Annotated in this window: 113 protein-coding genes and 1 pseudogene (1 of these 114 running past the window's edge); 44 read left to right on the forward strand and 70 right to left on the reverse strand. The window is 63.6% G+C overall.

The window, feature by feature from the left end; genetic code table 11:
* Positions 1-40: 40 nt before the first annotated feature.
* On the reverse strand, positions 41-637 hold the full coding sequence (locus AC0L2V_RS24590; protein ID WP_473521454.1) for a L,D-transpeptidase family protein: 597 nt from the start codon (positions 635-637) through the stop codon (positions 41-43).
* 84 nt (positions 638-721) lie between these two features.
* Between AC0L2V_RS24590 and AC0L2V_RS24595 the strand changes: the two genes are divergently transcribed.
* Both AC0L2V_RS24595 and AC0L2V_RS24600 read left to right on the forward strand, forming a co-directional pair.
* Positions 722-1,405 (forward strand): response regulator transcription factor, encoded by a 684-nt coding sequence (locus AC0L2V_RS24595; protein WP_027155919.1) that lies wholly within the window; start codon positions 722-724, stop codon positions 1,403-1,405.
* Positions 1,406-1,637: 232 nt separating this feature from the next.
* Positions 1,638-2,093 (forward strand): cyclic nucleotide-binding domain-containing protein, encoded by a 456-nt coding sequence (locus AC0L2V_RS24600; protein ID WP_287343398.1) that lies wholly within the window; start codon positions 1,638-1,640, stop codon positions 2,091-2,093.
* 1 nt (position 2,094) lies between these two features.
* On the opposite strand, the gene AC0L2V_RS24605 is transcribed toward AC0L2V_RS24600, so the two are convergent.
* From AC0L2V_RS24605 to tesB, 7 genes are all read right to left on the reverse strand, one after another.
* The gene (locus tag AC0L2V_RS24605) at positions 2,095-2,712 is read right to left on the reverse strand and encodes a GNAT family N-acetyltransferase (RefSeq protein ID WP_473521455.1); all 618 of its coding nucleotides are present in this window, start codon (positions 2,710-2,712) and stop codon (positions 2,095-2,097) included.
* Between the two features lie 102 nt (positions 2,713-2,814).
* Entirely contained in the window at positions 2,815-3,621 is an 807-nt protein-coding gene (locus AC0L2V_RS24610; RefSeq protein ID WP_027155918.1) for an exodeoxyribonuclease III, read from the reverse strand.
* A 275-nt stretch (positions 3,622-3,896) separates the two neighbouring features.
* Entirely contained in the window at positions 3,897-4,580 is a 684-nt protein-coding gene (locus AC0L2V_RS24615; protein ID WP_027155917.1) for an outer-membrane lipoprotein carrier protein LolA, read from the reverse strand.
* A 165-nt stretch (positions 4,581-4,745) separates the two neighbouring features.
* Positions 4,746-7,385, reverse strand: coding sequence for an FtsK/SpoIIIE family DNA translocase (locus AC0L2V_RS24620; protein WP_473513147.1), 2,640 nt, complete (start codon positions 7,383-7,385; stop codon positions 4,746-4,748).
* A gap of 369 nt (positions 7,386-7,754) precedes the next feature.
* Positions 7,755-9,182 carry an ammonium transporter gene (locus tag AC0L2V_RS24625; protein ID WP_287056968.1) on the reverse strand — a complete coding sequence of 476 codons (1,428 nt, stop codon included), beginning with the start codon at positions 9,180-9,182 and terminating at the stop codon, positions 7,755-7,757.
* A 31-nt stretch (positions 9,183-9,213) separates the two neighbouring features.
* A complete protein-coding gene (locus tag AC0L2V_RS24630) occupies positions 9,214-9,552 on the reverse strand; it encodes a P-II family nitrogen regulator (protein ID WP_023800571.1) in 339 nt (112 codons plus the stop codon).
* A gap of 220 nt (positions 9,553-9,772) precedes the next feature.
* Positions 9,773-10,648, reverse strand: a complete 876-nt coding sequence (gene tesB / locus AC0L2V_RS24635) for an acyl-CoA thioesterase II (protein WP_091592239.1) — start codon at positions 10,646-10,648, stop codon at positions 9,773-9,775.
* A gap of 157 nt (positions 10,649-10,805) precedes the next feature.
* On the opposite strand from tesB, the gene AC0L2V_RS24640 reads away from it, so the two are divergent.
* Positions 10,806-12,065 carry a ubiquinone biosynthesis hydroxylase gene (locus AC0L2V_RS24640; RefSeq protein WP_473513150.1) on the forward strand — a complete coding sequence of 420 codons (1,260 nt, stop codon included), beginning with the start codon at positions 10,806-10,808 and terminating at the stop codon, positions 12,063-12,065.
* 42 nt (positions 12,066-12,107) lie between these two features.
* Here the strand turns inward: AC0L2V_RS24640 and AC0L2V_RS24645 are convergent, their stop codons facing one another.
* The 3 genes from AC0L2V_RS24645 to AC0L2V_RS24655 all read right to left on the reverse strand — a co-directional run bounded on the left by AC0L2V_RS24645 (position 12,108) and on the right by AC0L2V_RS24655 (position 13,320).
* Positions 12,108-12,635 (reverse strand): hypothetical protein, encoded by a 528-nt coding sequence (locus tag AC0L2V_RS24645; protein ID WP_473513151.1) that lies wholly within the window; start codon positions 12,633-12,635, stop codon positions 12,108-12,110.
* 112 nt (positions 12,636-12,747) lie between these two features.
* Entirely contained in the window at positions 12,748-13,104 is a 357-nt protein-coding gene (locus AC0L2V_RS24650) for a YciI family protein (protein WP_473513153.1), read from the reverse strand.
* A 3-nt stretch (positions 13,105-13,107) separates the two neighbouring features.
* Positions 13,108-13,320, reverse strand: a complete 213-nt coding sequence (locus AC0L2V_RS24655) for a hypothetical protein (protein ID WP_473521456.1) — start codon at positions 13,318-13,320, stop codon at positions 13,108-13,110.
* A gap of 197 nt (positions 13,321-13,517) precedes the next feature.
* Here AC0L2V_RS24655 and AC0L2V_RS24660 point away from each other — a divergent pair, with 197 nt between their 5' ends.
* Positions 13,518-13,943 carry an OsmC family protein gene (locus AC0L2V_RS24660; protein WP_091592234.1) on the forward strand — a complete coding sequence of 142 codons (426 nt, stop codon included), beginning with the start codon at positions 13,518-13,520 and terminating at the stop codon, positions 13,941-13,943.
* Positions 13,944-14,042: 99 nt separating this feature from the next.
* On the opposite strand, the gene AC0L2V_RS24665 is transcribed toward AC0L2V_RS24660, so the two are convergent.
* The 6 genes from AC0L2V_RS24665 to AC0L2V_RS24690 form a co-directional block, all read right to left on the reverse strand.
* Positions 14,043-14,681: a YceH family protein gene (locus tag AC0L2V_RS24665; protein ID WP_027153735.1), complete on the reverse strand. Its 639-nt coding sequence runs from the start codon at positions 14,679-14,681 to the stop codon at positions 14,043-14,045.
* A gap of 88 nt (positions 14,682-14,769) precedes the next feature.
* Entirely contained in the window at positions 14,770-15,549 is a 780-nt protein-coding gene (locus AC0L2V_RS24670; protein WP_473513156.1) for a succinate dehydrogenase iron-sulfur subunit, read from the reverse strand.
* A 64-nt stretch (positions 15,550-15,613) separates the two neighbouring features.
* Positions 15,614-17,452, reverse strand: a complete 1,839-nt coding sequence (gene sdhA, locus AC0L2V_RS24675) for a succinate dehydrogenase flavoprotein subunit (RefSeq protein ID WP_473513158.1) — start codon at positions 17,450-17,452, stop codon at positions 15,614-15,616.
* A gap of 4 nt (positions 17,453-17,456) precedes the next feature.
* Positions 17,457-17,831 (reverse strand): succinate dehydrogenase, hydrophobic membrane anchor protein, encoded by a 375-nt coding sequence (gene sdhD / locus AC0L2V_RS24680; protein WP_268929907.1) that lies wholly within the window; start codon positions 17,829-17,831, stop codon positions 17,457-17,459.
* Positions 17,832-17,854: 23 nt separating this feature from the next.
* Complete coding sequence (gene sdhC / locus AC0L2V_RS24685; protein WP_023800581.1) at positions 17,855-18,274, reverse strand: succinate dehydrogenase, cytochrome b556 subunit; 420 nt, start codon at positions 18,272-18,274, stop codon at positions 17,855-17,857.
* A 385-nt stretch (positions 18,275-18,659) separates the two neighbouring features.
* Positions 18,660-19,004, reverse strand: a complete 345-nt coding sequence (locus AC0L2V_RS24690; protein ID WP_023800582.1) for a hypothetical protein — start codon at positions 19,002-19,004, stop codon at positions 18,660-18,662.
* Positions 19,005-19,231: 227 nt separating this feature from the next.
* On the opposite strand from AC0L2V_RS24690, the gene AC0L2V_RS24695 reads away from it, so the two are divergent.
* On the forward strand, positions 19,232-19,600 hold the full coding sequence (locus tag AC0L2V_RS24695) for a hypothetical protein (RefSeq protein WP_473513159.1): 369 nt from the start codon (positions 19,232-19,234) through the stop codon (positions 19,598-19,600).
* Here the strand turns inward: AC0L2V_RS24695 and AC0L2V_RS24700 are convergent.
* Both AC0L2V_RS24700 and AC0L2V_RS24705 read right to left on the reverse strand, forming a co-directional pair.
* On the reverse strand, positions 19,584-20,807 hold the full coding sequence (locus AC0L2V_RS24700; RefSeq protein ID WP_473513161.1) for a GGDEF domain-containing protein: 1,224 nt from the start codon (positions 20,805-20,807) through the stop codon (positions 19,584-19,586). The two genes, AC0L2V_RS24695 and AC0L2V_RS24700, sit on opposite strands and share 17 nt — an antisense overlap.
* 179 nt (positions 20,808-20,986) lie before the next feature.
* Complete coding sequence (locus AC0L2V_RS24705) at positions 20,987-22,198, reverse strand: GGDEF domain-containing protein (protein WP_473513162.1); 1,212 nt, start codon at positions 22,196-22,198, stop codon at positions 20,987-20,989.
* Positions 22,199-22,359: 161 nt separating this feature from the next.
* Between AC0L2V_RS24705 and AC0L2V_RS24710 the strand changes: the two genes are divergently transcribed.
* Positions 22,360-22,671, forward strand: a complete 312-nt coding sequence (locus AC0L2V_RS24710) for a hypothetical protein (protein ID WP_023800585.1) — start codon at positions 22,360-22,362, stop codon at positions 22,669-22,671.
* A 50-nt stretch (positions 22,672-22,721) separates the two neighbouring features.
* Here the strand turns inward: AC0L2V_RS24710 and leuC are convergent, their stop codons facing one another.
* The 5 genes from leuC to rplS all read right to left on the reverse strand — a co-directional run bounded on the left by leuC (position 22,722) and on the right by rplS (position 27,755).
* A complete protein-coding gene (gene leuC / locus AC0L2V_RS24715; RefSeq protein WP_473513164.1) occupies positions 22,722-24,131 on the reverse strand; it encodes a 3-isopropylmalate dehydratase large subunit in 1,410 nt (469 codons plus the stop codon).
* A gap of 272 nt (positions 24,132-24,403) precedes the next feature.
* The gene (locus tag AC0L2V_RS24720; protein WP_473492600.1) at positions 24,404-25,039 is read right to left on the reverse strand and encodes a class I SAM-dependent DNA methyltransferase; all 636 of its coding nucleotides are present in this window, start codon (positions 25,037-25,039) and stop codon (positions 24,404-24,406) included.
* Between the two features lie 56 nt (positions 25,040-25,095).
* Complete coding sequence (locus AC0L2V_RS24725) at positions 25,096-25,911, reverse strand: amino acid ABC transporter permease (protein ID WP_473513166.1); 816 nt, start codon at positions 25,909-25,911, stop codon at positions 25,096-25,098.
* 246 nt (positions 25,912-26,157) lie between these two features.
* Positions 26,158-26,955, reverse strand: coding sequence for a transporter substrate-binding domain-containing protein (locus AC0L2V_RS24730; RefSeq protein ID WP_023800590.1), 798 nt, complete (start codon positions 26,953-26,955; stop codon positions 26,158-26,160).
* A gap of 260 nt (positions 26,956-27,215) precedes the next feature.
* A complete protein-coding gene (gene rplS / locus AC0L2V_RS24735) occupies positions 27,216-27,755 on the reverse strand; it encodes a 50S ribosomal protein L19 (protein WP_023800592.1) in 540 nt (179 codons plus the stop codon).
* A 333-nt stretch (positions 27,756-28,088) separates the two neighbouring features.
* Here rplS and AC0L2V_RS24740 point away from each other — a divergent pair, with 333 nt between their 5' ends.
* Complete coding sequence (locus tag AC0L2V_RS24740; protein ID WP_091592219.1) at positions 28,089-28,841, forward strand: sulfite exporter TauE/SafE family protein; 753 nt, start codon at positions 28,089-28,091, stop codon at positions 28,839-28,841.
* Here AC0L2V_RS24740 and trmD read toward each other — a convergent pair.
* Positions 28,823-29,521: a tRNA (guanosine(37)-N1)-methyltransferase TrmD gene (gene trmD / locus AC0L2V_RS24745; protein ID WP_023800593.1), complete on the reverse strand. Its 699-nt coding sequence runs from the start codon at positions 29,519-29,521 to the stop codon at positions 28,823-28,825. The genes AC0L2V_RS24740 and trmD overlap by 19 nt on opposite strands.
* The gene (rimM, locus tag AC0L2V_RS24750) at positions 29,518-30,117 is read right to left on the reverse strand and encodes a ribosome maturation factor RimM (protein ID WP_287222732.1); all 600 of its coding nucleotides are present in this window, start codon (positions 30,115-30,117) and stop codon (positions 29,518-29,520) included. Before rimM ends, trmD begins: the two co-directional genes overlap by 4 nt.
* A 133-nt stretch (positions 30,118-30,250) precedes the next feature.
* Between rimM and AC0L2V_RS24755 the strand changes: the two genes are divergently transcribed.
* Positions 30,251-31,189 carry a tyrosine recombinase XerC gene (locus AC0L2V_RS24755; protein WP_473513168.1) on the forward strand — a complete coding sequence of 313 codons (939 nt, stop codon included), beginning with the start codon at positions 30,251-30,253 and terminating at the stop codon, positions 31,187-31,189.
* A gap of 115 nt (positions 31,190-31,304) precedes the next feature.
* Positions 31,305-32,387, forward strand: coding sequence for a TraB/GumN family protein (locus tag AC0L2V_RS24760; RefSeq protein ID WP_287222728.1), 1,083 nt, complete (start codon positions 31,305-31,307; stop codon positions 32,385-32,387).
* A 367-nt stretch (positions 32,388-32,754) separates the two neighbouring features.
* On the opposite strand, the gene AC0L2V_RS24765 is transcribed toward AC0L2V_RS24760, so the two are convergent.
* From AC0L2V_RS24765 to AC0L2V_RS24825, 13 genes are all read right to left on the reverse strand, one after another.
* On the reverse strand, positions 32,755-32,961 hold the full coding sequence (locus AC0L2V_RS24765) for a hypothetical protein (RefSeq protein ID WP_473521457.1): 207 nt from the start codon (positions 32,959-32,961) through the stop codon (positions 32,755-32,757).
* A gap of 124 nt (positions 32,962-33,085) precedes the next feature.
* A complete protein-coding gene (gene lpdA, locus AC0L2V_RS24770) occupies positions 33,086-34,492 on the reverse strand; it encodes a dihydrolipoyl dehydrogenase (protein WP_473521458.1) in 1,407 nt (468 codons plus the stop codon).
* Positions 34,493-34,530: 38 nt separating this feature from the next.
* On the reverse strand, positions 34,531-35,286 hold the full coding sequence (locus tag AC0L2V_RS24775) for an SDR family oxidoreductase (protein WP_128170452.1): 756 nt from the start codon (positions 35,284-35,286) through the stop codon (positions 34,531-34,533).
* Complete coding sequence (locus AC0L2V_RS24780) at positions 35,283-35,771, reverse strand: hypothetical protein (protein WP_091592210.1); 489 nt, start codon at positions 35,769-35,771, stop codon at positions 35,283-35,285. The genes AC0L2V_RS24775 and AC0L2V_RS24780 overlap by 4 nt, the downstream gene beginning before the upstream one ends.
* A gap of 68 nt (positions 35,772-35,839) precedes the next feature.
* A complete protein-coding gene (odhB, locus tag AC0L2V_RS24785) occupies positions 35,840-37,147 on the reverse strand; it encodes a 2-oxoglutarate dehydrogenase complex dihydrolipoyllysine-residue succinyltransferase (RefSeq protein ID WP_473521459.1) in 1,308 nt (435 codons plus the stop codon).
* Between the two features lie 49 nt (positions 37,148-37,196).
* Positions 37,197-40,181, reverse strand: a complete 2,985-nt coding sequence (locus tag AC0L2V_RS24790) for a 2-oxoglutarate dehydrogenase E1 component (RefSeq protein ID WP_473513174.1) — start codon at positions 40,179-40,181, stop codon at positions 37,197-37,199.
* A 148-nt stretch (positions 40,182-40,329) separates the two neighbouring features.
* A complete protein-coding gene (gene sucD, locus AC0L2V_RS24795) occupies positions 40,330-41,232 on the reverse strand; it encodes a succinate--CoA ligase subunit alpha (RefSeq protein WP_473513176.1) in 903 nt (300 codons plus the stop codon).
* Positions 41,233-41,297: 65 nt separating this feature from the next.
* Positions 41,298-41,669 (reverse strand): cupin domain-containing protein, encoded by a 372-nt coding sequence (locus AC0L2V_RS24800; protein WP_287057015.1) that lies wholly within the window; start codon positions 41,667-41,669, stop codon positions 41,298-41,300.
* 36 nt (positions 41,670-41,705) lie between these two features.
* Positions 41,706-42,260, reverse strand: a complete 555-nt coding sequence (locus tag AC0L2V_RS24805) for a hypothetical protein (protein WP_473513178.1) — start codon at positions 42,258-42,260, stop codon at positions 41,706-41,708.
* 10 nt (positions 42,261-42,270) lie between these two features.
* A complete protein-coding gene (gene sucC / locus AC0L2V_RS24810) occupies positions 42,271-43,464 on the reverse strand; it encodes an ADP-forming succinate--CoA ligase subunit beta (protein WP_473513179.1) in 1,194 nt (397 codons plus the stop codon).
* 47 nt (positions 43,465-43,511) lie between these two features.
* Positions 43,512-44,480 carry a malate dehydrogenase gene (mdh, locus tag AC0L2V_RS24815; protein ID WP_027153710.1) on the reverse strand — a complete coding sequence of 323 codons (969 nt, stop codon included), beginning with the start codon at positions 44,478-44,480 and terminating at the stop codon, positions 43,512-43,514.
* Between the two features lie 407 nt (positions 44,481-44,887).
* Positions 44,888-46,084, reverse strand: coding sequence for a cell division protein ZapE (gene zapE, locus AC0L2V_RS24820; protein WP_473513181.1), 1,197 nt, complete (start codon positions 46,082-46,084; stop codon positions 44,888-44,890).
* A 146-nt stretch (positions 46,085-46,230) separates the two neighbouring features.
* Positions 46,231-46,773, reverse strand: coding sequence for a protease inhibitor Inh/omp19 family protein (locus AC0L2V_RS24825; RefSeq protein ID WP_473513183.1), 543 nt, complete (start codon positions 46,771-46,773; stop codon positions 46,231-46,233).
* 293 nt (positions 46,774-47,066) lie between these two features.
* Here AC0L2V_RS24825 and AC0L2V_RS24830 point away from each other — a divergent pair, with 293 nt between their 5' ends.
* The 8 genes from AC0L2V_RS24830 (at position 47,067) to AC0L2V_RS24865 (ending at position 54,574) form a co-directional block, all read left to right on the forward strand.
* Complete coding sequence (locus tag AC0L2V_RS24830) at positions 47,067-48,077, forward strand: MBL fold metallo-hydrolase (RefSeq protein ID WP_473513185.1); 1,011 nt, start codon at positions 47,067-47,069, stop codon at positions 48,075-48,077.
* An 89-nt stretch (positions 48,078-48,166) separates the two neighbouring features.
* Positions 48,167-48,328 carry a DUF1328 family protein gene (locus AC0L2V_RS24835; protein ID WP_023803355.1) on the forward strand — a complete coding sequence of 54 codons (162 nt, stop codon included), beginning with the start codon at positions 48,167-48,169 and terminating at the stop codon, positions 48,326-48,328.
* A 277-nt stretch (positions 48,329-48,605) separates the two neighbouring features.
* Positions 48,606-49,490, forward strand: a complete 885-nt coding sequence (gene dapF / locus AC0L2V_RS24840; RefSeq protein ID WP_473517798.1) for a diaminopimelate epimerase — start codon at positions 48,606-48,608, stop codon at positions 49,488-49,490.
* Positions 49,490-50,809 (forward strand): tRNA (N(6)-L-threonylcarbamoyladenosine(37)-C(2))-methylthiotransferase MtaB, encoded by a 1,320-nt coding sequence (gene mtaB / locus AC0L2V_RS24845; RefSeq protein WP_473513188.1) that lies wholly within the window; start codon positions 49,490-49,492, stop codon positions 50,807-50,809. Before dapF ends, mtaB begins: the two co-directional genes overlap by 1 nt.
* A gap of 11 nt (positions 50,810-50,820) precedes the next feature.
* The gene (gene ftsY, locus AC0L2V_RS24850; RefSeq protein ID WP_473517797.1) at positions 50,821-52,629 is read left to right on the forward strand and encodes a signal recognition particle-docking protein FtsY; all 1,809 of its coding nucleotides are present in this window, start codon (positions 50,821-50,823) and stop codon (positions 52,627-52,629) included.
* A gap of 62 nt (positions 52,630-52,691) precedes the next feature.
* Positions 52,692-53,363, forward strand: a complete 672-nt coding sequence (locus AC0L2V_RS24855; RefSeq protein WP_473513192.1) for a septation protein A — start codon at positions 52,692-52,694, stop codon at positions 53,361-53,363.
* Positions 53,364-53,379: 16 nt separating this feature from the next.
* Entirely contained in the window at positions 53,380-54,000 is a 621-nt protein-coding gene (locus AC0L2V_RS24860) for a pyridoxamine 5'-phosphate oxidase family protein (protein ID WP_027153702.1), read from the forward strand.
* Between the two features lie 40 nt (positions 54,001-54,040).
* Complete coding sequence (locus AC0L2V_RS24865) at positions 54,041-54,574, forward strand: NADPH-dependent FMN reductase (RefSeq protein WP_473513233.1); 534 nt, start codon at positions 54,041-54,043, stop codon at positions 54,572-54,574.
* A gap of 222 nt (positions 54,575-54,796) precedes the next feature.
* On the opposite strand, the gene AC0L2V_RS24870 is transcribed toward AC0L2V_RS24865, so the two are convergent.
* On the reverse strand, positions 54,797-55,714 hold the full coding sequence (locus AC0L2V_RS24870; RefSeq protein ID WP_473513194.1) for an SMP-30/gluconolactonase/LRE family protein: 918 nt from the start codon (positions 55,712-55,714) through the stop codon (positions 54,797-54,799).
* Between the two features lie 297 nt (positions 55,715-56,011).
* On the opposite strand from AC0L2V_RS24870, the gene AC0L2V_RS24875 reads away from it, so the two are divergent.
* Positions 56,012-56,179, forward strand: coding sequence for a hypothetical protein (locus tag AC0L2V_RS24875; protein ID WP_023803346.1), 168 nt, complete (start codon positions 56,012-56,014; stop codon positions 56,177-56,179).
* 89 nt (positions 56,180-56,268) lie between these two features.
* Here the strand turns inward: AC0L2V_RS24875 and AC0L2V_RS24880 are convergent, their stop codons facing one another.
* The 4 genes from AC0L2V_RS24880 to ccmA all read right to left on the reverse strand — a co-directional run bounded on the left by AC0L2V_RS24880 (position 56,269) and on the right by ccmA (position 58,683).
* Positions 56,269-56,847: a DsbE family thiol:disulfide interchange protein gene (locus AC0L2V_RS24880; protein ID WP_023803345.1), complete on the reverse strand. Its 579-nt coding sequence runs from the start codon at positions 56,845-56,847 to the stop codon at positions 56,269-56,271.
* The gene (ccmD, locus tag AC0L2V_RS24885) at positions 56,844-57,011 is read right to left on the reverse strand and encodes a heme exporter protein CcmD (protein ID WP_023803344.1); all 168 of its coding nucleotides are present in this window, start codon (positions 57,009-57,011) and stop codon (positions 56,844-56,846) included. The genes AC0L2V_RS24880 and ccmD overlap by 4 nt, the downstream gene beginning before the upstream one ends.
* A 168-nt stretch (positions 57,012-57,179) precedes the next feature.
* Positions 57,180-57,845, reverse strand: a complete 666-nt coding sequence (gene ccmB, locus AC0L2V_RS24890) for a heme exporter protein CcmB (protein WP_023803343.1) — start codon at positions 57,843-57,845, stop codon at positions 57,180-57,182.
* Between the two features lie 229 nt (positions 57,846-58,074).
* Positions 58,075-58,683, reverse strand: coding sequence for a heme ABC exporter ATP-binding protein CcmA (gene ccmA / locus AC0L2V_RS24895; RefSeq protein ID WP_473513196.1), 609 nt, complete (start codon positions 58,681-58,683; stop codon positions 58,075-58,077).
* Positions 58,684-58,968: 285 nt separating this feature from the next.
* On the opposite strand from ccmA, the gene acnA reads away from it, so the two are divergent.
* Complete coding sequence (gene acnA / locus AC0L2V_RS24900; protein ID WP_473513198.1) at positions 58,969-61,659, forward strand: aconitate hydratase AcnA; 2,691 nt, start codon at positions 58,969-58,971, stop codon at positions 61,657-61,659.
* 67 nt (positions 61,660-61,726) lie between these two features.
* Here the strand turns inward: acnA and AC0L2V_RS24905 are convergent, their stop codons facing one another.
* A complete protein-coding gene (locus AC0L2V_RS24905) occupies positions 61,727-62,392 on the reverse strand; it encodes a ceramidase domain-containing protein (RefSeq protein WP_473521460.1) in 666 nt (221 codons plus the stop codon).
* A 178-nt stretch (positions 62,393-62,570) separates the two neighbouring features.
* On the opposite strand from AC0L2V_RS24905, the gene AC0L2V_RS24910 reads away from it, so the two are divergent.
* Together AC0L2V_RS24910 and AC0L2V_RS24915 are read left to right on the forward strand one after the other, a co-directional pair.
* Entirely contained in the window at positions 62,571-63,365 is a 795-nt protein-coding gene (locus tag AC0L2V_RS24910; RefSeq protein WP_473513202.1) for a DUF1223 domain-containing protein, read from the forward strand.
* Between the two features lie 594 nt (positions 63,366-63,959).
* Positions 63,960-64,346, forward strand: coding sequence for a DUF2794 domain-containing protein (locus AC0L2V_RS24915; RefSeq protein ID WP_473521461.1), 387 nt, complete (start codon positions 63,960-63,962; stop codon positions 64,344-64,346).
* Here AC0L2V_RS24915 and AC0L2V_RS24920 read toward each other — a convergent pair whose 3' ends face one another.
* The 4 genes from AC0L2V_RS24920 to AC0L2V_RS24935 form a co-directional block, all read right to left on the reverse strand.
* Positions 64,347-64,919 carry a GNAT family N-acetyltransferase gene (locus AC0L2V_RS24920; protein WP_473521462.1) on the reverse strand — a complete coding sequence of 191 codons (573 nt, stop codon included), beginning with the start codon at positions 64,917-64,919 and terminating at the stop codon, positions 64,347-64,349.
* Between the two features lie 117 nt (positions 64,920-65,036).
* Positions 65,037-65,816 carry a Bax inhibitor-1/YccA family protein gene (locus tag AC0L2V_RS24925; RefSeq protein WP_091592171.1) on the reverse strand — a complete coding sequence of 260 codons (780 nt, stop codon included), beginning with the start codon at positions 65,814-65,816 and terminating at the stop codon, positions 65,037-65,039.
* A gap of 241 nt (positions 65,817-66,057) precedes the next feature.
* Positions 66,058-68,607 (reverse strand): ABC transporter permease, encoded by a 2,550-nt coding sequence (locus AC0L2V_RS24930; RefSeq protein ID WP_473521463.1) that lies wholly within the window; start codon positions 68,605-68,607, stop codon positions 66,058-66,060.
* A complete protein-coding gene (locus tag AC0L2V_RS24935; protein WP_473521464.1) occupies positions 68,607-69,317 on the reverse strand; it encodes an ABC transporter ATP-binding protein in 711 nt (236 codons plus the stop codon). The genes AC0L2V_RS24930 and AC0L2V_RS24935 overlap by 1 nt, the downstream gene beginning before the upstream one ends.
* Positions 69,318-69,402: 85 nt before the next feature.
* Between AC0L2V_RS24935 and AC0L2V_RS24940 the strand changes: the two genes are divergently transcribed.
* Complete coding sequence (locus tag AC0L2V_RS24940; RefSeq protein ID WP_287232900.1) at positions 69,403-70,047, forward strand: arylesterase; 645 nt, start codon at positions 69,403-69,405, stop codon at positions 70,045-70,047.
* Between the two features lie 139 nt (positions 70,048-70,186).
* Positions 70,187-70,783, forward strand: coding sequence for an RNA 2',3'-cyclic phosphodiesterase (gene thpR, locus AC0L2V_RS24945; RefSeq protein WP_027153691.1), 597 nt, complete (start codon positions 70,187-70,189; stop codon positions 70,781-70,783).
* On the opposite strand, the gene AC0L2V_RS24950 is transcribed toward thpR, so the two are convergent.
* Entirely contained in the window at positions 70,687-71,205 is a 519-nt protein-coding gene (locus AC0L2V_RS24950) for a low molecular weight protein-tyrosine-phosphatase (protein ID WP_473521465.1), read from the reverse strand. The two genes, thpR and AC0L2V_RS24950, sit on opposite strands and share 97 nt — an antisense overlap.
* A 52-nt stretch (positions 71,206-71,257) precedes the next feature.
* Here AC0L2V_RS24950 and AC0L2V_RS24955 point away from each other — a divergent pair.
* From AC0L2V_RS24955 to AC0L2V_RS24975, 5 genes and pseudogenes are all read left to right on the forward strand, one after another.
* Positions 71,258-71,548: pseudogene (locus tag AC0L2V_RS24955) on the forward strand (4a-hydroxytetrahydrobiopterin dehydratase); the annotation flags it as partial.
* Between the two features lie 145 nt (positions 71,549-71,693).
* Positions 71,694-72,056 (forward strand): YkvA family protein, encoded by a 363-nt coding sequence (locus AC0L2V_RS24960; RefSeq protein ID WP_023803329.1) that lies wholly within the window; start codon positions 71,694-71,696, stop codon positions 72,054-72,056.
* 234 nt (positions 72,057-72,290) lie between these two features.
* The gene (locus AC0L2V_RS24965; protein WP_091592451.1) at positions 72,291-72,794 is read left to right on the forward strand and encodes an invasion associated locus B family protein; all 504 of its coding nucleotides are present in this window, start codon (positions 72,291-72,293) and stop codon (positions 72,792-72,794) included.
* A 271-nt stretch (positions 72,795-73,065) separates the two neighbouring features.
* A complete protein-coding gene (rlmN, locus tag AC0L2V_RS24970) occupies positions 73,066-74,301 on the forward strand; it encodes a dual-specificity RNA methyltransferase RlmN (protein ID WP_473521466.1) in 1,236 nt (411 codons plus the stop codon).
* A complete protein-coding gene (locus AC0L2V_RS24975) occupies positions 74,298-74,750 on the forward strand; it encodes a hypothetical protein (protein ID WP_473521467.1) in 453 nt (150 codons plus the stop codon). Before rlmN ends, AC0L2V_RS24975 begins: the two co-directional genes overlap by 4 nt.
* Before the next feature lie 55 nt (positions 74,751-74,805).
* On the opposite strand, the gene AC0L2V_RS24980 is transcribed toward AC0L2V_RS24975, so the two are convergent.
* A complete protein-coding gene (locus AC0L2V_RS24980; RefSeq protein ID WP_473521468.1) occupies positions 74,806-75,447 on the reverse strand; it encodes a LysE family translocator in 642 nt (213 codons plus the stop codon).
* 183 nt (positions 75,448-75,630) lie between these two features.
* Between AC0L2V_RS24980 and AC0L2V_RS24985 the strand changes: the two genes are divergently transcribed.
* The 4 genes from AC0L2V_RS24985 to leuB all read left to right on the forward strand — a co-directional run bounded on the left by AC0L2V_RS24985 (position 75,631) and on the right by leuB (position 79,347).
* Positions 75,631-76,854, forward strand: coding sequence for an argininosuccinate synthase (locus AC0L2V_RS24985; RefSeq protein WP_473521469.1), 1,224 nt, complete (start codon positions 75,631-75,633; stop codon positions 76,852-76,854).
* Between the two features lie 162 nt (positions 76,855-77,016).
* The gene (locus tag AC0L2V_RS24990) at positions 77,017-77,478 is read left to right on the forward strand and encodes a hypothetical protein (protein WP_473521470.1); all 462 of its coding nucleotides are present in this window, start codon (positions 77,017-77,019) and stop codon (positions 77,476-77,478) included.
* A gap of 156 nt (positions 77,479-77,634) precedes the next feature.
* Positions 77,635-78,012, forward strand: a complete 378-nt coding sequence (locus AC0L2V_RS24995; protein WP_473521471.1) for a RidA family protein — start codon at positions 77,635-77,637, stop codon at positions 78,010-78,012.
* A gap of 231 nt (positions 78,013-78,243) precedes the next feature.
* Positions 78,244-79,347: a 3-isopropylmalate dehydrogenase gene (gene leuB / locus AC0L2V_RS25000; RefSeq protein ID WP_473521472.1), complete on the forward strand. Its 1,104-nt coding sequence runs from the start codon at positions 78,244-78,246 to the stop codon at positions 79,345-79,347.
* Between the two features lie 60 nt (positions 79,348-79,407).
* Here the strand turns inward: leuB and AC0L2V_RS25005 are convergent, their stop codons facing one another.
* Positions 79,408-80,091 carry a DUF805 domain-containing protein gene (locus AC0L2V_RS25005; protein ID WP_473521473.1) on the reverse strand — a complete coding sequence of 228 codons (684 nt, stop codon included), beginning with the start codon at positions 80,089-80,091 and terminating at the stop codon, positions 79,408-79,410.
* 379 nt (positions 80,092-80,470) lie between these two features.
* Positions 80,471-82,327, reverse strand: coding sequence for a DEAD/DEAH box helicase (locus tag AC0L2V_RS25010; protein WP_473521474.1), 1,857 nt, complete (start codon positions 82,325-82,327; stop codon positions 80,471-80,473).
* Between the two features lie 198 nt (positions 82,328-82,525).
* Here AC0L2V_RS25010 and AC0L2V_RS25015 point away from each other — a divergent pair, with 198 nt between their 5' ends.
* The 5 genes from AC0L2V_RS25015 to AC0L2V_RS25035 all read left to right on the forward strand — a co-directional run bounded on the left by AC0L2V_RS25015 (position 82,526) and on the right by AC0L2V_RS25035 (position 86,067).
* The gene (locus AC0L2V_RS25015) at positions 82,526-82,675 is read left to right on the forward strand and encodes a hypothetical protein (protein WP_167366376.1); all 150 of its coding nucleotides are present in this window, start codon (positions 82,526-82,528) and stop codon (positions 82,673-82,675) included.
* Positions 82,676-82,782: 107 nt separating this feature from the next.
* A complete protein-coding gene (locus AC0L2V_RS25020; protein WP_091592145.1) occupies positions 82,783-83,817 on the forward strand; it encodes an aspartate-semialdehyde dehydrogenase in 1,035 nt (344 codons plus the stop codon).
* A 401-nt stretch (positions 83,818-84,218) separates the two neighbouring features.
* The gene (locus AC0L2V_RS25025) at positions 84,219-85,124 is read left to right on the forward strand and encodes a bestrophin family protein (RefSeq protein WP_023803762.1); all 906 of its coding nucleotides are present in this window, start codon (positions 84,219-84,221) and stop codon (positions 85,122-85,124) included.
* Positions 85,125-85,248: 124 nt separating this feature from the next.
* A complete protein-coding gene (locus AC0L2V_RS25030) occupies positions 85,249-85,659 on the forward strand; it encodes a DoxX family protein (RefSeq protein ID WP_473521475.1) in 411 nt (136 codons plus the stop codon).
* 144 nt (positions 85,660-85,803) lie between these two features.
* On the forward strand, positions 85,804-86,067 hold the full coding sequence (locus AC0L2V_RS25035) for a YMGG-like glycine zipper-containing protein (RefSeq protein ID WP_473521476.1): 264 nt from the start codon (positions 85,804-85,806) through the stop codon (positions 86,065-86,067).
* 76 nt (positions 86,068-86,143) lie between these two features.
* Here the strand turns inward: AC0L2V_RS25035 and rpsP are convergent, their stop codons facing one another.
* The 7 genes from rpsP to AC0L2V_RS25070 all read right to left on the reverse strand — a co-directional run bounded on the left by rpsP (position 86,144) and on the right by AC0L2V_RS25070 (position 93,245).
* Positions 86,144-86,545 carry a 30S ribosomal protein S16 gene (gene rpsP / locus AC0L2V_RS25040; protein WP_027153676.1) on the reverse strand — a complete coding sequence of 134 codons (402 nt, stop codon included), beginning with the start codon at positions 86,543-86,545 and terminating at the stop codon, positions 86,144-86,146.
* Between the two features lie 44 nt (positions 86,546-86,589).
* Complete coding sequence (locus tag AC0L2V_RS25045; RefSeq protein ID WP_023803766.1) at positions 86,590-86,916, reverse strand: chorismate mutase; 327 nt, start codon at positions 86,914-86,916, stop codon at positions 86,590-86,592.
* Positions 86,917-86,923: 7 nt separating this feature from the next.
* Positions 86,924-88,552, reverse strand: coding sequence for a signal recognition particle protein (ffh, locus tag AC0L2V_RS25050; RefSeq protein WP_023803767.1), 1,629 nt, complete (start codon positions 88,550-88,552; stop codon positions 86,924-86,926).
* Positions 88,553-88,876: 324 nt separating this feature from the next.
* Positions 88,877-89,833: a lysostaphin resistance A-like protein gene (locus AC0L2V_RS25055; RefSeq protein ID WP_473521477.1), complete on the reverse strand. Its 957-nt coding sequence runs from the start codon at positions 89,831-89,833 to the stop codon at positions 88,877-88,879.
* A 291-nt stretch (positions 89,834-90,124) separates the two neighbouring features.
* Positions 90,125-90,724: a DUF1236 domain-containing protein gene (locus tag AC0L2V_RS25060; RefSeq protein ID WP_023803769.1), complete on the reverse strand. Its 600-nt coding sequence runs from the start codon at positions 90,722-90,724 to the stop codon at positions 90,125-90,127.
* A gap of 63 nt (positions 90,725-90,787) precedes the next feature.
* Positions 90,788-91,882: a zinc-binding metallopeptidase family protein gene (locus AC0L2V_RS25065; protein ID WP_473521478.1), complete on the reverse strand. Its 1,095-nt coding sequence runs from the start codon at positions 91,880-91,882 to the stop codon at positions 90,788-90,790.
* A gap of 115 nt (positions 91,883-91,997) precedes the next feature.
* Positions 91,998-93,245 carry a flavin monoamine oxidase family protein gene (locus AC0L2V_RS25070; protein WP_473521479.1) on the reverse strand — a complete coding sequence of 416 codons (1,248 nt, stop codon included), beginning with the start codon at positions 93,243-93,245 and terminating at the stop codon, positions 91,998-92,000.
* Between the two features lie 267 nt (positions 93,246-93,512).
* Here AC0L2V_RS25070 and AC0L2V_RS25075 point away from each other — a divergent pair, with 267 nt between their 5' ends.
* A complete protein-coding gene (locus AC0L2V_RS25075) occupies positions 93,513-94,307 on the forward strand; it encodes a lytic murein transglycosylase (RefSeq protein ID WP_473521480.1) in 795 nt (264 codons plus the stop codon).
* Between the two features lie 65 nt (positions 94,308-94,372).
* On the opposite strand, the gene leuD is transcribed toward AC0L2V_RS25075, so the two are convergent.
* Positions 94,373-94,978 carry a 3-isopropylmalate dehydratase small subunit gene (leuD, locus tag AC0L2V_RS25080; protein WP_023803774.1) on the reverse strand — a complete coding sequence of 202 codons (606 nt, stop codon included), beginning with the start codon at positions 94,976-94,978 and terminating at the stop codon, positions 94,373-94,375.
* A gap of 152 nt (positions 94,979-95,130) precedes the next feature.
* Between leuD and AC0L2V_RS25085 the strand changes: the two genes are divergently transcribed.
* Positions 95,131-95,556, forward strand: coding sequence for a GNAT family N-acetyltransferase (locus tag AC0L2V_RS25085; protein WP_473521481.1), 426 nt, complete (start codon positions 95,131-95,133; stop codon positions 95,554-95,556).
* Positions 95,557-95,621: 65 nt separating this feature from the next.
* Here AC0L2V_RS25085 and AC0L2V_RS25090 read toward each other — a convergent pair whose 3' ends face one another.
* The 4 genes from AC0L2V_RS25090 to AC0L2V_RS25105 all read right to left on the reverse strand — a co-directional run bounded on the left by AC0L2V_RS25090 (position 95,622) and on the right by AC0L2V_RS25105 (position 100,667).
* A complete protein-coding gene (locus AC0L2V_RS25090; RefSeq protein WP_473521482.1) occupies positions 95,622-96,788 on the reverse strand; it encodes an NAD(P)/FAD-dependent oxidoreductase in 1,167 nt (388 codons plus the stop codon).
* A 67-nt stretch (positions 96,789-96,855) separates the two neighbouring features.
* Positions 96,856-98,352, reverse strand: coding sequence for an ATP-binding protein (locus AC0L2V_RS25095; RefSeq protein ID WP_473521496.1), 1,497 nt, complete (start codon positions 98,350-98,352; stop codon positions 96,856-96,858).
* A gap of 59 nt (positions 98,353-98,411) precedes the next feature.
* Complete coding sequence (locus AC0L2V_RS25100) at positions 98,412-99,107, reverse strand: response regulator (protein WP_473521483.1); 696 nt, start codon at positions 99,105-99,107, stop codon at positions 98,412-98,414.
* A 3-nt stretch (positions 99,108-99,110) separates the two neighbouring features.
* Positions 99,111-100,667, reverse strand: coding sequence for a DUF4153 domain-containing protein (locus tag AC0L2V_RS25105; RefSeq protein WP_473521484.1), 1,557 nt, complete (start codon positions 100,665-100,667; stop codon positions 99,111-99,113).
* Between the two features lie 575 nt (positions 100,668-101,242).
* Here AC0L2V_RS25105 and AC0L2V_RS25110 point away from each other — a divergent pair.
* Positions 101,243-102,121: an HpcH/HpaI aldolase/citrate lyase family protein gene (locus AC0L2V_RS25110; protein WP_473521485.1), complete on the forward strand. Its 879-nt coding sequence runs from the start codon at positions 101,243-101,245 to the stop codon at positions 102,119-102,121.
* Positions 102,122-102,147: 26 nt separating this feature from the next.
* Positions 102,148-102,354 carry a DUF1737 domain-containing protein gene (locus AC0L2V_RS25115; protein WP_473521486.1) on the forward strand — a complete coding sequence of 69 codons (207 nt, stop codon included), beginning with the start codon at positions 102,148-102,150 and terminating at the stop codon, positions 102,352-102,354.
* Between the two features lie 188 nt (positions 102,355-102,542).
* Here the strand turns inward: AC0L2V_RS25115 and AC0L2V_RS25120 are convergent, their stop codons facing one another.
* A complete protein-coding gene (locus tag AC0L2V_RS25120) occupies positions 102,543-102,965 on the reverse strand; it encodes a metallopeptidase family protein (protein WP_023802719.1) in 423 nt (140 codons plus the stop codon).
* 185 nt (positions 102,966-103,150) lie between these two features.
* Here AC0L2V_RS25120 and AC0L2V_RS25125 point away from each other — a divergent pair, with 185 nt between their 5' ends.
* Genes AC0L2V_RS25125 through AC0L2V_RS25135 form a run of 3 tightly spaced genes read left to right on the forward strand, consistent with a single transcriptional unit; the run spans position 103,151 to position 108,946 of the window.
* On the forward strand, positions 103,151-104,260 hold the full coding sequence (locus AC0L2V_RS25125) for an ImuA family protein (protein ID WP_473521487.1): 1,110 nt from the start codon (positions 103,151-103,153) through the stop codon (positions 104,258-104,260).
* Entirely contained in the window at positions 104,202-105,674 is a 1,473-nt protein-coding gene (locus tag AC0L2V_RS25130; RefSeq protein WP_473521488.1) for a DUF6504 family protein, read from the forward strand. The genes AC0L2V_RS25125 and AC0L2V_RS25130 overlap by 59 nt, the downstream gene beginning before the upstream one ends.
* Positions 105,671-108,946: an error-prone DNA polymerase gene (locus AC0L2V_RS25135; RefSeq protein ID WP_473521489.1), complete on the forward strand. Its 3,276-nt coding sequence runs from the start codon at positions 105,671-105,673 to the stop codon at positions 108,944-108,946. Before AC0L2V_RS25130 ends, AC0L2V_RS25135 begins: the two co-directional genes overlap by 4 nt.
* A 37-nt stretch (positions 108,947-108,983) precedes the next feature.
* On the opposite strand, the gene AC0L2V_RS25140 is transcribed toward AC0L2V_RS25135, so the two are convergent.
* The 4 genes from AC0L2V_RS25140 to AC0L2V_RS25155 form a co-directional block, all read right to left on the reverse strand.
* Entirely contained in the window at positions 108,984-109,223 is a 240-nt protein-coding gene (locus AC0L2V_RS25140) for a Trm112 family protein (protein WP_091592108.1), read from the reverse strand.
* Positions 109,224-109,477: 254 nt separating this feature from the next.
* Positions 109,478-110,149: an LON peptidase substrate-binding domain-containing protein gene (locus tag AC0L2V_RS25145; RefSeq protein WP_091592106.1), complete on the reverse strand. Its 672-nt coding sequence runs from the start codon at positions 110,147-110,149 to the stop codon at positions 109,478-109,480.
* Positions 110,150-110,333: 184 nt separating this feature from the next.
* Complete coding sequence (trxA, locus tag AC0L2V_RS25150; protein ID WP_473521490.1) at positions 110,334-111,329, reverse strand: thioredoxin; 996 nt, start codon at positions 111,327-111,329, stop codon at positions 110,334-110,336.
* A 92-nt stretch (positions 111,330-111,421) separates the two neighbouring features.
* Positions 111,422-111,626, reverse strand: the 3' portion of a protein-coding gene (locus AC0L2V_RS25155; RefSeq protein WP_128170050.1) for a prolyl-tRNA synthetase associated domain-containing protein. The gene runs 293 nt beyond the window's last position; 205 of the gene's 498 nt are visible here — the last part of the coding sequence; its start codon lies off the right edge, out of view; the stop codon is at positions 111,422-111,424.

The raw sequence follows: 111,626 nt of genomic DNA on the forward strand, positions 1-111,626 counted from the left end.
CTATTCCCCTATTCCCCTATTCCCCTATTCCCCTATTCCCCTACCTCACCACCCTCATCACCGTGCGGTCCGACAGCAGCGGCAGCAGCCGGGCCATCGTGCATGCTGTCACCGCGACGCAGCCTTGCGTCGGTGTGAAGTCGGGGCGGGCCAAATGAAAGAAGATGGCGCTGCCGCGTCCGCGGCGACGCGGCGCAATGTTCCAGTCGAGCACCAGGCAGGCGTCATAAAGGCGGTCGGCGCGCAGCATCCGCTCGTGGCTGGCGCCATAGGGAATCTTGACCGGACGGTTGTAGTTGCGGTCCTCAGGCACTTCGCACCAGCCAAGATCGCGACCGATCGGCGCCATCGCCAGCCGGGTTTTGCGGCCGCCGGGAAAATGATCGTTACGGAAATATCCCGACAGTATCCGCATCGACCCAAGCGGCGTGGCGCCATCGCCTTCGCGCTTGCCGGCCGATATGCCGCCGCGCCCCAGCGCACAGGAAAACACCAGTTTGCCAGCCTGCAGAAGCCCTTGGCTGGGGTGGCCGGGCCTGGCGCGCACGGTGAGAACACGAAGCCCTTTTCGCAAAAATGCGCTCGCCTCATTGCACGCGCGTTTTTTCTTGTATGATCGTGCCACGGAACAAATCATTGTGATCGGCTGTTGTGCCGGTCAGCTTCCGCATAAACAGGCAGCGGTCAACTGAATTTTCTTTTCAAAACAACGGATTGATCCATGACTTCACGCACCATTCTGATCGTCGATGACGATGACGACCTGCGCGGCACGCTCGTCGAGCAATTGTCTCTCTATGAAGAATTCGACGTCCTGCAGGAATCAACCGCCGCCAAAGGCATCGCCACGGCCCGCGGCGGCATCATCGATCTGCTCATCATGGATGTCGGCCTCCCCGACATGGATGGCCGAGAGGCGGTGAAGATATTGCGCAAGGGCGGCTACAAGTCGCCTATCATCATGCTGACGGGACACGACACCGATTCCGACACGATTCTCGGCCTCGAAGCCGGCGCCAACGACTATGTGGTCAAGCCGTTCCGCTTCGCGGTTCTCCTGGCCCGCATCCGTGCCCAGCTTCGCCAGCATGAGCAGAGCGAAGACGCCACCTTTTCGGTCGGCCCCTACACTTTCAAGCCTAGCCAGAAGCTTCTGATCGACCAGCGCGGCGCCAAGGTGCGGCTGACCGAAAAGGAAGCCTCGATCATCAAGTATCTCTATCGCGCCGACCAGAAGGTGGTGACGCGCGACGTGCTGCTCGAGGAAGTGTGGGGTTACAATTCCGGCGTCACCACGCACACGCTGGAAACCCATGTCTATCGGCTGCGCCAGAAGATCGAGCGCGATCCTTCCAACGCAGAAATTCTTGTGACAGAAAGTGGTGGCTACAAGCTGGTTCCTTAAACATTTAATCATTCAATCAGCGGTTAGGGGAGGCGCCGCTTTCGAGTACGATCCTGAGACTGGAGGTGGTTCTGGATCGAGCTCGCTGACGCAACGGGCCAAAAACCGGATTCGTTTTTTGGAAAGCCCGGTGCGTCGATTTCAAAGCGTTTAGAGCGTCCTTTGCCGCGTCCAAAGGAACGCTCGGCGCTCCAATGGAGGGATTGGACTGGCCGTTCGGGGACACAGCTAGATGGCGTTGGATGACGACATCCGCATCCTGTCCGCCGTGAGGCTCTTCGAGAGCTTCACGGAGGAGCAACTGCGTCTGCTCGCCTTTGGCGCGGAAACCACCAGGCTGCAGGCAGACCACAAGCTTTACCGCGAGGACGACGAGGCCGATTGCGCCTATATCGTGGTCAGCGGGCGCATCGTGCTGTATCGCGAGCAGCATGGCGCCCGCGTCCCGATAGGCACGGCCGGCCCCGGTACGATGCTGAGCGAACTGGCGTTGATCGCCGACACCAACCGGCTGACCAGCGCATCCGCCGAGATCGATTCGGAAGTGCTGCGGCTCAGCCGCAAGATGTTCCACCGCATCCTGGAAGAATATCCCGATATCGCGGTCCACCTGCACCAGCGCATCTCCGAGGATTTTCTGGCAATGATCCGCCGCATCGAGAAGCTGGCGCCGCGTTTCGACGACTGAGCTAGCTGAGGCCTCGAACGTTCTTGGATTTGTAGAGGCACCAGAGTGGTTTCTTGAATTCAAGTTCACCCTGGCCCAGAAGTCGAAAACCGCAACGTTGATAGAAACCCAAATTCTTGCGTTCCGCGGTTTCGAGAAACGTCCCCGCTGAGACAGGGTCTCTTTCAGAAAGATCGCAGTAGGCCTCGATGAGAGCGAGGCCAGCCCGCTTTCCCTGAATTGAGGGATGGACCCCCAAAACCCCAAGATAAAAATGCGGCTCCGACGGCTCGTATTTCTCGCTGATCGTCTGAGACTTCTCGAAGCGCGACACCATCAACTCCTGCCGTTGCTGGAGTGAGGCCCATCTCTCCCGGTGATTCGGAAGCCATTCCGGTCGTTGCGTATCATAGCCCATCGCCGCACCCAGGATGCGGCCTTCGCTCTTTAATACCAGCACTGGCATGCCAAGCGCGAGACGCGCTACCATAAGGATCGAGAAGAACTCGGTCACGAGTTCCAATCGTAGTGCAGGATCCCCTTCGAAGAAGAAGGTCATGTGCGGATCGCCTGCAAAGGCATCTGCCAGGCAGTCGGCCGCCGATATCACATCCGACGTTTGTGCTGCAACTATCTCCATGTAGCCTAGCCAAACTCCCTGAGGATCTCAGAGGCTATTGAACCTCCAGTGTCTCGTCGAGAGGCACTTGATCATGCTCCGCCCGCTTTGGGACAAAATGCTCTAATCCAGGTCGAACCGCGCTATGACCGGCACATGGTCCGACGGCCGTTGCCAGCCGCGCGCCGGCCGCAGGATCTCGTAGCCGGCAAAGCTCGGCACCAGGTTTGGCGACGACCAGACATGGTCGAGCCGCCGGCCGCGATCCGACGCTTGCCAATCCTGCGCGCGATAGCTCCACCAGGTGTAGAGCTTCTGCTCGTAAGGCACGTTGAGCCGCATCAGGTCGACCCAGTCGCCGGCGAGCCGCATCGCCTCGAAATTTTCCGTCTCGACCGGCGTATGGCTGACCACTTTCAGGAGCTGCTTGTGCGACCAGACATCGTGCTCGAGCGGCGCGATGTTGAGGTCACCGACCAAAATCGAGCCGGACACTTCGTCGTGCTCGGCGCGGATGGCGTTCATTTCGGCGACGAAATCCAGCTTGTGCTTGAACTTGCGGTTGATAACGGGGTCGGGCTCGTCGCCGCCGGCCGGAACGTAGAAATTGTGCAGCAGGATCGCCTTGCCGCCGGCTCGCACGGTGACCGACAGATGTCGGCAGTCCTCGATCTCGCAGAAGCGGCGCTTTTCGACAATCGCGATCGGCCGGCGCGCCACCGTCGCCACGCCGTGATAGCCCTTCTGGCCGTGGAAGGCGATGTGCTGATAGCCGAGCTTGCGGAACGCCTTCTCGGGAAACAGTTCGTCCGGAACTTTGGTTTCCTGCAGGCAGAGCACGTCCGGTGCCTGTTCGACAAGCAGGCGTTCGACGAGCGGCATGCGCAGGCGGACGGAATTGATATTCCAGGTCGCGATCGAAAAGGGCATGTTTGGGATTCCGGGACAGCGCAAGGTCCGCCAGATGGCTCCGACGGAAAGTCAATCCCGGAAACTACTGCCAGCCGCGCACCGCAAAAACAAGCCGGCCGCGCTTGATGCGCGGCCCGGGCTGGCACCAGGATTCGCTGAGATTCAGGTCAGGCCGAGTCGAGAATGGTGGATTCCGAGAACCGGAGCGGAGCGTACTTACTTAAAGTACGCGAGTACCGGAAGCGCAGGAAACCGCCATTCGCAGGCCGGCCTCACCTGAATAACAGCAGATCCTACCGCGACTTGGTGTTCAGTTCGCGGTTGGCCGTGTAGTCGATGGCAAAGGTGTCGGGGGCGAAGCTTACGCCTTCCCTGACGTTGAAGATCATCACCGTCGTGTCCTTGCCTTGCGCGTCGGTGATCGTCCATTGGCGCAATTCGTAGGTTTTCGGATCGAACATCATGGTGATCTTCGAACTGCCGAACACCGATTTGTCGGCGAGTTGGATGGTGGTGACGTCGTTTTCTTCCTTGACGCTTTTGACGCGGCCGCCGGAGAGGTCGATCCTGGTGTCGAGCAGCAGCTTGAGCGGCGTTTTCGACAGTGGGTAGAGATCGGACGTTTTCAGCCGCTTGTTCAGGATGACCACCGACTTGCCGTCGGAAATCACCCGGAAATTCGACGTCCCATCATAGTTGAAGCGTATCTTGCCCGGCCGTTCCAGGAAGAACTTGCCGCCGGTCTGCTCGCCCTTGGGTCCGAACTGCACGAATTCGCCGGCCATCGATTTGACCGAGGAAAAATGGTCGGCGATCTTCTGCGCGGTGGCTGGCACCGCCGCTTGCGCCGACGCCAGCAACTGGACCCCGGGCACGACATTGATGGCCGCGGCGCCGGCCAGGACCAGCCCGAGGCCAAGCAGTTGGCGGCGGGTCGGGGCAAAATCGCTGATCGTGGCGAAAGAAGAGTTTTTCATGCCGGTTACTCTCGTCTGGTTCATCTGTTGTCGCAGTGTTTGGCCCCCCAGTTGGGCTTAAGTTTGGCGGCCGAACAGCGCTTGGTCGTTGCAAACGCGCCAGAAGGTTCAAAGTTGCTGCCGTCAGGTTGCAGCCGCGAAAATCCTGTCGGCTTGGCGGGCGGATCAGAACTTGTCGTCCTCCGTCGGCACCAGAATTTCGCGTTTTCCGGCATGGTTGGCCGGGCCGACAATGCCTTCCTTCTCCATCTTCTCGATGATCGAGGCGGCGCGGTTGTAGCCGATGCCGAGCCGGCGCTGGATGTAGCTGGTCGAGGCTTTGCCGTCACGCAGCACCACCGCAACCGCCTGGTCGTAGGGATCGTCGGAATCCTCGAAATTGCCGCCGCCACCGCCCGAGCCACCCTTGCCCGACGGCTCATCGTCGTCCTCGTCGTCATCCTCGGTAATGGCATCGAGATATTCCGGCACGCCCTGCAGCTTCAGATGCGCGACAATCTTCTCGACCTCGTCATCGGAAACGAAAGGACCGTGCACGCGCTGGATGCGGCCGCCGCCGGCCATGTAGAGCATGTCGCCCATGCCGAGCAGCTGTTCGGCGCCCTGTTCGCCCAGAATGGTGCGGCTGTCGATCTTCGACGTCACCTGGAAGGAGATGCGGGTCGGGAAGTTGGCCTTGATCGTGCCAGTGATGACGTCGACCGACGGCCGCTGCGTCGCCATGATGACGTGGATGCCGGCAGCGCGCGCCATCTGCGCCAGGCGCTGCACCGCGCCTTCGATGTCCTTGCCGGCGACCATCATCAAATCGGCCATCTCGTCGATGATGACGACGATGTAGGGCATTGGCTCGAGATCGAGGTTTTCCGTCTCATAGACCGCTTCGCCGGTCTGCCGGTCGAAGCCGGTCTGCACGGTGCGCGAGATTTTTTCGCCCTTCTTCTCGGCCTGCTGCACCCGCGCGTTGAAACCGTCGATGTTGCGGACGCCGACCTTCGACATTTTGCGGTAGCGGTCCTCCATTTCGCGCACGGTCCATTTCAGCGCCACCACCGCCTTCTTCGGATCGGTGACGACGGGCGTCAAAAGATGCGGGATGCCGTCATAGACCGAGAGCTCCAGCATTTTCGGGTCGATCATGATCAGCCGGCAGTCCTGCGGCGTCAGTCGATAGAGCAGTGACAGGATCATGGTGTTGATGGCGACCGACTTGCCCGAGCCGGTGGTGCCGGCGACCAGCACGTGCGGCATCTTGGCGATGTCGACGATGACCGCCTCGCCGTTGATGGTCTTGCCGAGCGCCAGCGCCAACTTGGCCTTGGTGGTCTCGAAATCGCGGCTGGCCATGATTTCCCTGAGATAGACGGTCTCGCGCTTGGCGTTCGGCAGTTCGATGCCGATGGCGTTGCGGCCGGGCACCACGGCGACGCGGCAGGCGATCGCGCTCATCGAGCGGGCGATGTCGTCAGACAGGCCGATGACCCGCGACGATTTGATGCCGGGCGCCGGTTCCAACTCGTAAAGCGTGACGACCGGGCCGGGGCGGACATGGATGATCTCGCCCTTGACGCCGAAATCCTCCAGCACGCCCTCGAGCAGGCGGGCATTCTGCTCGAGCGCGTCCTTGGACAGGCTGGCGTCGCGCACGACGTTCTTCGGCTCGGACAGGAAATGCAGCGACGGCATTTCGAATTGTTCGGAGCCGATCAGCGAGGACTGCGCTTCGCGCTGGACACGCGCGCCCGGAACCGGCCGCGGCGCCGGCGCCGCGACGCGGGTGGCTGCATCGGAGCGGAACGGTTGCACCTTCGCATTGAGCGCAGCGCTGCGCGCAGGCTCCGGCGCAAAATCCATGTCATCGTCATCGTCGAAAACATCGGCGTCGTCGAGCGAGGCGCTACGGTCGTTGACCATGGCGGCGAAGAATTCCGGCTCGACGCGGGCCCGGCCATCGGCACTCATCCGCGACTCGGCGAATTCGGCCGATTCGACCCGTTCGGCAGCGCGCCGCCAGGCGCTGGCGCGCTCCATCTCCGGTTCGAAATCGTCGCGCTCGCGGCGGCGCGCGGCGCGGCGGCGGAGATAGGCTCGCAACGATAGCCACCAATGCGTGATCGCGCCTAGCGCCAGAATGCCCTCGTCGCCCTCATCCTCGTCATTGTCGAAAAGCAAGTCGTCCTGGTCCCTCGGATCGGCTGCGGCCGGTTGCTCCAGGACGGCGAAACCGTTCTTGCGTGCAATCAGCGCCGAGCCGTAGGCAAACAGCCACAGCGCCGGCGCGGCCAGGAGCACGGCGAGCACGCTGGCGATGAGACCGGTCGGATAGCCGCCGACGACGAAGCCTGGGATCTTGAGCACCATGTCGCCGAACACGCCGCCGAGACCGGTCGGCAGCGGCCAGGTCTTGGGCGGCACCACGCAACCGGCCATGGCCGCGGCAAGCACCGCGTAGCCGAACCAGGCGAGCCCGCGCTTCGGCAGCCTGTCGACGCCGCGCGCCGAAAACAGCAGAAATCCCCACACCACCGCCGGCACCAGCGCCGCGACCGCAGCAAGGCCGAAGAACTGCATGGCCAGGTCGGAGAAGACAGCGCCCACATAGCCCATGGCGTTGGTGACGATGTTGTCGGTGGCATGGGAGAAGCTTGGGTCGGCGACGTTCCAGGTGGCGAGGCTGGCGACGCCGAAGGCGACCAGCGCAAACAGGCCGGCGCCGAGCAGCCGGCCGACCTGACGCCGCGCGAACGCCTGGATGCCGTGCCCCGTATCGGCCAGCGCAAGCGGTGCTGAAGCCCCTGAACGCATTCGTCGTTCCCCGTCTGTCATGGACTGGCCGGACGCATGACGTACTCCGGCAGATTCGGATGCCAGACTATCGGCGGGAAGGTTAAGGCCGCATTAACCATGGGTGCGTGCCGGCGCTCCCCGAGTGGAAACCGGTCACACAAATGGCGGGCACGCTGGCCGGCCGATGTTTCATCGCCCAAGATCGATCAGGCGCCCGATCAAGCGATTGTGACCGAGCCTGGACTGCCACCGGCGTGCATCCCACGAAAAAGAGGCCCGGAACCGGTCCGGGCCTCAATGCGTGAGCCCTTTTCGGGAGCGTCACGACGGGAGGGAAGGTGTTGGGCGACCGAGGCCGCCCCAGACAAGACCCACAGGTGGCCTGGCTTACGGGTGATAGGCCGCTTCGCCATGCGCGGTGAGGTCGAGCCCTTCGCGCTCTGCATCGGCTGTCGGGCGCAAGCCTACGATCATATCGACGATCTTGTAGAGGATGGCGCTGCCGATGCCCGACCACAGGACGGTTACCAGGACACCCTTGAACTGCGACCACAACTGGGTCGCCGTGCCGGCATAGCCGGCGGCGAAGTCGGCCGTCGAATAATCGACGATGCCGGCGCCGCCGAGGGCGGGATTGACCAGGATGCCGGTGCCGAGCGCGCCGATGATGCCGCCGACGCAGTGGATGCCGAAGACATCGAGGCTGTCGTCGTAGCCGAACTTGTTCTTCACGACCGAGACGAAGAAGTAGCAGACGCAGCTGGCGACGATGCCGAGCACGATGACGCCCATCGGTCCGCCAAAGCCGGCGGCGGGCGTGACGGCGACAAGGCCGGTAACAGCGCCCGAAACCGCGCCAAGCATGGAGGCTTTGCCGCGCAGCAGCGTTTCGAGCACGATCCAGGTCACTGCCGCCGCGGCTGTGGCGACGAAGGTGTTGACCATGGCCAGCACCGCATAGGCGTTGGCTTCGAGGTTCGAACCGGCATTGAAGCCGAACCAGCCGACCCACAGCAGCGACGCGCCGACCATGGTCAGCGTCATCGAATGCGGCGCCATGACGTCCTTGTTGTAGCCGATGCGCTTGCCGATCATCAGCGCGCCGACGAGGCCGGCGATGCCCGCATTGATGTGAACGACGGTGCCGCCGGCAAAGTCGATGGCGCCGAAGCTGAAGATGAGCCCCGACGGGTCGCTGTAAGCGCTCGGGCCGCCCCAGAACCAGACCATATGCGCGATCGGGAAGTAGACGAATGTGACCCACAGGATGGTGAAAAGGATCACGGCCGAAAACTTGACGCGTTCGGCGAAGGCGCCGACGATCAGGGCAGGCGTGATGCAGGCGAAGCTCATCTGGAAGATGACGAACACCAGTTCAGGAATGGCGACGCCCTTGGTAAAAGTTTCCGACACCGTCGTCACGTCGACGCCGGCGAGAAACATCTTGGAAAGGCCGCCGACGAAGGCGTTGCCGGGGGTGAAGGCAAGGCTGTAGCCGTAGAAAACCCAGACGATCATGACCACGCTGGTGATGGTGAAGACCTGCATCAGCACCGACAGCATATTCTTGGCGCGAACCAGGCCGCCGTAGAAAAGGGCAAGGCCGGGAATGGTCATCAGTAGCACCAGGATGGTGGAGATCATCATCCACGTCGTGTCGCCCTTGTCGACGGTAAAGGCCGGCGCTGCTGGCGCGGCCGGTGCGGCCGGCGCCGCTTCCTGCGCGAATGCGGCGAACGTGCCCAGCGCTGCGATAGCGAGTGAGCCTAGCAGCGCGGTGCGCGCCACCGACTTCAAAGTAGAAGGAATATTCATTGAACTCTCCATTGGAATACGTTTCCGCAGCTCAAAGCGCGTCGGTGTCTGTTTCGCCGGTGCGAATGCGCACCGCCTGGTCGATGCCGAAAACGAAGATCTTGCCGTCGCCGATCTGACCGGTCTTGGCCGCCGCAGTGATGGCTTCGACGGCCTTGTCGACCATGTCCAGGCCGACCGCGACTTCGATCTTGATCTTCGGCAGGAAGCTGACCGCGTATTCCGCCCCGCGATAGATTTCCGTGTGGCCCTTCTGACGCCCGTAGCCTTTGACTTCGGTGACGGTCAGGCCCTGGATGCCGACTGCGGTGAGCGCTTCGCGCACCTCGTCGAGCTTGAACGGCTTGATGATTGCCATCACGATTTTCATAAGGTTTCACCCTTTACTGTTGCGGGTCCCCCGCGTTTGCACGACTTCGCCGATCCCCATGAGAGCCGGAGAGTGCCCGCTAGGATTCAAGCTCCGTGCCAGTTGCCGAAGCAGGGTGTTAAGCTGCTGTTAAATAACGACTTGGGGAAGGTTTGTCGGCTGACTGTTCATAGTCGCGGCAGCGCAGCTGATTAAAAAGTAGGCAATTTTGCAAAATTGCCTATTCCGCGGGCGGCCGCTTCAGCCTGATCAGGCCTTCCTGGGCAACCGAGGCGATCAACGTGCCGTCGCGGGCAAACAGCGACCCGCGCGTGAACCCCCGCGACCCTTGCGTCGACGGGCTGTCCTGAGTGTAGAGCATCCAGTCGTCCAGCGCATGGCTGCGATGGAACCACATGGCGTGATCGAGGCTCGCCGCCTGGATGTCGCTATCGAAGATGGCGCGGCCATGCGCAAAGGTGGAGGTATCGAGCAGCGTCATGTCGGAAAGATAGGCAAGCACGGCCGCCTGCGCGGCGCGATCGCCCGGAACCGGGCCGGTCGTGCGGATCCAGATGTTCTGTTTCGGCTCCAGCTTCTCCCGGCTGGTGTAATGCTCCAGCATCACCGGCTTCATCTCGATCGGCCGGTCACGCTCCCAGTAGCGCCTGATGCCGTCGGGCACGGCCGCGCCGAACTTGCCGATCAATTCGCGCTGCGACAGCAATGTGTCGGGCGCCGGCACGTCCAGCGGCATCGGCACCTGGTGCTCGAGACCGACCTCGTCCTGCTGGAACGAGGCTTCCAGCGAAAAGATCGCCTGGCCGTGCTGGACAGCCACGACACGGCGCGTGGTGAAGGAGCCGCCGTCGCGGATGCGGTCGACCTGGTAGATGATCGGCACCTTGGTGTCGCCCGGCCGCATGAAATAGCCGTGCAGCGAATGCACGTGGCGTTCGGGCTCGACCGTTCGCTGGGCGGCGACCAGCGCCTGGGCGATGGTCTGGCCGCCGAAGACACGCTGCCAGTCGAGTTTGGGGCTGCGACCACGGTACAGGTTGTGTTCCAGCTGCTCGAGGTCGAGAATGCCGAGAAGCTCGTCCATGGCCGCCGTCATGTTTCGCGCCCTCGTGTCGTTTTGATTCCGAAGTTCGCCTTAATTTCGATATTTCACTCGAAGCGAGCTTCAGAAGCCGCAAAAGTGTTATGGCGTTTCCGACAGGAATGACGGGCAGTCAAGGCCGGAAAGGAATTTGGCCGGAAAGGAATTTGCCATGGTCGACAAGGCGGATGCAAAAAACCGAACCGCGCTCGACATTCTGGTCGCCGGCGCCGGCTATGTCGGCCTTGCCGCCGCCGTATCGCTGAAACAGGCGCGACCGAGCCTGGCCGTCGCTGTCGTCGACGCCGCGCCCGCCGGCATCTGGCAAAAGGACGGCCGCGCCTCGGCGATTGCCGCTGCCGCTTGCCGCATGCTCGACCAGCTCGGCGTCTGGGCCGAAATCGCCCCCGAGGCGCAGGCGATCACCGAGATGATCGTCACCGATTCGCGCACCTCCGATCCGCTGCGCCCGGTGTTTCTCACGTTCGATGGCGAGGTCGCGCCCGGCGAAGCGTTTGCGCATATGGTCGCCAACCGGGATTTGAATGGCGCCTTGCGCCGGCGCGCTGAAACACTCGGCATCGACATCATCGAAGGCGTCGCCGTCAGTGCCTTCGACGTCAACGGTGCAGGCATCACCGTGCATCTTGCCGACGGCGCGACGCTGAAGGCGCGGCTGCTGATCGCCGCCGACGGCGTCAACTCGAAGCTGCGCGACATGGCCGGCATCAAGACGGTGAAATGGGACTACGGCCAGTCCGGCATCGTCTGCACCGTCGCGCATGAACGGCCGCACAATGGCCGCGCCGAAGAGCATTTTCTGCCAGCCGGCCCGTTCGCCACGCTGCCGCTCAAGTCGGACAAGGACGGCACCCACCGCTCGTCGATCGTCTGGGTCGAGCGGTCGGAAGACGCCGAAAAACTGGTCGACGGCGACGACCTCGTCTTCGAGCACGAGCTGGAACAGCGGTTTGGCCTGAAGCTCGGCGAAATTCGCGTCGCCGACAGGCCGCGCGCCTGGCCGCTCGGCCTGACCATCGCCCGCGATTTTGTCGCGCCGCGCATTGCGCTCGCCGGCGACGCCGCCCACGGCATCCACCCGATCGCCGGCCAGGGCCTCAATCTCGGTTTCAAGGATGTCGCGGCATTGGCCGAAGTGGTGGTCGAGGCCGACCGGCTCGGCCAGGATGTCGGTGCGCTCGACGTGCTCGAACGCTACCAGCAGTGGCGGCGCTTCGACACGCTGCAGATGGGCATCACCACCGATGTCCTGAACCGTCTGTTTTCCAACGACATCGGCCCGTTGCGCGCCGTCCGCGACATCGGCCTCGGTCTCGTCGAACGCATGCCGCGGCTGAAGGATTTCTTCATCCGCCAAGCGTCCGGTCTGTCCGGCGACACGCCGAAACTGCTCAAGGGCGAGGCGATCTGAACCCGACTGACGGGCCGGCATCACCTGAATATCAGCACACCCTTAGTTGACCTCGAAGCCGAGCTTCTGGCGCAGCCGCAGTATTCTCTGGTCGGATATTTTTAGGGGTTGCTCACCAGCCTGCGCCGCGCGGTTAACCATCTGCAGCAAATCGTTTCGCTCAGTCACATCGAGACGTTCGCGCAGGAACGGCGCCAGTTTGTCGATGACGATCGTGGCATCGTCGATCTGGGACGCCGCCCATTTGGCGTAGACCACGGCCTCATCGGTCTTCTCGTCGTCTGCAATCTCCGAAATCACCGACCGAACCACGGCTTCGCGCTGCGGCAGGACAGGGCCGTTCTCGGCAATGATGGCGGTGATCAGCGTCGCGGCCGCCACGACCGGATCGTCGATCGCCGTCAGCGGTGAGAGCGCCGCCTGCTTGCGCAACCTCTTGCGCCGAATGTTGCCTTGCACACGCCCGACGACGTCCGCGACCTCGCGCGCCGCATCGTTCATGGCCTTCATCCGATACCACCAGAACGCCGCCACTCCCAACAGCCCAATTGCAGCAATCAGTATATGCATGCCCGAAATCCCCCAACCGCAGCGACGATAGGAGAAGTGCTGTCTCGCTTCAACACGCAAAAGTTGCGCCCGCCGAAGAAATCGATTCCGCCGGGCGCAACCGGAATAATGTTCAGGATCCCGGCACGTTGTAGATCGCCCTGACCTCGATGGTGCCGATTTCGGCCAGCGGAATCCCGCCGGCAATCTCCAGCGCCTCGTCGATATCCCCCGCCTCGATCATGACGAAGCCGAGCAATTGCTCCTTGGTCTCGGCGAAGGGACCATCGGTGATCAGCCGCTTGCCCTTGCGCCGGCGCACGGTTTTCGAGGTTTTTACCGACTGCAGCGCCTGCGCGACGATCAGCCGGCCGCTTTGCTCCACCGATTTGTCATAGGCCAGCGAGTCGGCGTCGAGCCTGGCCAGCCTCTCCGGGCTCATTGCGTAAAGGTCTTTTTCCTCACCATAAACCAGGCAAACATATTTCATCTCTCATCTTCCTTGTTGGGACGAACTGTTGGCGATCAAGGTCCCAGCCGGGCTTTTGACCGCCGCATGATCGAGAAGGGATACCGCAACCCCTATCATGGCGACCGCAGCAAGCAGTCGACCGAAACCGGAAGATTGCCGATCCAACCGGTCAGGTTCCTGTTCAGCCGCCTTTCGGCCGGTGTCACTCCAGTGAGCAGAAAACAGACTATTCATGGTGTCCTCCATTCGGCCACGAAACCCGTGGCCGCCCGCAGGACGGCCGAGGCAGATGGAAGTCGACATTTTTTGCACGCGGATTTTTTTTTACGCGTCGCCATTGGCGCGAAAGCACGGGTGGCCTTCGTGCCCGCGCGCGCTATAGTCGACCAGACGCCGATCACGGCTCAGCCACCACAATCAAGGAGGACTTCATGGACCGCACCGCAAACGCCGTCTGGAAAGGCAATCTGAAAGAGGGCAACGGCACGCTCGACACGCAGAGCGCGGCCCTGAAAGCCACGCCCTACTCGTTCAAGGCGCGGTTCGAGGACGAAAGCGGCAAGGCCGGCACCAATCCGGAGGAACTGATCGCAGCGGCGCATGCCGGCTGCTACGCCATGCAGTTCTCTCACTTCCTGGCCGAGAACGGCACCCCCGCCACCGAACTCGACGCCAAGGCGGTGGTGACGCTGATCCCTGGCACGGGGATCACAGGCAGCGCGCTCACGGTGGTCGGCAAGGTGCCGGGCATCGATGCGGCGAAATTCCAGGAGCTGGCCGAGAAGGCCAAGGCCGAATGCCCGGTCTCGAAGGCGCTCGGCGCCATAAAGGTTTCGCTCGACGCCAAGCTCGGCTGAGCAGATGGCATGAGGTGATAAACGCCGGCTCCAGGGCCGGCGTTTTCATTTGTGGGACGTAAGCGATCCTTCACGTCCCTCCAACACCTCAAAAGGTCATCAGCGTCCGTCGCCGGTCAGCGCGTCGATGCGTGCGCGCAGCTGCGCAACCTCCTCCTCGAGCGCCTGCACGCGCGCTTCGAGATCCGAGGCCGGCGAAGGCGCTTGCAAGGGGGCCGCGGCAGCCGACAGCTGCACCGGCCCGCCCAGGAGATGCACATAGCGGTCCTCACGCTGGCCGGGACCACGATCGATCTGCTGAACGAGCGGCGGCTTGCGGCCGATCAACAGGTCGAGGTTGCTGCGAAGTTCGTCGATGGAGGGCAACCGCGCCATGCGCTCGCTTCGCGCCAGCAATTCATAGGCGGTTTGCGGACCGCGCAGCAACAGCAGCCCAAGCAGCGCAATCTGCGCCGAGGTCAGCGAAAAGCGCTGCGCGACGACATGCTCGTAGCGCTCGACACGCGAGGCAAAGACCTGCCTGACCAGCCCCTTGTGCTCGAGTTGGCCAAGCGCTCGTCTCACCTCGACAAGCTCGACCGACATCACCGGCTCGCGCGCCGTCTTCTGGTTGGCGGCGGCAAGTGCCGCATTGAGCGTCAGCGGGTAGATGTCGGGCGTCAGTTCCTTCTTTTCGATCAGGCAACCGAGCACGCGCGCTTCGACGGGAGAGAGGATGGGGAGTTCGGTATCGGTCATGGGTCGGCTATCCTTTGAAGTCGGCAGGACAGCGCCGGCGCGAAGGATCACTACCGACGAGATGATCCCTGCAGCAACCCGTCCGAAGCTAAACCCTTCTCTCCACCATCATCTTCTTGATCTCGGCGATCGCCTTGGCCGGGTTCAGCCCCTTGGGACAGGTCTGGGCGCAGTTCATGATGGTGTGGCAGCGATAGAGCCGGAACGGGTCTTCGAGATTGTCGAGCCGTTCGCCCTTGGCCTCGTCCCGGGAATCGATCAGCCAGCGATAGGCCTGCAGCAGCGTCGCCGGGCCGAGATAGCGGTCGCCGTTCCACCAGTAGCTCGGACATGAGGTCGAGCAGCAGGCGCACAAGATGCATTCATAGAGCCCGTCGAGCTTTTCGCGGTCCTCATGGCTCTGCAGCCATTCCTTGGCCGGTTCGGGCGACACCGTCTTCAGCCACGGCTCGATCGAGGCGTGCTGGGCGTAGAAATTGGTGAGGTCTGGCACCAGGTCCTTGACCACCGGCATATGCGGCAGCGGATAGACCTTGATCGCACCGGAAATGTCGTCGCAGCCCTTGGTGCAGGCAAGCGTGTTGGAACCGTCGATATTCATGGCGCAGGAGCCGCAAATGCCCTCGCGGCAGGAGCGGCGCAGCGTCAGCGTCGGGTCGATCTTGTTCTTGATCCAGAGCAGCGCGTCGAGCACCATCGGCCCGCAATCGTCCATGTCGACGAAATAAGTGTCCATGCGCGGGTTCTCGTCATCGTCCGGCGACCAGCGGTAGATGCGGTACTCCCGCAGATTGGTCGCACCCTCCGGCTTCGGCCAGGTTTTTCCCGCCTTGATCTTCGAGTTTTTCGGAAGGGTGAGTTCGACCATTATCTCAGGTCCTTTCGGATGACGAGTTTCAGCCCGGACCGAGTCCCGTTTACGGCGGCCATCATCAATACACCCTGGCCTTGGGCGCGATCTTGGCCAGGTTGATGCCGCCGTCTGCTTCCCTGAGCAGCGGCTCGGTGTGCACCGGCCGATAGCTGAGCGACACCTCGCCGGCCTCGCTGAGCCGGGACAGCGTGTGCTTGCGCCAGTTCGCATCGTCGCGCGCCGAAAAATCTTCTCGCGCATGTGCGCCACGGCTCTCCTTGCGCGCCTCGGCGGCGTAGACCGTGGTGATGGCGTTGGCCATCAGGTTTTCCAGTTCCAGCGTCTCGACCAGGTCGGAGTTCCAGATCATCGAGCGGTCGAACACTTTTACGTCCTTGAGTTCGCCCCAGATCTGCGAAATGCGCTTGCAGCCGCTTTGCAGTGATTCCTGGGTGCGGAACACCGCCGCATCGTCCTGCATCGCCTTCTGCATCTTTTCGCGCAAAACCGCCGTCGGCGTCGAGCCGTTGGCGTGGCGCAGCCGGTCGAAGCGGTCCATGATCCTGTCGACCGAGGCTTCGTTGGGCGACGGGATCGCCGCGTTGCGGTCGATCACCTGGCCGGCCCGGATCGCCGCCGCGCGGCCGAACACCACCAGATCGATCAGCGAGTTGGAGCCCAGCCGGTTGGCGCCGTGGACGGAGGCGCAGCCGGCTTCGCCGACCGCCATCAGCCCGGGCGACACCTGGTCCGGGTTCAAGGCGGTGGGGTTGAGCACCTCGCCCCAGTAGTTGGTCGGCACGCCGCCCATATTGTAGTGGACCGTCGGCAGCACCGGGATCGGCTCCTTGGTCAGGTCGACGCCGGCAAAGATCTTTGCCGACTCCGAAATACCCGGAAGTCGCTCGTGCAAAACGGCCGGATCGAGGTGGTCGAGGTGGAGGAAAATATGGTCCTTGTTCTTGCCGACGCCGCGTCCCTCACGAATCTCCAGCGTCATGCAGCGCGAGACCACGTCACGCGAGGCAAGGTCCTTGGCCGACGGCGCATAGCGCTCCATGAAGCGCTCGCCCTCTGAGTTGACGAGATAGCCGCCTTCGCCGCGCGCGCCCTCGGTGATCAGGCAGCCGGCGCCGTAGATGCCGGTCGGGTGGAACTGCACGAATTCCATGTCCTGCAGCGGCAACCCGGCCCGCGCCGCCATGCCGCCGCCATCGCCGGTGCAGGTGTGCGCCGAGGTCGCCGAGAAATAAGCACGGCCATAGCCGCCGGTCGCCAGCACCACCGTTTTTGCCGAAAAACGGTGGATGGTGCCGTCGTCGAGGTTCCAGGCGACGACGCCGGTGCAGGTGCCGTCCGGCTCCATGATCAGGTCGAGCGCGAAATACTCGATGAAGAACTGCGCGTTGTTCTTCAGCGACTGGCCGTAGAGCGTGTGCAGGATGGCGTGGCCGGTGCGGTCCGCGGCCGCACAGGTGCGCTGCACCGGCGGGCCGTCGCCGAAATTCATCATATGGCCGCCGAACGGCCGCTGGTAGATCTTGCCCTCTTCGGTGCGCGAGAACGGCACGCCGTAATGCTCGAGCTCGTAGACGGCGGCGGGTGCTTCGCGCACCAGATATTCCATGGCGTCGACGTCGCCGAGCCAGTCCGATCCTTTCACGGTGTCGTACATGTGCCACTGCCAGGAATCGGGGCCCATGTTGGACAGCGAGGCGGCGATGCCGCCCTGAGCGGCGACAGTGTGCGACCGCGTCGGGAAAACCTTGGTGATGCAGGCGGTGCGCAGACCCTGTTCGGCCATGCCGAGCGTGGCGCGCAGGCCGGCGCCGCCGGCGCCGACCACAACCACGTCGAATTTGTGGTCGACATAGCTGTAGGCGGACGCCGTGTTGGCGTTGTTCGCGTCCTTGGCCAAAATATCAGCCTCCAAATGCCAGTTTGAGCAGGGCGAAGATCGAGGCGACGCCGACCACTACGGGAAAGAATGTGTTGAGGGCGAGCAGCGCCAGCCTCATGCCCTCGCCATGCACATAATCCTCGATGATCGCCTGCATGCCGAGCCGCATATGGTAGAGCCCGGACAACAGCACCAGGGCCAGGACCAGCGCCACGAACGGGTTGGCAAGTGCGGCGCGCACTTGCGCATAGCCGGCGCCGTTCAGCGCGATCAGAAAGCCGACGAAGAACAGGATCAGCGGAATGTTGGCAATCGCCGTCAGGCGCTGGCGCCAGAAATGCTCCGTGCCCTCGCGGGCGGAGCCGAGGCCGCGGACCTTGGCCAGCGGCGTGCGCATGTCGTTGTTGTGGTGGCTCACGATCAGGCTCCCCGCGCCATGTAACCGGCGATCCAGATCAGCAGCGTCAGTACGACCGAGCCGGCCAGCGTCGCCCAGGCGACCCTGGAGGCGGTGTCCTTTTCAAGACCGGCCCCGGTGTCCCAGATCAGATGGCGCACGCCGCCCAGCATGTGGTGCATCAGCGCCCAGGTATAGAACAACAGCACCAGCCGCCCCAGCCACGAGCCGAAGGCCCAGTTGACGGCATCGAAGGTGGATTGCGAGCTCGCCGCCGCCATCAGCCACAGCGCGACCAGCAGCGTGCCGAAATAGAGCGCCCCGCCGGTGATGCGATGGATGATCGACATCGTCATCGTGATCGGCGGTCGATAGACGGTCAGATGCGGCGAAAGCGGCCGTTCACGTCTGGCAAATTCGCGGGTGGCTGGTGATTTGCTCATGGCTCCCCCAGTTCGGCGTCTCTGGAGCCCCAGGTGGAAATGCGGCATTACCGCTTCCGGTTGCGACTTTGGACAGCCCGGTTTCTAATGCTCTTTTTGCACCGCGTCAAAGCCGGAAAATCGTTTCGAAAACGTAATTTAGTCTGACAAAAGGCGGTGTTTGGGTTCAATCGATTAGGGCGCGACCCAAAGCCGGCGCAAGGTTCGCTGCGGTGCGGTATGTGGTTTCGATCTTACGGCTTGGAGCATGTTGAGATTCAGGTCAGGCCGTGGCGAAAACAGTGGTTCCGAGAACCGGAACGGAGCGTACCTTTGGGTACATGAGTACCGGAAGCGCAGGAAACCCCTGTTTGCAGACCGGCCTCACCTGAATATCGGCATGCCCCTAGCGCTTGCAGGTCAGCGGCGTCCTCCCGCCCTTCATCACCAGCGCGTCGCGCCCGTCGATCACGATTGCGTCATGCGCCGCGCCAAAGCGGCTGTTTTGATTGGCTGGCGAGGCCGGCAGGTCCTCGCTGGCGCCGTCCGGGCCAAGCACCCGCACCGAAGTGCCGAGATTTTCGATGGTGATCCTGGCGCCGTCGGCGCAAGTATAGGTCGCGGTGCGCGGCTGCGGTGAATCGGCGAGCGGATTTCCGGCCTTCGGCGCATTGGTCTGAGACACGCAGGCAATTGTGGTCAGCAATGGACAAAGGGCCAGCGTCACCCGAAACGTCCGGCCTAACGCCATATGCTGCCTCCCTGCGCGTCAATCCAGCCGCGATGCCTTGCCAAGATCACCGATGTCGCGCTCGGCGCCGGCTGCGATGGTGGCGGCAAGCATGGCCGAAAGATGGCCGCGGATATTAACCATGTTTGCCGAGACCTGGCGGCCAGCAGGGCTGGCCTCTTAACAATCGTTAATAAAAGGTTAATTATGATTCGAGCAAGACTCGGCCTCTGACAAATGGGGACGCCATGCATTCGAATTCAGCCAGATCGCGCCTTCGGGCGCCCCTCTCGATGGCCATCGTCCTGGTGGCGGTGGCCATCGGCTTCGCAGCGCCGGCACGCGCCGGGACGCGCGACCGCGTCTATGCCGATTCGTTCGGCAATCTCGTCATCGAGAGCGCCGCCGGCTACAAGCGCATCCTCGTTGGCGAGGGCGAATTGGCCAAGGAAATGTCGGATTACGTCGGCGCCGGCCGGCCCAAGATCGTCTATCAAGACGAACCGGACGATGTCAGCAGCCGCGACTGCTACAGGCCGCCGGTTTTCGTCAAGGGCCGCAGCTATATGTACGGTCTTTCCGACGGCGAGATGCCGGAGCTTAGCCCCTGCCGCTGATCTTCGGCCCGGCATTGGCGACAGCCGGCTGCCGGGCGGCGATTGATCCTATCGAGATCCGCACGCAATTGCGTCCGCTGCCCTTCGCTTGATAGAGCGCTTCGTCGGCGCGCCGCAGCAGGTCGGAAAAATTCTCAGTCGGGTGGAGCTCGGCAACGCCGAAGCTGGCGGTGCAACGATGGTTCGCCGGCAGACAGTCGATCGGCAACGCCCCGAAAGCGCTGCGCGTGCCTTCGGCGAAGAGCCGCGCGGCGGCGAGGTTGGTTCCCGGCAGGATGATGGCGAATTCCTCACCACCGATGCGGCCGGCGACGTGATGCTCGGCGGCCGCATCACGCAGGAAGCCGGCAAAGGCCTCGATGACCCTGTCGCCGGATGCATGGCCGAAACTGTCGTTGATGCTCTTGAAATGGTCGAGGTCGGCGATGACCAGCGCGACCGGAATACCCCTGCGCACGGCGTCACGCATCGCAAGCTCGGCATGACGCTCGAAGCCGCCACGGTTGAGCAGCCTCGACAGCGTGTCCGTCTCCGACTTCGACGTCGCTTCGGCGAGCACGTCGCGGACCAGAATGATCAGGATGAGAAGCGCGATTGTCATGGCAAACACCGTGCCAAGCGATTGCGACACCAGAGCGTAGTTGCTCTGCAGATAGGCCTGCGGATTGGCTCCCCAGCCGCCCATGGCATGGGCGATGAACGGCTTGCTCACGAATTGCAGGGCGCTGGCCGCCAGGACGGCCATCAGCGCATGATCGAGCCAGTCGCGTCTTTGCCTTGACGACCAGACGATGCCGACGCCGACGAACTGCATGGCGGCATAGGGAAGCTGGTAGGCCATCATGCGGGCAAGCGACTGGCGCGGCAGATCCTGCACGAAATACACGGCCACGGCGGCCGCAAACAGGAAGACGAGCATCGGCAGCCAAGGCGGCGCCACGCCGTATTTATGGGCAAGCCCGCCATTGAAGGCGATGGTGGCGCCCAGGAAAACGGCGAAGCCCGCGACGACTGCGGGTCGTGCATTGTCGAAGAGCGGAATGCTGAACTCGATGGCGAAATAGGCCATCCCGAGCAGATAACCGAAGACCAGCCAGCGCGCCGGCGCGCGCGCCACGTCGTTGAACGATATGGTCATGAAGGCGGCCGCCAGCAGGCCGGCGACGAGCAGGTTGATTGCAAGGATGAACTCTGCGCCGCCGCCCATGTGGTCTTTCACACTCCCTGCGACAGCAAATCACGAACGGCCGAAAAAGACGTTAACGTGGGCGTAGGACGGAATGCGCTCGAATTTGAACCGCGCACCCCGCGCTGTTTGTTTGTTTGGCGCGATTTCTGCGGCGCCAAGCGATTCCCTTGGCTGCAAAATGCTCTAGACTTGGACGATCAGCCGGCTTTGAGCGGCTCCACGACCAGCGCCGTTTCCGACCGTCCATGGGGCGACCGTTCATAGGATAGCCGCACGCTGTCGCGGCCGTTCCGTTTGGCCTTGTAAAGTGCCTCGTCGGCGCGGCGCATCAGCGGCTCCAGCCCCTCCTCGCCGGTGCGGGCCGCCACGCCGAAGCTCGCCGTTACTCTTGTGCCGAGCGGAAGCCCGTCGACGCTGCCTGCCGAATAGACCGCGCGAATGGCTTCGGCAAACAGCCTTGCCGCGCCAAGGTCGCTCAGTGGCAAAAGCACGGCGAACTCCTCGCCACCGATGCGGCCGGCGACGCAGCTGGTGCCGGCAGCCGATCGAAGCTTGGCGGCGAAATCGGCGATCACGCGATCACCCGCCGCATGCCCGTGCAGATCGTTGACTGCCTTGAAGTGATCGAGGTCGGCGAGCACCAGCGCGACCGGAAGTTTGGCGGTGGCGCAGTGCCGCAGGAGATGCGTGGCGCGTTCCTCGAAGCCGCGCCGGTTGAGCAGGCCCGACAGCGGGTCGGTGTACGCCTCGGCCTTCAGCGTTTTCATCACGTCGAGCGCAGCCGCGCAGAACAGGCTAAGCGCGATGAGCAGCGACAGCAGCGCATGCGACAGCAACGCCGTCGTCCAGTAGGACGAGGCATAGAACCCGTCATAGCTTTGGTAGGGCCCATGCGCGATGACGATAACGAGGGTGCGCGCGACGAAATTCAGCCCGGAAAGCAGCGACAGCACGAACAGCATCATTTCCGTCGGGCCCCTGTCGCGCACCACGCGCAGTTCGGCGGCGACAACCAGGCTGAGCCCGCCGAAAGCGAAATTCATCGCCAGGATTCGCCAGGTGAGATCAGGCTGGATGAACATGAACCAGCAAAAAGCGGCCAGGCCGCTGCTCGCCAGAAAGCCGATCGCAACAAAGGGCACGCGCCGTCCATAGCGTGTCACGATCGCGCCGGCGAGACCACTGGCGGCAATCGCGAAGCAGGTGACGGAGAGCAGTTTGGTCGGCGCCATGCCGATGGGTAGGGTGAAGTACTGCAGCAGGAAGCCGGCCGCCGAAAGCCAGTAGCTGGCAGCGAGCACCGCCAGATAGGCGCAGTGACGCTGATAAAACCACAGCACGAGAAACACCGCGCCGAGCGCAAGCGCGATCGTCGGGTTGAGCAACCCTGTCAGCAGACCGTTGTCCAAAGGACCGTGAACCCCCACGCTTCCGTGAGAGAGACCTTAGGGCGCAAGCCCCAACAAGCGGTTAAGCAAAGTCGAATATGCGTGAGGCTGCCATGAAGCCGCTGCACGGAACTTGAAACCGCGACCGGCGTTTTCCAGCAGCAATCGATGGAGACGCTTTCATGGCCGATACGATCATGCTGACCGACCACGAGGCAATTCGCTCTTGGGCCGCGTCACGTGCCGGATTTCCGGCAATCGTCGATGTATCGCCCGAAACAGGCACGCAAGCCATGCTGAGGCTGGTTTTCGGCCAGCATGCCTATCAGGACCAGGACCAGGCCGAACGCCCGGCCAACGCCGGCGGCTACGAACTGGTCGAATGGGACGAATGGTTCAAGCTGTTCGACGAACGGCAGCTGGCGCTCGTGGTGGCAAAGGATGAACCCGGCCGCCGTGAGCAATTCCACGAATTCGTCAGGCGCCCGGCGTGAAGAGAACCCGAACCGCATCGCGGTTCGGGTTCTGGCAACTCGTCAGCGGGTTATTTCCACTCGCGGATGTCGACGAAATGGCCGGCAATCGCCGCCGCCGCCGCCATCGCCGGCGACACCAGATGGGTGCGGCCCTTAAAACCCTGGCGGCCCTCGAAATTGCGGTTCGAGGTCGAGGCGCAGCGCTCATGCGGCTTCAGCCGGTCGTCGTTCATGGCAAGGCACATCGAGCAGCCCGGCTCGCGCCAGTCGAAGCCGGCGGCGACAAAGATCTTGTCGAGACCTTCGGCCTCCGCCTGCTCCTTGACCAGACCGGAGCCCGGCACGATCATCGCATCGACGTGAGGGCTGACTTTCTTGCCCTCGACCACCTTGGCGACAGCGCGCAGATCCTCGATGCGGCCGTTGGTGCAGGAGCCGATGAAGACGCGGTCGAGCGCGATATCGGTGATCTTGGTGCCTGGGGTCAGGCCCATATAGTCGAGCGCGCGTTGCTTGGACGTACGCTTGTTCTCATCGGTGATATCGTCTGGGTTCGGCACGATGCCCTGGACCGAGACGACGTCCTCGGGCGAGGAGCCCCAGGAGACGATCGGCGGCAGTTTCGCCGCGTCGAGCACGACCACCTTGTCGAAATGCGCGCCCTCGTCGGACTGCAGCGTCTTCCAGTAGGCGAGCGCGGCGTCCCATGCCTCGCCCTTCGGCGCGCGCGGCTTGTCCTTGACATAGGCGAAGGTTGTCTCGTCAGGCGCGATCAGGCCGGCCCGGGCACCGCCCTCGATCGACATGTTGCAGATGGTCATGCGGCCTTCCATGGACAGCGCGCGGATCGCTTCGCCGGCATATTCGATGACGTAGCCGGTGCCGCCGGCAGTGCCGATCTCGCCGATGATCGCCAAAATAATGTCCTTGGCGGTGACGCCTTCCGGCAGCACGCCGTCCACGCGCACCAGCATGTTCTTGGCCTTGCGCTGGATCAGTGTCTGCGTGGCCAGCACATGCTCGACTTCCGACGTGCCTATGCCGTGCGCCAATGCGCCGAAAGCACCATGCGTCGAGGTGTGGCTGTCGCCGCAGACGATGGTCATGCCAGGCAGCGTAAAGCCCTGCTCCGGACCGATGATGTGGACGATGCCCTGGCGGATATCCTTCTCGGAATAGTATTCGACGCCAAAATCCTTGGCGTTCCTGGCCAGCGCCTCGACCTGGATGCGGCTTTCCTCGTTCTTGATGCCGAACTTGCGCTCGGGCGAGGTCGATACATTGTGATCGACCACGGCCAGCGTCTTTTCCGGATGGCGGACCTTTCTGCCAGTCATGCGCAGGCCTTCGAAAGCTTGCGGGCTGGTCACTTCATGGACGAGGTGACGGTCGATATAGAGCAGGCAGGTGCCGTCGTCCTGGCGGTCGACGACATGGTCGTCGAATATCTTGTCGTAGATGGTGCGCGGTGCGCTCATGTGCGTAAATCCGTCGATATGAAAATGGGAAGCGACTAGCGCCGGCTAGCCGGCAAACACGGCCTAGCCCGGATATCTCAGCGAAGTCGGCTGGTCAGAGCGCCGGAAACGCGCGCCGAGAACCGCGACGGCAGGCGTTTTCTGTCCTGCAGCACGAACCCCTTGTAAGCCGGATCGCCAAAAAGCTGTTCCATGGCGTGGCTCATACCAATGTTTTGGCTTTTCGGCAATCGCGGCGGCGTTCGCAGAACCTGGGTTCTGCAAACCGGTATTCAAACCACCTCGAACACAAATGTCTTCACCAGCGCCTCAGGTTCGGCGATCGCATAGCAGCGGAACCACGGGCTTTCTTCGACCGGCCGCCATTTTTTCGCCTGCTCCAGTTCGTCGAACGTCGCCTGAAACCCGCCGCTCGCAAAAACCTGGTCGCGAACGGTGAAGATGGCGTGGCCGCCCTTCCTGGTGATGCGCACCAGTTCATGCAGGCCGGAGGCCGGTGCATGGCTGATGGTGAACACGCCGGTCGAGAAGAAGGCGCGGAAATGCCCGTCCGGCCAGGGCAGCGGATCGCCGAGCATCGCCTGTTTCAGCTCGCTGTAAGCCTGCCGGCTGCCGGCGATTTTCAGCATTTCAGCCGACAGGTCGAGCCCGGCGATGTCCTCATAGCCCAGCGCCTTGAGCGACGGTCCCGACAGGCCGGTGCCGCAGCCGGCGTCGAGCAGCGGCCCTTCGCCTGACGGCACATGGCGCGCCACCCAGGCGGCGATCAGGAACGGCAGGAGGTAGCCGAGCGCGGCGGTTTCGCTGTCATAGGTCGCAGCCCAGGCGGCGTAGGCCTTGGCAAGCGCTTCCGGCGTGTCGGCCGTATAGACCGCATCCAGCGCCGCATTGGCTTTGTCGACGATCACTGCTTTCTCCGGACACAGGACATATGCCGCATGGTAGCGCCGTCCTCGCCTGCCGCCTATCGCTCATCTTGGCGGCGCAGCCGCTTCTCCACCGCCCGCAGGGCCAGCGACAGGCCGACCGTCAGGATGAGATAGATATAGGCGACGATCGAATAGGTCTCGAAGAAGCGGAACGAGCCGGCGGCATAGATCTTGCCCATCTGGGTGATGTCGGCGACGCCGAGCACCGAGACCAGCGAGGAATCCTTGACCATGGCGACGAAATCATTGCCGAGCGGCGGCAGGATGGTGCGGATCGCCTGCGGAAAGACGATCAGCCGAAAACGCTGGGTGCGCGTCAGCCCCAGCGCCTTCGCGGCCTCGATCTGGCCCTTCTCGACCGCCTCGATGCCGGCGCGGAAGACCTCCGAGATGAAGGCCGAGTAGCCGATGGTCAGCGCCATGATGGCGCGCCATAGCAACGATACGTCGCGTATCATTAGCTCGCCGAACAGGCCGGCGCTCTGCAGCGGCGCCGTCAGCGCGTTCCATCCCGCGACGAAGGCCGGCGCGCCGGCGAAGGCGATCCAGAACAACAGCACCAGCATTGGCACGCCGCGAATGATCTCGACATAAAAGCGCGCGATCTGACGCAGCCAGCGCGACCCCGACAGCCCCATCAGCGCAATGGCGAGCCCGATTGCCGAGGCCAGCGCGAAGGCGACCATTGTGACGAACACGGTGATGCCGATGCCCTTGGCCACGGTCGCGAAAACCTGGGCATAGAGGTCGCTCGCGGCGATGAAGATAGCGGCTGCCAGGGCGAGCGCCGCGGCCGCGGCGAGCCACCAGGGGAAGTCGGACTTGGCGGTGGAAGCTGCGGGCGTTGCCATCAGGGCGCGCCGACGAACCAACGGCGCGCCGAGGCACCCCCCTCTGGCCTGCCGGCCATCTCCCCCTCAAGGGTGGAGATCGGCAGCTTTGACTTCGCCGCCCATTCTGCAAGCTTGAAAATTGGCGAAGGCCGAAGCGGCATCCAATCTCCCCCCTTGAGGGGGAGATGTCCGGCAGGACAGAGGGGGGTCTCGTAGAGCAAAGTCAGTGAGCGTTCTAGCGCGCAATCGTCAAGCAAGACGAGCTCACTGGCCCATCTTGTAATCAAGGAACCATTTCTTATTGAGCGCGTCGAGCGTGCCGTCGGCCTTCAGCGCGGCGATGGCTGCGTTGACCGGTTTCACCAGATCCGAGCCTTTCGGAAAAATAAAGCCGAAATCCTCGGTGCCGAGTGGTCCGCCGATCAGCTTCAGCCCGCCATTGGACGCCTCGACATAGCCCTTGCCGGCAGTGCCGTCGGTCAGCACGACATCGACGTCGCCGGTCTTCAGCGCCTGCACCGTGGCGCCGAACGTCTCGAACAGTTTTATGCGCGGGTTCTGCTCGTTGCCGTCGAGCACGCTGTAGACAGCGGTGTAGAACGGCGTGGTGCCGGCTTGCGCGCCGATCAGCCCGTCCTTGAAGGCGCCGAGCGTCTTGGCGTCGGTGAAGCGCTTCTCGTCGCCGCGCACCAGCATGAACTGTTCCGAGCGCATATAGGGGTCGGAGAAATCGACCTTCTGCTTGCGATCGTCCTTGATGGTGATGCCGGTCATGCCGATGTTGTACTGGTTGTCGGAAACTGCCTGGATCATCGCGTCCCAGGAGGTGTTCTGGTATTCGACCTGGAAATTCAGCCGCTTGGCGATCTCGTTCATCGCGTCATATTCCCAGCCGATTTGCTTGCCGGTCTTGGCGTCGATGAACTGCAGCGGCGGATAGGCGTTTTCCGTCACCACCACCACCTTCTTGCCGCCCAGATCGGGCAGCGCCTGCGCCAGGGCGGCGACGGGCGCAAGTACCAGAGCCAACAGGCCGGCCAACAGCAGTTTCGATTTGATCATGGTACACCCCGTGCATTTGAACGGCCTCGACATTGTCGAGGCTTGCAGGAAATCCGGCGCCGACTTTAGCTTTCCGCAGGCGCCTTGCAAGCCGGCTTGATGCGGCTTCGCGCGAAAATGGATTCGATGCATTCAGAACGTTACGGAACGGTCCGTTTCGATTGCGCACCGAACGCGGCCCGGCAAAATCGAAACCCATTCCGCGAGGCAAAAAAAGGCGGCCGAAGCCGCCTTTCCGAAACATGGTTGTTGAATTCGCCTTATTCGGCGGCAGCGGCTTCCTCGGCCTTGGCGGCCTCGTCGGCGGCCTTCTTCTCGGCGGCTTCCTGCGCGGCCTTCTCGGCGGCAAGCGCCTGGGCGGCTGCCACCTTCTCGGCCTCGATGCGGGCCTTCTCGGCGTTCAGCGCATCGCGCTCCTCATCGTTCAGCTTGCGGGCGCGCACGCCGGTGTTTTCCGAAATGCGGGCCGACTTGCCGCGACGATCGCGCAGGTAATAGAGCTTGGCGCGGCGCACCTTGCCGCGGCGCACGATCTCGACGCCCTCGACCATCGGCGAAAAGACCGGGAACACGCGCTCCACGCCTTCGCCGTAGGAAATCTTGCGAACGGTGAAATTCTCCTGGAAACCGGCGCCGGCGCGGGCGATGACGACGCCCTCATAGGCCTGGACGCGGGTGCGGGTGCCTTCGGTCACGCGGACCTGGACGCGTACGGTGTCGCCGGGCTGGAATTCGGGAAGCTTGCGCTTGGCTTCGATCTTGGCGGCCTGTTCGGCCTCGAGCTGACGGAGGATATCCATCTCTACAAATCCACTTCTTGTTCTTCCGACAGTCAGAGCGTCCGACACTCGCCTTGCAGTTCCATTAACCGCTCGGCTATGCCCTTTGTTCGAGAACATCTGGGTTCGAGAACATCGGGCAGGGGCGACTACACCGTCATTGTTGACGGGTCCGGCAGATTTTCTCCCGGTTCGGCGCGCACATACAGCTATTTCGACGCTTTGTCACGCCTTTGCCACGTTCTTTTTTGGTCGTTGGTCAACGTCGCAATCTTCCGGCACAGGGGTTGCGTTGAAGGCCCAAGCTTTTTAAGCCGGGCAGAACGTGAGTTTCCTCCGGCGGCAACACCCTCCATGCCAGTTCTCGATGCGGCCCTGCTCTTTTTCGCGGGCTTTCTGTCAGGTGCCGTCAACGCCATAGCCGGCGGCGGGACATTCATAACCTTCGGCGCCATGTCGCTGGTCGGCTTGCCGCCGATCGTCGCCAACGCCACCTCGTCGCTGACGCAATTTCCCGGCTACATCACCTCGACGCTGGCCTACTGGTCCGACATCAAGCATTTCTGGCGCACCGCGTTGCTGCTCGGCCTTATCTCGGCTTTTGGCGCGCTGGCCGGTGCGCTCATCCTTCTGGCGCTCGACAATCCGTCGTTCCGCGTCCTGGTGCCCTGGCTGCTGCTCGCGGCAACCGCGCTGTTCGCCGCCGGGCCGTGGCTGAAGCCGGCGCCCAAGCCGGGCCGTCAGGCCGCGGTGGGTTCGCTGGTCGGTTCCCTGGCGCAGTTCGCCACCGCCGTCTATGGCGGCTTCTTCGGCGCCGGCATGGGCGTCATGATGCTGGCGACGCTCGGCCTCACCCAGGCCGGCGACTATCACCGCCTCAACGCGCTGAAGAACCTGCTGGCCGTGGTCATCGCGGCAGTAGCCATCCTGGTCTTCGTCTCCGGCGACGTCATCGCCTGGCGGCAGGCGATCGTCATGATACCGGGCGGCGCGCTGGGCGGCTATGCCGGCGTCTGGATCGCCAAGCGCGTGCCGCAAATTGCCGTGCGTGGCTTCGTCGTCGGGGTCGGCGTGTTTCTTGCCTTCTATTACTTCACCAAGGGCTGAGCGGCTAACAGGTCCGGCCGCCGCTCTTTCGTCAATCTTTCCGATTCGGCGCGTCGCCACGCGGCGATCTTCTGATGATTGCCCGAGGTGAGAACCTCGGGGATTTGCCGGCCCTCGAATTCCTGCGGACGCGTGTAGTGCGGATGTTCGAGCAGGCCGTTTTCAAAGCTCTCTTCATCGCCCGACACCGTATTGCCCATCACGCCGGGCAACAGCCGCACCACGGCGTCGAGCAGCACCAGCGCTGCCGGCTCGCCGCCGGAGAGGATGAAGTCGCCGACCGAGACCTCCTCCAGCCCCCGCGCATCAATCACCCGCTGGTCGACGCCTTCGAAGCGTCCGCAGACGATCACCGCGCCCGGCCCCGCGGCCAGTTCGCGCACACGCACCTGCGTCAGCGGTTTTCCACGCGGGCTCATCAGCAGCCGTGGCCGTGGATCGCCCGGTGGCGAGCTATGGTCGATCGCCTTGGCCAGAACGTCGGCGCGCATCACCATGCCGGCGCCGCCGCCGGCCGGCGTGTCGTCGACGGTGCGATGGCGATCGGTGGCGAAATCGCGGATCTGGATTGCTTCCAGCGACCATGTGCCGGCCTCCAGCGCCCGGCCGGCCAGCGACACGCCGAGTGCACCGGGAAACATTTCGGGATAGAGCGTCAGCACCGAGGCGGAAAAACTCACCGGTTGCCCCCGGCGTCCTTCGGCCCGCGCGGCCTGCCCTTCGGGTCGAAACCATCGCTGCCAGGAGCATCGCTGTCTTCGTCATCGATCAAGCCCGCCGCCGCCGGATCGATGCGGACGAAACCGTCCTTGATCGACACGTCAGGAACGGCAGCCTGCGTGAACGGGACCAGCACGCCTTTGCGCCCCGCCAATATCACGTCGAGGATATCGCCACCGCCGAAATTGTGCACGGCGACGACCTTGCCGATGTCAGCACCGGTATCGTCCCGGACCGCCAGCCCGACGAGATCGGCATGATAGAACTCGTCCTCTTCGCCGTCGTCCGGCAGCATCGAGCGGTCGACGAATAATTCCGTGCCGGCGAGCGCCTCGGCAGCGTTTCGGTCGCTGATACCTTTGAAGCGCACCACCACGACGTTATTGGCCGGCCTGATGTCGACGATCTGGAAGGCGCGGCCGTCCCTGGCATAGAGCGGCCCGTAGTCGGCCAGCGCCAGCGGATCGCCGGTGAAGGTTTTCACGCGCAATTCGCCCTTGATGCCATGGGCGGCGCCGATCACGGCCATCTGGACAGGGTTTTGCGGTTTGGTCATCGGTGGAAAAATCCTTTGCCTTGCTCTAGCTCCACGCTCTTGTCATTTCAATGACGCGGCTCTTCACCGCTTCCTAACCCGGCTGCCGGAAGATCGCCCGGAAAATGGAAGAGCGGCATATCGGAAGAGCGCAATGCAGGAATTCCTCATCCCGGCCGAGCGAGACCTTCAGGCGGCCCGCGAAAGCTGGCTCAAGATGCTGGCGCGCGAGCGCCGGCTGTCGCCGGAAACCGTGGAAGCCTATGAGCGCGACACGCGCCAGTTCCTGCACTTCCTGACCGGCCATTGCGGCGGCTCGCCCGGCATTTCGGATATAGCCGATCTGCGCCCGGCCGATCTGCGCGGCTTTCTGGCGACCCGCCGCGCCGGAGGCGCCGGCGCCCGCACGCTCGGGCGGGGGCTTGCCGGCATCCGCTCGCTGCTGCGCTTTCTGGAGCGGCGCGGCCTCGTCAATGCGGCGGGTGCTGCGGCACTGCGCGCGCCGCGGCAGCCGAAGTCGCTGCCCAAGCCGCTGACGGCAAGCGATGCGAAACACGTCGTTTCGGTGGAAGGCCAGCTGGCGGAGCAACCGTGGATCGCCGCCCGCAACGCCGCCGTGCTGACGCTGCTCTACGGCTCGGGCCTGCGCATTTCCGAGGCGCTCGGCCTGTCCGGCGGCGATCTGTCGTCGCCTGATGAAACGGTGCTGCGCGTCACCGGCAAGGGCGGCAAGACGCGGCTGGTGCCGGTGCTGCCGATCGCGTTGCGGGCGATCGCCCAATACCGCCGGCTCTGCCCCTATCATCTCGATCCGAAGGGTTTGCTGTTTCGCGGCGCCCGCGGCGGCCCACTCAACCCGGCCATCGTCCAGCGCGACATGGCCAAGCTGCGCTCGGCGCTCAATCTGCCGGACACCGCCACGCCGCATGCGTTGCGCCATTCCTTCGCCACACATCTGCTTGGGCGCGGCGGCGACCTGCGCACCATCCAGGAACTTTTGGGCCACGCCAGCCTGTCGACGACGCAAATCTATACCGGCGTCGACACCGCGAGGCTGCTCGAAATCTATGAAGCGGCCCATCCGCGGGCGTGACCGACGCATGATTTCGCAAAGTTGCAGCCAGGATATGCGCCGTGGAACGATGTCCGAGACAATTTTGCCGCGCCGGTTAACCGTTTCGCCGTTCTTTGTCTCTACAAAGCGAGCCATGAAACGCGTCCTTGCCATCGCCGACCGGACGGCCTTTGCTTCGCTGAAGCTGCTCGTCGCGCTGAACGTCCTGTTTTTCCTCTCTTTCCTCGTCATCGCGCTGCTCGCCGCCGGCAAGGCACGCGCTGAAACCCCAAGGACTGAAACCCAGGTCTGCGCCGGCGCCGACATGCTGTCGGCCCTGCAGAAGGACGACCCGGCCGCCTACCGCAAGATCGAGACGGAAGCGGCCGCGACACCGAACGGCAAGGGCCTGTTGTGGAAACTGGAAAAGGCGGGCGAAAGACCGTCCTTCCTGTTCGGCACCATGCACATGACCGACCCGCGCGTGACCACGCTGCCGCCCGCCGCGCAAAAGGCCTTTGACGGCGCCGACACTGTCGTCATCGAGACCACGGAGGTGCTCGACAAGCAGAAGATGATGGCGGCGTTCCTGAAAGAGCCGGAGCTGATGATGTTCACCGACAGCACCACGCTGTCCTCGCTGCTGTCGCCAGACGATGCGGCGGCGGTGAACAAGGCGCTCGACGCGCGCGGCATTCCACCGGCGAGCGTCGCCAAGATGAAGCCGTGGATGCTGTCGACCATGGTCGCGCTCCCGGCCTGTGAACTGGCCCGCCAGGCCGGCGGCACGCCGGTGCTCGACATCAAGCTTGCAGAGGACGCCAAAGCCTCAGGCAAGGCCGTCGATGGGTTGGAGACCGTCGCCGACCAGCTTCGCGCCATGGCCTCGCTGCCGCTGGCGTTTCACATGAAGGGCCTCGTCGACACGCTGAAGCTCGGCGACAGGGTGAACGACGTCAATGAAACCATGATCGTGCTTTACCAGCGCGGCGACACCGGCATGCTCTGGCCGCTGTTTCGTGCCGTCCTTCCCGGCGACGAGGACGATTCGGCAAGCTATGCCGCCTTCGAAGAAATCATGATCACCAGCCGCAACAAGGTGATGATCGACCATGCCAGGCCGATCCTCGCCAAGGGCAACGTGTTCATGGCGGTCGGCGCCCTGCACCTCCCTGGCGCGGAGGGCCTGGTCGAGGATTTCCGCAAGGCCGGCTACGCTGTCACCGCCGTCGACTAGTTGCACGGTTGAGTTGCGGGCCCGGCAAGGCGTGATTCGAGGCGAGGCTTTGCCCGAGTCGCCGGAGGTTTGTCTCAGTACAGGACGGTCGAAAGGTTTAATTTGGCTCGATCACTGCGGGTTTTGCGAATAAAGTGCTTGCAGACAAACGATTCCCGGCGAAGAATGCCCTGTTTTCGGCGTTTTCGATCCCTAGCGTGAAACCTGTTCAACGATTGCGCGTTGATGTGTGTTGATTGATGCTTTTCATCCACGGAGGACACTTTTATGGCGAATCCAAACGACCCGCACACCACCCCGACACCCCCTCCCAGGTCGGGTGGCAGCAGCACCGGCTGGCTGATTGCCCTGGTTGTCGTTATCCTGGCTATTGTCGCTTATTATATTTTTGGAACAACCGGTGAGGCGCCAGAGCCTGGTGAACCGCCGGCTGCAACCACGCCGGCCCCGGCGCCAGCGCCCGCTGAACCGACGCCTGCCCCGGCGCCTGCAGAGCCTGCACCTGCCCCGGCGCCAGCAGAACCAGCGCCTGCTCCGGCTCCGGCTCCGGCTCCGGCACCCGCAGAGCCAGCACCAGCCCCGGCGCCCGCACCAGCCCCGCAGTGATCGGCTGCTGACTTCAAATACGAACGGCCCGCTGAAAAGCGGGCCGTTTTTGTTTGAGCCGTCAGATGGCTGCCGGAGTTCCTTGGGAAGGCCTACATGTGGATCGGCTTAAAGAAGGTCGCCAGTGCCGCTTCCTTCACCGCTTCCGACATCGTCGGATGGGCGTGGCAGGTGCGGGCAAGATCTTCCGACGAGCCGCCGAACTCCATCAGCACCGCCGCCTCGTGGATCATCTCGCCGGCGCCGAAGCCGACGATGTGGACGCCGAGCACGCGATCGCTCTGCTTGTCCGCCAGGATCTTCACGAAGCCGTCGGTGTGCAGCATGGCGCGCGCCCGGCCATTGGCGCTGAACGGAAACTTGCCGGCCTTGTAGTCGATGCCGGCCGACTTCAGCTCTTCCTCTGTCTTGCCCACCGAGGCGATTTCCGGACTGGTGTAAACGACGTTCGGGATCACTCCGTAATTCACATGGCCGGCTTGGCCGGCAATGATCTCGGCCACCGCCACGCCCTCGTCCTCGGCCTTGTGGGCGAGCATCGGCCCGGCGATGACGTCGCCGATGGCGTAGATGCCAGGGACATTGGTCGTGAGATGGCCGTCGGTCTTGACTCGGCCGCGCTCGTCGATCTCGACCCCGGCCTCCTTCAGCCCGAGACTGTCCGAATTGGCCCGGCGTCCGGTCGCGATCAGCACCGCGTCCGCCTCGATCGTCTCGGCCGCGCCGCCCTTGACCGGCTCGAAGGTGACGGTGGCGCCCTTCTTGGCCTTGGCGACACCGGTCACCTTGGCGCCGAGCCTGAATTCGATGCCTTGCTTGGACAGCATGCGCTGGAACTGTTTGGCGACCTCGCCGTCCATGCCGCCGAGAATGGTGTCGAGGAACTCGACGACGCTCACCTTGGCGCCGAGCCGCGCCCATACCGAGCCGAGCTCCAGCCCGATGACGCCGCCGCCGACCACCACCAGGTGGCCCGGCACCTTGTCCAGCGACAACGCGCCGGTCGACGATATGATTACCTTCTCGTCGATGTCGACCTTGACCCCCGGAATGCCGGCGACGTCGGAGCCGGTGGCGATGACGATGTTCCTGGTCTCGATCTCCTCGACCTTGCCGTCCTCGCCGGTCACCGACACTTTTTCGGCAGACAGGACCTTGCCGGTGCCGCGAAAGCTGTCGATCTTGTTCTTCTTGAACAGGAAGGCGACGCCGTTGACGTTGGACGCCACTGTCGCGTCCTTGTGCGCCATCATCTTTTCCAGATTGAGCTTCGGCGCGCCGATCTCGACGCCCAGCGTATCAAAGGAGTGGCCGGCCTCAGAAAAAATCTCGGAGGCATGCAGCAGCGCCTTGGACGGGATGCAGCCGATATTGAGGCAGGTGCCGCCGAAGGTCGGGTTCTTCTCGACCACCGCCGTTTTCAGGCCGAGCTGCGCCGCCTTGATGGCGCAGACATAGCCGCCTGGTCCCGATCCGATGATAACGACGTCATAAGCCATGATTTGTCCTTCTGGTCTGCACTCAGCCTTGGCTGGGATTAGCGGCCGCCGCCCACTTCCAAATTCGCCCCTGTCGTATAGGACGCCCCGTCCGACAGGAGCCAGAGAATTGCCGCGGCGACCTCTTCGGTGGTCCCCGCCCTTTGCATCGGCACGCCGTGACGCATCCTCTCGACGCGATCCGGCTGTCCGCCGGAGGCATGAATTTCGGTATCGACAATCCCTGGACTGACCGCGTTGACGCGAATGCCTTCGCCGGCTACCTCGCGCGCCAGGCCGATCGTGAAAGAATCGATCGCGCCCTTCGAGGCAGCGTAGTCGACATATTCGCCCGGCCCGCCAATTCTCGCTGCAATCGAGGAGACATTGACGATGGCGCCGCCGTTGCCGCCATGGCTGGTCGACATGCGCTTCACCGCTTCGCGGGCACAGAGCATGGGGCCAATGACGTTGATGCGCATCATGCGCTCCAGCCGTGCTCCGCTCATTTCGTCGACACGCGCCCTCTGGTCGACCACGCCAGCGTTGTTGACGAGCGCATCGAGCGGCCCGAAGACATGATCGATCCTCTCGAACATCGCCTGGATATCGGCCTCGCTGCCAACGTCGCCCTTGATGGCCAGCGCTTCGCCGCCGGCCTGTTCGATTGCCTCGACAAGCGCCGTGGCAGCAGCCTCATTCGATGCGTAGTTGATCGCAACACGGTATCCAGCCGTGACGGCAAGCCTGGATGTGGCAGCGCCGATGCCGCGGCCGCCGCCGGTCACCAGCAGCACTTTTTTGGCCGCGCTCATTCCTGACAGCCCTTCAACGAAAAAACATCCCACGGCACCTTTGAAAACCCGTTGGCGCCATAGGCGGTCGACCTCTGCAGCGACGGTCCGAGGTCGGGAAAGATCAGGGTCTTCGGAGCATCTACCCCTTCGGCCGGCAACAGAGCGATGTTGCCCTTGTCATCCGCACTGTAGACGACCCCCTCCCACAGCGTGCAGGCGGCGAGCTCGTCGCCGGTGACGTCGCCTGTCGGGCATTTGTACATCAGCGAACCATGCGGCCGCGCCACGCCTTGCGTCCACATGACGATCCCGTCGAGAACGACATCGTTATCGAGCACCATCTTGAAGGTGTTGGTGACGACAGCCGATCCCCCGGTCGGCCTGAAATCGATCTCGGCCGCACTTTCGGCATCGCCATAGACGGCGAGTTCGAGCGGGCATGCGGCAAAGGCTGCCGATCCCGTCTGCGCAATGCCGGCCGCGAGCACAGCTGCGAAAAACATTCCGGAGTGCAAAGGAGAGGAACTCATTCGGTGGCGCAGATCCATTCTCCGGCTCACCTCGACCGGGCCTAGAGATCGAGCACCAGCCGTTCCGGATCCTCCAGGCTTTCCTTGACCCGCACCAGGAAGGTCACCGCTTCCTTGCCGTCGACGATGCGGTGATCGTAGGAGAGCGCCAGATACATCATCGGCCGGATCACGATCTGGCCGCCGACCACCACCGGCCGCTCCTGGATCTTGTGCATGCCCAGGATGCCCGACTGCGGCGCATTGAGGATCGGCGTCGACATCAGCGAGCCGTAAACGCCGCCGTTGGAAATCGTAAACGTTCCGCCTTGCATATCGGCCACGGAAAGCTTGCCGTCACGCGCAGCAATGCCCAGCCGGCCGATCTCCTTCTCGATCTCGGCTATTCCCATCTGATCGGCATCGCGCACGACAGGCACAACGAGGCCTTTTTCGGTGCCGACGGCGACGCCGATATGGGCGTAGTTCTTGAAGATGATGTCGGTGCCGTCGATCTCGGCATTGACGGAAGGGATTTCCTTCAGCGCGTGGATGACGGCCTTGGTGAAGAAGCCCATGAAGCCCAGCTTCACGCCGTGCTTCTTCTCGAACACGTCCTTGTATTTGGTTCTGAGCGCCATCACCGCGCTCATGTCCACCTCGTTGAAGGTGGTCAGCATGGCGGCGGTCGACTGCGCTTCCTTGAGGCGGCGGGCGATGGTCTGCCGCAGCTTGGTCATGCGCACCCGCTCTTCGCGCGACGCGTCGTCGGCCGAGGACGGCGCACGGGCGGCGACCGGTGCAGGGGCCTTCGGCGTCTCGGAAGGCTGCGACGGAGCGCCCCTGGCGATCGCGTCGAGCACGTCGCCCTTGAGCACCTGGCCGCGCTTGCCGGAACCCGAGATCTGGTCGACCGCGAGATTGCTCTCGGCCAGCAGCTTCGCCGCCGCTGGCGCCGGCGGCATCGCGCGCGCCTCGATCGGCCCGGCATCGCCGGCGATCTTGGCGGTCTCGGCCGCGGCTTGCTTGACGGTGGCTGCGGCGGTCGGCGCCGAGGCCTGCGATACCGCGTCCTGCTTCGCTTCGGACGTTGACGGCTTCGCGGCTTCGGGTGCTGCCGCCTTCGCCCCATTGCCCGCCGAAATCATGCCGAGCAAAGCACCGACTTCGACCGTCTCGCCTTCCTTGACGGCGATCTCGCTGAGCGTTCCTGCGGCCGCGGCCGGCACTTCGACCGTGACCTTGTCGGTTTCGAGTTCGACCAGCGGCTCGTCGGTGGCGATCGCGTCGCCCACCTTCTTGAACCATTTGCCGATGGTCGCCTCGGTGACGGATTCGCCAAGAGTGGGGACGCGGATTTCGGTAGCCATTGTGCCTGTCCGTTTTCTGTCGGTTCTGTTCTATTCGCCGAACTCTGTTCTATTCACCGAGCGCGTCTTCGAGCAAGGCGGCAAGCTGGGCGAGATGCTTCGACATCAGCCCGGTCGCCGGCGACGCGGCGGCCGGCCGGCCGGTATAGCGCACCCGCTGGTGCTTGGCGTCGATATGCGCCAGCACCCATTCCAGATAGGGATCGATGAACGACCAGGCGCCCATGTTCTTGGGCTCCTCCTGGCACCACACCATCTCGGCGTTGCGGAAGCGTGACAGTTCGGTGATCAGCGCCTTGGCCGGGAACGGATAGAGCTGTTCGACGCGCAGCAGATAGATGTCGTTGATGCCGCGCTTCTCGCGCTCCTCGTAGAGGTCGTAATAGACCTTGCCCGAGCAGAGCACGACGCGGCGGATCTTCGAATCCTTGGTGAGCTTTATCGCCTGGCCGGGGAGCTGCTGGGCATCGTCCCACAACAGCCGGTGGAATGCGCTTTCGCCCGACATCTCCGGCAGCGTCGACACCGCCCGCTTGTGGCGCAGCAGCGACTTCGGCGTCATCAGGATCAGCGGCTTGCGGAAATCCCGCTTCAACTGCCGGCGCAGGATGTGGAAGTAGTTGGCCGGCGTCGTGCAGTAGGCCACTTGCATGTTGTCTTCGGCGCAAAGCTGCAGGAATCGCTCGAGCCTGGCCGACGAATGTTCCGGCCCCTGGCCTTCATAGCCATGCGGCAACAGGCAGACGAGGCCCGACATTCTGAGCCACTTGCGCTCGCCCGACGAGATGAACTGGTCGAACACCACCTGGGCGCCGTTGGCGAAATCGCCGAACTGCGCTTCCCAAAGCGTCAGCGCCTTCGGCTCGGCCAGGCTGTAGCCATATTCGAAGCCGAGCACGGCCTCTTCCGACAGCATCGAGTTGATGACCTCGAAACCGGCCTGCGCCGCCGACAGATTGTTGAGCGGGATGTAGCGTGTCTCGTCGCGCTGGTCGTAGAGCACGGAGTGGCGTTGCGAGAACGTGCCGCGCTCCGAATCCTGTCCAGACAGCCGGACCGGATTGCCGTCGAGCAGGATGGCGCCGAAGGCCAGCGCCTCGGCCGTCGACCAGTCGATGCCTTCGCCCGACTCGATCGCCTGGCGGCGGTTCTCGAGAAACCGCATGATCGTCCTGTGCGCCTCGAATTCCTTCGGCACCTCGGTCAGCTTCTTGCCGATTTCCTTCAGCGTCTTGACCGGCACGGCGGTCTTGCCGCGCCGCTGTTCGTCCTGGTTGTCGGCTGTGCGCAGGCCCGACCAGGCGCCATCCAGCCAGTCGGCCTTGTTGGGCTTATAGTGCTGGCCGACCTCGAATTCCTGCTCGAGATGTGCCCGCCAGTCGGCCTTCAGCTTGTCGAATTCGGCCTGGCTGATATGGCCTTCGGCGATCAGCCGGTCGGCATAGATCTGCACCGTCGTCTTATGGTTGCGGATGTTGCGATACATGATCGGCTGGGTGAAGGCCGGTTCGTCGCCCTCATTGTGGCCGAAGCGGCGGTAGCAGAACATGTCGACCACGACAGGCTTGTGGAACCTCATGCGGAATTCGATCGCCACCTTGGTGGCATGGACCACGGCTTCCGGATCGTCGCCATTGACGTGGAAGATCGGCGCCTCGATCATCTTGGCGACATCCGACGGATAGGGCGACGAGCGCGAAAAGCGCGGGTTGGTGGTGAAGCCGATCTGGTTGTTGATGATGAAGTGCAGCGTGCCGGCGACGCGGTGGCCGCGCAAGCCGGACAAGCCGAGGATTTCGGCAATCACGCCCTGGCCGGCAAAGGCGGCGTCACCATGCAGGAGCAGCGGCAGCACCTTGGCGCGCTCTTCCAGCGGCACGATCTCTTCGCGGCTGCGGCCGAACAGAGAGTCCTGCTTGGCCCGCGCCTTGCCCATCACCACCGGATCGACGATTTCCAGGTGCGATGGATTGGCGGTCAGCGACAGGTGCACCTTGTTGCCGTCGAACTCGCGGTCCGACGAAGCACCGAGATGGTACTTCACGTCGCCCGAGCCCTCGACCTCGTCGGGCGCGGCCGAGCCGCCCTTGAACTCGTGGAAGATGGCGCGGTGCGGCTTGGCCATCACCTGGGAGAGCACGTTCAGCCGGCCGCGATGCGCCATGCCGAGCACGATCTCCTTCATGCCGAGCTGGCCGCCGCGCTTGACGATCTGCTCCAGCGCCGGGATCAGCGCCTCGGCGCCGTCGAGGCCGAAGCGCTTGGTGCCCTTGTACTTGACGTCGATGAACTGCTCGAAGCCTTCGGCCTCGACCAGCTTCTGCAGGATCGCCTTCTTGCCGGCGGCGGTGAAGGAGATCTCCTTGTCGGTGCCCTCGATGCGCGCCTGGATCCAGGCCTTCTCCTCGGGATCGGAAATATGCATGAACTCGACGCCGAGCGTCGAGCAATAGGTGCGGGTCAGGATGTCGAGCATCTGCCGGATGGTGCCGAATTCGAGCCCGAGCACATTGTCGAGGAAGATCGGGCGGTCGTAGTCGGCTGATGTGAAGCCGTAGTTTTCCGGCGACAGCTCGTTGTAATCCTCGAGCTTGGCGATGCCGAGCGGGTCGAGATTGGCGTGCAAATGGCCACGCATGCGGTAGGCGCGGATCATCATGATGGCGCGGACGGAATCGCGCGTCGCCTGATGGACGTCGGCGTCGGACAGGGTGACCCCGTTCATCACCGCCTTGTTCTGGACCTTCTTCTCGATGTGCTTCTCGACGATGCCCCAATCGCCGTCGAGCGCCGAGACCAGTTCGCCATTGGCCTGCAGCGGCCACGAGGGCTTGGCCCATGAGGCGCCCTTGGCATTCTTGCGGACATCGCCGGCGTCATCCTTCAGCGCCGCGAAGAAATCCTGCCATTCGGGGTCGACCGAAGCGGGATCGTCCTCATAGGCGGCGTAGAGCGCGTCGATGTAATCGGCATTGCCGCCATAGAGGAAAGAGGTAAGCGAAAATTGGTCGTTGGCCTGATCTTGTCTTGCCATTTTTTCCGCGGAGCCTGGCTCCGTCTCCTGTTTTGGAGGGGAGTAGGGCAGTAAGGGAGTAGGGCAGTAGGGAAAACCAGGCACTAGCCATCGTTCGTCCCGTTCTTCCTATTCCCCTACTCCCATACTGCCCTACTCCCTTACTGCCTTAACCTTTTATCGCTTCGACCAGCGTCGTGCCGAGCCGAGCCGGCGACGGCGAAACCTTTATTCCGGCCGATTCCATCGCCGCGATCTTGTCCTCGGCGCCGCCCTTGCCGCCGGAGATCACCGCGCCTGCGTGACCCATGGTGCGGCCGGCCGGGGCCGTGCGCCCGGCGATGAAACCGGCCATCGGCTTCTTGCGGCCACGCTTGGCTTCGTCCTTGAGGAACTGCGCGGCGTCTTCCTCGGCCGAGCCGCCGATCTCGCCGATCATGATGATCGACTGTGTCTCGTCGTCGGCGAGGAACATCTCCAGCACGTCGATGAACTCCGTGCCTTTGACGGGGTCGCCACCGATGCCGACGGCGGTGGTCTGGCCGAGACCGACATTGGTGGTCTGGAACACTGCCTCATAGGTAAGCGTTCCCGAGCGGGAAACAACGCCGACCGAGCCCTTGCGGAAGATGTTGCCGGGCATGATGCCGATCTTGCATTCGTTGGGGGTCAGAACGCCGGGACAGTTGGGGCCGATGAGCCGCGATGTCGAGCGGTCGAGCCGCGCCTTGACCTTGATCATGTCGATCACCGGGATGCCCTCGGTGATGCAGATGATCAGCGGGATCTCTGCTTCGATCGCTTCCAGGATCGCCTCGGCGGCGCCCGCCGGCGGCACATAGACGACAGATGCATTGGCGCCGGTCTTCGCCTTGCCTTCAGCGACGGTGGAAAAGATCGGCAAGCTCTCGGCCGTGGCGCCGGTCCACGTCTCGCCACCCTTCTTGGGGTGGATGCCGCCGACCATCTTTGTCCCGTGATAGGCCAGAGCCTGTTCGGTATGGAACGTGCCGGTCTTGCCGGTCAGGCCTTGCACCAACACCTTGGTGTTCTTGTCGACGAGAATGGACATGGTGGTCCTTTTTACAAACCGTTGATCGGGGAAGGCTGCGCGGTCATCGTCAGAGCCGCCATAGTCTAGAGACGCTTGAGATCGGCGACGGTGAGGTCGCTCTTGGCGTTGCCGGTGTTAAGTGTCGTCGCCGGCTCGAACATCAGCACCACCGGCTGCTCGCTCAGCGAGCGCGGCCGGTGCTCGACGGAACGCGGCACGACGATGAACTCGCCGCTGCCAAGCTCCACCGTGCCGTCGCGAAAGTCGATGGCGATGCGGCCGCGCAGCACCAGGAAGGCTTCGTCCTCGTCGTCATGCGCGTGCCAGTCGAAGACGTCACCGAATTTGGCGATCTTGACCTGGGCGTCGTTGACGTCGCCGGCGATATGCGGATCGAAGACCTTTTTGATCTTCTGATCCGCCGCCTCGACCAGGTTTATCTTGTGCGGAGGCACCAGATCAGCCCTTCACGCTTGTGGATGGAGGTAAGGTCATAGAGGATTCCCCACTCGAGGCCGAGGGGTTCCAAAACGGAAAACCCCTGTGAACTTTTCGCCTACCGGCTTGTCGCAGATGGTCCCGATAACAATGCATGCGGCGCTGCCGTCCCCAGCAGCCTGGCACTCCTTGTTTGCGTAAATCCGGACATAGTTTAGGTCCGCTAGATCGCCAAGAACCTCCTCCTTTGGCACCTCGATCAAAGCCCGCGAGCGAGCGTAGCCATCAAACTCTGCCATTCGAATCGTAGTTCCGAAGATCGCACAGATATCGAGCAAAGACTCATTCCCTTTAGATCCGGCCGACTGGAGTATGACAAACGGCGCTAGGAGAGTTCCAGTCGTTCGGTCGAAAGTCTTCCTGCCATGGTCGTCAGAATCGATCGAAAATCCATTCTCCGTCGTCAACTGCTCCGCTTTGGTCAAATCGCCGTTTGATGCGATACAGATGTTTTTATAGAGCACCATTGCATCCGTAATCTCTTCCGCGTGCGCCGGCATGGCGAAGCAGCCGAGTCCAATTGCACACAGAAGTCGGGTCGAGATCATCGACTGCCCTTCAGCCCTTCACCGCCGCCACGATTTTCTTGGCCGCGTCGTCGAGGTCGTCGGCCGAGACGACGTTGAGCCCGCTGTCGTTGATGATCTTCTTGCCGAGTTCGGCATTGGTGCCTTCCAGCCGCACCACCAGCGGCACTTGCAGGCCGACTTCCTTGACCGCCGCGATAACGCCTTCGGCGATGATGTCGCACTTCATGATGCCGCCAAAGATGTTGATCAGGATGCCTTTGACCGCCGGGTCCTTGGTGATGATCTTGAATGCCGCCGTCACCTTCTCCTTCGACGCACCGCCGCCGACGTCGAGGAAGTTTGCGGGCTCGGCGCCGTAGAGCTTGATGATATCCATCGTCGCCATGGCGAGGCCGGCGCCGTTGACCATGCAGCCGATATTGCCGTCGAGCGCGACGTAGGCGAGGTCGTATTTCGACGCCTCGATCTCCTTCTCGTCCTCTTCGGTGATGTCGCGCAGCTCCATCACGTCGGGATGGCGGAACAGCGCGTTGTTGTCGAACGACACTTTTGCGTCGAGCACGCGCAACCGGCCATTCTTCATGACGATCAGCGGATTGACCTCGAGCAGGCTCATGTCCTTTTCGACGAAGGCTTTGTAGAGGATCGGGAACAACGTCTCGCCGTCCCTGGCGGCGTCGCCGTCGAGCTTCAGCGCGCCGTTGAGTTCTTTCAAATCATCCGCCGTTATGCCTTTTTCCGGGTCGATGGCGACGGTGATGATCTTTTCCGGCGTGTCGTGGGCGACCGCCTCGATGTCCATGCCGCCCTCGGTCGAAACGACGAAAGCGATGCGGCCGACGGAGCGATCGACCAGCAGCGACAGATAGAGCTCGCGCTCGATGTCGGCGCCATCCTCGATGTAGAGGCGGTTGACCTGCTTGCCCGAGGGGCCGGTCTGCTTGGTGACCAGCGTGTGGCCAAGCATTTCCTTGGCGTTGGCGACGACCTCGGCCACCGATTTCGCCAGCCTGACGCCGCCCTTGGCGTCGGGGCCAAGCTCCCTGAACTTGCCCTTGCCGCGGCCGCCGGCATGGAGCTGGCTTTTCACCACATAGAGCGGGCCGGGCAGTGCCTTGGCGGCGGCTTCCGCCTCGCTTGCCCTAAACACCGGCACGCCTTCGGCCACCGGTGCGCCAAAGCCCTTCAGCAGCGCCTTGCCCTGATATTCATGGATGTTCATGCGCGTTGTCTCCAGATCACTTTACTGGCGGGTCACTTGGCGGCGGATCATTTGGCGGCGAGTTGCGGAGCGATCTTGACGCAAGCCTCGCACAGGCCCTGCACCGCCGCCACCGAATTGTCGAACATCTTCTGCTCGGCTTTGCCGAGCTCGATCTCGATGACGCGCTCGACACCGCCGGCGCCGATCACCACCGGCACGCCGACATAGGTGTTCTTGACACCATACTGGCCGGAGAGATGCGCAGCACAGGGCAGCACGCGCTTCTTGTCCTTGAGATAGGCTTCGGCCATGGCGATCGCCGAGGCGGCCGGTGCGTAGAAGGCCGAGCCGGTCTTGAGCAGGCCGACGATCTCGGCGCCGCCGTCGCGGGTGCGCTGCACGATCTGGTCGAGCTTTTCCTTCGAGGTCCAGCCCATCTTGATGAGGTCGGGCAGCGGGATGCCGGCGACCGTCGAATAGCGGATCATCGGCACCATGGAATCGCCATGGCCGCCGAGCACGAAGGCGGTGACATCCTCGACCGACACCTTGAATTCTTCGGCCAGGAAATAGCGAAAGCGCGAACTGTCGAGCACGCCGGCCATGCCCACGACATGGCTCTTCGGCAGGCCGGAGAACTTCTGCAGCGCCCAGACCATGGCGTCGAGCGGGTTGGTGATGCAGATGACGAAGGCTTTCGGCGCGTATTTCTTGAGACCCGCGCCAACCTGCTCCATGACCTTCAGATTGATGCCCAAAAGGTCGTCGCGGCTCATGCCGGGCTTGCGCGGCACGCCGGCGGTGACGATGCAGACGTCGGCACCCTCGATGCCGGCATAATCGTTGACGCCGGTCAGCCTCGAATCGAAGCCATCGACCGGCGACGACTGCGCGATATCCAGCCCTTTGCCTTGCGGAATGCCCTCGGCGATATCGAACAGCACAACGTCGCCGAGATCCTTGAGGCCGATCATGTGGGCGAGCGTGCCGCCGATCATGCCCGAGCCGATGAGCGCTATCTTGTTGCGTGCCATGTCAGGATGTTTTCCCTTTAGACTGTGACGGCGCCCAAATCCCTTAACGAATTGGATGACGGCGTCGGAGGAAGGAGGCCGGAATGCGGCGGGGAAGCCGCGAAGATTTCGCCGCACCCAATAGCCCCGGCGCATAGAATATTCAAACGATTATTTTGGAGTGAGATTTTTCAATCGGTTAGATGAGATGGGATTTACGTAAACGTCAAAGTTCGTAAGCCGACTTGGGGAAAATTACGCAATGAAGATGGAAATAAGAAGGCTGTTTCCCGGCGATGACGCGCTTGTGATGCGGGTCGCCGAAGATGTGTTCTATGAACCGGGTCAGGCTGGATTATTTTGCCTCATGGCCATTGCCGGCGGGAGGGAGGGGGGCGCGAAGGATCGCGACCTTCCGGAGACCATCTTCAGGCCCGAGCCTGCTGCGCTTCGGTCAACGTCGCCTTCTGCCGCTCCACCCAGTCTTCCAGCCATTCGTGGCTCTGCATCTCGATCAGCCGCGACGCGGTGCGCTCGAACTCGAAGACCTCGTTGCCGCGCCTGGCCGTATAAAGCTCCGCTGGCGGTGCGGCGGCGCTCACCACCAGCCGCACATGATGGTCGTAGAGCGTGTCTACCAGCAGGATGAAGCGCTTCGCCTCGTTGCGCATGCCTTCGCCAAGCACCGGCACATGATCGATAAAGACGGTCGAGAAGCGGCCGGCAATCGCCAGGAAATCGCGGGCGCCGAGCGGGTTTTCGCAGAGATCGGCAAAGGAAAACCGCGCCGCGTCGCCGGCGGCGCGCGGCACGACGACCTGCCGGCCCTTTACCGTCAGGGCCGCTGCCTGCGTCGGCCTGCCATGCGTCATCACGTTCCAGGCCTCGTCGAGGACGGCATCGGCGGCGGCATCGGCAGGGGTGACATAGACCGGCAGGCGGCTGAGCTTGTCCAGCCGATAGTCCTTGTCGGCATCGAGGGCAATCACCTGCGCATGCCGCTCCAGGATGCCGATGAAGGGAAGGAAAAGCTTGCGGTTCAAGCCGTCGCCGTAGAGATCCTGCGGCGCGACATTGGACGTGGCGACCAGCACGACGCCGTTGGCAAACAGCGCCGAGAACAGCCGCGACAGGACCATCGCATCGGCGATGTCGGTGACGGAAAACTCGTCGAAGCACAGCACCCAGGCTTCCTCGGCCAACGCGCGGGCCACCGGCGCGATCGGGTCGTCTTCCCTGACGGTGCCCTCTTTACGCGCCTGCCGGTGCTTCTGGATGCGGTCCTGCACATCGGCCATAAAATCGTTGAAATGCACACGCCGCTTGCGCCGGACCGGCACCAGTTCGAAGAACATGTCCATCAGCATGGTCTTGCCGCGGCCGACGCCGCCGTGGATATAGAGGCCCTTGACGGCCTCGCGCGTCTCGCGCTTGCGAGCGAACAGCCAGCCCAGCGCGCTCGATTTGTGCGCCAGCCGTTTTGCCGAAATCTCGTCGATCAGCCGGTCGAGTGCCGCAACGACCCGCTCCTGCGCCCGATCGCGGTCGATCACGCCTGACACAACCAGATGGTCGTAGCGCTGCCGGACGGTCGCATGGGTCTGAAGGCCGTCGCGCAGATGCATCGATCACGTCGTTCCGGAGCAATTCCAAGAAAAATGTGTAGCGGTTTTCTGTCCGGAATTGCGTAAAAACAAAAGAGAGCAATTCCGGGAAAAGCGTGTCGCGGTTTTCGGCCCGGAATCGCGTAAAAACAATAGGGGCGGGCGGGTCAGCCTCTTGTAAGCGAGATCGGCAGGCCGTTGGAAGTCTGGCCGTCGAATTTCTCTCCGCCCGAGGAATAGAGCCGTGCCAGCGTGCCGCCATTCGCGTCGTACAGCGTCAGCTGCTTGCCGGCGACGTTCCAGGATTTGATGCCGTCGATCGGTGCCGGGCAATGCAGTGGTCCAGCCCGATAGCCGGAGCCGAATTTGGTTTGCGGCGTCGCCACCTGGCAGCTCTGGCCGGACACGCTGGCCTTCCACACGCCGGCGACGCTGCTTGCGGTAAGATCCGGGGCTCCGGCCGGAGCCGTTCCGTCCGGCGGCAGCGAGGCGACCTGGGGCGTGCCTTGCGGCGCCGTCGGAAATTTCGACGGGTCGGCGGTGCCAGGAGACGCCGGCGGCGGCAGCTGGTTTGCGGTCACCTTGCCGGAGGGCGCGGCTTGCAGCGGCGCCGGCTGCTGGTCCATCGGCGAGAACCGTGACGTTGAACAGCCGCTCGCAAAGAGCGCGGCCAGCGATACGGCCAGCAGACCGGTTTTCGAAAAATTCATTTCAAACCTCCGTCGGATCCGGCCGGGCTGCCGTCCGCACAATATCTCCTTTACCAAGACGGAGAAGGTGGCAAAATTTCAACCCTGTATGGTTAAAATAGCATTTGCGGCGGCACCTGTTGCAACTTTGCCACAAATGCGTGCCGCCCGAAAACCTGCCCTGGGGGTCTGACGCGAGACTGCGCAGCGGTTTGCCAGGACAGGCCTGCCCTTGGCGTCCGGCCGCCAAATGCTTGCGCCAGCCCGCTTCGGTCCTATCTCTGATGAAACCGAACCTTGCCGGAGGCGAAATCTTGGCTGCGAGGAAAAGGGCGGCCAACCGCTACTATAGCGGGCCGCCCAGCGATCATTTCGACGGCACCTTGTTCTTCAATCCCAACGGCAAGTTGCCTGCCCGCTTTTCCGATCTTTTGAAGTGGCAGCTGGGCGGCGAACGCTCGAAATGGCCGTCGGCGAATCCAAGTCCGTTTCATCAGGCGACACCGGCCAAACGGATCGACGGCTCCGAACTGAGGCTGACCATGGTCGGCCATTCCACGCTGCTCATCCAGACAGCCGGCCTGAACATCCTCACCGACCCGGTCTGGTCGCGGCGCGCCTCGCCGCTCGCCTTTGCCGGGCCGAAACGGGTCAATCCGCCGGGCATCGCCTTCTCCAACCTGCCGCCGATCGACCTCGTGCTGGTCAGCCACAACCACTACGATCATCTCGACCTCGCCACGCTGAAGCGGCTGAAGACAAAGCACGACCCGCTGGTGCTGACGCCGCTCGGCAACGACGCCATCATCGATGTCGGCGTTCCCGGCATGCGGCTTTCCGTGCACGACTGGGGCGAACGGGTCGAGATCGGCAACGACGTCGCCGTCCATGTCGAGCCGGTGCACCATTGGTCGGCACGCGGCACCCGAGATCGGCGCATGGCCCTGTGGGCGGGCTTTGTGGTCGAGACGCCGGGCGGAAAAGTCTATTTCGCCGGCGACACCGGTTTCCATGATGGCATCAACTACCGGTTGATGGCCGAAAGGCACGGCGGCTTCCGCATCGCCATCCTGCCGATCGGCGCCTACGAGCCGCGCTGGTTCATGGCGCCACACCACCAGAACCCGGAGGAGGCGGTGCAAGGCATGCTGTTGTGCGACGCCGCCTATGCCGCCGGCTGCCATTGGGGCACGTTCCGGCTCACCAACGAGCCGATCGACGAGCCGGCAAGAAAGCTTGGCGAGGCCCTCGACGATCAAGGTGTCCCGCAAGAACGCTTTCGCGCCCTGCGTCCCGGCGAAGTCTGGGACGTGCCGGCGCTCTAGGCTGGCGACCCCAGAGACCCCCGGGGGAACTCGGGACGTCGTAAACGCGTTGGTGGTGGTCCACAACCGTCGGCTGCGAGGGATTTCCCATGATCAAATGGATTGTCATTCTTCTGATAATCGCGGCCGCGGCCAGCCTGCTCGGCATGCCGGCATTGGCCGGAGCCGCCGCCACCGGCGCCCGCATTCTCATCGGCATCGTGCTGATCATCTTCCTGCTGGTCATGCTTGGCGTCTTGGCGGTGGCGTAATGCATGTCGCGCAAAAGTGCGTAGCGGTATTGCGATAACGACATGGATAAAACAAGAACCTAAAGCGCGTTGCATGAATCGGCTCAAACGCGACGCGCTTTAGCCGCATCGGCCCGAAAATCGGAATCGATTTTCAGAAAGCACGATGCGCAGGTTTAAAAATGTCAGAGCGTACTTTGTGCGTCCAAGTCGATGCACGGCGCGCTGGCGTCTCGCACTGGTAATTCCGGCCGCTATCCGCCATATAGGCGCCAAACCGGCATGAGACCTTCGATCCATGGCAAGCACTGCCCCCTTCGCCAAGATGAACGGCATTGGCAACGAAATCATCGTTGCCGACATGCGCGGTCGCGCCGACCGGGTGGCGCCGGCTGCCGCCCTTGCGCTCAATGCCGATGCCGCGACGAAGTTCGATCAGATCATGGCGATCCACGACGCCAGAACGCCGGGCACTGCCTTTTTCATCGACATCCTGAATTCCGACGGAACCGGCGCGCAGGCCTGCGGCAACGGCATGCGCTGCGTGGTGCAGGCGCTTGCCGCCGAGACCGGCCAGAAGACATTCGCCTTCGAGACCGTCGCCGGCATTCTCAACGCTGAAGAACATGCCGACGGGCTGATCTCGGTCGACATGGGCAAGCCGCATTTCGGCTGGCAGGATATTCCGCTCGCCGAGGAATTCCGCGATACCCGCATGATCGAGCTGCAGGTCGGCCCGATCGACGCGCCGGTGCTGCACTCGCCCTCGGTGGTGTCGATGGGCAATCCGCACGCCATCTTCTGGGTCGATCGCGACGTCTGGTCCTATGAGCTCGACCGCTTCGGTCCGCTGCTCGAAAACCACCCGATCTTCCCCGAACGCGCCAACATCACCATCGCGCGGGTGACCTCGACCGAGACGATGGTCATCCGCACCTGGGAGCGCGGCGCCGGCCTGACCAAGGCATGCGGCACAGCGGCCTGTGCCGCCGCCGTCGCTGCCGCGCGCACCAGGCGGACCGGACGCAGCGTCTCCCTGGTGACGCCCGGAGGTGGCTCCTTGCATGTCGAGTGGCGCGGCGACGACCACGTCATCCTCACCGGCGCCGCCGAATGGGAATTTTCCGGCAGCTTCGAGCCGGCGACCGGCGTGTGGGCCCGCGACACCGAAAGCGCCGCCTGATGGCCGCACTTGCCAAGAAGGGTCCCGCTCTTCCCAAAAGTGTTGACGTCGTCACCTTCGGCTGCCGGCTGAACACCTATGAATCCGAGGTGATGCGGCGAGAGGCGGAAAGCGCCGGCCTTGGCGCGCTGGAAGGCGGCGCCATCATCTTCAACACCTGCGCCGTCACCGGCGAGGCGGTGCGCCAGGCAAAACAGTCGATCCGCAAGGCCCGCCGCGAGAACCCGCAGGCCCGCATCATCGTCACCGGCTGCGCCGCGCAAACCGAGCCGCAGAATTTCGTCGCCATGGACGAGGTCGATCTCGTCCTTGGCAATGAGGAAAAGCTGAAGGCGCATTCCTATCGCGCGCTGCCGGATTTCGGCGTCAACGACACCGAGAAGGCTCGCGTCAACGATATCTTTTCGGTGCGCGAGACGGCCGGCCACATGGTCGACGCCATCGAAGGCCGGGCGCGGGCGTTCGTCCAGGTTCAGAACGGCTGCGACCACCGCTGCACCTTCTGCATCATCCCCTATGGCCGCGGCAATTCGCGCTCGGTGCCGATGGGCGCCGTGGTCGAGCAGGTCAAGCGGCTGAGCGGCAATGGCTATGCCGAGATCGTGCTGACCGGCGTCGACATGACCAGTTTCGGCGCCGATCTGCCGGGCAGCCCGAAACTCGGCAAATTGGTCAAGACAATCCTGAAGCAGGTGCCTGACGTGAAACGCCTGCGCCTTTCCTCGATCGATTCGATCGAGGCTGACGACGATCTGCTCGACGCCATCGCCACCGAGCCCCGGCTGATGCCGCATCTGCATCTGTCGCTGCAGTCCGGTGACGACATGATCCTGAAACGGATGAAGCGCCGGCACAACCGGGATCAGTCGATCCGTTTTTGCCAGGATTTGCGCAAATTGCGTCCCGGCATCGTCTTCGGCGCCGACATCATCGCCGGCTTCCCGACCGAGACGGACGCCATGTTCGAAAAATCGCTGGAGATCGTCGAGGAATGCGGCCTGACGCATCTCCACGTCTTTCCGTTTTCGCCGCGCGAAGGCACCCCCGCCGCGCGCATGCCGCAGCTTCGCCGCGAACTGGTCAAGCAGCGTGCGGCACGGCTGCGCGCCGCCGGTGACACCGCCTATCGCAGCCACCTTTCCTCGCTCGCCGGAACACGCCAGTCGATCCTGGTCGAGCGCGACGGGCTCGGCCGCACCGAAGGGTTCACGCTCGCTGCGGTCTCCGCCGGCGCGCCGGGCGAAATCGTTGACGCCGCTATCGCCGGCGATGACGGTGTCAGACTGATCGCGGCGCCGTTTGCCGCCCGCGCCGCCTGAGACGCAAGAACATGGCTGGTTTTTTCAAGAAGATATTTTCGTTCGGCAAGAAGGAAGTGGTCGAGGAGCGGATCGACGAGACCGCACCGCTGCCGCCGATCAAATGGGACGCGCTCGAGGCGCTGAAACCGGCGGCGGAGCAGGCCGTTCCGGAATTTTTGAAACGCGAAGAGCCCCGGCCCGAAGCAGAAGCTGCGCCCCCAATCGAACCAGAGGCACCTTCCGCGCCGCAACCGACGCCTGTTGAAGCGGCCGAGCCCGCCCCGATCATTCCCCCCGCGCCGGACGTCCAGCCGGAGCCTGGTCCGGTCGAGGAGTTGCAGCCGCCTGCCGAGGAGCCGGCGCCAGAGGAGATTCCGGCGGCTCCCGAACCAGAGCTGACGCAGCCAGAAATCGTGCAGACTGAGCCTCAGGCATCAGAGGCTGGCGCTGCCCCTCATCCGCCTGCCGGCACCTTCTCCCCGTATAGTGATGGGGAGGAGGGGGCGGATCGTTTCGCCGAGCTTCCTTTTGCAAGCGGCAAAGAAGAAGCGCCTGCGCTGACGCCCCTCTCTCCCCGTCCTTCACGGGGAGAGGGTAAGGGTGAGGGGCAGCGCGGACCTGCGCAAGATGCCGCACCGCCAGCCGGGACCCCCTTAACTGCGCCCGAGCCTGAGACGCCGGCGGCCGAAATCCCGCCCCCGATTCGCCAGCCGGCGCCAGTCGAGGCAAAGCCGGTCCTTGCGGAGATTGCGCCCGAACCTGAAGCCATTCCAGCGCCCCACCCTCCCCTCGATGGGGAGGTAAAGCGCGAGCCCGTTCCGCAACCGCCACCGGAGCCAAAGCCGGCTCCCGGCAAGGTCACCGTCACCAGGAAGGTCGAGCAGAGAGCCGAGCCGCAGAAGGCGCCGGAACCGGCGCCGAAACGCTCGTGGTTCCAGCGCATGAAGGAGGGGCTCGCCCGCTCTTCCCGGGAACTGTCGGGCAACATCGCCGGCGTCTTCACCAAGCGCAAGCTCGACGAGGACACGCTGCAGGATCTGGAGGACGTGCTGATCCGCGCCGATCTCGGCATGGAGACGGCTTTGCGCATCACCGATTCGCTGGCTGCCAGCCGCTACGGCAAGGACGTCTCCGAGACGGAAGTGCGCGCCATCATGGCGACCGAGGTGGAGAAGGTGCTGACCCATGTCGCCTTGCCGCTGGAGCTCGACCTCAGCCACAAGCCGCATGTCATCCTTGTCGTCGGCGTCAACGGCACCGGCAAGACCACGACCATCGGCAAGCTGGCGGCAAAGCTCACCCACGGCGGCCTGTCGGTGATGCTCGCCGCCGGCGACACGTTCCGTGCCGCGGCGATCGAGCAATTGAAGATCTGGGGCGAGCGCACCAGGTCGCCGGTCATCGCCTCGAAGCTTGGCGCCGACGCCGCCGGCCTCGCCTACGATGCCTTCGAACAGGCCAGGCAAGCCGGCTCCGACGTGCTGATCATCGACACCGCCGGGCGGCTGCAGAACAAGACCGAGCTGATGGCGGAACTCGAAAAGATCGTCCGGGTGCTGGGCAAGCTCGATCCGGAGGCGCCGCACACCGTGCTGCAGACGGTCGACGCCACCACCGGCCAGAACGCGCTCAACCAGGTCGAGATCTTCCGCAATATCGCCGGCGTCAACGGCCTGGTGATGACCAAGCTGGACGGCACGGCACGCGGCGGTATTCTGGTCGCGATTGCGGCAAAGCACAAATTGCCGGTTTATTTCATCGGCGTCGGCGAACAGGTCGACGACCTCGAACCATTCTCCGCAAGCGAGTTCGCCAGGGCGATCGCTGGAGTGGCATAACAAGCTTGATCCCAAAAAGTTGCAGACTTTTTGGACAGGATCATGCGCAAGAAGGAAAGCCTATGAACCCGCGCATCCTCGAACGCGACCCGTCCGACCCGCAGAAACAGAAGAAGGAAGGCGTCAATCCGCTGCTCAAGCTGGTGCTGGAGCTCGGCCCGTTGATGGTGTTCTTCTTCGCCAACGCCCGTGGCGCATGGCTGTCGCAGAAATTTCCGGTGCTGGCCGAATTCGGCGGACCGATCTTCGTCGCCACCGGCCTGTTCATGGCCGCGACCGCGATCGCGCTGGCCGCGTCCTGGCTGCTCACCCGCACCTTGCCGATCATGCCGATGGTGTCGGGCGTCGTCGTCTTCGTCTTCGGCGCCCTGACGCTCTACCTGCAGGACGACATCTTCATCAAGATGAAGCCGACAATCGTCAACATGCTGTTCGGCGGCGTGCTGCTCGGCGGCCTGTTCTTCGGCAAGTCGCTGCTCGGCTACGTCTTCGATTCGGCCTTCAGCCTCGATGCCGAGGGCTGGAAGAAACTCACTTTCCGCTGGGGCCTGTTTTTCCTGTTCCTGGCCCTTGTCAACGAAGTCGTCTGGCGGAATTTTTCCACTGACGCCTGGGTTACCTTCAAGGTCTGGGGCATCATGCCCATTACCCTTCTCTTCACCTTCAGCCAGATGCCGCTGATCATGCGCCATTCGCTTGAAGGCAAGACCGGAACGGAAGGGCCCGGCAAGTAACGATCAAGGAGACGGCATGGAATTCGTCACCACGCGCGAAGAGCTGAGAACGATCTACAAGACGCCTCGGCCGACCGACGGCTCGATCCGCAAGGAACTGAAGGCGCTGGATGGCCACAGCCGTTCCTTTATCGGCAAAAGCCCCTTCGTGCTGATCGGCTCCTCCGACGGCGCCGGCAATGCCGATGTGACGCCGAAGGGCGACAGGCCGGGCTTTGCCGCCGTGCTCGACGAGAAGACCATCGCCATCCCCGACCGGCCCGGCAACAACCGGCTCGACACGCTGGAGAACATTCTTCTCAACCCTTCGGTCGGGCTGCTCTTCCTCATCCCGGGCATGAACGAGACGCTGCGCGTCAATGGCGACGCCCGCATCACCGTCGATGCGGGCCTGCGCGAGCGGCTCGCCGTCGACGGCAAGGAACCGCAAAGCGTCGTCCTGGTGACGGTCAAGGCCGCCTACATGCATTGCGCCAAGGCTTTCATGCGCTCCGATCTGTGGAAGCCGGAAACCTGGTACGACCGCGCGACGCTGCCGACGCTCGGCCAGATCCTGCGCGACCAGCTGGCGCTCGCCGATTCGGCCGAGGCGACCGACCGCTGGCTGGACGAAGAATACAAACACACCATGTGGTAGTGTGCCCGACCACGAATCGCCCGAGCCCGCCTCTAAGCCTTTGCTGAACATCCTCGCCATTTCCGGCAGCCTGCGCGCCGCCTCGACCAATTCGGCCCTGGTCGCGGCGCTCGCGCAAAACGCGCCGCCGGACTGTCGCGTATCCGTCTATGACGGGCTTGGCCGGCTGCCGATTTTCAATCCGGATGACGAAGGCGAGCGGACGCCACCGCAAGCATCCGCGCTGATCGACGCGGTCACCGCCGCTGACGGCGTGATCGTCTCCTGCCCTGAGTATGCCCATGGCGTACCGGGCGGGCTGAAGAACGCGCTCGACTGGCTGGTGTCGCGCGACGCCGCTGTCGCCAAGCCGGCCATGCTGGTGCACGCCTCGCCGCGCTCGCTGTTTGCCCGCGCGGCTCTGGCCGAGATCATGCGCACCATGTCTTTCGCGCTTTTTGAAGACACCGCGCTCGAAATCGCCCTGCTCGGCAAGAGGCCACCGGAGGTGGACAAAATCCTGTCGGAGCCGGCAAGCCAACTGGCAATGCACAACGCCATTTCGGAATTCGCCGATTTCATCCGGTCGCGTTAAGCGGCGGCCACCGTGCTTTCGTTATCCCGGGCGGAGCGAACGCTAAGGGCGTCGGCGACAAAGCTGCCGATCTCCCCCCACGTGGGGGAGATGCCCGGCAGGGCAGAGGGGGGGCGCTGTCCCGCAGCCTCTCGCAAACTTCCTTCCGTCTCAACGTCTCGACATTGGTCTCGCCGCCGAACCAGTCGCGCGCAGCGACCTCTTCGAAGACCCCAGGGCCGCTCAAAATGTCTTTGCGCCGTTGACCATCAGCCGGACCATGTAGAGCGAGGTCGTGCCGGCGATGTAGAGGCAGTTCAGCTTGTTGCCGCCGAACACGCAATTGGCGACGACTTCCGGCACCTTGATCTTGCCGATCAGCGTCCCGTCCGGATCGTAGCAATGGATGCCGTCGGCGGCACTGGTCCAGATCCGCCCCTGGTCGTCTAGCCTGAAACCATCGAACAGGCCGGCCGTGCAATCGGCGAAGACCTTTCCGCCTGAGACCTTCTTGCCGCCCTCGCCGACATCGAACACGCGCATATGCGCCGGATTCTGCGCGCCATGCGTGCGGCCGGTATCGACGACGTAGAGCTCGCTCTCGTCGAGCGAGAAGGCAAGCCCGTTGGGCCTGATCATGTCGGTGATCACCGCTTCGATCTCGCCGGTGCCGGGGTCGGCCCGGTAGACATGGCAGGCGCCGATCTCGCTCTCGGCCTTGTCGCCCTCATAATCCGTATCGATGCCGTAGGTCGGGTCGGTGAACCAGATCGAACCATCTGACTTGACCACCGCATCGTTGGGCGAGTTCAGCCGCTTGCCGCGCCATTTGTCGGCTATGGTGGTGATCGAGCCGTCATGCTCGGTGCGGCTGACGCGGCGGCCCGAATGCTCGCAAGTGACCAGCCGGCCCTGCCGGTCGACGGTGTTGCCGTTGGAATTGCCCGACGGCTGCCGGAACACGCTGACGCTGCCGTCGGTCTCGTCGTAGCGCAGCATTCGGTTGTTGGGAATGTCGGACCAGACCACATAACGGCCGGCCGCAAACCAGGCCGGTCCTTCGGCCCACCGGCATCCGGTGAACAGCTTGTCCACCTGCGCATTGCCGTTGAACAGCCGCGCAAAGCGTGGATCGAGAATTTCGTAGTCTTCGGCGGCCATGGTTTTCTCCTGGGTCATGCAAATCGTTGGTGCCGGCGCGATCAAGCCAGCCGGCGATCGATATGGCAAGATCGTTGATACCGGTCTCACCGCATCTTGACGGAGACGGGCAACGCCGCCCTTGCACAGATGGCAAAACCCAAATGACAGCCCAATGCACCGTTAACCGGCTATGCGCCCAGCGCAATGGTGCATTGCAACATCTTCTTTTTGCGATGCACCATAACTATGTCATGCTGCGTATCGATCAGGGAGGAACAACCTGCCGCAACAATGCGGCACAGAAGGAACCTCGCTATGATTCTCGACAGCCTCATGAGCCGCGCTCGCACCAGCATCGCCAAGCGCCGGCAATACAACCGCCTCATCGCCGAAATCGACTCGTTTTCCAGCCGCGATCTGGCCGACATGCGCGCCGACCGCAGCGAAATGCTCTACCAGGTCCACAAGCAGGTCTACGGCTGAATCTTCGGTCGACCTATCACGTTCGTAATCCTTGGGCGTAACGACGCAAAGCGGAGTGAAGACCCAAGAATGACGAAACGGCGGGGCCATCAGCCGGGTGCTGCCAGCGCCTTCTCGATCTCCGGCAGCAGCAGCGCTTGTGCTGAGCCCGGCGTCAGCGGGCCGACGTGCTTGTAGGCGATCTTGCCGTCCTTGCCGACGACGAAGGTTTCCGGCACGCCGTAGACCCCCCAGTCGATCGCCGCGCGCCCTGCCGTGTCGACGCCGATCGCCTGGAACGGGTTGCCGAGATCGCCGAGGAACCGGCGGGCGTTTTCCGGCTGGTCCTTGTAGTTGAGGGCGGCGATGACGAAGCGCTTGTCCTGCGACAGCGCCAGCAGCAGCGGATGTTCGTCGCGGCACGGCCCGCACCACGACGCGAAGACGTTGACGAGCGTAACCTTGCCGGCGAACTGCCTGGAATCGAGCCCCGGCAAATTCATGCCCTCCAGCGCCGGCAGATTGGTCTGCGGCGCCGGCAGGCCGATCAGCGCCGATGGCACTTCCGACGTGTCGCGGCCGGACAGCAGCTGCGTCAGGAACAGCCCCGCCAGCCCGAGGAAAATCAGCAGCGGCAACAGCACGATCAGGCGGCGTGAGCGCGCCGGCGTTTCCGTCTCCATGCTCATGATTTCCCCGCCTTGTCGGAGCGCCGCCGCACGCCGGACGCTTCCAGTTCGGCGAGGTCTCGTCTGCGTGCACGCTGGTCGAGCAGGATCCAGCCGATCAGCCCGGCCAGCACCACGGCCGTGATGGCATAGGCAGCGGTCACATAGAGCGCATGCGCGCTCATAGGGGTCGCTCCTCCGGTGCAAAACCTTTCAGCCGGACCATTTCGCTTCGTTCCAACATGCCTTCCTTTAACCCTGCGCCATCGGCTTCGCAATCGACAGCAGCGCCGCAGCCTTTGACGCCCTGTAATCACCAACGATGGCGTAATCACGAACGATGGCCGGCCCCATCAGTCGGTTCCATGGCGCAGCGCCAACGCTGCCGCAACCGGCCCCAGCACGGCAAGAAACAAGGTCAGCGCGGCAAGAATGAGGAAAGGCTGCAGAAACGGATCAGGGTTCGCCACCGCGCCATAGCTTGCCGAGACGCCGAAGATCAGCACCGGGATGGTCAGCGGCAGCACCAGCACCGAGATCAGCAGCCCGCCACGCGGCAGTGCCACCGCCACCGCCGCACCGGCAGCGCCGATGAAGGTAATCGCCGGCGTGCCGACCAGAAGGGTCAGCGCCGTGGCGCCGATCCCGATCGGCTCCATGTTCATGAACAGGCCGAGCAAGGGTGCGGCGATGACCAGCGGCAGCACGCTTCCTGCCCAATGCGCCAGGCATTTCGTCAGCACGGTCAGCGCCAGCATCTGCCGGTCGTCGCCGAGCACCAGCAGATCGAGCGAGCCGTCTTCCCGGTCGGCCTGGAACAATCGGTCGAGACCGAGCAGGCAAGCCAGCAAGGCGCCGATCCACAGGATCGCCGGGCCGATGCGGGCAAGCAGATTGAGGTCCGGCCCGACGCCGAAGGGGATCGTGGCGATCACCGCGAGAAAGAAGATCACGCCGGTCAGCGCCCCGCCGCCGGCCCGGATACTCAGGCGGATATCGCGCAGGAAGAGGGCTAGCATAGGCGAGCCGCTCCTGCAGAGCAGCCGCCTTTTTTCACACGATGGCGTTCCCGCCCACCCCCCTCTGTCCTGCCGGACATCTCCCCCGCAAGGGGGGAGATTAGCAGTTCCGCGCAAGGCATCTCTTCTTCAACGTCAGTGATTGGCGAAAGCCGAGGTGACATCCAATCTCCCCCCTTGCGGGGGAGATGTCCGGCAGGACAGAGGGGGGTGCGAAGGAATGCCGACATTACCCAGTTTCCCCCATAACCAACCCTTGTGCCCCTTCCAACCCCAACGGCAGATGGGTGGCTGCGACAATCATCCCTCCCTCGTCCAGATGCTCCCGCATCAGCCGGCCGAATCGCTCTTCCGAAGCCTTGTCCAATCCGGCCGTCGGCTCGTCGAGCAGCCACAGCGGCCGCCGGCTGACCAGCAGTTTTGCGATCGCCGCGCGGCGGCGTTGCCCGGTGGAGAGATAGCCGAACGGCAGATGGCCGATACCGTCAAGCCCGACCATTGCCAGCGCCTCTTCGGCGCTCAAGAAATCCGCGCCCGAAAAATCGCGCCAGAAGCGCAGATTTTCCGCCACGCTCAGCGCCGTCTTCATCGCGTTCTGGTGGCCGAGATAGTGGCAGGCCGAGGCGACCGACGGAAAATCCTCACCGCCACCTTCGACAAGCAAACGGCCTGCCGCCACCGGCAGCAACCCGGCAACGACCCTGAGCAGCGTCGATTTTCCCGCGCCGTTCGGCCCGGTGACGATCAGCGCCTGGCCTTTGCCAAGGGCAAAGTTGATGCCGGAAAAAACCGCCTCGCCGCCGCGTTCGCCGCCCAGATTTTCGGCGATCAGCCGCATTCCATGCCCGTCCCGAAAACATCGCGCCACGGCAGCTGCCGCATCGCACAAAATAGCCGTTCGACTGTCTAGAACTATTCCAGGAAATTCTCTATATGCGGGGCATCCGTGCCAGCGGTCGGCACGGGAAGCGAATTAGCGCCGAACCAGCGCACGCGCCGCCTTGAACGGCTCGGGTTGGCTGGGAACGGACAGCGGAAATGGCCGTACCCGCACCTTTGCGCGTGATTGCATGCCATCGGCGTCCGTTCCCTTTCAGGCTGAACAGACAAGGACGGATCGCACGTGTCAAAATCCCTCGATAGTTTCAATTGCCGCCGCACGCTGACCGCGGGCGGCTCCGACTATGTTTATTACGACCTCGTCGAGGCCGAGAAGAACGGCCTCACCGGCATCGCCCAGTTGCCCTATTCGATGAAGGTGCTGCTGGAGAACCTGCTGCGCAACGAGGACGGCCGTTCCGTCACCAAGGAGAGCATCCAGGCGGTTGCCGGCTGGCTGACCGACAGGGGCACCGCCGGGGTCGAGATCGCCTATCGCCCGGCCCGCGTGCTGATGCAGGATTTCACCGGCGTTCCGGCCGTGGTCGACCTGGCCGCCATGCGCGATGCCATGGCCTCGCTCGGCGGCGACCCGCAAAAGATCAATCCGCTGGTGCCGGTCGACCTGGTCATCGACCACTCGGTCATCGTCGATGAGTTCGGCACGCCGCTGGCTTTCGCCAGGAATGTCGAGCTTGAATACGAGCGCAACGAGGAACGCTACAAATTCCTGAAATGGGGCCAGCAGGCCTTCCGCAACTTCCGCGTCGTGCCGCCCGGCACCGGCATCTGCCACCAGGTCAATCTCGAATATCTCGGCCAGGTCGTGTGGACCAACACTGAAGGCGGCGAAACCACCGCCTATCCCGACACCTGCGTCGGCACCGATTCGCACACCACCATGATCAACGGCCTTGGCGTGCTCGGCTGGGGCGTCGGCGGCATCGAGGCCGAGGCCGCGATGCTTGGCCAGCCCGTCTCCATGCTGTTGCCCGAAGTTATCGGCTTCCGGCTCACCGGCAGGCTCAGGGAAGGCGTCACCGCCACCGATCTCGTGCTCACCGTCACCCAGATGCTGCGCAAGAAGGGCGTCGTCGGCAAGTTCGTCGAATTCTTCGGTCCGGGTCTGTCCAACATGACGCTGGCCGACCGCGCCACCATCGGCAACATGGCGCCCGAATATGGCGCGACCTGCGGCTTCTTTCCGGTCGATGGCGAAACCATCCGCTACCTCACCATGTCCGGCCGCGAGGAAAACCGCATCGCGCTGGTCGAGGCATACGCCAAGGCGCAAGGCATGTGGCGCGATACCGGGTCGGCCGATCCGGTCTTCACCGACCTGCTCGAGCTCGATCTCGGCAGTGTCGTGCCGTCGATGGCCGGCCCCAAGCGTCCAGAGGGCCGGGTCGCGCTTGAAGGCATTCCGGCCGGCTTTGTCAAGGCGATGGAAACCGAATACAAGAAGGCGGTCGAAATCGACAAGCGCTATGCCGTCGAGGGCACCGACTATGACCTTGGCCATGGCGACGTCGTCATTGCCGCCATCACCTCCTGCACCAACACGTCGAACCCGAGCGTGCTGATCGGCGCCGGGTTGCTGGCACGCAACGCCAACCGGCTCGGGCTCAAGCAGAAGCCGTGGGTCAAGACATCGCTGGCGCCGGGCAGCCAGGTCGTCGCCGAATATCTGGAGAAATCCGGCCTGCAGAAGGAACTGGACCAGATCGGCTTCAATCTGGTCGGCTTCGGCTGCACCACCTGCATCGGCAATTCCGGCCCGTTGCCGGCGCCGATCTCCAGAACCATCAACGACAAGGGCTTGATTGCTGCCGCGGTGCTTTCCGGCAACCGCAATTTCGAAGGCCGCGTCTCGCCCGACGTGCAGGCGAACTACCTCGCTTCGCCGCCGCTGGTCGTCGCCCACGCACTGGCCGGGACCGTGACCAAGGATCTGACCACCGAACCGCTCGGCGAGGACCGCGACGGCAACCCGGTCTACCTCAGGGACATCTGGCCGAGCTCGGTCGAGATCCAGGAGTTCATCGAGAAGAACGTGACGCGCGAACTGTTCGCCCGCAAATATGCCGACGTCTTCAAGGGCGACGAATACTGGCAGAACGTCAAGGCGCCGGAAGGCCAGACCTATTCCTGGGACAACAATTCGACCTATGTGCAGAACCCGCCCTACTTCGCTGGCATGACATCGGGCTTCGGCACGATCGGCGACATCAAGGGCGCCCGCGTGCTCGGCCTGTTCGGCGACAAGATCACCACCGACCACATCTCACCGGCCGGCTCGATCAAGGCGGCCTCGCCGGCCGGCAAGTACCTCATCGATCATGGCGTCGGCGTTGCCGACTTCAACCAGTACGGCACGCGGCGCGGCAATCACGAAGTGATGATGCGCGGCACCTTCGCCAATATCCGCATCCGCAACCACATGCTGGGTGAGAACGGCCGCGAGGGCGGCTACACGATCCACTATCCGTCGAAGGAAGAGAAATCGATCTACGACGCCGCCATGGAGTACAAGAAGGAAGGCGTGCCGCTGGTCATCTTCGCCGGTGTCGAATACGGCAACGGCTCGTCGCGCGACTGGGCGGCCAAAGGCACCAATCTGTTGGGCGTTCGCGCCGTCATCGCTCAGTCCTTCGAGCGCATCCACCGCTCGAACCTGGTCGGCATGGGGGTAATCCCGTTCGTCTTCGAGGAGGGCACCTCATGGGCCTCGCTCAACCTCAAGGGCGACGAACTGGTCGAAATCGACGGACTGAGCGCCATCAAACCGCGTCAGAAGTTGATCGCGAAGATCACTTATGGCGACGGCACGGTGAAGAACATTCCGATCATCTGCCGCATCGATACGCTGGACGAGCTCGACTACTTCAAGAACGGCGGCATCCTGCAATATGTGCTGCGCGATCTGGCAGCATAAGGTGAGGGAATAGGGAGTAGGGCAGTAGGGAGTAGGGGCAGGAAACACCTCCCCTACTGCCTACTGCCTACTGCCCTCCCTTCCCGAACCGCGCCGCCGCCGCCAGCAGCACGCCGAGCATCAGCCCGTTGAGGATGTGCCACAGGAAATGCGTGCCGAGCGGGAAGCTGCCGCAGACCAGCGGATCGATCGTCCTGAAGGTGACCGACACGACGAAGATCGCCGAGCCCGCCAGATTGTACCAGCCGCCGCGGTTGCCGCTCGCCGCCACCCAGGCGCCGAAGAAGGCGAGCGCCAGGAAGGGCGGCAGGTAGCCGGTCGTGCCGTTCGATGCCTGGCGCAGCCAGTCCGGCACGGCCCAGGTCAACAACCCGGTGACGGCATAGAAGGCAAGGAAGATGGCGATCGCCTTGCCCCATTTCATAGCGAGGAAACGGCGCAGGTTGAACAGCGTGTAGGCCAGCGTGAACCCGGCGATCGGCAGCACGTCGGCCCAGACTGTGGCATGGTTGGCAAAGGTGTGGAACAGCGCCGAGCCGATGCCGATCGCCACCACCCACCAGGCCAGAATTTCGGCGAAGATGCCTGTGCCGCGCCGGCGCACCTCACGGACACCCCACAGCCCGGCGACAAGAAAAGCCATATTGGTCAGTGCGTTGACCGGTTCGGCCCAGAACTGTGGCCCGACCCGCTCGCAGTACAGGTCGACCGGCGTCAGGTGAGTTTGCCACATGCTGATTGTCGCCCGAATCGGTATCTACCTTGAAGTGTAGCCCATCCTGTTGCGCCCTTGCAGTTTGTCGCAACGGTAGAATTTCACCGCAACGTGACTTCCCGTTGACTGCCGCTTCTGCCACATATTTCGCCAACCAGAACAAAGCCGGCCATCACCGGCGGGAGTCGAAACGGCCATGACACCTCGAAGACCATTGCGGCTTGCGGCGTTTGCGCTGGCCCTCTCGGTGCTTGCCGGAGCTGGACTTGCCGCCAATGCGCTTGCCGGCGAGGCCGACCGCTCTCAGACAGATAAATCCCTGGTCGGCCAGCCCTTGGGCGTGGTCGAGCTCTTCACCAGCCAGGGCTGCAGCTCCTGCCTGCCGGCCGATGCGTTTTTCGCCGAGCTTGCCGCCAAGGAGAACATCGTCGCGCTCGCCTATCACGTCGACTACTGGGATTATCTCGGTTGGAAGGACACGCTGAGCCGCAAGGAGAACACCGAGCGGCAGTATGAGTATATGCGTGCCTTTGGCAGCCGCTCGGTCTATACGCCGCAGGCCGTCATCAATGGCCGCAGCCATGTCAACGGCGCCCGCCGCGAGGAAGTCGACGGCGCGCTCGCCCGCATGGAAACGTCCGGCGAAGGCATGCAGGTCCCCATCGACGTCAGCCGGACCAGCGACCGCGTCATCATCGACGCCGGCGATGCCGGGAGCGGCCCCAGCGATGCCCATGTCGTCATCGTCTATTTCGACCCGCCGCAGACGATCAAGATCGGCAAGGGCGAGAACACCGGCCGCAGCATGACCTATTGGAACGCCGTCTCCGGCATCCAGACCGCCGGCATGTGGCACGGCAAGGCGCAGCGCTACGAACTGCCGATGAGCGTGATTACCAAGAAAGGCGGCTGCGCCGTGCTGCTGCAATCGGTGGGCAAGGACGGCATGCCGGGTCCCATCCTGGGCGCCGCCTTGATCCACAAGCCCTGAACGCCCTCTCCTTCTCCCTGGTGGGGCCCGAAGGGCGGGCGAGGCCCACGACTCGCCCCGGGTGGTGGATCGGCGCGCAGCGTCGAAGGGATGAGGCGGCGGCGATTTCAAGCAAATTGCCACGTTGGAGCACCCCTCATCCGACCGAGCTGTCGCTCGGCCACCTTCTCCCACAAGGGGAGAAGGGAAGGCCGCGCATTCACTCGGCCAATAAAATAAAAAACCGACGTCAGCTTGCTTCTGACGCCGGTCATTTAGGTTTTGGGATCGTCGCGCTCGATTTCTCCAAGGGAGAAACCGAGGTTGGTTCGATCCGACGCAGACCCGTGGGCGGGGGGCTTGGGGTTTACGAGCCAGTGCCGGACCGAACCGTCTCAGGCAACACCCGTAAATTCGTCGGAGATTGGGGCTTTAGCGCGGTTAAAAGAAGGCAGGATTGTGGCAAAGCATCACCAATTTCAACGGGCGTTTTTATAAACGTGACTGGACACCGCGGAAACGTTGCGCCGCCAGCCTTTCCCAAGCTGGGCTTGCAATTCCATGGCGAAAGCGCCAACTTTGATTAATGTAAGATTCATTCGAAGGGATCGAGGCATGACTGATCACGGCAGTGGGACGGAGGATGGGGGCGCATCCGCAATACTGATCCCGCTGCATGAGGCAAGACGTGAACGCCTCGACCAGCCGGTGCGGTTCGACCGGCGTGAATTGGACCAGATCCTGAGGCTTTACGGGCGCATGGTCGCCGCCAATGAATGGCGCGACTACGCCATCGACCATCTTGCCGACCGCGCCGTCTTTTCCGTCTTCCGTCGCACCAGCGAGGTGCCGCTGTTCCAGATCGTCAAGGATCCGAAGCTGGCGCGCCGGCAGGGGGCTTTCGCCGTCATCGCCGCCGGCGGCCGCATCCTTAAGCGCGGCCAGGAGCTTGGCCGCGTGCTTGGCGTGTTCGACCGCACGCTGAAACTGGTCGAGGCCTAACTACTTGTTGTGCTTCCGGAATCTCCGTTCCGGCAGTGAGTTGGGGTCGGGCGGAACCTGAGACCCGCCATTGATCGGCAGTTGCATGAACACCGTGTCGAGCCAGCGTCCGAGCTTGTAGCCGGAGGCTTCCAGACGGCCCGAATGGCGAAAGCCGAGCTTTTCATGCAGCCGGACCGAGGCACTGTCCGGCCGACCGTCGCCGATCACCGCGATGATCTGGCGGAAGCCCGCCGCCTCGGCCGCCGCGATCAGCCCTTGCATCAGCTTCAGCCCGATGCCATGGCCCTTGGCCTCGGGCGCGACATAGACAGAATCTTCGACGATGAACCGGTACGCAGGCCGCGCCCGGAAGGCGCCGGCATAGGCATAACCGAGCACGATGCCGGCTTTTTCCGCCACCAGATAGGGAAAGCCGCCCACTATCAAACTGTCGAAGCGCTCGCCCATCTCGGCACGATCAGGCGGCTCCAGTTCGTAACTCGCCGTGCCGTGGATCACCGCATCGGCATAGATGGCGGTGATCCGGTCGAGATCGGCCGCTGTCGCGCCGCGTATCGTGATGCTGCTCATAATTTATGCAAGCCGTTCATCTGCCTTCTATAACAGCAAAGGCCGGCACAGAAGGAAAGGGCGGCCGTTGGGCCGCCCTTTCCAAATTCGCTGGTCCACAGACTCAAGGGGCCGTTGTTAACGGCGATCGCCCATGAACTGCAGCAGGAACATGAACAGGTTGATGAAGTCGAGATAGAGCCTCAGAGCGCCCATGATAGCCTTGCGGCCGGCGACATCAGTCTCGTCGCCCTCGAAATACATCTCCTTGATGTTCTGCGTGTCGTAGGCGGTCAGCCCTGCGAAGATCAGCACGCCGATCGCCGAAACGGCGAAGGAAAGCGCCGACGACTGCAGGAAGATATTGATCACACTTGCGATGATCAGACCGACCAGGCCCATGATCAGGAACGAACCGAGCGCGGAAAGATCGCGCTTGGTCGTGTAGCCGTAGAGCGACAGTCCGCCAAAGGCGGCGGCGGTGGCGAAGAAGGTCTGCGAGATGCTGGCGGTGGTGTAGACCAGGAAGATCGACGACAGTGACAGGCCGACGAGGCCGGCATAGACCCAGAACGTCGTCTGCGCGGCCGAAACGCTCATCGACTGGACGCGAAACGACAGGAACAGCACCGCTGCCAGGGGGGCAAAGATCACCAGCCATTTCAGCGGCGAGCCGAAGATCGCGTAGCCGAAGGATGTCAGCATATCGCCGTTCGGCAGCGTAGCGACCGCCGAAGCCGGATCGGTGGTTGTGGCCAGCATGATCGTTCCGACCGCGGCGAGGCCGGTGATGAGGAGGCCAAGCCCCATCAGATTGTAGACCTTGATCATATAAGCGCGCAGGCCCTGGTCGATAGCAGCATCGACGCCGACGCCGGGCACGGCACGCGTCTGATAATTGCGAACGGGTTCAGCCATGGAAATCCTCATATTGCTTCTGCCCCGTCCGGTGTCCGGTCGATTTGGACCGAGGCGCCGCTGGCGGGGCTCCAGCATGCCTGCCGCGAAATATGATGGTTATTGGCGTCAAGAACAAGACCGTAACCGGGCGTAATGCTTCGTGAAGTAGCAAAAATCCGGATTTATCGGCCGTCCGAAGCCCAACATTAACAAGATTTAACCATATCCCGGTCGCGTTGAGCTTGCCGACCCTTGCAGATCAGAGATTGCGCAGCACCGGCGCCGCCTTGTGGCCCAGCACCCGCCAGGTGCCGGCGAGGCCGATGCCGACCGTGACCAGCAAAGCAAAGACTATTGTGGCCACCGCCACATCGGGCATGAAATGCGACGGCAGCGTCATGACGCGCGCGACAACGAACCACGCCGCAATGCCGCCTGCCGCCAGCGCGAAGATCGCGGTGGCGAGGCCGATCAGCATGTATTCCAGCGAAAAGGCCGCGATCAGCGTCTTCCTGGTGGCGCCCAGCGTCTTCAGCACCACCGCATCGTGGATGCGGGCGCGGTTGCCGGCCGCCAACGCGCCGGCCAGCACCAGCACCGAGGCGATCAGCGCCACCCCGGCCGCGGCCCTGATCGCGGTGCCGAGTTGCGCCACCAGCCGGTTGACGATGTCGAGCGCGTCCTTGACCCTGACTGTCGTCACCGCGGGAAAGGCACGGGTGACCGCGTTGAGAAGACGGGCATCGTCGGCCGGCGACGCGCCCTTTTCGGTGAGCGTCGCCAGCCAGCTGTGCGGCGCGCCGGCAAATGTGCTGGGCGAAAACACCATGACGAAATTGATGCCCATCGTCTCCCACTCGACCTGGCGGAAATTGGCAATCTTCGCTGTCACGTTGCGGCCAAGCACGTTGACGGTGACGGTATCGCCGAGTTTCAGCCCGATCTCTTTGCCTTCCTCGGCCGAAAACGACACCAACGGCTCGCCGGCATAATTGTCCGGCCACCATGTGCCTTCGGTCAGCGTCGCATTCGCAGGAATTCTGGCCTCGTAGGTCAGCCCGCGATCGCCGCGCAGCACCCAGGCCCCTTCCGCCGGGACCTTGACCTTGTCGACGTCGACGCCGTTCAGCGCCATCACCCGGCCGCGCAGCATCGGCACCTTGACCAGCGTGCCTTGCGGCGCCTCCCTGCCGACCAGCTCCGAGAACGCATCGACATCGCTGCTCTGGATGTCGACGAAGAAGAAGTTCGGCGCCCGCTCCGGCAGGCTGCCGGAAATCTGCCGGCTGAGATTGCCGTCGATCAGCGCCAGCGTCACCAGAAGCGTCAGCCCCAGTCCCAGCGACAGCACCACCGACGGCGTCAAGGCGCCCGGCCGATGGATGTTGCCGATGGCGAGCCTGAGCACCGTCGAGCCAACGCGCGGGCTCCTTTTGGCGGCCCACTGCACCAGCGCGCCGACAAGGCGCAGCACCAAAAAAGCAAAAATGGTGGCGCCGACGAAGATCGAGGCGATGTAGCGGTCGCCGGAAAACAGAATGGCCAGCGCCGCCAGCAGCAGCGCGATGCCGAGCGCCGCCGCCGTATAGAGCGGGCGCGGAAAACCGCGGCCCTCAAAACCCATTTCACGAAACAGCGCCGTCGCCGGCACGTCGCGCGCCCGGCCGAGCGGCAGCAAGGCGAAAGCCAGCGTCACCAGCACCCCGAACAGCGCCGCCATGCCGAGCGCGCCGGGATAGAATCCGCCTTCCGCCGGCACCGGAATGATCGACTGCAGCGCCGCGCTCGCCGCGAACGGCATCAGCGCGCCAAGCACGACGCCGAGCGTGATGCCAAGCACGGCGATCATCAGGATCTGCACCAGGTAGACGGCAAAGACGAAACCGCCCGAAGCTCCCAGGCTCTTGAAGGTGGCAATGACGCCGCGCTTGCCGTCGAGATAGGCGCGCACCGCATTGGCCACACCGACGCCGCCGACCACCAGCGCCGTCAGCCCGACCAGCGTCAGGAACTGCGAAAACCGTTCGATATTTGCGGACAACGCCGGTGCTGCATTGCTGCGCGTGCGGATCGACCAGCCGGACTCGGGAAACTCCTCCGCCGCCTGATCCTGAATGGCTTTTATGCGCGTCTCGCCGGTGCCGCCGGGCAGGCGCACCTTGTAGGCGTTCTCGACCAGGCTGCCGGGCTGGATCAAACCGGAAGCGGCAAGCCCGTCCGTCGAGATCATCAGCCGCGGCGCAAAGCCGAAGCCGTCGGATACCGCGTCCGGCTCGTTGACGAGCCGGGCGCGCAGTTCGAAGGTGGCGCTGCCCAGCTTCAGCCGGTCGCCGATCCGAAGGTTCAGCCGCTCGAACAAAAGGTCGGGTGCGGCGGCGCCGAAAACACCGGATTGTTCGCCGAACAATTCCTGCTTCGACAGCGCCGGCTCGGTCTCCAGCGCGCCATAGAGCGGATAGGCGCCGTCGACCGCCTTGGCCTCGACCAGCGCCTGGTCGGAGCCGTCCTCGAGCCGCGCCATCGAGCGCATGTTGGCGCTGTGCGAGACCGTGCCCAGCCCGTCAAGAAAGATGTGCTCGGCCTGCGTCGCGGCGCGCTGATTGAGCTGAAAACGAAGATCGCCGCCGAGCAGCGACTGGCCTTCGTTGGCAACACCGGCGGTAATCGCCCGGGCAACCGAATTGACACCGCCGATCGCCGCGACGCCAAGCGCAATGCAGGCAAGGAAGATCAGGAAGCCGGACAGCCCGCCGCGCATCTCGCGCAGCGAGAAGCGGAAGGCGAGCTTCAGCGTGCGCGACAGCGGCATCAGGCCGGCACCTTGCCAGGCTTTGGAACCGGTTCTTGCGCATCCTCGATCCTGCCCGACCGCATCGACACCTGCCGGGAGCAGCGTGCGGCGAGTGCCGGATCGTGGGTGACCAGCACCAGCGTCATGCCGCGCTCGGCCGCTTTGGCGAACAAAAGATCGGCGACCTGCCGTCCCGTCGCCTGGTCCAGATTACCGGTCGGCTCGTCGGCGATCAGGATGCGCGGCGAAGGCGCCAGTGCCCGGGCGATCGCCACACGCTGCTGTTCGCCGCCGGACAATTCGCCGGGATAGTGAGTGACGCGATCGCTCAAGCCCACCGCCTCGAGCTCCCGCGCCGCCACCCCAAACGGATCGGCATGGCCGGCTAGTTCGAGCGGCACTGCGACATTTTCGAGCGCTGTCATATTGGGAATGAGGTGGAAGGACTGGAAGACGATGCCAATGTTTCGCCCACGAAACGATGCAATCTGGTCTTCGCTCTTGCCGTTCAGCAATTCGCCGGCGATTCGTACCGTACCCGAATCGACCCTTTCCAAACCGGCCAAAACCATCAGCAGCGTCGATTTTCCCGAGCCCGACGGACCGACAATGCCGGTCGCCTCGCCACTTGCCACGTCGAGGCTGACGCCTTTCAGGACATGGACGGAGGACGCTCCTTCGCCGAGCGTCAGCGATACGTTTTTCAGCGCGATGACGGCTTCTGTCAAAATAAAATCGTCCTATATGGGAAAGGGAGGGCAGAATTCCGCCTACCGCCAGTGTAATGTTCTCGGTCATATGGGGCCCTGCCGCATGGCTTTCAAACACCGACTTGCCGCAGCCTTCGTCCTTTTCCTCGGAATTTGCGGCGCCATTTCTTCGGCGCGCGCCGAGCCGTTCAAGATCGTCGGCTTCGGCGACAGCCTGATGGCAGGCTTTGGCCTCGGACCGGACGAAGGCTTCACCCGGAAACTTGAGGCAGCACTCCGCGCCAAGGGCCACGATGTGACCGTCGCCAATGCCGGCGTATCCGGCGATACGTCGAGTGGCGGCCTGTCGCGGCTCGATTGGTCGGTGCCGGACGGCACGCAGCTTGTCATTCTCGAACTCGGTGCCAACGACATGCTGCGCGGCGTTTCTCCCGATATCACCCAAAAAAATCTCGACGCCATGCTCGCGAAGCTGAAGCAGCGCAACATCGCCGTGCTGCTGGCCGGCATGCGCGCCGCCCCCAATCTCGGCGCCGACTACCAGAACGGCTTTGACGCGATCTTCCCGAAACTGGCGGAAAAACACGGCGTCCCGCTCTATCCATTCTTTCTCGACGGCGTCGCCGGCGAACCAGCTATGCAACTTGAGGACGGCCTGCACCCGAATGCCAAGGGCGTCGACCGCATGGTCGAGCGCATACTGCCGGATGTCGAGAAAGCCATTGCCGTGGTTAAGGGCAACTCTTGAAGGGACCGGATTTCGATGATGCCACGCATTCCCCGCACGATTTGATTTTAGGCCAGGTGCAACCAACAAACCGCTTGCCCCGCTCGATTTTCGATGATTCGCTAGGGGCAGAGTTCGATTCGAGGACAGGAGGCTTGCCATGCCGCGTCTTTTCACCGCCCTCGAAATACCGCGTGATGCCGCCCTTTCGCTGTCCCTGCTCCGGGGCGGCCTGCCCGGGGCCCGTTGGATCGACGTCGAGAACTACCATATGACGCTGCGCTTCATTGGCGATGTCGAGGGCCATGTCGCCGACGAGATCGCCAACGCGCTCGACCGTGTCCACCGCCCATCCTTCGCGCTGACACTGTCCGGCGTCGGCGCCTTCGGCCAGAAAAAACCGCACGCGGTGTGGGCCGGCGTCTCCTTCTCGCCGGATCTTGCGGCGCTGCAAGCCGAGATCGAGCGCATCTGCCAGCGCCTCGGCATCCCCGCCGACCCGCGCAAATTCATGCCGCATGTGACGCTGGCCAGATTGCGCAATTCGAGCCCGCTCGACGTCGCCCAGTATCTCTCGGCGCGCGGCAATTTTTCGACGCTGCCCTTCCGTGTCGGCCGCTTCGTCCTGATGTCGTCGCGCGATTCGGTCGGCGGCGGACCCTACATCGTCGAGGAGGCCTGGCCGCTGTCGGGCGCCGACAGCCGTGCCTCGAGCCGCGTCGCCAGCGCCTCCGACGCTTCGCGGATCATGCGGTAGACCGAGGCAAACGCCTCCGGCCCCTGATGATAGGGGTCCGGCACGTCGCCCACCTTTCCCTCGGCGAACTCGAGGAACAGATGGACACGGTCGCGCATGGCGGCAGGCACCAGCGCTTTAAGATCCCGGAAATTCGATCGGTCCATGGCGAGAATGAGGTCGAAACGCGAAAAATCGTCCGGCGCCAGCTTGCGCGCCGTCTGTCCGGAAATATCGACGCCGTGCCGCTTGGCGATCGAGATCGAGCGCGGGTCGGGTGCCGAACCGGCTTCCCAGTCGCTGGTCCCGGCCGAATCGAGCAGGATATCCCGATCGAGCCCGCGCTCCGCCAGGACGGCGCGCAACACGCCCTCCGCCAGTGGCGAGCGGCAGATATTGCCGAGACAGACAAAGAGAATGGATTTTATCGGCTTGGCGCTCATCGATCCGGCACTATGCTGAAAACTGCAAATCCAGATAGCACGGGAAGCGACCATGGCGAGAGAGAAACTGAGCAGTGAGGCGGTAGCCGAGGCGCTGGCCGGGCTCGACGGCTGGTCGCTGGCCGAGGATGGCGGCTCGATCACGCGCAGCTTCACCTTCAGCGATTTTTCCGAAGCCTTCGGCTTCATGACCCGCGTCGCCCTGGCGGCGGAGACGATCGACCATCACCCCGACTGGTCGAACGTCTACAACACGGTGAACGTGACGCTGAACACCCATGATGCCGGCGGCCTGACCGCGCTCGACTTCGAACTGGCCAGGACGATGGACCGCTATTTCGGTCAGGTCGTTGGGATCTGTCGACGCCGTAGCCCCGATTTTCAGGCCGGGGAGCGGCCGAGCTCTTGTAGTGGGCTGGAGCTTTCACCACATTTTCCGCGGGCAGGCGCGCGTGGAACGCCATGCGCGGCCTCGTTAGGAGAGACTGATGGCGCAAAAATCAGGTTTTGATTTCTTCGGCTTTGGCGGCAAGCCGGGCGACGAGAGCGAAGTGCGCGAGAAATTCTGGCGCACGGCCAAGCGGGCTGCCCGGCAGATCCCGTTCATGGAGGAACTGGTCGCCGCCTATTACTGCGCCATGGACAAGAACACGCCGCTGCGCGCCAAGGGCATCCTGGTGGCGGCGCTCGGCTATTTCGTGCTGCCGGCTGACGTCATCCCCGACTTCGTCCTCGGACTGGGCTTTACCGACGACATCGCCGTGCTGACCGCCGCGATCACCACCGTCAAAGCCCACATCACATCAGCGCATCGGCTCGCCGCCAAACAGGCGATTGCCGACAACGGCTGAGCCGGCGATAAGGCAGAAAAGTCAAACTCTTGCCGCTTTCGTGGCATCCAAGTCGCGAAAGGGACGTTGCAACTGCCGCTTTCGAGCGACGGGCGCAAGGATGGCGGCGGTTTCCTGGGGTGGATGTCCTTTTCCTGAGGGAACTTCACCGTTTGGTAACCCAGATTAAATCAAAATGAAGCGACGGGCAGGACGCCGAGCCGGCCTGCCTCCGCACCATATATGGGAAAAGCGATGCGCGGATTGATTGCTACAATTTCGAGCCTGGCACTGGTGGCCATGACAGCGCCGGCTCTGGCGCAGTCGGCAACCAAGATCGGCCAGCACAATGCCTGGGGCACCTACAGCTACCAGGCGTCGGGCGGCAAGGTTTGCTATGTGTTGACCGTGCCGACCGACAAGCAGCCGCCGACGCTTGACCATGGCGACATGTTCTTCTTCGTCAGCCAGCGGCCGGGACAGCAAGTGTCTTACGAGCCGCAATTCATCGCCGGCTACAATTTCCAGGAAAACTCCAAGGCCACCGTCACCATCGACGGCAAGAGCTTTTCGATGTTCACCCGCGGCAAGTCGGCCTGGGTCGAAAACGCCGCCGAGGAGCCGGTGCTGATCGCCGCGATGAAAACCGGCAGCGACATGAAGGTGCAGGCGAAGTCCGGCCGCGGCAACACCACCACCTATGTCTTTTCGCTGAAAGGCATTTCGGCGGCGCTGTCGTCCATCGCCAGGTGCAAATAGCCAATAATTAGGTGCGGTCTTCCCTTCTCCCCTTGTGGGAGAAGGTGTCGCCGAAGGCGACGGATGAGGGGTGTTCCAGGGAACACCAACGTCTCATTCCTTCCAGCACCCCTCATCCGTCTCGGCGCTGCGCGCCGATCCACCTTCTCCCACAAGGGGAGAAGGAAACCACCGCCACCCATGACTCCGCCGTCAAGCTGTGCTATGCGCCGCGCTTCATTTCGGGCACGATGCTGTAATCGGACCGTAAATCGCTTATATTGGCGCAACAATGACCCTCTCATTCGACCTTACCACTGAAGGCGCCCGTGACGCGTTGCGCGCCCGCGCCGCGCCGGCCGGAAAACCGTCGCTGATCGGCCTGACCCGCGCCGAGCTTGGCGCTGCGCTCGTTGCATCAGGCATCGTGCCGGAGCGCCAGGCCAGGATGCGCGCCCAGCAGCTCTGGCACTGGATGTATGTGCGCGGCGTCTCCGACTTTGCCGGTATGTTCAACATCTCCAAGGATCTGCGCGCCGAGCTCGACAAGCATTTTACCGTCGCCAGGCCCGAGATCGTCGAGGAGCAGATTTCCTCCGACGGCACGCGCAAATGGCTGTTTCGCTTTCCGCCGCGCGGCGCCGGCCGGCCGGTCGAGATCGAGACCGTCTACATTCCCGAAGAAGGCCGCGGCACGCTCTGCATCTCCTCACAGGTCGGTTGCACGCTGACCTGCTCCTTTTGCCACACCGGCACGCAGAAGCTGGTGCGCAACCTGACAGCGGAGGAAATCCTCGCCCAGCTTCTGACCGCTCGCGACCGGCTCGGCGATTTCCCCGACCGCGACACGCCCGATGGCGCGGTCGTTCCGGCCGAGGGCCGGAAAGTGTCCAACATCGTCATGATGGGCATGGGCGAGCCGCTCTACAATTTCGAGGCGGTGAAGAAAGCGCTGCTGATCGCGTCCGACGGCGACGGGCTTTCCCTGTCGAAGAGACGCATCACGCTGTCGACTTCCGGCGTCGTGCCGGAGATCTTCCGCACCGGCGACGAGATCGGTGTCATGCTGGCGATCTCGCTGCACGCCACCAATGACGATCTGCGCGACCTTTTGGTGCCGATTAACAAAAAATATCCCTTGAAAGAGCTGATCGCCGCCTGCCGCGCCTATCCCGGCCTGTCGAACGCCCGCCGCATCACCTTCGAATATGTCATGCTGAAGGACGTCAACGATTCGATCGAGGACGCCAAGGGACTGATCAAGCTGCTCAAGGGCATTCCGGCCAAGATCAATCTGATCCCGTTCAATCCGTGGCCGGGCACCAACTACCAGTGCTCGGACTGGGAGACGATCGAGAAATTCGCCGACTACATCAACAATGCCGGCTATGCCTCGCCGATCCGCACGCCGCGCGGCCGCGATATCCTCGCCGCCTGCGGCCAGCTCAAGTCGGAATCCGAGCGCATGCGCAAGGTCGATCGGCTCGCGCTGGAAGCAATGATGATCGCGGGGCACGGCGAGGCGTGACCCGCCTTGTCGCCTATCTCATTCGCTTCGCCATCATCCTGATCGGTTATGGCGTCGCCTCGCTGGCGGCAAGCGCCTTCCTCAACATCATGTTCCTGGCCTCTCTTGGGCTGATGACGGACGAGACGCAGCCGGCAGCGCAGGCCTCGCTGTGGTTTTCAATCCCCTTCGTTGCGCTGTTCGTCGCCTATTTCGCCTTTATGCCGGCAGCGGTGGTGATTCTCGTCTCGGAAATCCTCGGACGGCGCGACTGGCTGTTCTATGCGCTGGCGGGCGCCGCGGTCGCCGCGGTCTTCCTCGGCTTCGCCCACCAGACCGCCGACGCCAATTTTGAGATCACCGACCCGCGCGTCGTCGCTGCCGTGATCGGCAGCGGCATGGTCGGCGGCATTTTCTACTGGCTGAGCGCCGGGCGCTCGACCGGAAGCTGGCGGCAGATCGGACCATGATCCCGAAAAGTGGAGGCCGGTTTTCGGAAACGATCATGGTCAAGCAAAAATAGGTCTACTTCGCCTGGGCGGTCAGGATCTTGAGCGCGAAGGCCGAAAACACCCCGGCGAACAGATAGTCGACGGCGCGCGTTACCCGCGGGCTTGCTTTCATCGCGGCCGAGAATTTTTCTGCCGCAAAGACCATTGGCGCTGTTACCGGGATCGACAAAACGACGAACATCGCGCCGAGGAAGAACAGTTTTCCGGGCGCGTTCGGATCATGGGCCGAGACGAACTGCGGCAGGAAGGTCATGAAGAACAATATGATCTTCGGGTTGAGCAGATTGACGCCGAGCCCTGCCGCCCACGCGCGAAACAGCGAAATCTCCGGCCCGCTCTTCTTCTCGGGCGAAAACGCCGAACCCTTGGTGATCGCCTGCCACGCCAGGAAGACGAGATAGCCGGCGCCAAAGATCTTCAGGGCCAGGAAAGACATCGGCGAGGCGACGATCAGCGCCGAGATGCCGACCACCACCAGCGTGGTGTGGATCAGCGTGCCGAACAGCGCGCCGGCCATCGAGGCAAAGCCGGTGGCGCGGCCATGGCTCAGCGTGCGCGACACGAACAGCGTCATGTCGGGGCCTGGCGTGATCGCCAGGATCACGGTGGCGGTGGCGAACTGGATCAGCGTGGTGGTGTCGGGAATGAAGGACATCTGCGGGCCCCTGGATAAAAAAAGCGCAGCCTATAGCGCAAGCGTCTCCTCCGCACCAGCGACTGGCCGGCACAAGGGCTGATCCAGTATGCCAGCAGCGACCGAGGGACCGTTCATCTCTTGCGCAGCCCGGAAAGGCCGTGATACCTCGCCCGACGAGAACCTCTGTCGCGGAACAGCCAAATGTCGAAAGCAAAAGCCGTCAAGAAGGTCGTGCTCGCCTATTCCGGCGGCCTCGACACCTCCATCATCCTGAAATGGCTGCAGACCGAGCTTGGCGCCGAAGTGGTCACCTTCACCGCCGATCTCGGCCAGGGCGGCGAGCTGGAGCCGGCGCGGCGCAAGGCCGAGATGATGGGCATCAAGGATATCCGCATCGTCGACGTGCGCGAGGAGTTCGTCTCCGACTTTGTCTTCCCGATGTTCCGCGCCAACGCCGTCTATGAAGGCACCTATTTGCTCGGCACCTCGATCGCCCGGCCGCTGATCTCCAAGCACCTGGTCGAGATCGCAAAAGAAACCGGCGCCGATGCGATTGCGCATGGCGCCACCGGCAAGGGCAACGATCAGGTCCGTTTCGAGCTTTCGGCCTATGCGCTCAACCCCGACATCAAGGTCATCGCGCCATGGCGCGACTGGTCGTTCAAGTCGCGCACCGACCTGATCAACTTCGCCGAGCAGCACCAGATCCCGGTGCCGAAGGACAAGAAGGGCGACGCGCCGTTTTCGGTCGACGCCAATCTTCTGCATTCGTCCTCCGAAGGCAAGGTGCTGGAAGACCCGTGGAGCGAGCCGCCGGAATTCGTCCACCAGCGCACTATCTCGCCGATGGACGCGCCGGACAAGGTCACCGAGATCGAAATCGAATTCCTGAAGGGCGATCCGATCGCGCTCGACGGCAAAAAACTGTCGCCGGCGACGATGCTGGCGGCGCTCAACGATCTCGGCCGCGACAACGGCATCGGCCGGCTCGATCTTGTCGAGAACCGTTTCGTTGGCATGAAATCGCGCGGCGTCTACGAGACCCCCGGCGGCACCATCCTGATATCAGCGCACCGGGCGATCGAATCGATCACGCTCGACCGTGGCGCCGCCCACCTCAAGGACGAGTTCATGCCGCGCTATGCCGAGCTGATCTACAACGGCTTCTGGTTCGCGCCCGAGCGGCTGATGCTGCAGGCGATGATCGACAAGAGCCAGGAAGACGTCGAAGGCACGGTGCGGCTGAAACTTTACAAGGGCAACGTCATCGTCACTGGCCGCAAGTCGAACAAGACGCTCTATTCCGACGCGCTGGTCACCTTCGAGGATGACCGCGGCGCCTACGACCAGAAGGACGCCGAAGGTTTTATCCGCCTCAACGCGCTGAGGCTGCGGACGCTGGCGGCGCGGGGCCGTAAGGTTTGATATTCCAACGGGCCCAATGATTAGAAGCGTTAGGAGCCCGGTGAAGACGCCGGGTTTTATTTGGCGCTTCTAATATAATAGGGGCCGCACTCTCAGATAGTTGCCTGTTTGACCTTTTGGTGGTTTGGTCTTACTTCTCTTGCGGGTCGGAGGGCTTTGACAGTGACCAACAGAATTTTTCTTCTGCTTGCGGCGGCGGCCGTCTTTACCGGGTTTCAATCCACGCAAGCCCTGGCGGTACAAACATCCAAGTTTCGTACCTGCAAAAGTTTTGACGGCCCCTTCCAGATTCCCACTTCCCAGAATTGCCCGTTGAGCGGCTACGCGCAGGGTTCCAGAGTCCCGATGGTCATCGAGGGCAAGCCAAAGGCGGCTGCCCCGGCGCCGTGGATGCTCAAGTTCCGTACCTGCAAGAGTTTTGACGGCCCCTTCCAGATTCCCGCTTCCCATAAATGCCCGTTGAGCGGCTACGCGCAGGGTTCCGGAGTCCCGATAGTCATCGAGGGCAAGCCAAAAGCGGCTGCCCCGGCGCCGTGGATGCTCAAGTTCCGTACCTGCAACAGTGTTGACGGCGCCTTCCAGGTTCCCATTTCCCAGAAATGCCCCGTGAGAGCGCGTTATTGAGCTTGGTGTGCCCGGGCGCTCGGCCACTCTTGCTTGCCGGCTGCTCCTACGCTCTCGATGCGAACTGAGGCTCTGTTCGAGAAACACCCCCGCCTGGCCCATAGCCGGAAGGCACCTCTTCAGCTCAATATCGACTGAAGCATATCCGAGGGAACCATGCGGAAACTGATCTCCACCGGCTCGCCCTTCGAGAAGGCCGCCGGTTATTCGCGCGCCGTGGTACAGGGCGACTGGTGTTTCGTTTCCGGAACGACCGGCTACGACTATGCGACCATGACAATGCCGCAGACGGTCGAGGCGCAGACGCGCAATTGCCTGGCGACGATTGCCAAGGCGTTGCAGGACGGCGGTTTTGAGATGGCCGATGTGGTGCGGGCGCATTACTACATTACCGACGCGGCTTTCGTCGACATCGTCTTTCCGCTCCTCGGCGAGGTGTTTGGCGACATCAGGCCGGCGGCGACGATGATCGTCTGTCAGCTCAACAAGCCGGAAATGAAGATCGAGATCGAAGTGACGGCACTGAAGCGCTGAGTTCGATGGCGGCGCAGGAGCTTGCGCGACCTTGTCGAGGCGCGATCATCGACAAACATGCTCTGAACCAAAGGCTTGCGCATAGCCCACTGGGCGTTTAGCAAGGCCGCGGCTCACGACAGCGCCGCGCATCCTTCGACCGCGCAAAGGACGCTGTAGAATTTTGTTTCTGCGCATGATCCTTTGCGAAATCGATTCCGATTTCATGCGCCACAGTAAGGATGGTTCAGGATGGCTTCGAAAAATCTTCTCCTGCTCGCCGGCGATGGCATCGGCCCCGAGGCGATGGCCGAAGTGAAGAAGCTGATCGCCGCCATGAACGACAAGCTCGACAGCGGTTTTGTCACCAATGAGGGGCTGGTCGGCGGCTGCGCCTATGACGCGCATGGCGCGGCGATTTCCGATGCCGACATGGCCAAGGCGATGGCCGCTGACGCGGTGCTGTTCGGCGCCGTCGGCGGCCCGAAATGGGATGCGGTGCCGTATGAGGTGCGCCCGGAAGCCGGACTGCTGCGGCTGCGCAAGGACATGGAGCTGTTCGCCAATCTCAGGCCGGCCATCTGCTATCCGGCGCTGGCGGCATCCTCCTCGCTCAAGCAGGAGGTGGTCGAGGGGCTCGACATTCTGATCGTTCGCGAGCTCACCGGCGGCGTCTATTTCGGCGAGCCGAAGCAGATCATCGATCTCGGCAACGGCCAGAAGCGCGGCATCGACACCCAGGTCTACGACACCTTCGAGATCGAGCGCATCTCCGGCGTCGCCTTCGAGCTGGCACGCACGCGCAAGAACCACGTCACCTCGATGGAAAAGCGCAATGTGATGAAGTCGGGCGTGTTGTGGAACGAGGTCGTCACGCAGACGCACAAGGCCAGATATGGCGACGTCAAGCTCGACCACATGCTGGCCGATGCCGGCGGCATGCAGCTGGTGCGCTGGCCGAAACAATTCGACGTCATCGTCACCGACAATCTGTTCGGCGATATGCTGTCCGACATCGCCGCCATGCTGACCGGCTCGATCGGCATGCTGCCCTCGGCGTCGCTCGGCGCGCCGGATGCCAAGACGAAAAAGCGCAAGGCGCTCTACGAGCCGGTGCACGGTTCGGCGCCCGACATCGCGGGCAAGGGCATCGCCAACCCGATCGCTATGATCGCCTCCTTCGCCATGTGCATGCGCTATTCCTTCGGCATGGTGGCCGAGGCCGACCACCTGGAAAGCGCCATCGCCGCCGTGCTCGACCAGGGCTTGCGCACCAGGGATATTCTTTCCCCTGGCATGACCGAGGTCGGCACCGCTGAGATGGGCGACGCGATCATCGCCAGGTTCCTGGGCTAAGCCTGCTGGCGATCGACGTCCGCCCGGCTTCCAGCCCCTCAAAATCGCTGTGTCGAGCTGCTAGGCCCTGACCCCCCGCCGGCACCGGCCCCACTGATTTTCACGGGCCTGCGTCGGGATCAGCGCGAAGACCAGGATGATCAGCCAGCCGATGGTCGGGATGAGCACCGCCAGAAAAAGCCAGCCGGTCAGGCCGATGTCGTGCAGGCGACGCACGTTCAGTCCGATCCAAGGCGGGAATGTCGCCAGCACAAACGCGCCGCAAAGACCGACCGTCGCTGCCGGCAATTCGTCAAGATCGCCCATGGCGTCGTCGATGAAGAGGCCGACGCCGACGACCACGATCAGCGCGATCGTCCAGAACAGGCAATAGCCCCAATATTCCTTGCGGCGGGCACGGCCGGAGAAATTGAAGTAATTTTCAGTCAGGCCCCGCCGGAAGTAGCTCCAAAGGTCGGTGGCGGGAGCATTTTCAGCGAAACGGCCGATGTGGTGCGGCGCCACGGGCGCATTGCCGGCCTGAGACGGAGCCACGGTTGCGTCCGTCGGACTGGCGGTTTGGGCGCGGACCGAAAAAACCTCGCGTGCCCGTCCGCCAGCCGGCTGGAACTCGATGGCCGTGCCCCTGCCTATCGTCGCCTCTCGGCGCAGATCCTCGCGCGCGAAGGTGTAGCGGTTGCCGTCGGCTCCGGTGATGAAGCCAAAACCCTGGTCCTCGTCATAGTGAAGCACTTCGCCGCGCATGCCTGCCCCTCGTCCCGCTGGCCAGACTGTTCAAAGTTGCGGCAGATCGCAAGGGGTGCGTGCGCGGGAGCATCGCTTCAGATAAAAGATAGCGGCGCCACTCGTGTTGAAGACGACCAATCGTCGAAGTCTTCGCCGCCCCTCATCGCCCTGTCGGGCACTCCCCGTATAGTGACGGGGAGAAGGACGCTGTCATCGCCGGTTTCGCCAATCGCGGGCGTCGCGGAAAGAACGCCGAGGCTGCGGCCAGCGGGCTTCTCGCCGTTGACGGGGAGAAGGTGCCGGCAGGCGGATGAGGGGCGGCGCAGGCCTGAATCGATTTGCCTTGGCGAGGGCCAGCCCTTGCAGGCCATGACAAGCCAACGATGCCAGCAAATCGCTAAGCCGGCCGCTTCTTCGCTTTCTTGCTCTTGGCGGGTCCGGCCTTGTCGAATTTCGGCTTGCCTGCCTTCCCGGCCCAGGGCTTTGCCTCGAATGCGACGGGGCGCTGATCGGCTGACGGTGCGCGCTTCTCGAATTTGGGCGCGTTCTGGTCGAACGTCCGCTTGCCGCGGTGCGGCTTCTTGTCCGGCCGTGGCTCCTGATAGCCGGCCCGCGACAGGTCGGGCGTGCCGTCCAGCCGCTTCACCGCGATGTTGTTCTGCAGCTTGCGGTCCGGGCCGATCGCCTGGAGGAACCGATCGGCCCAATCCGCCGCGATCTGCACGAAAGTTTCCTCCGGCTGCATCTTGATGGCGCCGATCTCGCGCTTGGAGATGCCGCCGGTCCGGCACAGCATCGGGATCAGCCAGCGCGGCTCGGCATTCTGCCTGCGTCCCACCGACAGCGAGAACCAGACGCTGTCGCCGAAATCGTCGCGGCGGCTTGGCGCCTCGTCGCGACGGGCAGATCTGTCGCCAGAGGGCCTGTCGCCCGATGGCGTGAACGGAGCGACGTCTAGGAGATCCTCGGGCGCCGAGCGGCTGGAGCGGCACAGACGCACGAAGGCGGCGGCCACCTGATCGGGGCCGTGCTGCTCAAGAAGCGCATTGATGAAGCCGCGTTCATCATCCGTCACAGGCTCGCTGAAAACCGGGTCGGCGAGGATGCGCTCGTCGTCGCGGCGCAGGACGTCGTCGGCCGAAGGCGGGCTTGCCCAGGTCGCCGCAAGGCCAGCGCTTTGCAGCAGCCGTTCGGTGCGCCTGCGGGCATTGTTGGGCACGATCAGCGCGCTGACACCCTTGCGTCCCGCCCGCCCCGTCCGCCCGCTTCGGTGCAGAAGCGTCTCCGGATTGGTCGGCAGGTCGGCGTGGATCACCAGTTCGAGGTTGGGCAGGTCGATGCCGCGCGCTGCCACGTCGGTGGCGATGCAGACTTTTGCGCGGCCGTCGCGCATCGCCTGCAGCGCGTGGCTGCGCTCGTTCTGGCTCAGCTCGCCCGAAAGCGCGACGACGGAAAAGTTGCGGTTGTTGAAGCGCGCGGTCAGGTGATTGACGGCGGCGCGCGTGTTGCAGAACACCAGTGCGTTCTTCGCCTCGTAATAGCGCAGCACGTTGATGATGGCATTTTCCCGGTCGGCCTGGGCCACGCTCAGCGCCCGGTATTCAATGTCGAGATGCTGCTTCTCCTCGCCGGCAGCCGAGATGCGCACCGCATCGCGCTGATAGCCCTTGGCCAGCGTGGCGATGGAGCGCGGCACGGTCGCCGAAAACATCAAGGTGCGGCGCTCGGCCGGCGCGGCGTCGAGGATGAATTCCAGATCCTCGCGAAAGCCGAGATCGAGCATCTCGTCGGCCTCGTCGAGCACCACTGCCTTCAGCTCGGACATGTCGAGCGAACTGCGGGTGATGTGGTCGCGCAGCCGGCCGGGCGTGCCGACGACGATATGGGCGCCGCGCTCCAGCATGCGGCGCTCGGTGCGCATGTCCATGCCGCCGACGCAGGACGCTATCGCTGCGCCGGTCAGTTCGTAGAGCCATTCGAGCTCGCGCGTCACCTGCAAAGCGAGCTCCCGCGTCGGTGCCACGGCCAGCGCCAGCGGTGCTGCGGCATGGGAAAAGCGCTCGGCGCCGTCGAGAAGGGTCGGCGCCAGAGCCAGCCCGAAGGCGACGGTCTTGCCGGAGCCGGTCTGGGCGGAAACCAGCGCATCGGCCTGCCCGAGCTCAAGTACCGCCTTCTGCACCGGCGTCAGCTCGACATAGCCGCGTTTTTCCAGCGCCTTTGCCAGCGCGGGGACAAGTGCTTCGAAATTGGACATTTCACTCTTTCGGAATTCGGATTCTTTTATGCCCGGCAATGGGTCATCCGTCGGCGAGCGCCAGGAGCGCCACGAGCCAAACGATCCAATCGTTCGTACTTCGCGCCGCCGCCATTGTACAGGGCAAGCGCCTCGCCGCGTCGCGATTGACTCTTTACGCAAACCGCGTAAAAGCCGGCACCGAATGGGGTAGTTTCGATGCGCGGCCTTTTGATGGCGCTTCTTGCCTTCGACGTTCCCGGCCGCAATGCGAACCATTGGGCCGGGCGTCTCGGCGCGTCTGCTCGTTCCAGCAAAACCACGTTCTTGGCCAAAAAAACCGGTAAAACGACCACAAAAACGGTCTGATTCCCTTGGCCTAACCACCCTCTCCCGGGTCCGGCCCGGGGGTTGAAACCCGCATCGGCCGGCGGGTTTTCTCCAAAGAAACCGAGCGGAGAGGACAGGAGATTTCGATGAGTTTCAAGGTTGCAATCGTCGGCGCCACGGGCAATGTGGGTCGGGAAATGCTCAACATACTGGAAGAGCGCGGCTTTCCGGTGAGCGAGGTGGTAGCGCTGGCCTCGCGGCGCAGCCAGGGCACGGAAGTGTCGTTCGGCGATCGCACGCTGAAGGTCAGGGCGCTCGACCAATATGATTTTTCCGATACCGACATCTGCATCATGTCGGCCGGCGGCAACGTTTCGAAGGAATGGTCGCCGAAGATCGGCAAGCAGGGCTGCGTCGTCATCGATAATTCGTCGGCCTTCCGCTATGACCAGGACGTGCCGCTGATCGTGCCGGAAGTGAACCCGGATGCGATTTCGCTGTTCACGCGCAAGAACATCATCGCCAACCCGAACTGCTCGACGGCGCAGCTGGTCGTGGCGCTGAAGCCGCTGCATGACCTCGCCACCATTAAGCGTGTCGTCGTCGCCACCTATCAATCGGTGTCCGGCGCCGGCAAGGAAGGCATGGACGAACTGTTCACGCAGACCCGCGCGGTGTTCGTCGCCGACCAGGTCGACGTCAAGAAGTTCACCAAGCGCATCGCCTTCAACGTCATCCCGCACATCGACGTCTTCCTCGACGACGGCTTCACCAAGGAAGAATGGAAGATGGTCGCCGAGACCAAGAAGATGCTCGATCCCAAGATCAAGCTGACGGCGACCTGCGTGCGCGTGCCGGTGTTCATCGGCCATTCGGAAGCGGTCAACATCGAGTTCGAAAAGCCGATCACCGCCGAGGAAGCGCGTGAGATCCTGCGCGAAGCGCCGGGTTGCCAGGTTCTCGACAAGCGCGAGGACGGCGGCTACATCACGCCGCTGGACTCGGCCGGCGAGGACGCGACCTTCATCTCGCGCATCCGCGAGGATTCGACCGTCGACAACGGCCTGTCGATGTGGATCGTCTCCGACAATCTGCGCAAGGGCGCGGCACTCAACGCGGTGCAGATCGCCGAATTGCTGATCGAGCGCGGGCTGATCCAACCGAAGAAGAAGGCGGCGTAGTTTTCGCTCACGGGCCGTATCGCCGCTGCCGCGGCGGGCCCTCCGCGGGGGCGCCGGACAACCGGCGGCCCGCAGTCGCGGCTCGGCCTTCGGCCGGTTAGCTCCCTTCTCCCCGTTCACGGGGGTGAGAAGTGGTCCGCGAAGCGGACGGAAAGCCAATTGCTTGGCTTTCCGTACGACGAACGCCCGTAGCGACAGCGAAGGGCCGGGGTCCCGGCAGGCGGATGAGGGGCGGCACCGGCGCCTCAGTTAGGTCGCGTCGGGCCGGCATCACCTGGCCCTGCTCTGCCCTCAAACCGGCAAGACGACATCGCCATGTCGCTGGCGGCTGGGCTTGTGCGTGTATTGCGTCGCACAATGGAACCGACCAGGATCATTGCCGGTCCGTGAAAGGGGTTTCGATGATCGTTCGCCCGCGCCCGGGATTTTTGCATCTGTTCTTCATCATGCGCGGCTCGGTGGTGCCGCGCATCCTGCCGCAGATCTTCGGCTTCGGCATTTATGGCGCACTGGTGGTGCTGGCGGTCAGGGCCCTGCAGCTTGACCTCGGCAATGCCGGGCCGGCGCCGCTCGCCTTGCTCGGTGTGGCGCTGTCGATCTATCTCGGCTTCCGTAACAATGCCGCCTATGACCGCTGGTGGGAGGCGCGCAAGCTGTGGGGCCAGCTTGTGTTCGACATTCGCAATCTGGCGCGCGCCAGCACCGGGTTGATCGAGGATCGGGTCGAACTGCGCGGGCTGCTGATGGAGGCGATCGCCTTCTGTCACTTCCTGCGCGGCCTGCTTCGGCGGGTCGATGCCACGACCGAAGCACGCGCGTTCATCGATGAAGCGGCCGAAAGTGCTGCCAAGCTGGCCAACCCGCCGGACGCCATGCTGCGGCGGATGGGCGAGCGAGCCGCCGCGTTGTACAGGGCCGGCGCAATCGATGTCATGGGCTACCGCATTCTCGACGAGCGGCTGTCGCAAATCGCCGCAGCGCAGGCCGGCTGCGAGCGCATCATGGGAACACCGCTTCCGTTTGCCTACACGCTGCTGTTGCAGCGCACCGCCTATATCTTCTGCCTGCTGCTTCCGTTTGGGCTGGCCTCGACTGCCGGTTGGGCGACGCCGCTGTTCACGGCGCTGATCGCTTACACCTTTTTCGGCCTCGACGCGCTTTCGGAGGAACTCGAGGACCCGTTCGGCACCGAGGCCAACGATCTCGCCCTCGACGGTCTGTGCCGCGTCTGTGAAATCTCGGTGTTCGAGGCGCTCGGCGAAGCGCCGCCAAAAATGATCCCCGCCAAAAAATACTATTTTTCCTAGGGTTTGTTCCCGCGCTCACCGAAGCACCGTGCGCTGGAAAAATCATAAGCGTGTCGGATCGCCGCCTCACGCCGCGTCCTTGGTTCGACCCTCGCCAAAAGGGCTCGAAACAACCGGAGGACCAATGACCATGTCTCAAACAGCATCCGTCACGCCGAGCGCGCTGTGGACCGGCCGCGGGCTCAGCGCCCTCATCGTGCTGTTCATGACCTTCGACGGCGTCATCAAGCTGCCGCCGCTCGATGTCGTCACCCAGACCATGGTGCAACTCGGCTGGCCGGCCGATCCCGATGTCTCGCGCATGCTCGGCATTGTCGGGCTGGTCTCGACCGCGCTCTATGCGGTGCCGCGCACCTCGGTGCTCGGCGCCGTCTTGCTCACCGCCTATCTCGGCGGCGCCATCGCGACCCACGCGCGTCTTGGCAGCCCGCTGTTCTCGCACACATTGTTCGGCGTCTATCTCGGCCTCATTCTGTGGGGCGGCCTTTTCCTGCGCAGTCCCGGGGTGCGCTCGCTGATCCCGTTCAGCCGGTAGCGGCGACATCAAAGCCGTTCGATGGCGGTCGCGCCGCCAGAGAGGGCGCCGCCACCCTTCTTCCTTGTCCGTGGATCAAATCGCCCGGTTGCGAGTTAGACGATGTGGGGCGAGGACGGAAAACCCCATTTGGGAGGAGCGACGATGAAGAAATTGGTGGTCATGATCATATTGGCAACCACGCTCGCAGCCTGTTCCCGGACAGAACAGGGCGCCGCGGTCGGTGGCCTGGGAGGCGCTGCTGTCGGCGCTGCCGTTGCAAATGACCCGGTGGAGGGAGCTGTTGTTGGTGGTGCTGTCGGCGCCGTCGCCGGCGCACTGATCGGTCGTGCGACCGAACCCGGCCGGTGCCGCTATAGCGATCGCTATGGACGCGTCTACATCGCCCGCTGCCCGGCAGGCTATTGATCGGGCCGCGTCATAGCTCCGACGAAATGAAACGGCGGGCAAAGCGCCCGCCGTTCCGTAAGCGATAAAAAGCGGATTATTCGGCGGTCGCGGCTTCCGCCTCGGCCGGCGCGGCTGCCGCAGCGGCAACCGCGGCGGCTGCATCGTCCTGCGCCTTCTTCAGAAGTGCGGCGCGTTCCTGCGCCTTCTTGCCGGGTTCGGCCTTCTTGGGATTGGAGCGGGCCTCGCGCTTGGCGATGCCGGCCTCGTCGAGGAAGCGCAGCACGCGGTCGGTCGGCTGGGCGCCGTGCGAGAGCCAATGCTTGACGCGGTCGGCGTCGACCTTGACCCGCTCGCCGTCCTTGGGCAGCAGCGGGTTCCACGAGCCGAGCGACTCGATGAAACGGCCGTCGCGCGGCGAACGGGCGTCGGCGACGACGACGTGGTAATAGGGACGCTTTTTCGAGCCCGCACGGGCCAGTCGGATTTTCAATGGCATTTCTTTTCTCCTAAAACGCTGATTTTCGGGTTTACGGCTGATCCTCAGCCGGTTTTCGTTCCGCCGTTGGATGCGGCGATATGCTCGTGATGGCGGATCACTTCGCGGACGACGAAGTTCAGGAATTTCTCCGCGAAATCCGGGTCGAGATGGGCGTCCTTCGCCAGTTGGCGAAGGCGGGCGATCTGCTGCTGCTCGCGCGCCGGATCGGCCGGCGGCAGGCCATGCGATGCCTTCAGCTCGCCGACCGCCTTGGTGCAGCGGAAACGCTCGGCCAGCATGTGGATGAGCGCTGCGTCGATGTTGTCGATCGAGGCGCGGTAGTCGACCAGCGCCGCGCGTGCGTCGGCCATGTCCTTCTCTTCGTTCATCGCGCCCTCACTTCTTCTTGCCAGGGGCGTTCTTGCCGAGCATTGGCAGACCGCCGCCGGATCCAGGCAAACCAGGAAGCTTCATGCCGCCGGGCAGCCCAGGCAGACCACCGCCACCTGGGAGGCCACCGGGAAGACCCTTCATGCCGCCGAGACCGGCTGCCTGTGCTTGCTTCTGCAAGGCTTCGAGCTGCTTGGGGTCCATCTTGGACAGGTCCGGCATGCCGCCGCCCATCATGCCGCCCGGGCCACCCATGCCCCCTGGCATCATGCCGCCGAGTCCCATCTTCTGGGCCAGACCGCCCATCATGCCACGCATCAGGCCACCGCCTTTGCCCTTGCCGCCCATCGCTTTCATCATGTCGGCCATGCCGCGGTGCATCTTCAGGAGCTTGTTGATCTCGGCCGCATCGGTGCCGGAGCCTGCGGCGATGCGCTTCTTGCGCGAGTGCTTCAGAATATCGGGGTTGGCGCGCTCGGCCTTGGTCATCGACGAGATGATGGCGAGCTGGCGGCCGAACATCTTGTCGTCGAGACCGGCGGCAGCCATCTGGTCCTTCATCTTGCCCATGCCCGGCATCATGCCCATGATGCCGCCCATGCCGCCCATCTTCGACATCTGCTGAAGCTGGCCGGCAAGATCGTTCAGGTCGAACTTGCCCGACTGCATCTTCTTGGCCATCGCCGCCGCCTGCTCGGCGTCGATGTTTTCGGCAGCCTTTTCGACGAGGCTGATGATGTCGCCCATGCCGAGAATGCGGTCGGCGATGCGCTTGGGATGGAATTCCTCCAGCCCGTCCATTTTCTCGCCGGTGCCGATCAGCTTGATCGGCTTGCCGGTGACGGCGCGCATGGAAAGTGCCGCACCACCACGGCCGTCGCCATCCATGCGGGTCAGCACCAGGCCGGTGATGCCGACGCGCTCATCGAAGCTTTTTGCCAGATTGACGGCATCTTGGCCCGTCAGCGAATCGGCGACCAAAAGGATTTCGTGCGGCGACGAGACCTTCTTGATGTCGGCCATCTCGACCATCAGCGGCTCGTCTATATGGGTGCGGCCGGCGGTGTCGAGGATGACGACGTCATGGCCGCCGAGCTTTGCCGCCTGCACGGCGCGGCGGGCGATGTCGACCGGCGTCTGGCCCTCGACGATCGGCAGCGTGGCGACCTTGACCTGCTCGCCGAGCTGACGGAGCTGCTCCTGCGCGGCGGGACGCCGCGTGTCGAGCGAGGCCATCAGGACCTTCTTGTTCTGACGCTCGGTGAGGCGCTTTGCGATCTTGGCCGATGTCGTGGTCTTGCCGGAACCCTGCAGGCCGACCATCATGATGACGACTGGAGCCGGTGCATTGAGGTCGATGGCGACGCCCTCGGCGCCCAGCATCCCGACCAGCTCGTCATGGACGATCTTGACGACCATCTGCCCGGGCTTGATCGACTTCAGCACGGCGGCGCCGACCGCCTTCTCCCGCACCTTGTCGGTGAAGGAACGCACCACTTCCAGCGCAACGTCGGCTTCGAGCAGCGCACGGCGCACCTCGCGCAGCGCCGCCGAGACATCGGCCTCGGACAGGGCGCCGCGGCCGGTGAGGCCGTTCAGGATCGAACCAAGACGTTCCTGTAGCGATTCAAACATTCTTCTTCCTTTTCCCTGGCACCCGGATGATGCCCGAGAGGTAATGCGTTCGCGCCCAGTATCCAACCCAAGCTGTCCAGGCAAAAGCCCAAAGCCAAAAAGCACCCGGGGGCGCACAGCGCTGCCGGATGTTGGCCTCCAGGATCGATTTACAGCACGTCGCCTCAAACAGGCTTCGGCGTCCCGGTCGGCTTGCTCGGAGGGATACTCGTCGCGGAATTCGCGGGCTGTAGACAGGAAATCGGCCGCGGAGTCAAGGTGCGGGGCCGAATACGCTGAACCGGGCCGGTTTGGTTTATGGCAGCACCACCAGCGTGATGCGCATCAGCTTGGGCCGCCGGGGTGCGAAAAATCCGGCTCGACCTTCAGCGGCGAGCGCGGGTGCAGCAGCAGCAGAACGGTCAATAGGCTGCAGACGATGCCGATCGCCGCGATGAGGACGGCATCAAGCGTCGTCCAGCCGGGGCCTTCGAGCGGCTTGGCGTTGAACAGGGCGAAGGAATTGTAGCTTTGCTGGTGCGAAATCAGCAGGAAGCCGGTCAGATTGTTGCCGAGGTGGGCGCCGAAGGCCGCGCCGAGATTGCCCGTGGCATAGACCACAAGCGTCAGGAGCAGCGCAAAAGCGGCGATCGAGGCCAGCACGCAGGCGTTGATGGCGGTCGTCGAGCCTGGGTTCCAATGCATTGCAGTGAACAGAAGTCCTGGCAGCAGCGCCCAGATGAAGGGGTTTTGAAACCGGTTGGCCAGGCCCCTGAGGAGATAGCCGCGAAACAGCACCTCTTCGGACGAGGTCTGCAGCAGGGTCAGCGCGGCGATCGGGATCAGGAACAGCAGCCAGGACGACAGGCCGATCGCACCGCGCGCAATGTCGGGCTGCAAGAGATAGAGCAGTATCTCGGAGAGCAGCGATGTGACCAATACCGCGGCAAATCCCCTAAAAAATCCCGAGCGCGAAACGCGGCGGCTGGTGCCGATCAGCGCCATCAGCGGCTCGCGATGGACCCAGCGCATGGCAGCCCACAGGCCGAGCCAGATTCCGGCAAAGGAGGCGAGCGCGGCGAGGATCCCGGTGGACGAAGCCATGAAATTCTGCACCGCCCCTCCTTCCATCGGGGCGCCGGCTTGCCAGACGACGAAGAAATAGGCGCCGCCGAACAGCACGGCGATGGTCGTCGCGACCCAGAACAGGACGATGATCGCCGTTCCGAGCAGGAGCCGCGGCAGGGTCGTCTTGGCGTTGGGAGTATGCCGATAGCGCTCGAAGGCGGCAGGGTCTATCACGCGGGCTCACAGGCTGGTGCTTCGGGTCGCATGATCTATTCGATCGGGTCGTGCCGCGCAATCGTCACGGCAATCGGCGTTGGCGCCGCCTCTCACCTGCCTGCCGGCATCCTCTCCCCGTGAACGGGGAGAGGGGTGCTCTCCCAACGATTTCGCTAATCGCCAGCATTGCAGAAGAGGCCGCTTCTCCCCGTCACTATACGGGGAGAAGCGCCCGGCAGGGCGATGAGGGGCGGCGCCGACTTCGACAGTTCCGTCATTCATCCAAGGCGAATGCCCTGTTCGGCACCGTCAGCGCTCGACGTACATGATGCGTCGGGTGCCGGGGTCGACCAGTGCCGGCTGACCGTTCACATAGACATAGCGGTAGTCATAGTCCGGAATCTCGCGCAACTCGACAGTATCGGGCAAGGTCGCGCCGGTAACCACCTCGCCCTCGAGATAAACCGGGTCGACCCGGTTGGTCTCGATGTAGGTGCGGACTTCGGCCGGCGGCCGCCTGATCGGCTCGATCGGCTCGCCAGCGACGATCGCTCCGGTATAGATATCGGGATCGTCGACATCGGCGGGGGCTTCGACGATGGTAATGTCTGCGTCGGCCGGGCGCCGGGTCAGGACGACCTCGTTGCCGCCGAAATCGGCCGTCACATAGTCGGAATAGATCCAGCCTTGGCCATTGGCCTCGGCTATGGTGCACCATTTGCTGTTTTGGATGCAGCCATCGAGCGTTGCCGACTGGCCGGCGGCGAGCACGCCGATCACCGGGTATTGCGGCCCGGGGCCGGCGCGAATGTTGAGATCGGCGACCGCCGAAACGGCGGTATCGGCCAAGGCTGTGCCGGACATGGCGACGAGCGCTCCGGCGACAGCAGGAAACAGTATGCGCTTCATGGTTTCGCTCCGTGTTGATGGTCCCTCGCGAACGAAAACGAAACAAGACCTCATGCGTTCCGGCTAAAACGCCTCGGCCGGCTCACGTTTTGTTCCGGTTTCTTTCACGACACCGGTCAGGAGTTCGTGGACGAAAGCCAGCTTCTGCGCCGTCAGCTCCGAGATGACGAAGGGATAGAGGTCCGGCAGACCCATGCAGCGGTTGATCGAGTTGGACGCTTCCGACAGCACCAGCCAGCGGGCCAGGATCTTTTCGAACGGTTCGGGAACGGCGGCAGGTTCCGACGGTGCCGGCTGGAGCTCGCCGCCGGTGTCGCCCCGCGACAGGTCGTTGGCCTCCATGGTTTCCAGCCGGCCGAGCGGGAAATTCAGCGCATGCACCATCTCCAGCGTATCGGTGATGTGCAGATGATGTGCCCATGTCTCGGCCCAGTCCTCCCAGGGATGGGACGTGGCATAGGCGGAAATGTGGTCCTGCTGCCAGTCGGGCGGCGCGCCATTGGCATGGTAGGCCTTCAGCGCCTGCTCGTAATCGGCGCGCTCGTCGCCGAACAATGTCCGGAAGGCGGCAAGCCGTTGCGGGTCGTCGCGGATCAGGCGGTCCCAGTAATAGTGGCCGAGCTCGTGGCGGAAATGGCCGAGCAAAGTGCGATAGTTCTCACCCATCTCGACGCGCCGTCTTTCGCGCTCGGCCGAGTCCGCCTCGGCGACATTGAGTGTGATCAGGCCGTTGTCATGGCCGGTCAGGATGCGCGCGCCACCCGGACCACCGATCGGATCGGCGAGAAAGTCGAAGGCGAGGCCAGCCTCGTCGCCGGCGTTCTGCTTGGGTGCGACCGGCAGTCCGGCCGCGAGCAGCGAATAGATGGCCCGCTTCTTTGCCGCTTCGACGCGGATCCAGCGACGGCGGTTGCCCTCGACCGAAAGGTCCGGGATCAGCTGGTTCAGCGCGCAGGCGCGGCAGAAGGCATGGCCAGGTTCCGCCATCCAGTTGCAGGCGCACTCGTCGGCATTGGTGCACTGGAAAACGCCGCCGGCGCCAGACAGCACGAAGCGCGCATGCCCGGCATCGTAAAGCACGGGGCTGGCGCAGTTCAGGCACTGGGCGTTCTCGAAATAGAGGCGGTGGCCGCAATGCGGGCAATCGAAGAGCTTCATACCGATCTCGAATCACCAGATCTCAAATCACCAAGTCTCAAATCATCAGGCCCGGATATAGTGCGCAGCGGCATATCGCCCAAACGCCTGTCGGCGGCCGGCGTTCCTGCCGTTGCTATGTTGCCGCAAGCTGGGCGGCGACCGTTCTCGCCACCGCCTCGCCCGATAGCCTGGCGCCGCCGCAGGTCTGCATCAGCGGACCGGCCAGATGCTCGCCGGCGAAGAAGATTTTTTCCGCCACCGGCTGCATCAGCGTGGCGCGCGCCTGCGAACGGCCGGGTCGGGCCGCCGCATAGGCGCCGCGCACGAACCGCTCGCCGCCCCAATTGGTCATCATGGCGCGCCCGACATGTTTTCTGACGTCGCCGCCGAAGATGGCGCACAGCCGGTCGACGACGAAGTCGACGCCTGCCGCCTCGCCCGCCGCCGACATCTCCCAGGCGAAATCGCCGCCGACGAAGCCGACCATCAGGTCGAGGTCGAAGGGAAAGCAAAGGAAGTAGATGTCGTGCCTGGCCAGCCGCTCGATCAGCAGGTCGTCGAACGGCGCCAGCCCGAGCCTTGTGCCCCTGATCTCAACCGGCAGCTTGGTCAGCATGCCCATCGGCAGGTCGAAGAAGGCAGCGAAATGCCTGTCTGGCAGCGCCGGCGCGAATTCGATCTCCTCGAAGGCGAGCACCGCCGGCGAGGCGGTGACGATGACCGCCTTGGCGCGGATGATGCCGCGATCGGTGACGCAAGCGACGCCGGGCACGTCCCAGAGGATTTTCCGCACCGGCGTCGACAGCTCGACCGGCACGTCGGCGCCGAAACGGGCGACCAGCGCGCCGAACCCCTCCTTGGTGAAGTAGTTCGGATCGAGATCGGCGGCAGCCTGAAAGTCGCGGATCGATATCTCGTCCTCGTCGGCGCCGAAGTCCATCGGCCCGGCGAAGGTGGCGGCGGCGCGCGGCGCATGGCCCCTGGCGAGCAACGCCGAAAGACGGTCGTCGTCACCAACCTTGACCTCATGCGCCGCCAGCAGCTCGAACAGCCTGATATCGGCCGCCTTCATTGCGGCCTCTTCGTCCTCGCTCGCCTTTCGGTTGCGATAATAGAGATGGTCGATATTCATGTCGTGATGATGAAGCGTCCAGCGGGCAGCTTGCGCCTCGGGAAAGTAGGGATTGCGGTCGGCCGCGTGCAGCCAGGCGCAGCCGATGTCGAAAGGAACGCCGAAATGCTGGTCGCTGGTCCAGGCGCGGCCGCCGATACGGTTCATCGCTTCGACCAGCTTGAAGGAAAGGCCGGCCGCACGCAGGGTCTTGGCGGCGGAAAGTCCCGCCGAGCCGGCGCCGATGACCACGACGTCAACGTCTTCCATGAATATTCTAGCCCCCCGCCACAATAATTACTTGATCGTAAGCAAGTTGTCCGGCATTCGCCAGCGCTGCGGCGAGGATGCGTAAACGAGTTCTTAGCGCATCGGCCCCGAAAGTCGGTTCCGATTCTCGGAAAGCACGATGCGCAGATTGTAAAGTGCTGGAGCGTACTGCGTCCAAGCGGACGCACGTCGCTCCAACGGTGACAAGCGGGCGTTTCGCTGGCAAATTCGTATTCGGGACAAGATTCAGGCAACCAGGAGAGCAACATGGCATTTTTTGCCAAGGCAAAGATTTTCGCAGCGGCGGCATCGATGATGCTTGCGGCGGCAACAGCGGCACAGGCCGCCCAATGCGGCAAAACGGGCGCGGGCTTCGAAGCGTGGAAGGCGGAGTTCGCGCAGGAAGCAAGGGCCAGCGGTGTAGGCTCGAAGGGTCTGGCCGCTCTGGCTAGTGCGACCTACGCAAAAAGGACGATCGCCGCCGACCGCGCTATCCACAAGGCTTTCGGTGGCTCGGTGGATGCTTTCATGAAGCGCCGTGGCGCGTCCACGATCATTTCCAAGGGCCGTTCACTGAAGAAGTCGAACGCGGCGCTGTTCGACAAGATCGAACGGACCTACGGCGTGACGCCGGGTGTGTTGCTCGCCATCTGGGGTATGGAGACCGGCTTCGGTTCCTTCTTGGGCAAGCAGAATACGGTCTCCGCCATTCTAACGCTTGCCTATGATTGCCGCCGCCCGGAGTTCTTCTACCCGCATGCTGTTGCAGCCCTGAAACTGGTTGATCGCGGCGCGCTGAGCGCCTCGTCGGTCGGCGCCATGCATGGCGAGATCGGCCATACGCAGTTCCTGCCCGGAAATGTCTTGAAATACGGGGTCGGCAGCGGAAATCTGCGCGACAAGGCCACTGCGTTGGCTTCCACCGCCAACTTCCTCAAGGCTCATGGTTGGCAGGCGGGTGCCAGCGCGCAGGCGAATCTCGGTGCAATTGCCGGCTGGAATGACGCGAGCAACTATCAACAGGCCATCGCCCGCATCGCCACGGCGATCGACGGCGAGTGATACAAGTCTCTATTCGACGGAAAGCCCGGCCATGCGCCGGGCTTTTTTGTCGATGGTCCTACCGTTCAGGCCCAGGGCCGCAGCTCGGCGTTCTTCTTCTCGAACGAGGCGATGGCGTCGGCCTTCTCCATGGTCAGGCCGATATCGTCGAGCCCGTTCAAGAGGCAGTGCCGCTTGAAGTCGTCGAGGTCGAACTTGACCACGCCGCCGTCCGGACCGCGGATTTCCTTGGCTTCGAGGTCGATCGACAGGGTTGCGTTGGAGCCGCGCGAGGCGTCGTCCATCAGCTTGTCCAGATCCTCCGGGCTGACGGTGATCGGCAGGATGCCGTTCTTGAAGCAGTTGTTGTAGAAAATGTCGGCGAACGAGGTCGAGATGACGCAGCGTATGCCGAAGTCGAGCAGCGCCCACGGCGCATGCTCGCGCGACGAGCCGCAGCCGAAATTGTCGCCGGCGACCAAGATCTGCGCCTTGCGGTAGGCCGGCTTGTTGAGCACGAAGTCGGGGTTTTCCGAGCCGTCGTCCGTGTAGCGCATTTCGGCAAACAGTCCGCTGCCGAGCCCGGTGCGCTTGATTGTCTTGAGATAATCCTTGGGGATGATCATGTCGGTGTCGACATTGACGATCGGCATCGGCGCGGCAACGCCGGTGAGCTTGGTGAATTTTTCCATAGGTCTTGCCCGTCTTCTTTTCGCTGCGGGGATGTATTGGCGCCCGGTTTACACAAAGCTGCAGGCAAATAAAAGGCGGCTGTTTTCGCAAGCTTTGGTCCTAGAGCACGGACCGCTTCAAAGTTGCCGCCCTATGGTGCACCTTGGCCGGCATGACAACACGTCCCAAAGTACTCTACGCCAGCGAACCGAACCTCGACGCAGCCGAGTTCCGCCGCGTGCTGGTGGAATCCGGCCTCGGCGTCACTCGGCCCATCGATGACGAGGTCCGTCTGAAGGCGATGCTTGCCAATGCAGATCTGGTGTTGACGGCGCGCCTCGATGCGCCTGGCAAGCCGCTGATTGGCCTCGCCCGAGGCATCACCGACTTCTCGTGGGTGTGCTATATTTCCGAGCTCGCCGTCTGCAAATCGGCGCAAGGGCTCGGCATCGGCAAGGGCCTGCTCGACGAAGCGCGGCGGCAGCTCGGGCCATCCGTCGCCATGTCACTGATCTCCGTGCCCGACGCCGTCGGCTTCTACGAACGGATCGGCATGACGCGGATGGCGGATGCCTTCTGGTTTGGCCGCGAGCGCTGACGGCTGGCCTTGCGGTACGGAACCCTTTGGTGACCGAGGGACAGCACCCCCTCTGTCCGCCAGCCTCAGATCACATTCAACTCCCTGAAAGCCCGCCCCTCGGCAACGCGCTCATACCCAAACGCCGAGCAGTCCACCGTGCGGTAGCCGCCATGCACGATCAGCTCGGCCAGCGCCTTGCCGACCGCCGGCGCCTGCTGCAGGCCGTGGCCGGAAAAACCGTTGGCGAACAGGAAATTCCCGACCTGCGGATGCGGGCCGATCACCGCGTTCTGGTCGAGCGTGTTGTAATCGTAGTGGCCGGCCCAGGCGCGCGTCGGCTTGATCGCCTCGAAGGCCGGGATGCGGGTCGCCAGCACCGGCCAGATCACCTCTTCGAACAGCGGCCAGTCGGGCTCGAAATCGCTGGGATCGGCGGGGCCGTCGCCCTCTTCCGGTTCGGCCCCGCCGGTGATGTAGACCGAGCCTTCCGGCCGGACATAGATGCCCGAGGGATCGACCAGCAGCGGCATGTCGTCATATTTCTCGCGCGCCTCGAAGATGAAGACATTGCGCTTGCGCGGTTCCACCGGCAGCACCAGTCCGGCCATTGCCGAAACTTTTCCGGCATTCGGCCCGGCGGCGTTGACGACGATGCCGGCGTCGAGCCTTTCGCCATTGTCGAGGCTGACGCCGGTGACACGGTCGCCCTGCCGTTCGATGCCGGTCACGTCGGCGGTGATGAAATCGATCTTTTTGTCGCGCAGCGCCTTGCGGAACAGCATCAGCATGGCATGCGCGTCGAACCAGCCCTCGCCGCTGCCGCCATAGGCGCCGGCGGTGATGCCCTCGGCCGACAGCCATGCAAACCGGCGGACGAGCGCCTCCGCATCCTCAAGCACGATGTCGGCGCCCTCGGCCAACTGCGTCTGGTGGTTGGCCTCAAGGATCGGCAACCCGTTCTCGCCGGCAAGGATGAGGTAGCCGCCTTCGCGAAAACCGATATCGGCGTCGGCCCCGAACTCTTCCGTCAGCCGCCGGAACAGTTTCAGCGTGAACTGCGACAGCCGGATGTTTTGCGGAATCGAAAACTGCTGGCGGATCGAAGCGCAGGACAGCGTCGTCGCCGCATGGGCAAACTGCGGGTCGCGCTCGACCAGCGCGATCGAGCCCGAAAACCCTTCCGCGCGCAGATAATAGGCGATCGAGGAGCCGACGATGGCTCCGCCGATGATGACGACGTCATAGCGCACTTTTTCGCTTCTCCAGTTCTGAAGCATGATCCCGAAGCCGGTTCTTCTGAAACGATCATGCTGCAATTCATGCAGCCGGCAGGATGATCTCGAAGCGCGTGCCGCGCTCGGAGTCAACCAGGCGGATCGTGCCATCATGCGCTTTCAGCAGGGCCAGAACGATGCCGAGGCCCATGCCGGTGCCGCCGCAATCGCGGCGTGTGGTGAAGAATGGCTCGAAAATACGTGCCCGGTTGCTCGGCGAAATGCCGGCGCCGTCGTCGCTCACCTGGATCGTCGCCTTGCCGCCTGCGCTCGCCGCCGTGATCGAAACCAGCGTCGCGCCATGCCTTGCCGAATTGTCGATGAGATTGGCGAGCACGATCGCTGCGTTCTCGGCCGAGATGCGCAGGCCGGTCTCGCCGCCCGCCTCGACCCGGAGCGCCAGCCTGTCCCCGGTCGGCAACAGCGCCAGGGCCGCACTGAGCGACGTGCTTTCGCCGCTGGGCGCAAGATTTTCGGCGCGCGCCAGGTCGAGCAGACGACGCACCAGCAGATTGAGCCGCCCGGCGTCGGTGACGATATTGTCTGAAAACCGCCGCCGCTCGGCCTCGTCCATTGCGCTACCTGAATCGCGCAGCAGTTCGGCCGCCCCCTGGATCGCCGTCAGCGGCGATTTGAGCTCGTGCGAGACATGGGTGGCGAAGGTCTGGATGCTGTCGGAGCGCGCATGCAGCTTTTCGGCCATCTCGAGGAAAGCGTCGGACAGCGCTGCCATCTCGCGCGTGCCATGATGGTCGAGCGGCCTGATCGCTGCTCGATCACCGGCGGCGATGCGCTTTGTCCGCTCCATCAGCGCGTAGATCGGCCGGCTGACGGTGCGAAGGAAGATCAGGCCGATGAGCAGCGTGCCGCCGAGGATGGCGATCGCCGCCAGCACCACCTTGCCGCGCTCGCCATAAAGATGCTTGACGATGTTGTTCGGCGTCCGCGACAGATAGACGACGCCGGCGACCTTGCCGTCGACGGCGACCGGCATTGCGACGAAGACGCGGACTCTCGTGCCGCGGCTGACCGAATAGAGCGAAGGTGGCGGCTCGTCTGATATCCTCTGCCTGAGCGCACTGGCATAGCGGCCGGCAAGTGCTGCGCGAACCTCGCCGACGGCGCCGAGCGACAGGCCGATCTCCTCGCGTCCGGCGATGACGACGCCTTTGGGATCGAGCAGCCGGAAGCCGGCAAGCGTGGTTTTCTGCGTCTCGGCAAGAATGCCCGACAGCCGCGCGCCGATCGCCGTGAAGGCGGGATCGACGGTGGCGGCCGTCGCCGCCGGCCGTGTCGCCAGAACCCTGTCGGACGCAAGATCGAGGCTTGGCTCGATCGGCCGGTAGGGAGAGTCCGGATTGTCGCTGTCGGCAGGCACGGCCGCGCCGAGCTTTTCAGCCGCGATGCCGGCGTCGCGGACCTCTTGCGCATGGATGGCGGCAAGGGCGGCACCTTGCGCAATCAGCTCGGCCTCGGTCTGGCGGATCAGCTGGTTCTCGTAGAGCCTGAAGAAGAACAGGCCGACCAGCGGCAGCGCCATCACCATGATCAGGATGGCGACAACGATGGTGGCGAGGCGCGGGCGCCATTTATGCGCGGTCACGCGCCGCACCGGCCGAGCCGGAAGCCGACGCCATGGACGGTCTCGATCGCATCTGTGCAGCCGGCCGCCGCCAGCTTGGCGCGGATGTTGCGGATATGGCTGTCGACGGTGCGGTCGGCGACATGGATGTTGCCGGCATAGGCATTGGCCATCACCATGTCGCGCCCAAGCACATGCGCCGGGCGCGCCAGAAACCCTTTCAGGATGGCGAATTCGATCGAGGTCAGCACCAGCGGCCTGCCGTCGAAGCTGGCGGCGTGGCTGGCCGGCAGCAAAGCCAGACGGCCGTGCAAGAATTGCCTGTCGTCGGCCTGTTCGGCTTTTGCCGGGCAGGCGCGCCGCAGGATGACGTTGACGCGGGCGACCAGCTCGCGCGGGCTGAACGGCTTGGTGACATAGTCGTCGCCACCCATTTCGAGCCCGAGGATGCGGTCGATTTCTTCATCTCGCGCGGACAGGAACAGCACCGGCACATCCGATGTGTGCCGTAGCCGCCGGCAGACCTCCAGCCCGTCCATCTCCGGCATGCCGATGTCGAGCACGACAAGATCGGGCGCGCGGCGCTCGATCGCCTGCAAGGCGGCGGCGCCGTCGGCTACCGCGACCGTTTTCATGCCGGCCTTTTCGAGCGCGAAGCAGATGATCTCGCGGATGTGCGGATCATCGTCGGCGATCAGGATGTGATGCGGCATCGATCAGCGGCCCGGCACGAAGGGTTCGGAGCCCTGAGGAACCACGAACGGGATGGACGTGTCGAGAGTGCGAAGGAGCCGCCAGTCGCGAAAGCTCCAGGCGCGCCAGTTTTCCTGGGCCGCGCGGTAGCCGGCCTCGTCCTGTCCCAGCAAACGGACGAGTTCGCGGTAGGGGGAAACGCTGGCCGTATTGGTCCTGGCCTGATGCTCGAGGAAGCGATCGAGTGCCGGTCGGGCGCTGGGACCGAGCGAACGCAGGTACCATATATCGAGCTCGCTGCCGTGGCCGGTCATTTCGAATGAGTGCTCGACATTGTAGTTGGCGATCAGGGCGGCAAAGTTGATGAACGAGCAGGCATAAAGCGTCGCCGATAGCGTCAGAAGATTGGCGGAAAGCAGCCATTCATTGGATTTTCCGAGCGCGATGCGGGCGATGATCAGGGCGAGGCCCGCCGCCACCAGCCCCATCCAGACGAAGGCGGCGACGCGCCAGTAGGTCAGCGCATAGATGCCGACATAGAGTTCAAGCCGCAGGATCGACGAGATGACCAGCACGATGTTCTGCGCCACCCAGACATAGACCAGCCGGCGGATGAACGGATCGCTGGAAGTGGCACTTCCCGGCCTGAGCGCCGCCAGCACGAAACCGGCGGCGAGCAGCGCCGTGACGATCAGCGGATAGGCGCCGCGATGCGCATAGGCGGCGTAGGTCAGCCCGTCGGGCAGGGCGATGCCGCCCCACAGATAGGTGGCGTCGAGCGCGGTCTGCATCGCGAACAGGATGTTGAAGATGACCAGCGCGCGAAGGATGGCGGCCTTGCCGAAGATGATGTCCTCGATCGCCCTGGCGGGTTTTGTCGTCGTCGTCACCGCGCTGACAGGGACAGGTGTCACCCGACGCGCAATGCGGCGCAAGAAGCGCGGCAGGCGCGGGCGCAAAAAAGCCCAGACGCCGGCAAGCACGACCAGCCAGAAGGCCAGCCGCGGCAGCTGGATGAGGTCGAGCAGTGCGTGGAGATCGATCAGCGACAGCCAGTATTCGATAACCGGATTGGCGGCGCCGAACAGCGCCAGAAACACTGCGCCCAGGGTCAGCGGCATGATCCAGACGGCGATCGCCGCGAAGCCGATGCGCCGCCGGCCAAGCCGCCGCGCCGCCTTGCGCCAGCGGACGAAATCGTGGACGAACCGAAACGGCGCTGCGAGCAGGAACAGCGCGACCTGGCCGGCAATGCGGGCAAATCCGCGCCGCAGCCGCCCGACCAGCGAAAGCGCAAAGACGGCCAGCGCCGCAAGCCCGATCGCGACGGACAGCGCGCTGACATTTTCAAGGAACGGCAGTAGCCCGACAAGCAGGGCAACGGGTTTGAACCAGGCCCGGCCGGCGCCGAGCGCCGACGGCTGGAGCGCCGCGGCCGCGGCGGCCAGCGTCATGCCGAACAGGAAGAGCGTGATGCCGACCGGCTGCCCATAGAAGAAGAAATCGGCCAGCGCGGCAAGCAGGACGGCAACGCCGAAGCGCGCACAAGTGCCCGGCGCGGCGGCAAGCAACGATGTCATGATCGGGCTTTCTCTACGGCTTTGATCCGGCCGGGGGGCGGAGATTTGCGGATGAAGGGGAGGAGGGTCGCCGAACCCGGCCGCGGTGGATCGACGAGCCAGCAACCGTCATTGCGGAGGGGCAGGGACCAACGAGGTTTTTCGCGCTCTTGCATGCCGCCCTTTTCGCCGGCCGAAATGCAGGCAGCGAGGCGGGTCCGAGGAGATTTTCCGCAATGTTGTGCAGTTTTTGTGCAGGGCAATCGCTTCAGCCAGATGAAAGTTTTCAATTTGTGTCGGAGACGCTAATTGTCGAAGTCGTCGCCGCCCCTCATCGCCCTGCCGGGCACTTCTCCCCGTATAGAGACGGGGAGAAGTGACCGGTCGCAACCGTGGCGCGTATTCTACAACGCTGGAAATTGGCGAAATCATTGAGAGCGCGCCCCTCTCCCCGTCACTATACGGGGAGAGGATGCCGGCAGGCAGGTGAGGGGCAGCACCAACGCCTGAAGATAGGGAAAATTCAACCTGAGGCGATTGGCCCGGTAGAAGCCAGACGGGTTGCTTCGATCGCCTCCAGGCGGCATAGATCAGGCATGACTGAAACCTGCCGCCCGCGCCGCTCGGTGCTTTACGTCCCGGCCTCGAACGACAAGGCGCTGGCCAAGATCTCGTCGCTGGCCTGCGATGCCGTCATCATCGATCTCGAAGATGCCGTCGCCCCGGCCGACAAGGTTTTTGCGCGCGAAAAGCTGGCTGATATTTTCGCTCACCGCGCAAACCTGCGCTGCGAAATGGTCGTGCGCATCAACCCGCTCTCCAGCGAATGGGGCGCCAGGGACTTGCTGGCGGCGGCAAGCTGCGAGCCCGACGCCATCCTGCTGCCCAAGGTCGACACGCCGCGCGACGTCCTGGAAGCCGGCGACGTGCTGGACGACAATTTTTCACCCGACGAGGTAAAACTATGGGCGATGATCGAGACGCCCAAGGCGCTGCTCAACATCGGCCCGATTGCCGAGCTTGGCCGCGATCCGGCCTCGCGGCTGGTCTGTTTCGTTGCCGGAACGAACGACCTGGTCAAGGACACCGGCATTCTCGCTACGCCCGACCGGCGCTATCTCACGCCATGGCTGATGCAGATGGTGCTCGCAGCACGCGCCGGTGGCCTCGACCTGCTCGACGGTGTCTTCAACGATTTTCGCGATCTGGACGCTTTTGCGCGCGAATGCACGGAAGCAGCCGCCATGGGGTTCGACGGCAAGTCGCTGATCCATCCGGCCCAGATCGATGCCGCAAACCGCGCCTTTGCACCATCTGCCGAAGCCGTGGCCGAGGCGCGTGCGGTCAAGGAGGCCTTCGCGCTTGCCGAAAATGCCGGCAGGCAAGTCATTGCGCTGAATGGAAAGATGCTCGAACGGCTGCATCTGGCGCAGGCCGAGAAACTGCTGGCGAAGGCGGCCGCTAGCGGGGCATGATTGGCAACTTATCACAGGAATGAAAAATGAAACTCTACCGCTTTCTGTCCGGCCCGGACGATTCCAGCTTCTGCCACAAGGTGACGGCGGCGCTGAACAAGGGCTGGCACCTGTTCGGCTCGCCGGCCTATTCCTACGACAAGCAGACCAAGGTCATGCGCTGCGGCCAGGCCGTGGTGAAGGATGTCGAGGGCCAGGAATACGGCCCTGGCACCAAGCTCAGCGATTGGTAGATTTGCAAAGCTCGACGCAGGGTGTGTTGAGATTCAGGTCAGGCCGCGCCGGAGTCGAAGACGGGCGCGAAGCGACCAGACTGGGTAGTTTCCGAGAACCGGAGCGGAGCGTACTTTTGGGTACGTGAGCACCGGAAGCGCAGGGAACTGCCGGTCGCAGGCCGGCATCACCTGAATATCAGCACAGCCTACTCGGCTGCCTCTTCGATCCGCTCCATATCATCGTCCGACAGGCCGAAATGGTGGCCGATCTCGTGGATCAGCACATGGGTGACGATATCGCCCAGCGTCTCCTCGTTCTCGGCCCAGTAGTCGAGGATGGCGCGGCGGTAGAGCGTGACGCGGTTCGGCCCCTCGCCGGTCTGCGGATTCCAGCGCTCGGCGATGCCGCGCCCCTCGAACAGGCCGAGCAGGTCGAAAGGCGTTTCCAGCGACAAATCGTCCATGATCTCGTCGGTCGGGAATTCGGCGATCTGGATGACGATCTCGCCGGTCAGCTTGCGAAACTCCTCCGGCAGATGGGCGTAAGCTTCTAGCGCCAGGAACTCCATTTCCTCCATCGACGGCGAAAGCTCGTCGTGCCAGGTACGGGTTTTGTAGATGCGGGCCATGCTTTGTCCTTCTGATCCCGGCATATAGGCTTTCGCGCCGGACTCGGCAATTGGCCGGGTTGCCGTCCAGGCGCGGCAGGAATAAATTCCCCATGACTGCGCCCATGACTCCGCTTGACTCTTCGGCCGCCCTCTGGAATCTATTAGAACATAACAGGAACAATTGTGAGTGGAAGCTGACCGTCATGGCGACAAGGGCCGTGGCGCGGGAGACTGTTTTTGCCCTGCGCCGCCAGATCGCGAAGATCGAGGGAACGCTGCCCGAGCGCCTGCAGGCGCCGGCCGGCGCTCCCGTTGATGCGCCCCGGAATCCAACAGCTGATGTCACTCCCGGGGATCCAACAGCTGATGTCACTCCCGGGGATCCAACAGCCGATGTCACGCCCAAAAATATCCCGCCCAAAAATCTGACAATCGTCCGCCGCGGCCTCGCCGTGGCGCCGCCCGATGCGTTTGTGCGCACCGGCGCCGAAGATCTCGATACTGCGCTCGGCGGCGGCCTGCCGAAGGCGGCGCTGAGCGAGATCCATGGCGCCGCGACCCGCGATGCCGGGGCCGTCGCCGGCTTCGCCCTGTCGCTCGTCAGCCTGATCCTCAAACAGGGGCCGCGACTGCCGGTCCTGTGGATCGGCACCGCGGAAATCTTCCGCGAGGCCGGCTTCCCCTATGCCACAGGGCTTCATCGCCTTTTCGGCATCGAGCCGGAGCAATTGCTGTTTTCCGAGGCGCCAAGGCTCCTCGACGCGCTGTGGACCGCCGAGGAGGCCGCCCGGATGACGGGGCTCGCCGCCGTCATCCTCGAAATCCGCGGCAGTCCGCAGCGGCTGGACCTCACCGCGACGCGGCGGCTGCACGCCCGGGCACAGAGCGCCGGCCGGCCGGTGTTTTTGCTGCGCCAGGCCGGCGAACCCGAGCCGACGGCGGCACCCGTCCGCCTCGTCCTGTCGGCGGCGCCGTCGGCACCACGCGAGACGATCGCCGGGCCGCTCGCCGGCTCGATCGGCCGTCCCGCCTTCACCGTCAGCATCGGCAAGAGCCGCACCGCCTTGCCAGGACAATTCACACTGGAGTGGAACCCCGATGAACGCAGTTTCGAGGAAAGAAGGGCTGGGGAAAGACGGCAAGAACGGGCAGCGAATCCTGTCCCTGTGGTTTCCGCATCTCGCCGCGGAAAGGATCCTGCGCCAGCGTCTGGGGCGGTCCTGGCGTTCGCGGCCGTCGGATCACCTGCCGCTGGTGATCAGCCATCGCCAGGCGAACGCGCAGCGCATCGCCGCCCTCGACGAGCGGGCTGAGGCGCTTCACCTGAAGCGCGGCATGGGCATAGCCGACGCGCGCGCCATGCATCCGTCGATCGACGTCGTGGAAGCCGATCCCGAGGCCGACCGCCGCCTGCTCGAAAGCCTCGCCGACTGGTGCGACCGCTACACCCCGCTGGTGGCGATCGACGCAGCCGATGGCCTGTTCCTCGACGTCACCGGCTGCACCCATCTTTTCGGCGGCGAACGGGCGATGCTGGATGACATCCTGTCGCGCTTTTTCCATCAGGGTTTCGATGTCCGCGCCGGCCTTGCCGCCACACCAGGTGCAGCCTGGGCGGCAGCGCGGTTTTCTGGTGACCGCATCGTCCCCGGTGGCGAGGAGGAGGCGCTTCTCGCGCCCTTGCCGCTGGCGGCGCTGCGCATCGAGCCTGACATCCGCGCCAGCCTGGAAAGCGTCGGCCTGCGCACGGCGGGCGCCGTCATGGCAGCACCGCGCGCGCCGCTCGCCCGCCGCTTCGGCAGATCGCTGCTTTTGCGTCTCGACCAGGCGCTCGGCCACCTCGACGAGGCGGTGTCGCCGCGCCTGCCGGTGGCGCCGCTTTCGGTCGAACGCCATCTCGCCGAACCGATCATGCTGACCGACGAAATAGAGCGGCTGGTGAAAATACTGGCGACGACATTGAAGGCGGACCTCGAGCGCCGCGGCGAGGGCGCAAGAAGGCTGGCGCTGCTGCTTTTCCGCGTCGACGGCGCCGTCAGCCGCATCGCCGTCGGCACCTCGCGGCCGTTGCGCGAGCCGTTGCTGATCCAGAAATTGTTCCACGAGAGGCTTGCCGCGCTCGAACAGGACATCGATGCCGGCTATGGCTTCGATCTCGTGCGCCTCTCGGTGCTGTCGGCCGCGGCCTTCGACATGCAGCAGGCGGATCTGACCGGCGAGACGCGCGACGACAGCGCCGACATCGCGCTTTTCGCCGACCGCATCCGCGCCCGGCTCGGCGACAGCGCGGTTTTGAAACCGGTCGCCGTCGAGAGTCATCTGCCCGAGCGCGCCGTCGCCATGCTTCCCTATGCGGAGGCGCCGCAAAGGGTCTCTGCGCCGAAGCAGCCGGACAGGATACAAGACACTTCCAGGCCTGTCTTGCGGCCGGAACGGCCGATCCGGCTGTTCCGCTCGCCCGAGCCGATCGAGGTGCCGGCCACCGAAATGCCTGAAGGACCGCCGCTGAACTTCCGCTGGCGGCGCGCGCTCTACCGGGTGGCGCGCGCCGAAGGGCCGGAACGCATCGCCCCGGAATGGTGGCGGGAGGCATCGGGGCAGGAAGCGACCCGGGATTATTTCCGCATCGAGGATAGCGACGGCGGCCGTTACTGGCTTTATCGCCAAGGGCTCTACGGCGCCTCGCAGGCGGCGCCGCGCTGGTTCATGCATGGGGTCTTCGCATGAACGCGCTGGCGGTCGTCCCCTATGCCGAATTCGGCATCCAGTCGAATTTCTCGTTCCTGCGCGGCGCCTCGAAACCGGAGGAGCTGGTGGTCGCGGCAAAGTTTTTGGGCTTTTCGTCGATCGGGCTTGCCGACCGCAACACGGTGGCCGGCGTCGTGCGAGCCTGGCAGCAGGCCAAGGTGGAAGGTCTTTCCTATCATCCCGGCTGCCGCCTGGTTTTTTGCGATGGCACGCCCGACGTTCTCGCCTATCCGCAGGACCGCAAGGGCTGGGGCCATCTGTGCCGCATGCTGACGCAGGCCAATATGCGCGACGACAGCGAAAAGGGCGCACCGCTGCTCTATCGCGACGACCTTTTCGAATGGGGCGATCGCATGTCGCTGGCGATCCTGCCGGATCTGTCGACGCCGGCGCAGGATCTCAGGCTGATCAGCCGCCTGAAAGATCGCTTCGGCAAGACCCTGCGGCTTGCCGTTTCGCCGGATTATCACGGCAACGACCGCTACCGTGTCGAGCAGGCGGCTGCCATGGCCGAGGCATCAGGCATTCCGCTGATGGCGACCAACGACGTTCTTTACCATACGTCCGAACGGCGCCGGCTGCAGGACGTGCTGACGGCGATCCGCCTCAACGTGCCTGTTGCCGAAGCCGGGCTGGAACTGGCGGCCAATGCCGAGCGCCATTTGAAGCCGCCAATGGAGATGGCGCGGCTGTTCCGGCGGCATCCGCAGGCACTGGCGCAAACGCTGCGCTTTGCCGGCGAATTGAGCTTCTCTCTCAGTGACCTCCAATACAACTATCCCGACGAACCCACGGAATCAGGGCTCGGGCCCCAGGCCGAACTGGAAAGGTTGGCTCTGGAGGGAGCCGCGATACGCTACCCCTCGGGCGTTCCCGCCGATGTGACCAGGCGCATCCGCGAGGAGCTCGCTTTGATCGAGCGCCTGAATTACGCGCGCTATTTCCTGACTGTCTACGACATCGTCAAATTCGCCCGCAGTCAGGGCATACTCTGCCAGGGACGTGGCTCCGCCGCCAACTCGGTGGTCTGCTATTGCATCGGCATCACCGAAGTGGGGCCTGAGCGGATCGATTCGCTTTTCGAGCGCTTCATTTCCGAGGAAAGAAACGAGCCGCCCGACATCGATGTCGATTTCGAGCATGAAAGACGCGAGGAGGTCATCCAGTATATCTACTCGAAATACAGCGCCAAGCGCACCGCGCTTGCCGCGGCCGTCGTCAGCTACCGGGGCCGGTCGGCGATGCGCGAAGTGGCCAAGGCGATGGGCCTGTCGGACGATGTCAGGAGCGCGCTGTCCAGCTCGATCTGGGGCTGGTCGACCTCGGAGCTCGGCGAAAAGGAGACCGGGGCCGGCGGCCTCGATCAAACCGATCCGTCGACAAGGCAGGTGATCGAATGCGCCAACGAGATCATGGGCTTTCCCCGTCATCTGTCGCAGCATGTCGGCGGCTTCGTCATCACCAGGGACCGGCTCGACGAGATCGTGCCCATCATCAAGACGGCGATGGACGAGCGCAAGATGGTCGAGTGGGACAAGGACGATCTCGACGCGGTGAAAATCCTGAAAGTCGACGTGCTGGCGCTCGGCATGCTGACCTGCCTGCAGCGCGCCTTCACCCTGCTTGAGGATCATTATCCCGATGCGCGGGATGATTTTGGCCGGCCCTATGTGCTGGCCACCCTCCCTGCCGAGGACAAACATGTCTACGACATGATCTGCCGCGCCGACACGATCGGCGTCTTCCAGATCGAATCGCGCGCCCAGATGTCGATGCTGCCGCGGCTCAGGCCGAAAACATTCTATGATCTCGTCATCGAGGTGGCGATCGTGCGGCCCGGCCCGATCCAGGGCGACATGGTCCACCCCTATCTGCGCCGCAGGCAAGGCAAGGAAAAGCCCGAATATCCCAAGCCGGAACTGGAAGAGATACTCGGCAGGACGCTGGGCGTGCCGCTGTTCCAGGAACAGGCGATGAAGATCGCCATTGTCGCCGGCGGCTTCAGGCCGGGCGAGGCCGATGAACTGCGCCGCGCCATGGCCACCTTCAAGCGCACCGGCACGATCGGCAATTATCGCAGGCGGATGGTCGACGGCATGATTTTGCGGGGTTACGAAAAGGACTTCGCCGAGCGCTGCTTCAAGCAGATCGAGGGTTTTGGCGAATATGGCTTTCCGGAAAGCCATGCCGCCTCCTTCGCCCTGCTGGTCTATGCCTCCTGCTGGTTCAAGACCTTCTATCCCGACGTGTTCTGCGCCGCGATCCTGAATTCCCAGCCGATGGGATTTTATCAGCCGGCTCAGCTTGTCCGCGACGCGCGTGACCATGGCGTCGAAATCCGCGAGGTCGACGTCAATTTTTCCGGTTGGGACTGCGCGCTGGAAGAAGTGCCTTTTGATCCAACCCGCATCCTCGACCGCCATGCCGAAATGCACGGCGTCATCCGGACCAGCCATGCCGTCCGGCTGGGTTTTCGCCAGGTCAAGGGCCTGTCGAAGGAGCGCATGGAGGTGTTTGTCGCCAGACGCGGCGACCGCTACGCATCCGTTCGCGATGTCTGGCTGCGCTCGGGCCTCTACGTCGACGAGATCGAGAAGCTGGCGCAAGCCGACGCTTTCCGTTCGCTCGGCCTCGACCGCCGCAACGCCCTGTGGGCGGTCCGCGCGCTCGACGGCAGGAGTGCCACGGAAACCCTGCCGCTGTTCGACCGGCCGGCGATCCGCTTGCGCGATCTCGAGCCCGAGACCAGGCTGCCGACAATGCCGCTCGGCGAGCACGTCGTCCACGACTATCGTTCGCTCGGCCTGTCGCTGAAGGCGCACCCGCTTGCCTTTCTGCGCCAGCGGCTGGACCGCTCAGGCGTCACCCCCAATGCGCGCCTCGGCCAGGTTCGGGACGGCAAGCGCGTTTCGGTAGCCGGCCTTGTCCTGGTGCGGCAGCGGCCGGGCAACGCCAAAGCGATTTTCCTGACGCTGGAAGACGAGCAGGCGGTCGCCAACGTCATTTTTTGGGAAAGGACCTTCAACCGCTACCGGCCCATTGTCATGGGCGCGCGGCTGATCCGCGTCACCGGCAAACTGCAGTCGGAATCGGACGTCATCCATATCGTCGCCGACAAGGTCGAGGACCTGACACCCTGGCTGTCCGTGCTTTTTGAGGAGAAGCCCGATGTCCCTGTCGTGCAAGACGACCGGCAGGACATCGCGGGGAAGGCAGAAAGGGTCATGCCCAAGGGGCGCAATTTTCAATAGGGGATGTGTCGGCGGGACAGCGAAGGATCACCACGCTTCAGGACGGCCCGCTCAACCGCGGCGGCGGCAATCCGTCGTCGAAGGGGAGCGAGCGTGCCTCCGAAGGCAGCATGATCGGAATGCCGTCACGCACCGGATAGGCAAGCCGTGCGACCCTCGAGATGAGCTCGCCGCGCTCCGGATCCCAGCTAAGCGGACCCTTGGTCAGCGGGCAGGCCAGCAATTCCAGCAGCTTGGGGTCGACATTGGCCTTCTTTCCCTCACGCCCATCCACCATTTTGTCAGTCCTCTCGTTCGTCCTCAGTCTTCGTGCGTTGACGCTGCCCCTCACCTGCCTGCCGGCATCCTCTCCCCGTATAGTGACGGGAGAGGGACGCTCTCATCGGTGGTTTCGCCAATCACCCGCGTTGCAGAACGTCCGCCAAGGCTGCCGACAGCCCCTTCTCCCCGTCCCTATACGGGGAGAAATGCCCGGCAGGGGCGGCGCCGACTTCCGCAATTGGCTTAGTCCCAGCGTTCCTTTTACTTTGCCTACTGCAAACTCGAGCCGAAATCCTCGTTCTCGCGTGCCAGCGCCATTTCGGTGATGGCGATCAGGGTTTCGGCGCGTGTCTTGAGGTCGGCCGCTTCGAGCAGCGCCTGTTTCTCGGCCGGCCCGTAGGGCGCCATCATCGACAGCGCATTGACCAGCATGGCGTTTTCGGCGCGGCTAACGCTTTCCCAGTCGGCTTCAAGATCGTTGGCCTGCAAATAGGCGCGAAATGCCTTGAGCAGCGCCGGCCGGTCGATCTCGGCCTCGGCCTGATCTTCGTCGAGATCGGTGAGAAAGGGGGCAAACCGGCACTGGCGGAAGGGCGTCTTGACCACAAGCTCCTGCACGATGCGGAACCGGCACACACCTTGCAGCGAAATCAGGTAGCGGCCGTCGCCGCTCTCGGAAAGCGCGATGATACGGCCGGCGCAGCCTACATTGCAAAGCGCCGGCTCGCCGTCGGGACGCCGCGAGCCGTCGAGGCTGGGCTGTATGACGCCGATCAGCCGCGATCCGGCGATCGCCTCATCGACCATCTCCAGATAGCGCGGCTCGAAAATGTTGAGCGGCATGCGGCCGCCCGGCAGCAGCAAGGCGCCTTCAAGCGGGAAGATCGGCACCGTCGGCGGCAAATCCGTATCGAGCCGGTAATGCGCGTTTCCCGCCTGCACTTCAAACCTCCGCTCGCTCCCTCAAGAAGCGCATCAAGCCCGCCCATCCCTTCGCAACCTGACCCAAAATCGTCACCAGGCCCAAAATCGTCAACAGGCAAAGAACGGATCGGTCAGGCCTCCTAATCTGGCGCAGACGTTGTCGACCGCAAGGCCATCAGGCAAAAACAGCTTGGTGCTGCGCTCAGGAAAACAGCAGCGACGACAATTTGCGACGTGCCGCCAGCGTTGCCTCGTCGGTCATGCCCCAGGCCTCGAAGAACTGCAGCAACTGCGTCTTGGCGCCGTCGTCGTTCCACGAGCGATCGGCCTTGACGATCGCCAGCAGATTGTCGGCTGCGGCCATGCGCTCGCCGTTGGCGTTCTGGATCATGGCAAGCTCGAAACGTGCCTGATGATCGCCGGGGTTCTCAGCCAGGCGCCGCTCGAGCTCGGCCGGATTGCCAAGTGCTTGTGCCTGCGCGGCGAGCGCCATCTTGGCGCGCACGGCGGCGAGCGGCGGCGCATCCTTTTTTGCTTCCGGCGCCCGCGCCAGCACGGCTTCGGCGCCCTCGGCATCGCCGGCCTCGAACAGCAGATCGCCCAGCCCGGCAATCGCCTCGATTGTCTCCGGCGCCTGTTCCAGGATCGCGTCGAAAATGTCCGCCGCGGTCTGCACATCGCCGGCGGCGCGCGCCTCCGCGGCCGCGGCAAGCGCCTCGGCCACCTGCGGCGCACCATTGCCCTTGCCGCCGACCTTCTGGATGAAGGCGGCGATCTGGCTCTCGGGAATGGCCCCCATGAAACCGTCGACCGGCTGGCCATCCTTGAATGCGATGACGGCCGGTATCGACTGGATGCCGAGCTGTCCGGCGATCGAAGGATGGTCGTCGATGTTCATCTTGACCAGCTTGACCTTGCCGCCGGCGGCGGTGACCGCCTTTTCCAGCAGCGGCGTCAGTTGCTTGCAGGGCCCGCACCATGGCGCCCAGAAATCGACCAGCACCGGCTGACGGCGCGATTCCTGGATGACGTCGGCGGCAAATGCTGCCGTCGTCGTCTCCTTGATGACGTCGGCAGCGACAGGCGGGTCGCCAAGCGCGACTTTCTCAGACGCCTCAGTGCCGCCATACTGCACAGTGGTGGCATACTGTCCGGCATTGCTGCCAAACGGGCCGCCAAATTGATTGTTGTCGCTCATCTCGTGCCCTTTCGGTCGCCGCCCGGCCGCCAGCCCGGCGCAACATCCTTAATTCTCACTCAGAAGTCGGTATATCGTCATCCATGTGGCGATCATGCCGTGACTTTCAAGATAACAGCATCATGCCCGGTTGCCTCGACGAATTTGACCAGGTCGGCGGCGGCGATCGATGTCGTTGCCTCGTTGGTCAGCGGATGGGCGTTGATGACGGCATGGCGCATCAACTCCTGGTCGAGAACGACCTTGACCCGTAACTGCGTATCGTTGATCAAGCCGAACACGGTGACCGCCCCCGGA

This window comes from Mesorhizobium sp. WSM4814 (genome assembly GCF_055811595.1).

Bases quoted from the DNA above. Each gene is read 5' to 3' on its own strand.
- AC0L2V_RS24925 (WP_091592171.1), bottom strand. From the start codon at position 65,816: ATGGCTGAACCCGTTCGCAATTATCAGACGCGTGCCGTGCCCGGCGTC.
- odhB (WP_473521459.1), bottom strand. From the start codon at position 37,147: ATGGCTACCGAAATCCGCGTCCCCACTCTTGGCGAATCCGTCACCGAG.
- AC0L2V_RS24875 (WP_023803346.1), top strand. From the start codon at position 56,012: ATGATTCTCGACAGCCTCATGAGCCGCGCTCGCACCAGCATCGCCAAG.
- AC0L2V_RS24670 (WP_473513156.1), bottom strand. From the start codon at position 15,549: ATGGTCGAACTCACCCTTCCGAAAAACTCGAAGATCAAGGCGGGAAAA.
- AC0L2V_RS24805 (WP_473513178.1), bottom strand. From the start codon at position 42,260: ATGATCTCGACCCGACTTCTGTGTGCAATTGGACTCGGCTGCTTCGCC.
- AC0L2V_RS25100 (WP_473521483.1), bottom strand. From the start codon at position 99,107: ATGCCGCATCACATCCTGATCGCCGACGATGATCCGCACATCCGCGAG.
- AC0L2V_RS25030 (WP_473521475.1), top strand. From the start codon at position 85,249: ATGACCATGTCTCAAACAGCATCCGTCACGCCGAGCGCGCTGTGGACC.
- AC0L2V_RS24725 (WP_473513166.1), bottom strand. From the start codon at position 25,911: ATGGCAACGCCCGCAGCTTCCACCGCCAAGTCCGACTTCCCCTGGTGG.
- AC0L2V_RS24590 (WP_473521454.1), bottom strand. From the start codon at position 637: ATGATTTGTTCCGTGGCACGATCATACAAGAAAAAACGCGCGTGCAAT.
- AC0L2V_RS24940 (WP_287232900.1), top strand. From the start codon at position 69,403: ATGGCTTTCAAACACCGACTTGCCGCAGCCTTCGTCCTTTTCCTCGGA.
- AC0L2V_RS24655 (WP_473521456.1), bottom strand. From the start codon at position 13,320: ATGAATAGTCTGTTTTCTGCTCACTGGAGTGACACCGGCCGAAAGGCG.
- AC0L2V_RS24780 (WP_091592210.1), bottom strand. From the start codon at position 35,771: ATGTTTTTCGCAGCTGTGCTCGCGGCCGGCATTGCGCAGACGGGATCG.
- AC0L2V_RS25085 (WP_473521481.1), top strand. From the start codon at position 95,131: ATGACAACACGTCCCAAAGTACTCTACGCCAGCGAACCGAACCTCGAC.
- AC0L2V_RS24860 (WP_027153702.1), top strand. From the start codon at position 53,380: ATGGAATTCGTCACCACGCGCGAAGAGCTGAGAACGATCTACAAGACG.
- leuC (WP_473513164.1), bottom strand. From the start codon at position 24,131: ATGAGCGCACCGCGCACCATCTACGACAAGATATTCGACGACCATGTC.
- AC0L2V_RS25020 (WP_091592145.1), top strand. From the start codon at position 82,783: ATGAGTTTCAAGGTTGCAATCGTCGGCGCCACGGGCAATGTGGGTCGG.
- AC0L2V_RS25035 (WP_473521476.1), top strand. From the start codon at position 85,804: ATGAAGAAATTGGTGGTCATGATCATATTGGCAACCACGCTCGCAGCC.
- AC0L2V_RS25060 (WP_023803769.1), bottom strand. From the start codon at position 90,724: ATGAAGCGCATACTGTTTCCTGCTGTCGCCGGAGCGCTCGTCGCCATG.
- AC0L2V_RS24645 (WP_473513151.1), bottom strand. From the start codon at position 12,635: ATGCATATACTGATTGCTGCAATTGGGCTGTTGGGAGTGGCGGCGTTC.
- thpR (WP_027153691.1), top strand. From the start codon at position 70,187: ATGCCGCGTCTTTTCACCGCCCTCGAAATACCGCGTGATGCCGCCCTT.
- lpdA (WP_473521458.1), bottom strand. From the start codon at position 34,492: ATGGCTTATGACGTCGTTATCATCGGATCGGGACCAGGCGGCTATGTC.
- AC0L2V_RS24960 (WP_023803329.1), top strand. From the start codon at position 71,694: ATGGCGCAAAAATCAGGTTTTGATTTCTTCGGCTTTGGCGGCAAGCCG.
- AC0L2V_RS24790 (WP_473513174.1), bottom strand. From the start codon at position 40,181: ATGGCAAGACAAGATCAGGCCAACGACCAATTTTCGCTTACCTCTTTC.
- AC0L2V_RS25065 (WP_473521478.1), bottom strand. From the start codon at position 91,882: ATGAAGCTCTTCGATTGCCCGCATTGCGGCCACCGCCTCTATTTCGAG.
- AC0L2V_RS25110 (WP_473521485.1), top strand. From the start codon at position 101,243: ATGACTGAAACCTGCCGCCCGCGCCGCTCGGTGCTTTACGTCCCGGCC.
- AC0L2V_RS24710 (WP_023800585.1), top strand. From the start codon at position 22,360: ATGGCCGATACGATCATGCTGACCGACCACGAGGCAATTCGCTCTTGG.
- ftsY (WP_473517797.1), top strand. From the start codon at position 50,821: ATGGCTGGTTTTTTCAAGAAGATATTTTCGTTCGGCAAGAAGGAAGTG.
- AC0L2V_RS24980 (WP_473521468.1), bottom strand. From the start codon at position 75,447: ATGTCCTTCATTCCCGACACCACCACGCTGATCCAGTTCGCCACCGCC.
- AC0L2V_RS24915 (WP_473521461.1), top strand. From the start codon at position 63,960: ATGACTGATCACGGCAGTGGGACGGAGGATGGGGGCGCATCCGCAATA.
- rpsP (WP_027153676.1), bottom strand. From the start codon at position 86,545: ATGCCATTGAAAATCCGACTGGCCCGTGCGGGCTCGAAAAAGCGTCCC.
- sdhD (WP_268929907.1), bottom strand. From the start codon at position 17,831: ATGCGCACGCCGCTGGCCAAGGTCCGCGGCCTCGGCTCCGCCCGCGAG.
- AC0L2V_RS24695 (WP_473513159.1), top strand. From the start codon at position 19,232: ATGCATTCGAATTCAGCCAGATCGCGCCTTCGGGCGCCCCTCTCGATG.
- AC0L2V_RS24825 (WP_473513183.1), bottom strand. From the start codon at position 46,773: ATGAATTTTTCGAAAACCGGTCTGCTGGCCGTATCGCTGGCCGCGCTC.
- AC0L2V_RS24985 (WP_473521469.1), top strand. From the start codon at position 75,631: ATGTCGAAAGCAAAAGCCGTCAAGAAGGTCGTGCTCGCCTATTCCGGC.
- AC0L2V_RS24920 (WP_473521462.1), bottom strand. From the start codon at position 64,919: ATGAGCAGCATCACGATACGCGGCGCGACAGCGGCCGATCTCGACCGG.
- AC0L2V_RS25025 (WP_023803762.1), top strand. From the start codon at position 84,219: ATGATCGTTCGCCCGCGCCCGGGATTTTTGCATCTGTTCTTCATCATG.
- AC0L2V_RS24610 (WP_027155918.1), bottom strand. From the start codon at position 3,621: ATGCCCTTTTCGATCGCGACCTGGAATATCAATTCCGTCCGCCTGCGC.
- AC0L2V_RS24880 (WP_023803345.1), bottom strand. From the start codon at position 56,847: ATGAGCATGGAGACGGAAACGCCGGCGCGCTCACGCCGCCTGATCGTG.
- AC0L2V_RS24700 (WP_473513161.1), bottom strand. From the start codon at position 20,807: ATGGGCGGCGGCGCAGAGTTCATCCTTGCAATCAACCTGCTCGTCGCC.
- sdhC (WP_023800581.1), bottom strand. From the start codon at position 18,274: ATGAGCAAATCACCAGCCACCCGCGAATTTGCCAGACGTGAACGGCCG.
- trxA (WP_473521490.1), bottom strand. From the start codon at position 111,329: ATGAGCGACAACAATCAATTTGGCGGCCCGTTTGGCAGCAATGCCGGA.
- AC0L2V_RS24755 (WP_473513168.1), top strand. From the start codon at position 30,251: ATGCAGGAATTCCTCATCCCGGCCGAGCGAGACCTTCAGGCGGCCCGC.
- rlmN (WP_473521466.1), top strand. From the start codon at position 73,066: ATGACCCTCTCATTCGACCTTACCACTGAAGGCGCCCGTGACGCGTTG.
- ccmB (WP_023803343.1), bottom strand. From the start codon at position 57,845: ATGCTAGCCCTCTTCCTGCGCGATATCCGCCTGAGTATCCGGGCCGGC.
- AC0L2V_RS25015 (WP_167366376.1), top strand. From the start codon at position 82,526: ATGCGCGGCCTTTTGATGGCGCTTCTTGCCTTCGACGTTCCCGGCCGC.
- AC0L2V_RS24650 (WP_473513153.1), bottom strand. From the start codon at position 13,104: ATGAAATATGTTTGCCTGGTTTATGGTGAGGAAAAAGACCTTTACGCA.
- sucD (WP_473513176.1), bottom strand. From the start codon at position 41,232: ATGTCCATTCTCGTCGACAAGAACACCAAGGTGTTGGTGCAAGGCCTG.
- zapE (WP_473513181.1), bottom strand. From the start codon at position 46,084: ATGCATCTGCGCGACGGCCTTCAGACCCATGCGACCGTCCGGCAGCGC.
- AC0L2V_RS25075 (WP_473521480.1), top strand. From the start codon at position 93,513: ATGGCATTTTTTGCCAAGGCAAAGATTTTCGCAGCGGCGGCATCGATG.
- AC0L2V_RS25070 (WP_473521479.1), bottom strand. From the start codon at position 93,245: ATGGAAGACGTTGACGTCGTGGTCATCGGCGCCGGCTCGGCGGGACTT.
- AC0L2V_RS24605 (WP_473521455.1), bottom strand. From the start codon at position 2,712: ATGGAGATAGTTGCAGCACAAACGTCGGATGTGATATCGGCGGCCGAC.
- mdh (WP_027153710.1), bottom strand. From the start codon at position 44,480: ATGGCACGCAACAAGATAGCGCTCATCGGCTCGGGCATGATCGGCGGC.
- AC0L2V_RS24740 (WP_091592219.1), top strand. From the start codon at position 28,089: ATGCCAGTTCTCGATGCGGCCCTGCTCTTTTTCGCGGGCTTTCTGTCA.
- AC0L2V_RS25005 (WP_473521473.1), bottom strand. From the start codon at position 80,091: ATGCGCGGCGAAGTGCTTCACTATGACGAGGACCAGGGTTTTGGCTTC.
- AC0L2V_RS24965 (WP_091592451.1), top strand. From the start codon at position 72,291: ATGCGCGGATTGATTGCTACAATTTCGAGCCTGGCACTGGTGGCCATG.
- AC0L2V_RS24600 (WP_287343398.1), top strand. From the start codon at position 1,638: ATGGCGTTGGATGACGACATCCGCATCCTGTCCGCCGTGAGGCTCTTC.
- AC0L2V_RS25115 (WP_473521486.1), top strand. From the start codon at position 102,148: ATGAAACTCTACCGCTTTCTGTCCGGCCCGGACGATTCCAGCTTCTGC.
- AC0L2V_RS24640 (WP_473513150.1), top strand. From the start codon at position 10,806: ATGGTCGACAAGGCGGATGCAAAAAACCGAACCGCGCTCGACATTCTG.
- AC0L2V_RS25140 (WP_091592108.1), bottom strand. From the start codon at position 109,223: ATGGTGGATGGGCGTGAGGGAAAGAAGGCCAATGTCGACCCCAAGCTG.
- AC0L2V_RS24660 (WP_091592234.1), top strand. From the start codon at position 13,518: ATGGACCGCACCGCAAACGCCGTCTGGAAAGGCAATCTGAAAGAGGGC.
- AC0L2V_RS24615 (WP_027155917.1), bottom strand. From the start codon at position 4,580: ATGAAAAACTCTTCTTTCGCCACGATCAGCGATTTTGCCCCGACCCGC.
- sucC (WP_473513179.1), bottom strand. From the start codon at position 43,464: ATGAACATCCATGAATATCAGGGCAAGGCGCTGCTGAAGGGCTTTGGC.
- AC0L2V_RS24905 (WP_473521460.1), bottom strand. From the start codon at position 62,392: ATGTGGCAAACTCACCTGACGCCGGTCGACCTGTACTGCGAGCGGGTC.
- AC0L2V_RS24630 (WP_023800571.1), bottom strand. From the start codon at position 9,552: ATGAAAATCGTGATGGCAATCATCAAGCCGTTCAAGCTCGACGAGGTG.
- rplS (WP_023800592.1), bottom strand. From the start codon at position 27,755: ATGGATATCCTCCGTCAGCTCGAGGCCGAACAGGCCGCCAAGATCGAA.
- tesB (WP_091592239.1), bottom strand. From the start codon at position 10,648: ATGACGGCGGCCATGGACGAGCTTCTCGGCATTCTCGACCTCGAGCAG.
- AC0L2V_RS24665 (WP_027153735.1), bottom strand. From the start codon at position 14,681: ATGACCGATACCGAACTCCCCATCCTCTCTCCCGTCGAAGCGCGCGTG.
- AC0L2V_RS24855 (WP_473513192.1), top strand. From the start codon at position 52,692: ATGAACCCGCGCATCCTCGAACGCGACCCGTCCGACCCGCAGAAACAG.
- mtaB (WP_473513188.1), top strand. From the start codon at position 49,490: ATGGCCGCACTTGCCAAGAAGGGTCCCGCTCTTCCCAAAAGTGTTGAC.
- AC0L2V_RS24870 (WP_473513194.1), bottom strand. From the start codon at position 55,714: ATGGCCGCCGAAGACTACGAAATTCTCGATCCACGCTTTGCGCGGCTG.
- ccmA (WP_473513196.1), bottom strand. From the start codon at position 58,683: ATGCGGCTGATCGCCGAAAATCTGGGCGGCGAACGCGGCGGCGAGGCG.
- AC0L2V_RS24760 (WP_287222728.1), top strand. From the start codon at position 31,305: ATGAAACGCGTCCTTGCCATCGCCGACCGGACGGCCTTTGCTTCGCTG.
- ffh (WP_023803767.1), bottom strand. From the start codon at position 88,552: ATGTTTGAATCGCTACAGGAACGTCTTGGTTCGATCCTGAACGGCCTC.
- AC0L2V_RS25135 (WP_473521489.1), top strand. From the start codon at position 105,671: ATGAACGCGCTGGCGGTCGTCCCCTATGCCGAATTCGGCATCCAGTCG.
- AC0L2V_RS24690 (WP_023800582.1), bottom strand. From the start codon at position 19,004: ATGGCGTTAGGCCGGACGTTTCGGGTGACGCTGGCCCTTTGTCCATTG.
- AC0L2V_RS25120 (WP_023802719.1), bottom strand. From the start codon at position 102,965: ATGGCCCGCATCTACAAAACCCGTACCTGGCACGACGAGCTTTCGCCG.
- AC0L2V_RS24835 (WP_023803355.1), top strand. From the start codon at position 48,167: ATGATCAAATGGATTGTCATTCTTCTGATAATCGCGGCCGCGGCCAGC.
- AC0L2V_RS24625 (WP_287056968.1), bottom strand. From the start codon at position 9,182: ATGAATATTCCTTCTACTTTGAAGTCGGTGGCGCGCACCGCGCTGCTA.
- AC0L2V_RS25095 (WP_473521496.1), bottom strand. From the start codon at position 98,352: ATGGCGCTGCCGCTGGTCGGCCTGTTCTTCTTCAGGCTCTACGAGAAC.
- AC0L2V_RS24995 (WP_473521471.1), top strand. From the start codon at position 77,635: ATGCGGAAACTGATCTCCACCGGCTCGCCCTTCGAGAAGGCCGCCGGT.
- AC0L2V_RS25010 (WP_473521474.1), bottom strand. From the start codon at position 82,327: ATGTCCAATTTCGAAGCACTTGTCCCCGCGCTGGCAAAGGCGCTGGAA.
- AC0L2V_RS25125 (WP_473521487.1), top strand. From the start codon at position 103,151: ATGGCGACAAGGGCCGTGGCGCGGGAGACTGTTTTTGCCCTGCGCCGC.
- AC0L2V_RS24595 (WP_027155919.1), top strand. From the start codon at position 722: ATGACTTCACGCACCATTCTGATCGTCGATGACGATGACGACCTGCGC.
- AC0L2V_RS24950 (WP_473521465.1), bottom strand. From the start codon at position 71,205: ATGAGCGCCAAGCCGATAAAATCCATTCTCTTTGTCTGTCTCGGCAAT.
- leuB (WP_473521472.1), top strand. From the start codon at position 78,244: ATGGCTTCGAAAAATCTTCTCCTGCTCGCCGGCGATGGCATCGGCCCC.
- AC0L2V_RS24910 (WP_473513202.1), top strand. From the start codon at position 62,571: ATGACACCTCGAAGACCATTGCGGCTTGCGGCGTTTGCGCTGGCCCTC.
- dapF (WP_473517798.1), top strand. From the start codon at position 48,606: ATGGCAAGCACTGCCCCCTTCGCCAAGATGAACGGCATTGGCAACGAA.
- leuD (WP_023803774.1), bottom strand. From the start codon at position 94,978: ATGGAAAAATTCACCAAGCTCACCGGCGTTGCCGCGCCGATGCCGATC.
- AC0L2V_RS25045 (WP_023803766.1), bottom strand. From the start codon at position 86,916: ATGAACGAAGAGAAGGACATGGCCGACGCACGCGCGGCGCTGGTCGAC.
- rimM (WP_287222732.1), bottom strand. From the start codon at position 30,117: ATGACCAAACCGCAAAACCCTGTCCAGATGGCCGTGATCGGCGCCGCC.
- AC0L2V_RS24930 (WP_473521463.1), bottom strand. From the start codon at position 68,607: ATGCCGCTGTCGCGCACGCTGAAGCTCGCCTTCCGCTTCTCGCTGCGC.
- AC0L2V_RS24775 (WP_128170452.1), bottom strand. From the start codon at position 35,286: ATGAGCGCGGCCAAAAAAGTGCTGCTGGTGACCGGCGGCGGCCGCGGC.
- AC0L2V_RS24620 (WP_473513147.1), bottom strand. From the start codon at position 7,385: ATGCGTTCAGGGGCTTCAGCACCGCTTGCGCTGGCCGATACGGGGCAC.
- AC0L2V_RS25105 (WP_473521484.1), bottom strand. From the start codon at position 100,667: ATGACATCGTTGCTTGCCGCCGCGCCGGGCACTTGTGCGCGCTTCGGC.
- AC0L2V_RS24730 (WP_023800590.1), bottom strand. From the start codon at position 26,955: ATGATCAAATCGAAACTGCTGTTGGCCGGCCTGTTGGCTCTGGTACTT.
- ccmD (WP_023803344.1), bottom strand. From the start codon at position 57,011: ATGAGCGCGCATGCGCTCTATGTGACCGCTGCCTATGCCATCACGGCC.